The following is a 115,343-nucleotide window of genomic DNA, read 5'->3' on the forward strand; positions in this document are numbered from 1 at the left end:
CTTCTGGTTTCGTGGTCCTGGGCGCGGTCTATACACAAACACAGACCCTGGCTGGCTGGAGTTTGAGCGAATCCATTGTCTTACTTGGAACTTTTCAAATTGTAAGCGGCATATTCGCGACCTACGTTGAGCCAAATCTTCGTTGGTTCGCGGGTCAGGTAAGGGATGGTAAGCTAGATACCATATTGGTACAGCCAGCGCCGAGCCTTTTTCTGGTAAGTTTGGGAAGGTGTGAACCGCTCTCGCTCTCCCAGGCGGCAATGGGCCTTCTCACAATTAGTTTAGGTTTATCCAATGGAAGCTCGCATCTTTCCTGGTGGGGAATAGTTAGCTGGTTGCTTCTAGTAGGGGTAGGTCTGGTCATCGCCTGGGCTTCACGAGTCCTGATGGCTAGCGTCTCTCTCTGGGTACCATCTATTGAACTGGATGTGTTGTACTCAGCTCTCTGGCAATTTGGGCGCTACCCAGTTGAAATCTACGGTCAGCCGCTACGTTTTCTCTTCACCTATATTTTGCCCTTTGCCTTTCTCTCTACCTTTCCAGCACGGGCGCTCTTTGGTCATAGCGATCCACAAGCGCTTCTTCTTGGGATAGCAATAGCTGGTATGGCTGTCATTCTAGTCCAGATAATTTGGAAAGCTGGCTTGCGGCGCTATACAAGCGCGACAAGCTAGAAACTCCATCGCCCTCTATTCGAGAGATGCTTTTCATTTAGCAAACAATGAGAAGCATCTCTTCATCTAGCTTCACAACTGTAATCAGCAGACCAAATCCCCCATATGTAGCAGCGCATTCGCCTACTCCGCGCACTCCACTCCATCCACCCGCTCCCGCCGCCAAATTTCACCCACTTTATCACCCTTTCCGGGTGATAGCGGTTCGCGACTTCGACCGTAGAAATGATAGCGCGGAAACACCGCGAGATTTATAGATACACTTAAAGGAGTTACAACCGTGTTTCGTCAGACCATCATCCTCATCTTATGCAGTCTCGTTCTTCTGAGCATGGTCGCCTGTAGCAGCAATGGTGCAGCCAGTGACGCCCCCAATACAGTACATATGAGCGACACTCAATTTGCCCTTCCATCTATTACCATCAAGAAAGGCGAGAGTATCAATCTCACCTCCGATACCTTTACACCTCATACTATCGCCAATGGTACCTGGGACGGCGAGACCGCCAAACCCGCAACCGAACCAGGCGCACCCAGGGTTGAGAACATACAAATTGGTGGCAATAGTTCGACCTCCATCGGACCTTTCAACACAGCAGGGACCTTCAAACTCTACTGCACAATTCATAGTGGCATGAAATTGGAGGTCATTGTCAAATGATAGAACAAAGCAAACTTGATACAACCCAACAAGCCCGGCCAGCCAAACGCCCAGCCGGGCCCATCACACGCACCTTGCGGGTCCTCTACATTATCGCGGCCTGGCTCTTCGCGCTGGGTGTACTCATCCAGACCTACCTGGCAGGCATGGGTATCTTCGTTAATGCAAGCTGGTTAAAGGAGCACTCCGGACTGGGATGGTCGCTGGCTGAGCTATCAATCTTGTCACTGATTTTGCTCTTTCCATGTCGCTTTCCACGCAAGATTATCCTGTTACACCTTCTGCTGATTCTGGACATAATCTTTCAGGTGGGGCTCGTCTCATTCTTTCACGGCTTCAATCTTCCTCTCCTTACAGCGCTGCATCCTATGAATGCAGTTCTGCTCTTCGTCATCGCGACGCTTCTGGCCTATAACACGCTGATCTGGACACGCTCAACACGACGAAAGGCGGGTGCTTAAGGCATGTGGCAAACCATTTGTATTAGCCTCCCTTCCCTCACGCGTGAACAACAGTGCGTTCTGGATCAACAATTGCGTCTCGCCATGCATAATTATGATCTGGAAACCGATACTATCGATGTCGGTCTCTTTTTCCTGCGCTATATGCGACCAGACGAGGCAGTGCTCATTCTGGAGGAGCGTCGAGCACTGGTCCAGCGTAATCTGGAGCGAGTGCTCGATGAGTATGGCATACGGAAAGAAGATGCTTACGCAGGAGCAGTCCGCCAGATTATCCGTGAGCACATCCGCCTTATACTACAGGCCGAACTGGAATGGATCGCGTCTACGATGAGGCACTTACACGAGTTAAGCGCCGCCTGATCACACCTCTGGCGAGGGGTCAGTGTACCCCTCGCCAGAAATCTATGATACGTGTAGGATAAGCTTGCCCGTTGAGTCGCGAGACTCCAGACGGCGGTGAGCCTCACTCACCTGTTCCAATGGAAGAATATCGGCAATGTCGATTCTTACACGCGAGCTTTTTACCAGTTCAAGTGACTGGCGAAAGGTCGCGGAAAGCAATTCGGGCGCTGATTGAGAGAGATTCCCAATGCTATAGCCCATAATGGATTTGCTTTCTGCCAGAAACGCTCCTGGCTCACGTGGAATGCCCAGAGGATTATCCAGATCACCACTGGCACTACCAAAGATGACTAAGCGCCCAAAAGGGGCCAATAGCTTGAGGCTCTGGCTACGTACGGGCTCACCTGTCGATTCGAGCACAACATCCACGCCACGCCCGCCCGTCAACTCGCGTACAGCACTTTCGTAGCCATCACGGATCAGCACGTGATCATATCCGAAGGCTCGCGCATACTCGATCTTTCGCTCGCTTCCCACAGTGCCAATTACCTGGCTCGCGCCCAGTTCGCGCGCTATCTGTCCTGCAATAGTCCCAACCCCGCCAGCCGCCGCATGGATCAGCACACTCTCCCCCTTACGAATTCGCGCTAGATTCACCAGCATGTCATATGCTGTTGGCACTATGGTTGGGAACCCCGCAGCCGTCGCAAGCTCGACCCCATCAAACGGGATCGTTAAGGCCGCCGGAGCCAGAACCAATTCAGCATATCCGCCCATGCCCGTAAATGCTGCGACCATTTGCCCTACATACAATCCCTCCACACCATCGCCCAGAGCATGAACATAGCCTGCGACCTCCAGGCCTGGTACAATTGGCAGTGAGACCTGATGATGTCCGCCGCGCCGCAACATTGTCTCAGCATAGTTAACACCTGCGTAGGCTACACGAATAACGACCTGACCCGCACCCGGCTGCGGCTCTGCGAACTCCTGTACTTTTAAGACTTCAGGCTCTCCAAATGCAGGAATAATTACCGCTTTCATCGCTTATACTCCATCTATATAATTTTGGCTAACAGCATCACAAACATCAATCGAGGCATAGTCTCGATGCCTTTGATTATAGATGGCGGAGTCATAAGCCCGTAAGGAGGCACTGAAAAGTGGCAAGGATACTTCTGAGTAACCTGCTCATATTGGTAGCCCTAGCGCTTTTATGGTATAGTTAAAGCATGGAAAGAAGAAAGCGCGTAATAGAACCGCTCGATGTCAATTGCCGTACACGGCGTGGGCTAGAGCTACTCAGCGACAAATGGACTCTGCTTGTGCTCATCTCCGTACGCGAGGAAGCGTTGCAGTTTAGTCAAATACTCGCGCATCTCGAAGGTATCTCCAAGAAGATGCTCACTCAGACCTTGCGCGGACTTGAGCGCAACGGGCTGGTCAACCGAGTTGTTTATCCGGTTATTCCCCCTATGGTCGAATACTCCCTCACGCCTCTTGGTCAGACCCTCATCGAGCCACTCTGGGCTCTACGTGACTGGTCCGAGCAACACATTGACGAGGTTGAACGCGCCAGGGATGCATATGATCAGCGAGATCATACCCACCTTCAAGACCAGATTGCCCTCCTGGTCCAACAGCGCGTCGAAGAAGCTTCTGCCCATGACTGAACCAGGACCATCTCAAGCTAGCAAAACTCGTCTTACCAAGTCACATATATCGTAGCCTCCCCGACATCAAGACGCGAGTGCTCACCATGTGCTCCTGAAACAGCAGCACATGGTGAGCATAAGGTTTAAGAAATCATCAGTTCACACAGGGTATGTTTAGTTGGAGGTGAGAAGGCTACCTATCCACCAGACATTACCAAACGTATCTTTCACGCCTGCATTCCGCTCATGGTAGGTCTTATTCTCAGGTGCTATAAGGGAGATCGCGCCTGCCTCAAGAGCACGCCTGTAGGTTGCGTCCACATCCTCAACGTAGACATACACAGAGGAGCGTGTGGCGCTCTCAGATGGCTCGCCCGTTTCAAGCACAATAATCGAATCGCCAACCTGTACTTCGATGTGATTTCCGCCCTTGCTCGTCGGAGAGCGCTCTAATTCCTGCGCGCCAAAAACCTGAACTACAAAGTTTAATAACTCAGGTCGCCCATAAAGGTAGGGGCGCACAGTTCCCCCACCTTGTCGCACATGTGACATATTCATATGCTTGCTTCTCCATCCTTACATGATGCATTTTCGAGCGCGTGAAAGTGTGCGCGTTCGCGGTTAAAGTGTAGTAGATAGAGAAGGCTCGCGTCTTGTAAAAAATGAAACCTCAATCAGAAAAGGGAATGTGATGACTATATATTGACCGTTGGCTCAGGTACTCACCTGGGGCCAACCCGACAAATGCCTGGAAATCGTGAATGAGGTGCGCTTGATCATAATAACCACAGGTCAGCGCGATATCAGCCCAATGTACCAGAGAATCGCTCTCAAGCAAACGTAGAACTTCATTAAAGCGGTGAACACGATAGAATTGCCGGGGTGTCAGGCCCACCGCATCGCGGAAGACCCGAATGAAGCGCGTTTGGCTCAGCCCGCGCGTTCGCTCATAGCTGAAGTCGTCAGCTCATGCTCAGAATGCTGGAACTCTTTTAGTGAGAAGGTGATCACAGGATGAATATAGAGCCGCTTCAAACGCCTGAGCAAAGCCTGTTCTAGTAGAGCGAATGCCCCTTCAGGTGATCCAATCTCAAGCATTTGCTCGCGCAGTTCAAGAGCTTCATGTCCCCATAACAGATTCAAGGAGACAATCTGATTATGCAACTCAGAGGCAGGAATGTTCAGGAAGGGAGCCACGCCACCCGGCTTAAACGACACTCCTATCACACGCTTCTGGCTGGCTGTATCGATGAGAGAAAACTCTGATCGCGCGCCACTGATAACACAACCACGACAACTCTGGAATACATCGGGGTTATACCGATCATACACTCGTATCAAGTCGTCATCCAGGTTGATAATCAGTGATGCCACGCCATCAGGCAAACGACGATCCTTTGTGTAAGACGTTCTGATGTCCTCTTCATAATACCAGAAGCGATCCACAAACTCCCCAAGAGGCGCGCCCGGAAAAAAAATACGGCTACCCACCTGGCTCATCCTTCACTAGAACACTTGAGCTATTGCATCTCCATGCCAAGCTTACCCCATTCCCCTCTCAAAAGCAAGGCATTTCCTAATGCTGCACCCCCCTCTGTCAAACTTGTATTTCGTAGGAAATTGTACCTATTTTACCCTTTTATCACACCAGTATCCTTGCTATATTGAAGGCTATATATTTAAATAAACATGGATGTTGGTAAGGTATTAATGGCTTGATTTAGGACTTCTCTCCACTTGCTATTCACAAAGATCATGGCTTACAGGGTGATCTTCTAGAAACGATTCAGCAAATATCACCTGCCTTCAAAATACCTGAGCAGTGAGAGGTCTCTAACGTTAACAATGTGCTGAGCTAACCCCAAAATCAAACGACGTTCAGATAGATATGGTGAAATAGGCTCAGCGCATATTAAGTACAGTATGCCGATGGCGGAACATCGGACAAAAGTATAGGTAAAGGTTTATGGTTGGAAAATCGCCAAATGATATTGCAAATCAACCCGTAATCGACCGCTATCGACTGCTGCACTTTATACATCAAGGTGAAACCCAGTCAGTCTATCAGGCAGTGGACACCCACACGACCCGTCATGTCGCGCTCAAATTGACGCGCCTGGCACAGGTATCCAGGGGAAGATCCGAACGGCTCCAACACTTCAACCGCGCAATGGAAGAGGTTGCTGCGTTGGACCATTCCCATATCCTGCCTCTACTCGATTTTGGGGTTATGGCACCTGAACAGGTGAACCGGGAGCATGACTTTGTCTACATGGTAATGCCCCTTGTTGCGGAGCGCTCACTCGACGTCTGGTTGCATGAAAACAGGCGCCAGTCAAACGCACCAAATGCGCGACTAGAGAGCACTGAACTATTAAGTTTTGTGCGTCAGGCAGCCCAGGCTCTACAATACGCACATGAACGCAACGTGCTTCATATGGGCGTCAAACAGACAAACTTCCTGATACGACCACAAAGCGACAGCAACAGCTTCCCGCATCTGGAATTGTCAGACTTCGCGATAACACGCTTTACCTCGAACTCGCATGAGCAGGGTATCATTGCTCCAGAGCTAATGGCAGGGCGTCCCCTGGCTGCCAGTGATCAGTATGCCCTCGCTATCATCGTCTATGAGTTGCTTACCGGGCAAGCATACACGCCTGCGCGCTATCACGGTCAGAGCCTCTCAGCGCTGTTTGATGCGGATGTGCGCGCTTCTAAGATGACACCTGCTGCGAGCAGCGTACTTCAGCGCGCGCTCGCTCCAGAAGCGCAATCTCGCTTCTCGTCGGTCGCGGAATTCGCCGATGCCTTCACGCGTGCTCTGGATCAGGGGAAACGTGGAGAGAATCAATATATCATGCTCGGTCTGAGCGCGGCAGAAGCTCAATCCGGCACGACCTTTCCTTTAACCCTCGCAGGCAACCGCCAGGTCAATATCACAGTGCCACCGAACTCACAGCCTGGACAAATTATCCAGATCGATGGCCTCGGCAAGCCATCAACCTCAAATGGCCCAAATGGTGCGCTTGTGGTCACACTAGCCATCCGGCCCAATGCCAATGGTGTGGTTTCTTCCGATCCCGGCGAGCGGCAAGCCATGCTTTCCGAGCTACGAAACATCTCACACCAGATTCAGACGCTACAGAGTCAGGCACCCGCTACACCCAGCGCGAATCCGACAGCCTCCGGCAGCGCTCCCGCTCCTGGTCAACCTCTCAATACCTCCTCTTTGGAGGAACAGGTACAGAAGCTTGAGCATATTTCGCGCGTCCTCAGGACATACGACGACTATGTGAAGATCGAGGGACCCAAAGATATCCCCCGCTTCATCGTCAAGCATCTTCCTCCAGGCACCGCGATAATGCTTGTTTTGCTCGCTGTCCTCATTGTCGCCTGTAACTGCTCAATTTCCAATACCTTACAAGAAGCTATTGTGAACAATGGGAATGCTAATGTCGAATTGCTTGCCTGGGGCAATACTCAAATGACTGCTACTGCTCAAGCATCGATCAACTCAACGGCGACCGCCAAGAAGAATGCCCAGGCGACAGCAGTAGCCAAACATATGCAGGATGTACAGCAAGCTATTGATGCCGTGCATATTCCCGCGCAGTATAACGTGGATGAAAGCAGTAACAATAATGAAGATAGCCTTATCTTCACTGATCTGCTGAACAAATCCAATACAGGCCAATGGAAGCAGGGAGAACCTGATGCCATCCCCTCCTGTTACTTCGGCCAGAACGATAATTTCTATCACGCGAAGACGAATCAGGTCAAACAACCTTTATGGTGCCAAGCCTCTAACGAGACTGCTAATCTACAACGCGGCGTGAATTTCGTCTTGCAGGTCCAATTATCTATCCTGAATGGTTCTACAGGCGGCATAGTATTTGGCGCGGGCGATGTCAAATCGTCATGCTACTTCTACATCTCCCAAACAGGCGACTACGAAATCGGCTACAATAACACGCCCTTTACTCACGGCAAAGGCAAGAGCACAGCTATCAATACAGGCATCGGCACAAACGTTACCAATCTGATCGCTATGGTAGTTACAGATAAGAAGGTTACTTTCTTTATCAATCTTGAACCTGTACTCAGTATCGAGGAGGTCAGCCTACCTACTGTCGGCAACGTGGCCCTGGTCGCTCTGAGCGATGGCAGTCCAACCGATGTTGCCTATCAGAAAATCAAAGCCTGGCAGTAGCCACAGTGCATTGCTTGCAGAGACGGCCTCGTAGGGAATCGTGATTCCCTACGAGGCCTCTTTTTGCTTTAAGCCAGAGATGATCTGATACGCGCACCACCATCACAATCGATGATGCTGTTTGTCATAAACGGGTTAGCTATCAGCATAGAGATGACCTGAGCCACATCTTCAGGCTGCCCAAGACGCTTAACCGGTTGAAGTGCGACCGCTTGCGAGAAGATAGCCTCACGCGCCTCGGCAGGCAAACCATTCCACCAGGGAGTCGCAATAAGCCCCGGCGCGACAGCATTGACACGCAAGGGTTGCAATTCAAGAGCCAGGGTCGGGACCATTGCTTCCAATGCTCCGTTGAGAGCTCCCAGACCAGAGGCCCCACTATAAGCCGTATGAGCCGTGACCGCACTAACAAGAGTAAGAGAACCATCTGCCCGCAGGTAATCGAGACCAACCTGGGCGGCAAGCAGTTGCGGCCAGAACTTGTCCTCAAAGGCGCGACGTAGCGAATCAAAGTCTAGCGTACGGAACTCACCTGCTCCCTCACTTCCCCCCAGAGTCAAGACCAAATGGTCAAATGTCCCGACACGCTTAAAGAATCCCTGTAACGCCTCACGGGAGGTCGTGTCTACTACCTCACCCTTTGCGGATTCTCCTAGCTCCACTAGTGCCTGGTCAATCTTGTCGCGCTGGCGGCTAGCAACGACAACCTTCGCACCTTCGGCAATCAGCGCTCTAGCAGTTGCCAATCCAATTCCCGATGTCCCGCCAATGATAACGACTTGCTGATTCTCAAGTTTCACGTTTATATCTCTCTTTCCTCAATGTAACAATGCGTATTCAGAATAATCGCAGAAATTATCTTAAACTATTGACCGTTTGCCCGGTCAAGCAAACAAATGGCTAGCTCTAGCTTAAAATGTTGTTTGCTCACCCACTTTCTGTTACAATAAACGATACGCGGTGTCTCCTAATCAACAATGATAAATATATACGCTCCGTATCGTATTTGTCAATAGGGAAGCAAAAGTTGTCTGAGAGTGAGGATTGAAATGGAAGAACTGGAAAAGAAGGCTGGTGGACGTCCACGAAGTGACCAGGCGCACCAGGCCATACTACAAGCTACCATGGAGGTGCTGAAGCGAGATGGTTACCGTGCGATGACCATTGAAGCCATCGCGGCATGCGCGGGAGTGGGTAAGAAGACGATCTACCGTTGGTGGTCTTCCAAAGCAGAAGTAGCTCTAGAGACGCTTACGACATATGTTGAAATGCATGTTCCCTTTCAGGATACAGGCTCACTTGAAGGCGACCTGTTAACACATCTGAAACTGGCGCTTCCGGGTCTTGCAGGCCCATCAGGAGCGCTTCTGCGTGGATTGGTCGCGGAATCACTCTTGAACGAAGATTTTGCGCATGAATTTCAACGCCTTTTCATTATACCTCGTCGTGCGGAACTGGTCGTGCTTCTCAAACGCGGCATTCAACGCGGAGAACTGCCTTCCGAGGTCGATCCCGAGGTACTTGCGGATCAGGTCTACGGCGCGAAGTGGTATCGCTTTCTCCTCTATCCAGCACCACTCGATGACAACTACGCACACACGCTCGTCAATCACATTCTGCTCCTGAGCAAACAAGATCAATAGCTCGCTGCTCAAACCATTTCAGCCGCCATACTTGCACATAGCTATTTTTTCTCATGTGTCTGTGCGGGTGCATATACTGCTGCCAGGCGTTCCGATGGCACGGTAAAGGTATAGGTGTCACCATGTGCGAGGTAATGCATTCGTGAAGTCAATTTGGCTTTCTCTACCGCATGCTGAAAATCCTTCAATGGCGATTTGAAGGCGGTGTAATCGTTGTAGTGAATGGGGATGCCAATTCGTGGGTTAATCAATTGAAAGGCTTTAAGCCCCTGCTTCGCGTCCATTGTAACGAGCAGACCCATGATACGCGTTCCGCCAAGGTGGAAAAGCCCCAGGTCAATGTCGGGATAACGTAGAGGAATGGCGGTAAGGTCATGCATATAGATGGTATCACCACTGATGTAGAGTCGCATTAGAGTCTCTTCTGTCGCCACTTGCTGGAACTCCAGCATGCTTCCCATAACTGGCGGAAGCAGACCTGCTAACCGTCCCCGCGCATGTTTGCCCGGCATCGCTGTTACCTTCAGTTGCACGGCTCCACGCTCAAGAATAAAGCTCTCCCATGTTTTCAATGGATAGACTGTCTTAAAACCCTTTTTCTTTAACGTCGCGGCAGCCTCCGGCGTAGTCACAATCGGTGTAGTCCGCGCAAGCTTACGCATAACGATCCGATCAAAATGGTCTTCATGCAAGTGTGAGAGAAGCACAAAATCGACCTTCGGCACCTCTTCAAGCTCAAGCGCTGGATTCGTCAGGCGTTTTGAATGTATTCCATAGCCCAAATGTACCGAATCGCCCTTATGCAAAAAATTGGGATCGGTCATAATGGTAAAACCAGCGTATTGCATGATAACTGTTGCCGTACCCACAAAGAAGATCTTCCCTTCGGTCAGGTCTCCCGCACCACCAGACCCTGCGCTCTTCACGACGCGGTGAATATATTGAACTGCGTTCTTATTCGCTCGCTTCTGATGCCTACTCATGCTCGCCGCTCCTGTGCTTATTGCTATTTCCGACATTCCCCACCTGACGCTTTCACGTTCTGACATATAACCCACGTTACATGGAAAGTATTCATTCTGCATGAGATGGGGGGGGCACTTCACATCCACATTGTGAGATACATCATTCCCCGGCTCAGTTACTTATGTTATATTCTTAATTATCAATCCTAATAAAATTTCCAATCTCGCTAAGTCGAGAAAATGACCTGACTGGCATCAGAAATCGGTCGCTCACAGCGTGGGACGCTGTTAGACAAAGCATCATCCTATAAGGAGTTTTCTAGGAATATGCACAAGGTAAAGACTCGCAAATACGCGTTAGTCAGCATATTTGGCGTTTTGCTAATCATGCTTATGGGGTGTAGTGGCGGTGGAGACACCACTGCCAAACCCACTCCCACAACTCCAGATGTAAAATATGTAGACTATGACCTCAAGATACCTGCTGAGGCCCTCAATTCACCAGAAGTTGGCCCGCTTCCAGGCGATACCAAACTTCATGTGCTGGTGACCTTTAAAGCCAATCAGGACGAATTGAAGAAGCTCAAAGATCTGAAGCAGAAGTCAGATCAGAATATCGACCTGTCACAGGAAGCTAACAAGATTGGCATCACCGATGCGCAGTATGCCAAGATTAAGAGCTACCTGGGTGTCGATGGCGTTAATCTCAAACTTGATACCACACATACAAGCATGACCATTGACTCCAAGGCGAGCCTCCTGGAGACACTGCTGCAAACCACCTTCGTGAAGCATAAACTCAAGGATGGTCGCGTCTTCTTTGCCCCCAAGACGGCTCCCAAGATTCCCGACTTTATGAAGGATCGTATCGTCGCGATTACCGGTCTCGACAACTATAGCAAGCCTCCCACGAGCAAGGCGACCTTCAAGCAATTGGAGCAGACAAGCTTCAAGAGTAGCTCCAATGCGAATGATCCTACCTGTGAGGTGAATGACCCAAGAGTCGTAAACTGGAAGCAGGTAGCCCACGCCTACGGCCTCGATAGCCTCTGGCAGCAGGGCTTCACTGGCAAGGGCATGGTCATTAACCTTGTGGAGCTAGAAGGCTTTGATAAGACATCCGTCCAGAAGTACTTCAATTGTGTTGGCTATAAGGGCAACCTCAAGGTCATCAATGTCGACAACGAGCCCAATCCCAAGGATGCAGTTGGCGAATCGCTTCTAGATATTGAGATGATCGCGGGACTCGCCCCCGATATCGATATCAATGTCTATCAGGGTGTAGATGAATACGGCACAGGATCATGGGAGACATTCAACAATATCCTGTCGCAGATCGCTAACGACAACGCTAAGAAACATGCTCCTAGCATGGTCAGCATTAGCTGGGGTAGTGGCGAGCAAGAGCTCTACGAAGAAGTCTTCAATTCTATGAGCGCCAAGATGCAAATGCTGACCGAGGCGGAGCATATGACGGTCTTCGCCGCCAGCGGCGACTGTGGTGCCTTCCAATCTATGGAATGGAATAAACTAGACGTCAACTATCCTTCGTCCGATCCTTACGCGACAGCGGTAGGTGGTACGCTTCTGAAGACCGATGCCCAGGGCAATCGTGTTGGCGAGACTGTCTGGCAGGATGCCACCGATAAGACAAAATGTAATAACGCCTGGGGCAGTGGCGGTGGACTAAGCACAAACTTCAATCAGCCCGCGTTCACTGCCGTTCCTGGTATGCAAAACAAGTATTCCGACAAACATCGTCAGGTGCCAGACATCGCCGCCGTGGCGACGAATCTGCCCATTTATCAGGATGGTGGTTGGTATATCTCTGGTGGTACCAGCGCTGCGACTCCCATCTGGGCTACTGCGCTTTCACTCATCAATCAGGCCATGATCTCGAAGGCGAAAGTCTACGGCTATAGCACTGATCTCTTCTATGAGATTGCTGCGGGTAAGCAAGATCCCAGCGGCCCATCTTACTTTGATGTGACGCAGGGCGATAACAACTACTACCCCGCGACTCAGGGCTGGGACTATTCCACCGGTCTGGGTGCTCCCAACGCCAGGAACTTCTACCTGACGTTCGCGGGATTGGTCGCGGAGAATCCATAGAATATAGTCCTCCAACTAGAACAAGAGAGCATGCATTACTACTGTCCAACAGAGGTAATGCATGCTCTCTTTTTGTGCTCGATAGATACGGTGCGCGACATGCCAAAGTCTGCTAGAATAGAGCGGCATATTGGGGCAAGTGAAAGGATATGGTAGGATGGCACAGCATGAGCAGACCTCGAACGAGCGTTACGCACACCAACTTCTAGCTCGCCTGACCGAATGGTCTACATACACCGAGCGTATCAAAGCCCAGCATCAGATCGCTCCTAGCGCGGCTCGCTATACCCTAGTCAACGACGAGATTCGCCCCCTGCTCCCGCCTGATATTGAGAACCTTTACACGCACCAGTATGAAGCCTTGAGGGCGGCCCTGGGTCATGAACATGTGACTATCGCGACCGCGACCGCGTCCGGCAAGACCTATGCGATGGCTCTTCCTTCACGCGTTCGCCGCCATCGTCAGCCAGGGGCGACTCTCCTCTGTGTGGCTCCCACGCGTGCGCTGATACAGCAATGGCAGGAGCGCCTCTCATCCTGGGACCCGGCCCTCCGTGTCGAGGTATATACCGGCGATACACCCCAGGCCGAGCGGGCCGCGATCCGCCAACGCGCCCAAGCCGTGATTACAACTCCAGACATGCTACATATGGGCTTGCTTCCCTATCACCGCTCCTGGGCAGGTTTCCTTTCACGCCTACAAGATGTCATTGTAGATGAATCTCATATGTACCGGGGCGTCTTTGGAAGCCATGTCGCGCTTATTCTGCGCCGTCTCAAGCGTGTCCTGGCACTTCACAACGCTCAACCAAGCTTTATCTTTGGCTCGGCGACCATTGGTAATCCCGAAGATCATGCTGTCCAACTCATTGGTGATGATGTCAGCGCCATCACAGCTAACGGCGCGCCCGCTGGTGGGCGCCTGACTCTACTCTGGCAGCCACCCGATGATAGCGGTTATGTCGAAGAAGCGGCGGGGCTGCTGGCATTCTTCATTACACAGGGAGTGCGCTCAATCCTCTTCGGTCAGGCCCGGCAGACAGTTGAACGTATGGTGCGCCTGACACGAAGTATGCTCCCTTCTTATTTGCAAATGAAGGTTCTGGCCTACCGCGCTGGCTATACGGTCGAGCAACGACGCGAAATCGAAGATCAGCTCGCGCGTGGCGAAATTCTGGGTATCATTTCGACCAGCGCCCTTGAAGTGGGCATCGATGTAGGCGACCTGGATGTCTCAATCGTGGCTGGCTTCCCCGGAAGCATTTCTAGCTTCTGGCAACAGGCAGGTCGCGCCGGGAGGCGTAATCGCAGCGCTCTAAGTATCTTTGTATTGCGTGAGGATGCGCTTGATCAATATTTCGCTGCACACCCCTCTATGCTGCTCGACCAACCCGCCGAGCGTGCCTTGGTCAATATCAATAATCCCTATATCTTTCCCCGCCATCTCTTATGCGCGGCCTATGAGCAGCCGCTTTCACTCGCAGACCAACATCTCTTCGGACCCGCCACAGCTCAGACGCTCGCGCGACTCGTCGAAGAACGCGAACTAGTTCAGCATGGGAATCGCTATTATCTGCGCAACACACGTCAGAGTGTAGCTTTCCAGGTCTCACTGCGCCAGGTTGGGGAGCGTCTCTCAATCATGAGCGCAACCACGGGCAGCAGGGAGCGCCGCATTGAGGAGACCGATATCCACCATGCTATCAGTGAGTGTCATCCAGGGGCTATCTACTACTCACAGGGTGTCTCCTACGAGGTTCAACAGCTCGATCTCGCGCAGAAGCGCATCGATGTCCGCCCTCATGAAACCGCCTTCTATACCGAGCCTATCATCCAGACAGATGTGCAGATACAAGAGGTGGAACAGCACCAACATCTCCCACGCCTGCATCTCTACTCCGGGCGAGTGCTCGTCACGCGCGAGGTTCAGGGCTTCCTTCGCCGCCATAACCGCTACCGCACCATTTTAGAACAATGCGAACTAGAGGAGCCCCTCTCAGCTCCGCTTGAGACCAGGGCGCTTTGGATGCTTATTGACAACGCTCTCATCGAGGAGCTTATCAGCGCGCGCCGCGATCCCGCTGGCGCGCTACATGCCGTTGAACATGGCATGATCGCCCTCCTACCACTCTTCGTCCTTGGTGACCGCCGCGACGTAGGTGGTGTCTCCGTTGTCCCCTATCATCCCCAAACACGCGCGGCTACCATTTTTATCTATGATGGCTATCCAGGCGGTATAGGTTACAGTGAGGAGGCCTTCAGGCAATGGTCCGCGCTGGCACAAGCCACCCTTGAGACGCTGCGAACCTGCTCCTGCGCGGAGGGCTGCTACGCCTGCATCATGTCCCCCAAATGCGGCAATCAGAATCGTCCTCTGGACAAAGCAGGAGCCATTTATCTCCTTAATGCGCTCCTATACAAAAAAAGCACTAGCCACTAATGTAGCTAGTGCTGATTTATTCAGGCTTCCGTGAGATGGTCCCTATCTCGCGCTATCCCCAGCTAAAAGCATCGACATAGACGCTAACACTACTAGGAGCATTCAGGTCAATACCCACCTGTGGAGATGATATATTCATACTACCTATCGTGTAACTCACTCTCGTCCATTGACCCGCGGTCAGCGCGATAACTGGTCCATCGTACCAAAGATTATTGCCATCGCCTATAGAAATGTTGGCGGTCATTGAAGGCGTGCCAGATGGTACATAGACATATGTGGTAACAGTCTGCCCTTGCGTGATCTGAGCCCGGATGAAGGCATATGATTGCCTGCTGATCGTGGCTTTTAAGGAATATGCTCCATCATAGCTATATTGCGAGCTACTCTGTAGCGAGCCAAAGGTGCTTTGCCAACCCTGTCCGCTGCCCTCAAATGAATAGAATACAGAGGGTGCTGGGGAAGCATTTGTTGGCGCTTGTGTTGGTGCTGTAGTTGTTGGTTGATTCGACTGATTTGTACTAGCCGTTCCTTTGCTGCCTGCCGGTTGCTTTGTACCAGATGTTGCATTAGCTGTTGCGCTGGTCGAGGTCGTGGTGCCAGTTCCAGGCGTCTGCCTCACTGGCTGCGTACTACGCTCACCAGGGTGTGCCTGCTCAGAAATCCTGGTCGCGGTACTTCCCGCCATGCTTACATTGTCCGAAGGCGTCTTCTGCTGCGTAGCGAGCAGTACTGAACCTACAAGAATGCAAATAACCAGCAGAAGCGAGAGCGCCAGGATCAAGCGCCCTTTATGCTTGTGAGCGGCAGGCTTCGGCGACAATGCGACCAAAGGTAAAACGGCCTCGCTTCTCGCTTCACCTTTAGAAGTTATCTCGTCCGGCTTCGATAAGCCTTCTCCAGACGGCAACGGTTTTAAACTCGCATAGTTTGATTGTAACTGCTCCAACATAGAATTGATACGCTTCGAGTCATCCAACGTTGACTGCTTCCCACCAGTTTCAGACTTTTGCTGCCCAACCTCCTCCACCGCGGGCATCAGCTTATCAGTGGCAACTTGCCGCTTTGGAGGGGCTGGTTGCACAGATGGGGTTGCATCAGATAGTGCTTTTGAGGTCAACGATGGCGCTAGCGTCCCTGTTGTACGAGGGGCTCGTCTGCTAGCGGGAATATGGCTCTTCGGAAGAGGAGTCAAACGGGACACCACCTCTCGCTCATCACCAACGGAATGTGCGATTCGGGTCTCTGCCAGAGTCGAAGATGGCTGAGCACCTTCCTGCTCTCCAGTCTCAGTGCGCTCGAAAGACTGGCCCTTCTCGCTCTTCTCCTGGGAAGACATGGAAGGCTCTTGTATAGCATACAGAAACTCCTGAGCGCTGGCAAAACGCCGTTGTGGCTCAGGATCAAGCGCCCGACTTAGCGCCTGATGCAGGTAGGCTGATAGCGAAGATGGCAGAGCATGCCGGGCCTGGGGAAGCCAATTCCCAGGAGAATTCAGCGTCCGACCGCTCGCGGGCGATTTTACCGACGTCTGACCGCTACTCAGCATGGCAGCCAGTATTCCAGCCAGGGCATATACATCTCCCTGCACGCCATTCTTGCTTGACGCGAGATAAGCTTCATTAGTCTCTGGAGGCAAATCGGACTGCAAGGAAGCAAGGTCGAAGTCCGTCAATAGCGCCTCCTGGCTGGCATTGAAGAGAATACTTTGCGCGCTCAGATTGCCATGCACAATCTTCTGTTCATGCGCGTAAGCCAACGCCTCACCAACGCGCTTAATGATTGTCAACGCCTCATCCAGCAAAAATGGCTGAGGCCACTGCCGCAAGATACGGTTATGCAATGAACGGAAAGGAGCGAATTCGCTAATAATGTAAGGTATCGCTGTTTCGCCATTGATGCCATAATCCACAATAGGTAGAATATAAGGATGCTGCAACGACTTCAGCCGTTCTGCCTCATGCAAAAATTGCTGCTGCCTATCCATAGTAGCAAGAGGTAGCGCGTGAAAATACTTCAGCGTCACCGACTGCTTGTCCCCAGATTCAGTAACCTTCTCACCCAGATACACATACTTAAAGAGATCAGAAGAAAGCTGTGTTGTAAGAGCATAACCAGCGACGGTCCTGCCAACCAGGCCTTCCGAAGTATCCATTGGAATCCTCCAACCCTCGATTAGCCCATAAATAATGGAGAGTATTAATAAGCTAAATTATCAAATAGATAGCAATCAATCAATTGTAATTTTACTGGTTTCGTGAGATAAATCAAGCTCAATAGCCCTACTAGAGCCTTAGTTACAGAAAGGATTTGTGCTTCTCATCCTCTATTATCGGGCTATTTGCTAATCAAACGCTTACTGTACTTCCGATTTATTAAAAATATATCTGATTTAATGATTTAATATCTTTGTAACATTATCCAGGTTCAAACGATAGACTATGAAGGGTATTAGTAAATCACTAGTGATACTGCCTATAGTGAACCGAAAGGCGGCGTTCTCACGCCAATGTATTTTGATGAAAAAACAAAAACTTTCTCTACTCGCTATTATCTGGTGGCTAACCTGCGTGGCTCTGCTCACGGCTGCCTGCGGACCGGGCAGCTTGAACCTGGGAAATGGAAATGGCAACATACGCACTGGTGGCTGGAAATCTATCCGAATCTTTCCTGATGGCAAAGGCTGGGCGCTCACATACCATGGCTTGCTGCATACAAACGACCGGGGAAAGCATTGGAATAGCGTAACCCCCTGGCAGCCTGACACCCAATCAGGCATATTCACTAGTGGGGTTAATACTTTTGTGGATGGCAACGTAGCCTGGATTACCAAACCAGGCAACACCACCTATCAACAATATGGCAAGACTAACGAGCCACAGCTTGCACAAGTCTACCGTACCAATAACGGCGGACGCACCTGGAATAACGCTGAGATTCCCGATACCGCAAGCTCATATTCAGATATCAGATCGGGACCGGGCACTATTATCGGCGTGCTCCAAACCCTTGGCGAAACTCGCCATCAAGTCAGTATCACTGCTCTATCCGCTACCAACGAAACGGATGCCTGGATCTCTGTCAAACGCTTTTATACGCATACAGGCGGCGGTCATGAGGAGATGCAAACTGAATACACGCGCGTCTGGCATAGTAGCGATGGCGGGAAAAGTTGGCAACTTCTAGTGGAGAATAAAGCCAGCCAGGGAAGCCAGATCATGCTTCCGGGCCTGTGGACAGCCTTTCCAGATAAATCTACTGGCATACAAAATGGGCTTACCTACTCTAACCTCGTCGTCAGCCACGATGGCGGCAGGAGTTGGCAAAGCCAAAACCTACCTTCCATGGACTATGCTAGTGGAGCAAGCACACAGAAAGAGCCTATCTTCTTCAATGCTCATTACGGCATTATTCCTGTACAAACATTGATTGCAGGTCACTACACGCTGTTCTACTACACGACGCATGATGGAGCAAAGACATGGCAGGCAAGTCCAACGCTATATCTTGGCAACACTAATCCTCAGATCAGCTATGGAGACGCTCAACACTGGTTTATTCTGCAAAAGGAAATTTTGTATATCACTGAGGATGGCGGCTCATACTGGACGCACATGAATCCAAAGATACCCGGAAAAGCCGTCATCAATTTTTCCTTCACCTCTAATACTGAAGGATGGGCCATTACAAGTAAAACAGATAGCCAGGACTACAAGACATATACTCAGGATGGCAGCACCTTCCTGCTGCATACAGTAGATGGCGGAAAAACCTGGCAAGAAGTCACCTACCAACTTGTCTGACAAAAAATAGCGAGAGTGAAAGGTTCTCAAGTTGCCTTTCACTCTCGCTATGTGCACAACCGAATCCCTATATGCAGGCACAACGCTTCAGCCTATATAGTGCCCCGCTCTAACGCCTCGTCAGCTTGCTCGCGATCAGATTTCCTAATAACTGAATACCTTGTACCAGGATAATGAGCAGCACGACAGTCACAATCATAACATCGGTCTCAAAGCGCTGATAGCCATAGCTGATCGCCAGATCCCCCAGGCCACCCGCCCCTACAGCGCCAGCAATAGCCGAGTAGCCAAGCAAACTGATGATTGTAATGGTCACACCCAGGACTAGCGAGGGCAGAGCCTCCGGGATGAGCACCTTGAGCACTATCTGCCAGTTTGTGCAACCCATGGCCTTCGCAGCCTCAACCACACCAGAATCAACCTCGCGTAACGAGGTCTCAGCCACGCGCCCAAAGAAAGGGATGGCGGCAATCGTAAGCGGCACAATGGCGGCATCGGTACCAATACTAGTGCCGACAATAAAACGCGTCAGAGGTGTGATCGCAACGAGTAGGATAATAAATGGAAGCGAGCGCCCGATGTTGACAATGACACCTAAAACTTGATGGAGTGCTGGAGCAGGGAAGAGTCCCCGACGATCCGTTCCCACCAGTAGTACGCCCAGGGGTAGGCCCACAACGATGGTGAACAGTGTCGAGATAAGCACCATTTGCAGCGTCTCACCCGTAGCCTCCCATAGCTCAGGCAAAATACTTGTAATCCCACTTTCCATCAGGCATGTACCTCCACATGTAATCCCAGATTTCGTAAATACGCCAGCGCGTCTGGCACCTGCTCACCCGCGAACTCCGCCTGTAGCTGACCAATACGCTCATCGCCAATGGCCTCGATATTACCGCTCAAGATGTTAACATCAAGCTCAAAGCGGCGGGCCATTGTTGAAAAGACTGGCTCACTGGCATTGCCGCCCGCGAAGGTGATAGTCACCACTGTTGAGCCGGGACGCGCGACATAATTCTCCGGTCTGGGGAAGAGTGACCGGGCCAAACGCGAATCCGGTTGGGCAGCCAGCGTGCTTACACGCCCTTGCTCGACAATGCGTCCCCCCTCCAAAATAGCCGCCTGGTGGCAGATCTGTTTGACGACGCTCATCTCATGAGTGATGAGAAGTATCGTTAGCCCCATGCGCTGATTGAGGTCACGTAGGAGGTCAAGTATCGCCCGTGTGGTCTGCGGGTCCAGTGCCGAGGTTGCCTCATCAGAGAGCAGAATATCAGGTGAATTCGCCAGCGCACGCGCAATTCCAACGCGCTGCTTCTGTCCTCCTGACAACTGCGCGGGGTAGACATCGGCCTTCTCTTCCAGTCCAACGAGCGATAGCAGTTCTCTCACGCGCGCCCGGCGTTTGGTCTTGCTCTCACCCATAATCTCCAGGGGAAAAGCGACATTCTCTGCGACCGTCCGAGATGTAAGCAGGTTAAACTGCTGAAAGATCATACCAATGCGTTGCCGCGCCTGGCGTAGCGACCGCCCCGAAAGAGCCGTCACCTCTTGCCCACCAACCGTAATCGTGCCAGAGGTTGGACGCTCTAGCAGGTTCACACAACGAATAAGCGTACTCTTGCCCGCTCCGCTCTGTCCCAGCACACCAAAGATCTGTCCCTGTGGAACCTCCAGGTTCACATCATCAAGCGCCACCACAGTTCCCTCGCCACGACCATACACCTTGCGTACATGTTCAATGCGAATCATCTTCTATCTCATACTCCTTTTTAGAAAACCTGAGTGCGCCAGCACTAGCCACGAGAGCAGCGCCGTGCCCCCGTATGGGGGTTGGTTTTCTCATAAGACCTCACCCTTCAATGGAGAAAGAGAGAGGTATGCAAAGTGGCGTACGCCTCTCTGCACACCTCTCGTAGAAGTGGAAAGCATCACACTTTAGAAGGCGGGAATGACCGCGCCCTCATACTTATCAAGAATGAACTTCTTAACTTCAGGTGTGTTCAGCAACTTCGCCAGCTTCTTAACCGCTGGATCATTCTCGTGACCCTTCAGGACCGTTAGAACATTCGCGTAAGGATTGTTTGTCGCCGACTCCAAGATCAACGCGTCCTTATTTGGCTTCAGGTTGATGGTCATAGCATAGTTGCCATTAATAATTGAGGCGGTGGTATCCTCAAGTGAGCGGGGAAGCTGCGCGGCCTCAAGCTCCGTAATCTTGATATTCTTAGGATTGCTCACGATATCTCGCACCGTCGCGCTCGTCCCAACGCCCGGCTTCAGACCAATCAGCTTGTTCTCTGCCAACAATTGCAGCGCGCGTCCACCATTGGTTACATCGTTTGGAATGGCGATGGTCGCGCCATTACCAATGGCATCCAGCGACTTGACCTTTTTAGAATAGAGGCCCAGCGGCTCGATAAGCACCTTCGTAACAGCTACCATATCAATACCGTGCTGCTTGCCAAAGTCTTCCATATATGGCACATGTTGGAAGAAGTTCGCGTTAAGTGAGCCTTCTTTTAGAGCCATGTTCGGCTGAACATAGTCGTTAAACGTCACAATATTGAGCTTCAGGCCCTCTTTCTCAGCAAGATTATCCTTGATGTATTTCAGAATCTCTGCATGTGGCGTAACAGAAGCCCCTACAGTCAAGGTGTTGGGATCGGACGAAGTAGCATTGGAGCCACACGCCGCGAGCAAGGAGAGAAGTAGGACGCCTAAGATAATACCCGGTAACCTCTTGAGTGAACGCATAGTAGTGTCTTTCTAATCTGAGATAGTGCTATTCTGGATCCCCCGCCACTTGTAGTAGTGCATGAGTATCAATCCATAATGCCGTTTGTTTGCTTTGTTGCCCAATCATAACAAAGTTGATCAATATTGTCAACATATAGAGGCTACGCGCGGGGAAGAGCTGAGGATCTAACAAGAGGTAGTGTGAGTATCGCGGCCCATACGCAAGAAAGGGATATTGACAACCTTGCGTATGGGCCAAATCGCTACGTGTTTGGCTCTCGATATGCGACCAGTAGTACATCACTTTAGTTCAGTTGTTACTGCGAACCACTGATACAGGTTATTGCCTGTCACCTGGCCGGGCTGGCGATCATTGATATAAGTATAAAGCAGATGTCCATTGTATGTTACCTGTTTCCCCTCTGCAAGCCTATGCAGCGCGAACTCGCCTGGAAGTTTATCATGGCAGAAGCTCACATGGTCGGTATTTGCTATCAGAGGGGGCCATGCCGTCAGGCAAGCACCAGTACAGGCAGGCTTTGCCAATGTATCAGGAACATAGTAATAAAGCACGAAGCCGCGAGCATCCGTCAGTACTATGCTCTTTTTGCCCTCAAGTGTTAGATGAGTCGTCTTGACTGGTAGCTTAGGGTTAGAGGCAGGATAGGCTGGTGCGGCATCCGAAAGCGAAGCCTTCGCGTTCTTTGACTGCTGGATGCGCTCGGCCTCCTCGCGAGTCATAATACGACAGGCTGAAACAAGAAGTACAAGGGACAGGAGGAACGTCAGCGTCAGCACCTTCTGAAAAGAAAAAGCTCGTTTTGACATCAAAAAGACCTCCTTTGACGCAAAGTCCGCATTTTGATATCGAGAACTGGCTATCTTTCTCTAGCATACAGATTCATCAAAGTACAGTCCTTAAGTGTGATCGAAACGAAGACACCTACTCTACAACAGTAGGTGTCTTCGTTTCCGTTTTTTTTACTTGCAAAAGAACAGTAAAGTAGTAGAGTTATAAAAACAATTTGCTCTAAAAGCACTCACCAACGCTGCCTGATCAGTCGCTAGTTTTGCCTCCTCATGATTTCTATGTCCCTGAACATATGATAGTCAAAGGCGACTGTGCTCACGCAAATAAACAAGATTAATATTAAAGGAGAAAGCCGCATGAATCCAGAAATCACTGAATATATTGAAAAGATCGACCAACCATGGCAGATTGAAGTCTGCAATCGTCTGCGACAGATTATCTTACAAACTGTGCCGGAGGTCGAAGAGCTCAAGCTATATAGCCGCCCCCACTACAAAAAAGGCGGGGATTATCTCTGTGTGTTTAATGTAGCTAAGAAGTGGGTCAATGTGATGCTCTTCAATGCTCAAGCGCTCGACAATCCCAAAGCATTTGGGACACTCAGTCCCAATGGAGACCGCGTCACTGCCAAAATAGAAGAAAGCCAGGATTTTAATTACGAACTCTTCGCCACACTACTCCAGCAAGCCGCTCAGGTACGCTAAAACTAGAACGTGTGATCTTTTCGCGAAATGGGCCACTCTTGCAGGGGTGTCCTATTTCGTTTTACGGCTCACGAACGACAGGCGTGATCTTTTCTAAACATGGCTTCTGGGCGAAGTGTGATCGATTGAAAAAACGATCAACGGTAAAAGCACCAGAAGCATAGTGCTATCAATAGGGTTGCGTATCACATTTCTTAGCTTTCACGCGACGAAAATCCTGAGATCATAGAATGGGAGCCATAGCCAGCGACTGCCAATGGAAGGTCTTTTTCCAATATCGTAAATGTATGATGAATATCTCCATCCCTGCTAACCAACAAGTGATGAAGTTCCAGATTATGATTATGGACCACAAACACTTCCACATGAGCACTCTTATGCACCTGGTGAATATGAGGTTGGCTAATACGTGATGTATAGTGTTCCAGGAATGAATCTTTTCTTAATCTATCCAACGGTTCCATATCCACATCAATATCGTCCCGAAATACCATTTGAGCAATAGACTCAATCAAGACAAAGTCATCATAATGCCGATCCTGTGTTATCAAGAGATACCACTGGGCATACTCCCAGAAGGCAGCAATACTCTCAAGAGAGACATCATCAGCCTGAGCCAGTTGCAAAAAGGCTGCCGGGTCACCTTCGAGCCAGTATGAATCATAGCCCGGAGCCCATCCAAGATACCAGGTTTCACGCGACCATAACACCCATCGGTCAACACGATAGAGACCATAGCGGTGAAACACATCAGTTGGGCAGATATGAATTTCCCATTGTACATCATCAGATGTTACTGAATCACTAGTAGACAATGCGAGCTCGCGAGATTGCGCTAACGCTCGAATAGTATCAAGCAGAGATTTTTCGTCCATCTTCTCCCTCTCGGCTGTAATACTCTTATCATGCAATACCTAAGCCCACAATGCAATGCTCATGGCAGTCCCCCAAATATTTTTCCGACGCATCGCGACGTTCTCTATAGCAATGTTTTTGAGCTTTTTCATACGTGAGCCCGGCGCTTTCGTCTCCGCCGGGCTCACTTCTGCTATCGTCAGCCATGGATAGAACAAAACATGATCAATCAGAAGCTGGGGATGATAATAACCTTGCTCATTGTTCTTAGTGTAGGAGAGTATTCTATTTAGAGAGCTAATAACAATCCGAGAGTGGCAATAATACGCCTGGGCGTGCGATTGCCCGCGAAAATAAGGGAGAGAAGCATCCATGAAAGTTGAAATTTGGTCTGATGTCGCCTGCCCCTGGTGCTACATCGGCAAGCGCCATTTTGAGTCCGCGCTGGAACAATTCCCACAGCGCGAGCAGGTTGAGATTGTCTGGCGTAGCTATCAGCTTGATCCGAGCGCGCCCAAAGATTCAACGCAGACCTCAACCGAGGCACTGGCAAAGAAGTTTGGTGGCGAGGAGAGGGTGAAGATGATGCACGAGCGCGTCACCCAGGTCGCCGCCGAAGCGGGTCTGGAATATCATCTCGACAAAGCCATCTATGACAACACCTTTGACGCACACCGCCTGATTCATTTCGCCGCGCACAAAAATCTTCAGAATGAGGCTAAAGAGCGCCTGCTCAAGGCTCACTTCACCGAAGGCGCAGCGGTCGCCAATATCAATGAGCTTGTCCGCCTTGGCAGTGAGATAGGACTCGATGCAGACGAGGTACGAGCCGCTCTTGAGAGCGATACCTATGTCGACGAGGTAAAGGCAGACTTCCAGCGAGGCAGAATGTTTGGCGTACAGGGTGTGCCCTTCTTCGCGATTGACGAGAAGTATGGCATCTCTGGCGCTCAACCAACTGAGGTATTTACCGAGGTCCTTGAGAAAGCATGGTCCGAGTCACACCCACTCATTAGTATCAGTGGTAGCACGCAGGATGCAGGGATATGCGAGGGGGACAACTGTGCAATCCCCCAGAATGATTAAGAAATAATCCGAAGTTCCTCGCTATCCCAGAGATTTATTGAGGGCTGGCGAGGAGCTTTTGAACGGTCTCGCAAAAGACATCAAGGTCGAAGGGCTTCTGCAAAAATGAGCTATGCGGGTCCAACAGGTTTTGTCGCTGTAGCTGCAACCGATGATGGCCACTCATGACCAGGATCTTCACAAGAGGATGGGATTGGCGGACCTGCTCTTGAAATGCTCTTCCTTGCATCTTAGGCATCATAATATCCGCGATCACAAGCTGAATAATCTCGGCATGCGCCTGAAATGTCTTCAGTCCCTCTTCGCCATCACGCGCGACCAGGACTTGATAGCCCTCATCCTTTAGTGTCTCCGTCATAACGATCCGGATATCGGGATCATCCTCGACCAGCAGAACCGTAATTTGCTGCTCACAATATGTTTGCGCAACGGGCTCAATGACTGTTTCTATCAACTCTGGTATAAGTTGTGGCATATTCTCCTCATAGAGTGGGAAATAAAGATCAAAGGTTGTACTCATCCTCAAGCTTGAATCCCTACGGAACATAGCCCATGAAAAAAATGATAATTTGTTCAAATGGGCATCCGGGGTGTTTTGCTTGTGTCTGCGATCTGGAAAAGTTTAAAGCATGGTAGAAATTATTTGAAGCAGGCTTTAGTATATCAGTTCTCAGCACAGGAATACAAGCTCACAACAGTCAATAGTTCTGAACCACGGAAACTCGGACTTATGCTTGACACATGGCGCTATCAGGGGTTACACTATAACCGTCACTATAATTAAGCATTGACCGTAAGCGTTAACGCCAATCAACGCACATCGTCGCAGTCTGCGCTTTTGCGGAAGGCCACCGGATGTGAGAGTTGGCGCTTTTTTATACCCCTTACACCCCTCAGGGCCTCCGCGCTAACGTCTCATGGAGAACGCATTCTGCTACTGTATGTAGTACTTATCCATACGCATAAGTGGTGCATATCTGGAATCAGGAAACCTAATGGAACAAAACACTGATGAAATGGAAGTGCTAGAGATCGCTTCAGAAGCAGTTTCACCCTCAGCCAAACCAACTCATACCTCCGCTAACGCCTTGCACTTCACCGGCTTTCGCCTCCTTCTAAGTGGCATTGCTCTATCTCTCTTTGGGCAACAAATGCTGACCGTCGCCATTGGCTGGGAACTTTATGTGCAGACCAACTCGCCACTAGTATTAGGTGGTGTGGGTCTGGCTCAAGTCATCCCACTGATCGCGCTCTTTCTTCCCGCTGGCTATATCGCAGATCGTGTTAACCGTAAATACATCGTGTTTGTGGCACAATGTGTAATTGTGCTGGCGATACTCAGCCTGGCCTTACTCTCTTTCAAACATGGCCCGCTCTTTCTGATATACTGCTGTCTGACAGCAATGGGAGCCGCTCAATGCTTCAATAGTCCAGCCAACTCGGCGCTGGTGTCTCAGGTGATACCGGAGGAAGCCTTTGAAAATGCCATGACCTGGCGTAGCAGCCTTGTTCAACTAGCCTCCGTGGTTGGGCCAGCGGCGGGTGGCTTCCTGATTGGGCTCTTTCAAGGAGTACCCCAGGTATTTTTACTTAGCGCCTGTTGCTCTCTGATCTTCGCTATTCTGCTCCTCTTCATCCGCGTTCGCCCCCAGAAGTCTAGCATGGGTGAGGGGCGCAAGCTCAGTTCACTTGTGAGTGGTCTGCGCTTCCTCTGGCAAACGCCGGTTATGCTGGCTGCGATTACACTTGACCTCTTCGCTGTTCTATTTGGCGGCGCGACGGCTCTTTTGCCAATCTTCGCAACCAGTGTGCTACATGTCGGGCCAGTTGGGCTAGGCTGGTTACAAGCGGCGGACTCGCTGGGAGGGATCGCCATGGCCCTTACAATCGCTCGTCGCCCACCCTTTAAGAGAGCAGGCTTGACGCTGCTCATTGGAGTTGCGTGTTTTGGTCTGGCAACAATCCTCTTCGGATTATCCCACTGGTTCTGGCTCTCGTTTGTCGCACTTGTTCTCATTGGAGCGTTTGACAACATCAGCGTTGTTATTCGCTCAACACTTGCGCTTGTGCGCACGCCCGATGAGATGCGTGGACGCGTTAGCGCTGTAAACTCGCTCTTCATTGGTACTTCTAATCAGTTAGGAGGCTTCGAATCAGGATTAGCGGCACAGTTCTTCGGCCCGGTCGCAGCGGTAGTTGTGGGTGGCATCGGTACACTGCTGGTAGTGCTGGTCGTTGCTGGTATCTGGCCCGACATACGCAAACTGAAGACCCTGCGCGAGCAAGCGGCTTAAGGTTGCCTATAGGAGAAAAGGGTTACACACTTCGACCAGTCCCCTCTCTCCTTCCAATGTTCCGCCTAACGGCTGTGTTGCTGCAAGATAGGCTGTGAAGCGATTTCATATCCCCAAAGATGGATAGGATATAGCGCAAAAGTTCCTAGGACCTACAATCATGACTCATTCATTCGTTATATATCACGGAATGGGAAATGCTGATACTAGAAATAAGCTGAATTGGAAGGGAGAAGGAATCGTGACACAGCAAAGTGAGCAGGAGAGCCAGCACCACCTGACGATAGAGCTGGAAACGGGTCAACTAATCCTTCGCCGCCCCACAATGCAGGACGGGGAAGCGCTACTCCACCTCTGGCTAGAGGAGAGCGCACAGCGCTCATCAAGCGAGGGGTTATCTCAGGAGGACGCGAAGAGGTTCATGGCTGGCATTCTAAGCCATTGGGAGCAATTTAAGTTTGGCTGTTGGAGTGTCTACGAACGGGGGCAGGATGAGTTATCTGGTTTCTGTGGCTTGAAGCACACTGAGGGCGAGGTCGAGTTATTGTATGCATTCACCACCGAAGGGTGGGAAAGAAGCATTGCCAATGAGGCAATTACCGCCAGCCTGGCCTATGGCTTTCGCACCCTCACGCTCGAACGGGTCGTCGCGATCATACCAGAACCTAATCTAGCCTCTAGAGATGCACTTGAAAAGGCCGGCATGGAGCATATAGAGGACATTGTCAAAGATGACATTCAACAGAGTGTGTATATTTTAACACGCGCTGATTGGGCCTCACGCCAGACCACAGTCTATTTACATGCTTAGGGACAATACAGAGGGGCGCACATAGGCAGTTTAAGTAAGACTGTCTATGTGCGCCCCTCTTTTACTTAGAGCACTCTAATACATCAAGATCGAAGTGCTATAACTGGTGTTATCGTAGACCCATTTGGCCTGATCGAGGGGCATGTTCACGCAACCATGGGTGCCGTAATTGGCGCTCGAATTACCACTAGAGTCGATGTGAAAATACTGCGTGCCTGGACCGTAATCGTTACGCCACCAGGAATCGTGCAGGAAATAGCCACCCGAGTGATACAGGATCGCGTAATTGATCTTGGTATCATCATAGTAGTAAGGCGAGCCCTTAGGATAAGGTGACTTAAAGACGGTTTTGGTCTTGCGCCACATCTCGGGCCACAGACCTGGAACGGCTGGCAGTTCCGGACGACCCGCTGTGATCTGGAAGGCACGTACCAGTTGTCCGCCGTTGTACACGCGCATGGCCTGCTCAGCGAATGAGACGACAATGACCTGTGAGCCGAGCAGTTTGTAGTGCTGCATCAGTTGGGTATCCGTCGCGTGAGGCTGAGAGTAAGGAGTGCCATCGCTGAAGTCCTGAATGAACATCTCCAGATGCAGGGACTCATTCTCCACATCCGTCACCACCGCCTGATAATCAGTGAGCGTCTTCGCGGCAGCCAGTTCATTGTCAAGATCTTCGCCGATGCCCTTGGTCATGTAGCCCATGTTCGGCGCATAGTTCTTGCCATCATAAGGATTATGATAGAGGTGAGAATTACCCCAACTATCCACTTTCGCATGGAACTTTTTGATCTCTGAAGTAGCCTTGCCCTTCAACAGATCCAACTGCATTCCACTGATCCCATTGTTATACGCCTTCTCGAAGGCAAGAAAATCCTTCAGCGTCTTCACCTTCTGGGCCTGATCATGCAAGGAAGTGGAGGTCTTGTCATAGGAACTGGTATCAACGCCATAGTCTTTAAGCTGTTTTACCTGCTTATCATAGGCATCGATTTTATCCTGAGCAAGTTGTGGAATAATTTTCTGGAAACTAGCCGTCGCGCTCTCGCTCTGTTTATCGATATTCTTCCCAACTGCAGTTAAGTCTCCGGGCTTGGTAGCCTTGGAGATGTCCTTATAGTTGGCGTCATATTGCTTCTGCAAGTCGCCCGTATCCTGGTGGCCCTCTTGCATCAGGCTGATAATTTCCTTGAGCGTATCAAGCTTTTCCAGCGTACTCGGCATCATATTGATGGTCGAGACTGCATCCTTTGCCTGCACACTGATCGCGGCATAATCTTTCGGATACTTCGCTTTCTTCTGCTGATCCATGCCCGTATTATAGAGCTTATTCAAAGTATCGAGGGGCAGGCCATCTTTTTGCTTATTGGCGAGCGTGGTCTGTAAGCGCTGGAGGTCAGTCGATGCCTGCTCATGGAAGCGATCCGTGGTGGCATCAACAAGGCCCTGGGTCTGCACCGTCAGCGAGTTATAACGTGTAGAGAGATTGCTGTAATACTCGTCGACAGAGTTTCCATTGAAGAGAGGCCAGGGAGCACTGGAAGACTTCAAGCTCTGCTGCTGCTTCATAAGAGGTTGCAAGACTGACAGTGGCACACCTGCATCCTGCGCCTGTTGCAACGTCTTATCGAATGTGTTCTGATCCTGCTGCGCCTGCTGTTGCAGATGCGCATCCCCGCCACATGCGGTCAACAACCCTGGCAGCATGCTTATAGTGAGAAGCAACAGGAGAGTAAACCGCACCTTTTTGCCGTGCATAGGAGCGGTTACAGACCGCTCCGGCATGGTATACTGCCTAAAGTTCATAGTGTGGAGAATCCTCTTTAGAATCCGCTTTGTAAGCTCCCTTAATTATTAATCTGAGAGCGACTGCGCTCACATAAGCCGATTAACTATTAAAAAAGCACTAAATAGCACCAAGCGCGGATAAGTGTATAGTGTTCTATTGACATGCTATATATAAAACTATTTAGTTCTAATAATACATCTTTCATGTCATTAATAGCATTCTTTAATAAGGGCATAAAGTGGCTCTACAGGCCGATTTAACGGCTTAATTGCATTTACAAATATGGATGTGATCCCACCCAAAGGTCCTGCTACGCTGCATGCAGTACTGATAATTCTAGAGAATGGGCATGATTTGCAACCTGAAGATCAATGTGAGTACTATAGAGGAGGTCAGACCATAGAGTGAACCTCCTCTATAAATAATAGATCTAGTATGCTACGGGGAGAGAAACAAGACCACGTAAGATCGGGGTGGGAGTCCAATTCAAATGGGACTCATCATCAATAAGGCGCAGGTGTGGCAGACGTCGCAGCAATGTGCCGATGGCGACCTGACCCTCCATTCGCGCGAGTGGGGCGCCAAGACAGAAATGAATGCCTTTGCCAAAGGCGATATGTTTGTTCTCCTCACGCTCAATATCGAGTTGTTGCGGATGATGGAAATGTACCGCATCATAATTTGCTCCTATCAAGGAGGTGAGCACAAGTTCACCTTTGCGAATGATCTGCCCGTGCAGGGTCACATCCTCGCTAGCCCAGCGAAGTGTGGAGATGCTAACCGGGGCGGTGAAGCGCAAGAGTTCTTCAATAGCTGATGACAACAGCTCGGGATTACGTTGGAGTTTTTCACGCTGTTCGGGGTGGGTTAGCAGGGCAAGCATGCCATTGCCGATGAGATTGACAGTGGTTTCATGACCCGCAACGATGAGCAGGAAGATGGTTGAAACCAATTCTCGTTCACTCAGAGCATCATTCTGATCACGGGCCTGAAGCATCCCGCTTATCAAATCTTCTTCTGGATGCTCACGCTTGCGAGCAAGCAAGGCACTGATATAATCTATAAAGGTTTGCAGAGCCTCAGTACGTTTTGCCTCATCCTGTTGGGTTACACCAGAGGATGCAGCCAATAATGCTTGAGTCCAGGCACGGAAGCCCTGGCGATCTTCGGTAGGGATACCCAATAGCTCCGAGATGACGGTTATAGGGAGCGGGTAGGCAAATTCCGCGATAAGGTCCATCTCACCGCATCCCTCTACGGCATCCAATAGCTCGTCTGTAATCTGCTGAACCCGTGGACGTAGGTGCTCAATCATACGTGGCGTGAACGCCTGAGAAACTAAACCACGCAGGCGGGTATGATCTGGTGGATCAACAGTGAGCATATCACGCCTCCATGTTGTAAGGTTACGTACAGTCATATCGGATGTTGATTCAGGCTGCACATTTGAAAACTTTTGCAGATCCTTGAAGAAGCGTGGATCTTTAAGAATGGCTATTGCATCATCATAATTCGTCACAAGCCAGGTATTCTCCCGACCAAGGAGACCCGAGACACGGATAAGTGGTGCCTCCACGCGCAAACGCTCATAGAAGGTAAATGGGTCACGCTTAGTATCTTGTGCGACGAGGTCGAGCAATGTAATTTGTCCCATATGCTATTGGTTTCCTTTCGTATTTACGCACTCCTTTTAAGAAAGCCTGAGTGCCTTAGCTCCAACTAGCAGGGCTGATTTTCACGTAAGAACATATCTTCTTCAGCAATTGTAAAGTGGCCTGGAAAGAGGCACAAGGGACAATAGCATTAGAATGTAAAATATGTGACAAGGAGCGCGAAATGTCTCAAAACTCCAGCGATCTACGTGTGAGGCGTACACATAAGCTCCTGCGGGAGGCATTCATTGAACTGGTAGAAGAGCGTGGCTTCGACGCGATTACGGTGGGGGAGATTGCTCAACGCGCGATGGTGAGTCGCGCCGCGTTCTACCGCTACTATCAGGATAAGTACGATATGGTTGAGCAGATCTTTGAGGAGGTCATGCAGGTCATTTTGCGTGACATAGATGCGCTCCGCCACGATCACTTCAGTGCGCTCGGCCTAAGCTACGAGCCTGCAAGTTGGGATAAGCTCATAGAATTCGTCCATGATAAGGATACTATTCCAGAACCCTGGGTACGCTTATTCGAGCACTTTGCGGAATTTGAGCATCTTTATCGTGTGCTACTTGGGCGTAAGGGTAGCCCCTGGTTCGTACAGAAGATGCGCTCATATTTATCAGAACTCATGGCAGAACGCTTTCAGACACTTCTTGTTTCCCCTGGCAGGGCCTTAAAGGGCTTTGCCTCGGACCTCCTGGCAACTCAGATGGTCGAAACTATTACCTGGTGGCTTGAGGAGGGCAGACCCTATACACCCCAGCAAATCGCAACTTATAGCTATCGCCTGATCCTTGTCAATCTTCGCGAGATGAGCACCTGGTGAGAGACCTCTCGCCCGATTTCCTGGCAATCCAAATGAGAATTTATTTAGGAATAATTGTGGTTAGGAAGGACAATACCTGATAATGTCGGAATTTGAGCAAACTTACACCAATGAAATGATTGAAAATGAGCAAGAAATCCCTTTGGAGGGTGGCAATGTCACTGGAGCTACGCGTGTTGGGCAGACTGTTCGCCGCCATCCAGGCCCGTGGAGCACAACAGTTCATACATTGCTAAACCATCTGGAAAAACGTGGCTTCAGTGGCGCGCCTCGCCTGTTGGGCATTGACGCGCAAGGACGCGAGATTCTCAGCTTTATCGCGGGCGAAGTTGGTCACTATCCATTACCTGACTATATGTGGTCCGAAGAAGCCCTTATAGCTGTCGCACACCTGACGCGTAGCTATCATGATGCCACCATCGACTATGTTCCTCCTACAGACGCAACCTGGCACTTCGTGTATCCAGATCAGCGGCAACATGAGGTCATCTGCCACGGGGATATCGCGCCCTATAATATGATCTATCGGGACCACAGACCGCACGCACTCATCGACTTTGACACAGCAGGACCAGGACCGCGCCTCTGGGATCTTGCCTACGCGGCCTATCGCTTCGCCCCGCTCTACTTCGACAAGGATATTCAAGAACTCGGCCTGAATGATCCACTCGTCCAGAGTGAGCGCCTGCGCATCTTCTGTCGGGCATATGGGCTGAACCAGCCCTATGCCGACATACTGGATTTCGTCGAGCGCCGTCTGTATGCCATGTGTGACTGGCTCATCGAGGGAGTTGTGGCCAGGGACCCTGCTCGCCTGCGCCTCGTCAATGAAGGGCACCTGGACCATTATCGACGCGAAATCGTGGTATTCCAACATAATCGTCCACTCTTGCAGAGCAGGCTTGTCTGACGATAAAGTACATGATGATTTACAACATGGTTGTGGATATGGTAATCTTAGAGCGCGAGATCGTGGTCTATATATTGAAAGGAGGGGATTTGTATGAACAACATTCACATCTCACGGAGGTTGTACACCCTGCCTTTTTTACCAACTGAGCACTGCTAGTCACCATTATTACCAGCACTGCTGGCTAAACGACACGACTATATATAAGCATGCCATCTGGATGTCCCCAGGGTGTATATTTCTCCATTTTCAACGAAAGCAGCCCATGAGTATTACATACAACTGGGCATTTGAGCATACTATATTGAATTTGTGAGGAGAATCATTCATGATCGAGCAGCCTACAAATGTCGCCCCTTTCTATCAGGGTTGGGATGTCTACCAGCAGCACCTCGTCAAAGCGATTGGGCAACTGACACCTGAACAGATGACCGCGCGGATCGCGCCACACCTGCGCAACGTTGACACAATCGCACGCCACATCATCTCTGTTCGCGCGGGCTGGTCCTACTTTGTGTTGAACATAGGCGATGAGCAGCTCTTAGAGATCGCGCAATGGGGTATGCCTGATCAGCCTACCCTACCAGCCGCCGAACTGGTAAAGGGGTTACAGATAACCTGGAAGGTGCTTCAGGACGCGCTTGAGCATTGGACACCCGAGAAGCTACAAGAGATTGTGTACGATATCGACGATGAGACACAAGAGAAGATACCCCACACACGTCAATGGGTTATCTGGCACCTCATCGAACACGACCTGCATCATGGAGGCGAACTCTCCTTTATGCTTGGTGCCCACAACATACCAGCCATAGACCTCTAGTTTCACCCCAGGCCCCCAATATAGTGGAGGGCAGTAGTTTGAACCCAAACAGGCTAAGGCTCTGTGTCTACATATATTGGGTTCAAGCCTTCTGATCCTCCTCTTAGAATGATGGAGGCTCTCTACTACATGCTGAACATTTCCGTAGTAGAGAGCCTCCATCATTCTAAGAGGAATCCCATCCATCAGTATGCGTACAATAACACACTTTGTCCCTTAAGCTAGCTTGCTTACCAACGTGTCGCACATTATACTATGGGATACGAGTAGATCGGTTGCCACCGCTGATCCATATGCGTGATGAAAGTCGCACATACCAGGTGGTCGGGTGCTGGTTCATGCCCGCCGAGGCTCCCGCTTGTCTTGATCGTTGAGACCTCGCGGAAGATGAGGGAAGGCATCGGGACTGACCGGGCCAGTTCAGTCACAATGATGAACCCCTGCTAGAACGCTCCATGAGCATGTGAAGCAGGAACGGCCAATCGATGTTCTCAGTAAGGTCACAGTCACTGCGAGGGCACAAGGCCCTTGCCCGAGCCGGAAGGCTTGAGCATGAAGGTGAAAGTGCATTTGATAGGCAAGGGTACGACAGAGTTCGTACTCGGTCCAGAGCATGGGCGCCTCACGAGGAACAACACGCCCGTCAAGGTCGTCGAGGAAGGGCGGCATGTGTACCTGGAGTATGGCAACTTCAGATACGCCATCTACCCGGACTCTTCGGCGCAGGTGCGCGAGACACGCATCAGCTTCGTCATGTACCAGGCCCTCCTGGCAGGCGGAAAGAAGTACATCAACCGCACTGATGGCGCCATCAGGTACCTGCGGGGAGACGGCAAGCTCATCCGCATCCCCCGGGCGTCCCAGAAGCCCCTGACGAACCTGTCCCAGCTTCCGGAACAGCAAGAGGTCGGGAATCAGGATCGGGTGTACATCCTCTCTCCGGCGAGGGCCGCTGAGGCATACCGCGCGGGCCGGAGCGATGTGATCTACCCCGAACTCCACATCGACCAGAGATTCGGCCCGATCTGGAGCCCCGGCGACGAGAAGCCTTCCCTGATCCGGGTCTTCCGCAAATCCCGCGGGATGGTGATCACGCTCTGACCCTGAGCAACATCGGCTCGACGGGGCCACACCTAGCAGGTGTGGCCCCGTCACCACGTTCTCCCTCTTCAATCATGCCCCTCCAATATGATCATTTAACAGGATCATTTTTCTGCAATTGCCAGGTAAAATTCATCAAGAAGACATCAGAACATTCGCTCTTTGCATTTTACTAAATTGTATGCTATCCTCCGTTTTGAACAAGTTATAGGCTTTCTTTCTGAGAGCCGCCTGTGGCTGGGTCCCCAACCCCAAGAGGTGGGGCCACGTTCGTTCACATCCGAGACGACCCGAAAGGGAGGCCATAATGGCCAAATCAGAAGGCATGATTGGGGAACAGCTCATCGAGCTCGCCGGAAGGCTCCCGTTGTACGACGACGGTCCTGGCGCTCTGTGCTACGAGGATTTCTTCGCATTCGTCGGCGCAACAGATGCGCAGGGTATCCGGCAGTACTGCCAGAGTCTGGTCAGAGACCAGAAGCTCGTCGTATTACTGGCCTGCATCTGGGCGAAGGTCCAGATGAGCCACCAAAATGAGCGGAAAGTCAAGATCGCCGCCGAGCAGGCCCTGAATCTCCTGGGGAACAGGCCCATCACCGAAGAGTCCCTGGCGGGCCTCATGCGGGATAACCGGGCGCGCATCAAGGAGAGCAAGGCCCTCGCCCGGTTCGCCAACCTCGGAACCCTCGACGCCTACGACTTCGACGTGTTGGCCGAGCGCCTGCTCACGGAGATCGTGGGCTGACGTGACACCCTGAACTGAACGTGGCGAGAGGCAGGCGCGGTACACACCCCAACCAAGAGTGTGTGCTCCGCACCTGCCGCTCCCCGCACAGCTAGCATCGCATGATCTAGCGATACTTCTTTCATTAACCTCTTTAGCAGTTGGCCCTTCCCCTAAGAATATGCATACGGACATTGTAGTTGCTTCTATTAGTGCATCTGTCTTACCACCATGTTCTGCCCCTACTTTACCCACAATGGCCCTTTGCTAACGCCTCATAATGGATCTTTGACATGGGCCATTCTTCTGCTATAGTCAGGACAAATTCACGAATAGATAAATAGAAGGAAGGGGTCTTGAGATGAAGATAGTTGTCGCGGGAGCCACAGGCATTATTGGACGGCGACTGGTGCCATTGCTGATCGCGGCTGGACACGAAGTCTATGGGACGACGCGCACAGCCGAGAAGGGACAGGCACTTCAACAGGCAGGCGCTTCACCGCTAGTTATAGATATGTATGATCGCGAGGGATTAAGCAAAGTGATGCGCGAGATACAGCCCGAGATGGTCATCCATCAACTCACGGACCTGAGCAGTTTCGACTACGCGGCGAACGTGCGGCTTCGCAAGGAGGGCACACGCAATCTTGTGGACGCGGCGAAGGGTGCAGGTGTGCGCCGTATGATTGCGCAAAGTATCTCCTGGGTCACCGCGCCCGGTGAGGGGCCAGCCGATGAGAACGTGCCCCTTGATCTGGAAGCACCTTTGCCACGCCTGCGTACAATTGAAGGTGTTCAGGCGCTAGAGAGTGCGGTCGCGGAAATGGAGCAACCTCTGGTGCTACGCTATGGTTTGCTCTATGGACCGGATACATGGTACGCGCGGGATGGTGTCATCGCCGAGCAGGTACGGCGCGGGGAAGTAGTTGCCAGCAAAGAGGTAACCTCATTCTTGCATATAGATGACGCGGCACGCGCAGCCCTGCTGGCGCTAGACTGGCCGCAGGGCATTGTGAACATCGTAGATGATGAGCCAGCAACTGGCAAGGTCTGGCTTCCGATCTACGCGGCAGTACTCGGCGCGCCCGAGCCTCCAACCAGTGACGAGAAACCGCGCGGCATGCGTGGCGCATCTAACGCAAAGGCGCGCCAGCAATTGCGTTGGCAACCTGAGTATCCGTCATGGCGTGAGGGCTTCGCGCGCAGCCTGCAATCTTAGTCCCAGACCTCGTCGAGATGCAGGGAATAGTACTCGAGGCCCCGCTTGAAGTACAGTAGTTTCTCGTCGGTAGTTGTCTCTAGCAGATTGGTAAAGACAATCTCCATGGCCTCCTTATACTGCTGTGAATTGTACAGGGCCATAGCCAGAAAAGCCTGGAGAGCGCGGTTGTCAGGGAACTCTCTCACGCCTCGACGCAGTGTCTCAACGGCCTTGTCATATTGGCCCAGGCCACGGTAGGTACTGCCCAGGCCAAGTAAGGCTCGCTCAAGGTCAGGACCAGCCAACCCCTGTTCCAGCGCGCGCAAGTAATAGGGTATCGACTCATGTTCAAGCCCCAGGTTATCGCATGCCACAGCATTTTGATAGGTGATCTCGGCGTCATCCGGGTAGGCAGCGTTCAGCTCTAAAAGGAGTACTCGCGCCTGCCCCAGGATGGCTTGATCCTGCTTTGCACGCCCCTCCTCCCGTAATTGGATAGCTTCCGCTAGACGATCTCGTAGCATATGTTTACCCCCTAAAAGTTCTTATCGATTTCGATGTCCGCATTCTAGCATAGCTACACATCATTCTCAACATGGAAGAATTCTCTGCGCGTGCTACGCTTCGCGCAATGAAGCGAGGGTCGTACATGGGCACATTTGCGCCCATGTACGACCCTCGCTTGACCTGAATATTGCCTGTCTAATAGGCAACGTAGACTTTAGCCTCCCAGGGATAGATAGGCTCGCGACCAGCCCATTCAAGCGGTACCCTACGACACTCTGTTGCCTCACGCCAATTCATCCCCTTTGGCAACTGAGGCCAATTGGTGACAACATACTCGGCGCTCTTATCGCTGGCATTGGGAGTTCCATAGTCGCTAAAGTTGGCGACTATAACAACCATGTCGCGGCTACCAACCTCGCCACGCACCCAGGCCATAACGCGCTTCCCCTCGGTGAAGTCACTATGAATAAAGGAGGTTTCATTGTTCCAGAGAGCCTCATTACTGGTGCGTAGCTTCACCAAACGCGAGACATGATCCACGATACGCGCGCGCCAGGGATCATAGCGACGCTCGAAGTTCACGGGATCAAGTTGCTTCTCGGGGCCACTTGTCGGCTCATCGTGTTGATCCGCGAACTCTTCTCCCGCGAAGATCATCGGTACGCCAACCGAAGTGATCAGGCAGGAGAAAGCTAGCTTGATACGTTGTTCTGTTTCGTGGATGCCGTTATTGTTCAAGAAGTTATAGAGGCGCTCGTTACCGTAACCCTCAACGTCATGCGAGGTCACATAGTTGACCACCTGCGAACCATCACCAAAGCCAATTCGACGGCAATCAACGAGTTTCTTGACCATCTCCTCAAAGTTCGGCTCGCTCGGATGACTCTGACCAATAATGGCTGCACGGATATAGCGCTTGAAATGCTCATTCCACAGGCTATCGACGCGATTTTGATTCACTAAGCCAAGCGGCATATCTAGTTCCTCGCCTGTGACCAGGAAGCGAGCCCCGGCACTCTCAGGATCATTGCCTTGCTCGCTCCAACGTTCCTGGTAGATTCGATGACCAGTATTCTTGAAGCTCTCCACAAAATCCCAGCTCGCGATATTCACGATACTATCGATACGCACGCCATCAATACGGTAGTATCGCATCCAATGGTCGAGATAGGCAAGCATATAAGCACGTGCGGGAACAAGTCTCGCGCTCTTGCCAGTCATAGGATCATAACTTTCGACCTGATAATTGTACTTGAAGAGGTCGCTTCCAAAGCCATCGCGCTTGATCCCACCTGAGTATTCCTCGGGGTCGCCAGAGTTAGCCTTGACGAAGAAAGCCGGAAAGTTGATCGAGCGGTACGGATTATGCGCTGCGAAAGCCATCACGACATCAGCGAAGAAGCGCACGCCGCTACGATGGCAGGCACAAATCAGGCGCGCGAGTTCTGTCGAGGGCGCGGGCTTCTGATTCTTACCATAGCTACCGAGATCATAATCAGCGGCAAAGAAATTGGTGGTCGCATAACCCCAGCCGCCGTGGACAAAACTATCAGCGGGCGGTAACAGCTCCAGAGCATTGACGCCCAGGTCGCGCAGGTGCGCACGTCCCTCCTGTAACACAGCGAGGCCGAAGAAGCTAAAGGGTATCGCGGCTGGATCGATCAGGGCCAGCACATCCCGAAAGGTACCTACCGCCGTCTCAACACCGCCTTCTTTGCGTGTGCGCGACCAGGCGCTGGGTAACTCGTAGATAACAAGTTGCGTATTCACTGGCAATGTCTTGAGAGGAGGGTCATTACGCCAATCTGGCTGCTGCTTCTCGGGGTCGCAGGGTTGGAGTTCCCCATCCTTATAGAGGACTACACCGGCTGGGTAGCGATCCTCCTCACCAAACTCAGGATCATCAGGAGCAGGGGCAAGCAAACGCCAATCGACATTAAAAGCAAAGGGATCGGTCACGCGGATGCGCGGATGGCTCTCTTTATAGAGGTTGCTATCTGTCACCTCAAACCAGTAGTAATACACTTTCCCGTTTTCAAGCAGACAATCCCTGGCTGCGATATCCCACAGATTCAGCCCCTTCGCCGAAGGTGAGAGCATAAAGGTTTGTTCGTGAGCAAGTCCTGGCGGGTTGCCTGGAGCAAACGAACCGATGATTAAGCGAGGCGCAGGCTCCGTAACGGCTGGAAGCCAGAGGGCAAAATGGGTCTTTCTATGAACCAGGAGATCGGCGGCCTGTTGCGCCAGGTCTTTGACTGCTTGCATTCAGATGAACCTTTCAGAGAGTATAGGGTAGAGATATCTCTTCTATATAACGTGCATCAAGCAGATAAAAGGTGTCAAGGAATATCCCTTATGCAGTTTTCTTCAAGGAATGCGAATGTGTGCAATCTTGCCACTCAGGAGACGATACAATGCTCATTGGAGCACATGACTCCCAATAATATGTATATAATCTCTTTTCATTTATCTTGACGTCATCAATTATATTGATAATATCAAACAATTTATAGATATATAACAGAGCAATCGCTATTGGAAAGGAAACATACTTTATGTGTGGCATTACTGGTTGGATTGACTGGGAACGGGATCTTTCAGAAGAGCAGCAGCAGCTTGAACTGATGGCTTGTACTTTGCGCGACAGAGGACCGGATCGCGAGGGCTACTGGCTCTCTCCCAGAGCTGCACTCGCACACCGACGCCTGATTGTTATCGATCCCATTGGCGGGAAGCAGCCCATGACCTTCACGCAAGGCGATACTACTTACGCCTTGACCTATAATGGAGAGATCTATAATTACCGCGAGCTGCGCGAGGAGTTACGCTCCCGTGACCATACATTTAAGACCCAATCTGATACTGAGGTATTATTACATGCCTATCTAGAGTGGGGCGAAGAGTGTGTCAAGCACTTCAATGGCATCTTCGCCTTCGCCATCTGGGATGAGGCAAAGCAGAGCCTCTTTATAGCTCGCGACCATCTGGGTGTCAAGCCTCTCTTCTATGCTCAGATTGGGAGCTCCATCATCTTTGGCTCAGAAATCAAGGCCCTGCTGGCACATCCACTGATAAAACCGATATTGGATGATGCAGGGCTGGCAGCAATCTTTGTCTCACTCTTTATGTCAGGCGGGGGCATCTTCCGCGACATCAACGAGCTACACCCAGGCTGGTGCGCCACCTTTACACGCGAGCGAGTCAACCTGCGCCCATACTGGCAACTTATTAGCCATCCCCATACTGATGACCTGGAAACGACCGCCGAGCATATTCGCGCTCTGCTAAGCGACACGGTCAAACGCCAGTTGATCGCGGACATGCCTGTTGTTACGCTATTGTCAGGTGGACTCGATTCCAGTGGAGTCTCATCGCTGGCGGCACGCAACTTCGCTGAGGAGCATCGCACACTCGATACTTACGCCATTAACTATGACAATAGCGAAGAGAACTTTAAAGGCAACGCCATGCGCCCAAGTATTGATCGTCCCTATGTCGAGCAAATGGCGAGCTATCTGGGCACCAACCATCATGATATTGTGGTCTCTACAAATGATCTGGTTGAGAACCTCCTCGTACCAATGCGCGCGCATGACCGCCCCAAGATGGGCCAGATAGAGACTTCACTCTACCTGCTCTTCAAGGTTATCAAGCAGAACGCCACGGTCGCGCTCTCTGGCGAATCCGCCGACGAAGTCTTCGGTGGCTATCCCTGGTTCCACCAGGAACGGGTCATCAATGCGCCCACTTTCCCATGGCTGGCGGCTCGGATGGGCGGAGCCAGCGACAATCAATTCTTACAACCACACGCATCGTTCCTTTCGGCAGATATGACACAACGCCTGCACCCGCGTAATCGTATCAGAAAGCTCTACCAGGATGCTCTGGCGGAGGTGCCACGACTAGAAGGTGAAGGTGCGCGCGACGCACGCATGCGCGAAATCTTCTACCTCAACCTGACGCGCTTCTTACCACTCCTGTTGGATCGCAAAGACCGCATGAGCATGGCAACCGGGCTTGAGGTGCGCGTTCCCTTCTGTGACCATCGCCTGGTACAGTATGTATGGAACATCCCCTGGGAGATGAAATCCGTTGACCATATAGAGAAGGGTATTCTTCGCCGGGCCTTTAGCGGCATCCTTCCCGACGAGGTCCGCATGAGGCGCAAGAGCGCGTATCCTACCTCGTTCGACCCGGCCTATACCCAGGCAGTACGCAAATGGACGCTCTCTATTGCCAACGACACAAATGCTCCTATTCGTCCTTTCATCAACCTGGACTTTGTAAGCAAGCTCGCTAAACATGAGGATGAGGCAGTACGCGGCGAGAGCGCCTACTTCCTCTTCGACTATATCATCCAGGCCAACGCCTGGTTACAGGAGTACCATGTTACCGTTCAATAGCGAAGCCCAATTGACAAAGTCAGTGCAGTCAGAACGCGAACAAATGGAAGAGGAGGCATTAAACCGCTACCTCGAGATTCATCGCGCGCTCTGGCGTAGCCTGGCGGAAACCTGGATGAGCCTTGACCTCTCACTGGCACAGCTACGAACGCTGCTGCTGCTAGCGAATCACGGCTCGCTCCCTGTAAGCCAGCTCGCACGCCACATGGAAATTGGCGTCCCCACGGCGGGGCACCTGATAGAGAAGCTCGTCCAGGCGGGCTTCGTGGAGCGGTCCTCCGATGCCACGGATCGCCGCCGCTGCCTTGTTCGGCTTACACAACAGGGCGAAGAACTATACACACGCCTCCTCGTTGGACGCTACACTATCGCTGCCAGCCTGCGGCACCTGAGCGACGAAGAACTTGCGGCATATCATATGGGTGCCAACGCCCTCGCCAACTCGCTCAGGTCGCAACTTGTACATGGTCATGAAGTGTGATCCATTTCCCAAATTGTGAAACAGTGCATAGATATACGTACCGCTAAAGAGTATTATTACAACCTATTGTATGTGTTGTCCAGGCCAGCCTAGATCTTTGAGGTCCGCCTGGTGGCAAGAGACCGCCAGATTGATGATGGCAGTACTCCAATCAGGTGAGAAGCATTTGAGCGCGCTTCTCAGCAGGTCTTTTCTGTACAATGAATTGCACGCTGCTCTCTTTGCTCAGGTGGAGTTGTGTTCTGACTTCACGCTTTTGAGGCATTCGAGCCATTCTCACAGATATTCTGCCTTGTCGATGAGGAAAACATGAACTCCAGGCTGATCGTCCTGGTCTGCTCTTTCTGAGAGTGGAGAATTCGGTCAATAAATTGCAACTCCTTTTTTGTGAGGTTGATAGTAATGGGTGACGTAATCTGCCTTTACTGCTTAGGGAAGAACGGCCAGCACCACGAGTGGTGTGGGAACCCACAAAAAAATTTTCGGGCTTCGGTCCTGGATGGAACTTTCGGCCTGCTGACCTGGGAGGAGATCCGGAACTCCTTGCTCGGATGAAATAGTCCGGCTTGAATTTTTTTTCTGAATAACGTCCCGGTCCGACACAAGAGATTGGAGTAGCTGAACAGGGAAGGTAGGTGTGACCTTGCGGTCATGCCTACCTTCCCTCTTTGTGTTCTAAATCCGATACGAACAACCCATTAAAGGGAATAAAGTGTGATCCTTCCGCAATAAGGGCCTTAGCCATAGATTGTTGATCGTCGAGTGTGATCTTTTACGATATGGGCAAACGCAACGCATGTAATTGATTCGAACTGAAGGCATGATAGGCAAGTGCGATCTTTGCATGATATGGTATGAAGATGTACAGTGTGAACTTTGCGCGAAACGAGGTTACGAAGTCAAAGTGTGATCTTTTTATGAAACAGGGAAGAATAGTGAAATGGGATCTTTTCGCGAAACGGGATTGCGATTGTGAAATGGGATCTTTTTAAAATTCGGAAAAAATCCTGGGATACATTGTCGATTTGGTCGCAGACCGTTCGTCGTTTCTATGAAAGGGGCAATGGTAACCCCTGAAATTGTTATAAAGGAGACAACTATGCGCTACTTACTGCTGATCTATACCAACGAAGTTGCGGATGCCCAGGTGAGCGACGAGGAGAATGCAAAGATCTATCAGGCATATACTGATTACGGCAATGAGGTGGAAAAGAGAGGTGTTCATATCGATAGCAAAGCGCTCCAGCCAACCAGTACCGCAACGACAGTACGCCTGCGCGAGGGCAAAGTGCTTACGACAGATGGCCCCTTCGCCGAAACGAAAGAGCAATTGGGTGGGTACTATTTGCTCAACTGTAAGGACCTCGACGAGGCCATTGAGCTCGCAGCCAAAATTCCTGGCGCTGCGAACGGGTCTATTGAGGTGCGCCCAATTATGGAGTTCGAGTAGGGCGAGCGGAAAGAAATGAACACAACGCAGCAGGTAGTAGCTGAGACCTTCCATAGAGAAGCGGGTCGCATTCTTGCTAGTCTAATCGGGACCGTGAGGGACTTCGAGCTAGCCGAGGATGCGCTTCAAGACGCACTATTGGTGGCGCTCGAGCACTGGCCTCGCGAAGGGCTTCCAGCCAATCCTGCCGCGTGGATCACGACCACAGCACGGCGCAAGGCGATTGATCGCCTGCGCCGTGAGAGCACCTGGGCACGAAAACAGGCGATACTTCAGACACTCATAGAGCAAGAGGAAGAAATGAGCCAGGAAGACTACACCTTTCCAGACGAGCGACTCAAGCTCATCTTTACCTGCTGTCATCCAGCCCTGGCACTCGATGCTCAGATCGCCTTGACCCTACACACATTGGGTGGTCTCTCAACTGCCGAGATAGCTCATGCCTTCCTTGTTCCCATCCCAACGATGGCTCAGCGACTCGTACGCGCCAAACGCAAGATCAGAGACGCAGGCATACCATATCGAGTTCCCCCTGCACATCTGCTTGATGAGCGGGTAAAGGCTGTGCACTCCACCCTATACCTTATCTTCAACGAAGGCTATACTGCCACATCAGGCGCTGATCTGGTGCGGCGGGAGCTATGCGAAGAAGCGATACATCTGCTACGAGTACTGACCATGCTGCTAGAGCGCGAGGCACTACTCACAAAACTACCGGAAACCCTCGGCTTGCTGGCTCTAGCGCTCCTACATGATTCCCGGCGCGGCGCACGCACCGGACCAAATGGCGAATTTATCTCACTTGAGAAGCAAGATCGCTCGCTGTGGGACCAGGACAAGAAGCGCGAGGGAATTGCTCTTCTAGAGCGTGCGCTATATATGAAGCAAGCAGGCCCTTATCAGCTTCAGGCCGCGATCAGCGCTCTACATGCTCAGGCCGAGCGCGCGGAGGATACAGACTGGCCTCAGATTGCCGCACTCTATTGGGGCTTGGTTCAGATGATCCCCTCACATGTTGTCGAATTGAACCGCGCTGTTGCTGTATCCATGGCAGATGGTCCCCTGGCAGGTCTAAAGATCCTGGAACAGCCCGCGATGAGAGAAGCCTTGAATAGCTACTACCCATACCATGCAGCCCACGCCGACCTCCTGCGACGGGCGGGGCATTTAAGTGAAGCATGTAGTGCCTATAAGAAAGCCCTTGACCTCTGCCAGAATGAGAGCGAACACGCTTTCCTTAGCCAGCGCCTGATTGAGTCAACGCAAGTGTGATGGGGGAAATGGGGGAAGGTGAAGCGTGATCTTTTCGCGAAACAGTGAAAAGATTAAGAGTGTGATTACTTCAGATATGAAATGGTGGCGAAGGCGGGCTTCGCCACCAGCGATATAGATTCTTGTTAGCGCCAGAATGTGGCTATATGAGATGCGATGTTACGGCCTTGCTCACGCCCGATGCGGGCCGCGACCTCTCGTAACGAGGGGTCCAGCGGGTTGCCACCAACTGAAGCTAACGCCTCCTTCATAGCCTCGACCGGACGTATAATCTCGACTTTGGCCCCATGTCGTTCTAAGAGTTCTACCTGGGTCTCCAACTTCTCCAGAGGGAGTGCAGGTACTTCGGGCTCAATGATTAGCACCCGGTCATAGCCAACTGCTAGATCCGCGTTCTCATTTGAATGAGTACCACCATCAATATAGCGGTGCTCACCAATCGTAACAGGGGGCCAAACACCGGGAACCGCGCAGCTGGCGGCAACAGCGTCGATCAAGTCAATACCGGACGAGCGGTCGAAGACAACCCGTTCACCACTATGAGCATCTACCGCGACTAGTTGCATCTGACGTTGGGGCCAGGTATGGACTGGCAAGCGCGAGACAATAACAGCCCGTCTCTCAGACTCGGGCACCGTCTGAGTTACCAGGGCCATCTCCCCTATGCCCTGGCGAATCTCGCGCGGATTGGAAGCCTTCTCCAGGATGCGCATAAAACTGGCTCCCCATTCCTGCATATCGATTTTGACATCAATCTCAGTCGCTTGTAGAGCGGGGTTCACCTGGCGCTGATAGAGTTCTTCAAAGGATAGACCGCTGGTAATCTGCGCGGCAACGGTAGATCCCGCTGACGTTCCCACAATGAGTTCCGCCTCTCGTACATCTAGGCTCACCTCGAACAGACCCACAGCCAATCCTGTCTCCCAGGCAATTCCCGCCACACCACCACCACTCAAAACCAAAGCACGTTTCGTCATCTTTGCTCTCCTCTATATCACAATGATGCTAGTAGCATAGCATTCTTCGGGCAGATCCTACCGCGTTATGAAGATAGTATATGATATGAGCAGCTATCCTAATGTCACCTGAATTCGTGATCGTGTTGGTGATCCGGCAGTCGGTGTTGGGTGTTATGAGGAGGCACAACAGGCAAGTTACATTTAGCTCTCCTTATTATAAACTAACCCAGGGCAAGCAGGACGATACCAGAAAGAATGACACATGCAGCCCCGAATCTGCGCCAGGTGTGCTTCTCTGCCAGGAAGCGTGCGCCCATGAAGGTGCCAATCAATACACTACTCTCGCGCAGAGGCGCTACATAACTAACCGGGCTGGTTGTCATGGCGAAGAGAACGAGTAAGTAAGCCATAGGTGAGAGGACTCCGACCCCGAGGGCCTCGCGCCAGTATTTGCGCCACGTCTCACTCGCTTTATCCCAACGTCCCAGGACGCTTGGCGTGAGGAGGAACGCCCGTGCGATACTTGAGGCGCCATCGAGTAGCAAGGGCGTAATCAGAAGCACGCTCACAGCATATTTATCCCAGATAGTATAGACAGCAATGAAGAGACTCGTAATCAAGGCATAGCCAATGACTACGCGGGTATCTGCGCCACTGCGGATAATTCGTATGGGATTACCCACCAGAGCAAGTACGCCTCCAATTAATAGAACCATGCCAAGAAGGCCAAGCGGTGACGGTCGCTCATTCAGCAGGATAATCGCGCCAATGGACGAGATCAGCGGGCCAGTTCCCCGGGCCAGAGGATAGGCTAACGAGAGATCACCCGCACCATAGCCACGCTGCAAAAAGAAGAAATAGCCCACATGCAGACAGGCCGTACCAAAAATAAAGACGTATTGGAGTGGGCTCAACTGCGGTTTATAAAGCAGAATAATCGTTAGCAGCACCGGCACATAGAGTAAAGCCGATACAACACCGCTGATCCAAAGAAACCCAGGGCTACTACCGGCGCGCTTCGCCAGGAAATTCCAGGTCGCGTGAATCACCGCCGCAAGTAGCACCAGCGCAAGTATCAGGTGGTTCATGAAATCCCTTCTCTCTAATCTCATGGGATAGGTGGTCACATGCTACATTATGCGTTCCAGCCTTAATGAAATTTTATTTCTTCACAGAGAATACAACGAGAAATAATATTTTTCAAGAGGTTGACGGAAACAATTTTTCATATTATCATCAAATTAATAAAACTTTATTTCATGGAGGAATGTAGCGATGACCTTCTCATTTGTGCAGATCACTGACCATCACATCGGGGAAACAGAGGAAGAATTGCTGGATGGCTATGCGACTGCGAGCAACTTACGTGCGGTCCTACGCCACATCTCAGAACATATCGCAGACCGCATCGACTTCATTCTGACAAGCGGTGACCTTGTAAATGAGCCATCTGAAGTATCATATGCTAACTTCGCACAGATACTCGGCCTACAAATGGGACAGGTCGCGCCTGGACCCGCACATATCACCACTGAGGGCCTGCACAATGTCCCGCTCTATCTGCTACCTGGAAACCATGACGACAGGTACTACTATTACCGCCACCTCTTCCAGCAGCAATCACAGACGTTTCTGCAAAACGCCAGCTTTCAGCATAAGGGTATCCAGTTCCTTTGCCTTGACTGGGGACCACAGGGCCAGGGCATAGCTCGCCCCGAAATGCTTGATTTCCTCGCTCGTGGTCTGAAGAATGGAGAGCCAACCATTCTTCTCACCCATCATCACCTGGTGCCAGTTGGTGGTCGCTTTCAGGATAGTTTCTTGCCAGAGCAGAACGAAACCTTCTGGGAGCTTGTGAACGGGCACAACAATATCTTAGGTATTTTCAGTGGACATGCTCACGTAACATATGAGCGCGTTGTAGGCAACATCCCGATCTTCGGCCTGCGCTCGACGGCTCCTCAAGCCACGCTCGACGACAAACCCACTGTTTGCATGCTACCACCTCATTATCGCCTTGTTACCGTGCATGAAAACATGGTTACGACGCGACTCTTCGAAGTAGCACTGTAAGCCAGGGAGAGCAGGCAAAGGTAAAGAGAGAGATTGCGTCGAGAGTCAAAGCAGGCTATACTTGGCGGGAACACGAGTCGCAGCAGGAAAGGTGCAACCAGTTATGCAGCAGCAAGAACGCTCCTTCGTCCCTAAAGGTGTCCAGGCTCGCCTGCGCGCAGCCTCCCAGACACTCACAGAGGCCGAGCAGCGCGTCGCGCACTATATCGAGCAGCATCCCGATGAAATGATGCGCCTCTCGGTGCAGGCACTTGCGCAACAAATCCAGGTCAGCGAAGCTACCATTGTGCGCTGTTGCCGCACGCTTGGATATCATGGCCTACGGGACCTCAAACTCGCCCTTGCTGCTGTGAGCGCTCCCCCGCTCGAAAAGATCCATGAAGACATCCAACCGGAGGACAGCACCAGCGCCATCATACAGAAGGTCCTGCAATCGGACATCCAGGCAATCACTGACACGCTAGCAGTACTCGATGAGAAGCTTTTCGAGCGGGCGGTTGACGCGCTCTTGAATGCCGAGCGCATCGAGTTTTATGGCATTGGCTCGTCAATGCCCATCATTCTCGATGCCTACTATCGCTTCCTGCGCGTCGGCCTGCCCGCGACCGTAGTCACCGATCCAGCTATGCAAGCTGTTTCAGCCACGCTTTTACCACCGAACTCAGTCGCATTCGCCATCTCGCATTCGGGCACCACACGTGAAACCCTGAACGCACTTCGGAGCGCACGCCAGAGTGGCGCGTTCTGTATCCTCCTCAGCAGTCATATGCACACCTCGATCAGCGAATATGCTGATATCTCCTTGATTACGGCGGCGCGTGAGACGACCTTCCGCACTGAGGCTCAAGCCAGCCGCATCGCGCACCTTAGCGTTATCGACGCTCTCTACGTTGCCGTCGCCTTGCGCCGCCCTGAACGTGCCCTGGATACCCTCGAGCGCTCAACAGCTACCCTCACCAATCACTTTCTTTGAACCTGCTACTCTCACGATTGCTTGCCTAACAGATAATGCCAGTAGCCATCACCGTTCTCCGAAATTGACCCAAATATGGACAAGCCATACTCAGCATTCGGTTCCTGCTTCAGCGCAGACAGCAAGCCTTTCGCTTGTCTTACACCTGCTCCACAGGCGTCACTTCCCGCAGAACTTGCGGTACGCTATGTTCATTGTGCCAATGCTGCGAGATTGTTGGCAGCGTTGGCATCTCGATCCTGGACGTTTCCACACTCCAGACAGACAAAGACCCGATCCGAAAGCGTCAGCATTTCATTGACCCAGCCACACCACGAACAGGTTTTTGAGGAGGGTTCCCAGCGCGAGGCCAGCAGCACCTTCACCCCTGCCTGTTCGGCTTTGTAAAGGATCTGCCGCTTGAACTCGTACATGCCCACATCCGCAATCGCTCGAGATAACCTGCGGTTCTTGAGCATGCCTGCAATGTGCAAATCTTCGAGGACGATCACACGCGGCCGCTCGGCATCGGGCTTGGTTCTCGCCACGATCTGAGCGGTCGCTTGGTGCAAAGCATCTTTGCGTACGTTGGCGATCCGGGCATGCATCCGCGAGAGGCGCAGCTTGGCTTTCTGGCGATTGCGTGATCCTTTGGCCTTGCGGCTCTGACGTCGTGAGGCTCGCTTGAGTGCCGTGATCTTCTTGCGCAGCGCCCTGGGATTTTCGAAGGTCCGTCCATCAGAGAGGGTTGCCAGGGTTTTCACGCCAAGGTCAACACCAATGACGTCACCTGTGGCTGGCTGGGGGTCTTTCGCTTCCTCGTGGACACAGATCGAGACAAACCACCTGCCTGCTTGCTCATGGATGGTGGCACTGCTGATCTTGCTGTTCAAAGGGAAATAGCCATGCTCTTTGAGTCGGAGCACCCCCAAACGAGGCAACTGGATGGCATCAGGAGACACCCGAATACGCCCAGTGAAGCGGGCGCCACCGATGGCTTTCTTCCGGCTTTTGAATCGTGGGTAGCCACATTTCCCTTTCCACATCCCCTCTTTCTTGAGCCGACATTTGCGGAAGAAGTGTTTGAAGGCCTGGTCCAGATCGCGGAGTCCTTCCTGAAAGGCGCACTTGCTGACCTCGTATGTCCATGGGAGAGAGGGTTTGAGGGCATTGATCTCGCGATGCAGATCGATGGCGGTGGGTGATTTCGCTCCTGCCTTGTAGGCCTCTTGTTTGCGGCGAAGACCAAAGTTGTACGCCCAGCGAGCCGCCCCGGCATGTTTGCGGCAGAGTGTCTTTTGTCGATTATTGAGATCAAGTTCTCCCCGATACCCACGGACCATCGGTTGCTCTTCCTCCTCGGTGCTGAGAGTAGAACAAATATACCAGATAACCACGGCTTTGGCAAGAGTGGGAGATACATCTCCTTCTTTGTCACTTCCTGTCTTGAGAATAGAAAACTAACTATAGTCCTCGCCTGTTCGGAGCAGGGAGAAGCCAGCCTCGGCAACTCAGGCGCGCACTTGCCCGTCGGTTGGATAGTAGTGATAATAGCCTTCATGTGCATACTCGCCATAGACCAGAGGTAATTGAAGTTCGTGGGCCGCCGCGTAAGCGGTGCGCAGTTCTTCCTCGCTAGCAATCTCCACCGTCAAATAGACATGACTGCGAGCATGCAGCGCTCGCGCAAAGTTCGCCAATATGCGCGGCCAATCCTCTGGAAAGACATTTTCCAGAGCATCTATACACACAATGGCGTCGAACTGGTCAACGTCGGCAAGTTCCTGCATCCCCAGATGCCGGGTCACGACTATTGAATAGTTTTTCGAAGACTTGGCTCTCTCCAAGCATCCCTTTTATCGAGGTTCGTCCGAGTATCAAACCCGAGGCAACCAATATTGGGTGTCTCAACCTCTTTGGTAACAAATTAGAAACTTCCCCCAACCACTGCCCAGAAGTCAACTTTGAGCATATACATAAACGTTAAAACGATCCCAACGAGGATGAGGATTAGGCCGCGCTCGATGGGAAACTGGATAGTTCATGAAGGAAAAACATTACAACGAAGAGAGAAGGGGGAGATCGATGAGGTTTCATGTAAAAGCGGTGCGGGAGAGGCCCAGGGAGGGCCTCCACACACGCGTCGATCTTGTCAGTACTCACCTCCGTGAGGTCGTCGCCCTGCGGCGAGAAGGCCGGCGGGGCCTGCGTCCCAGCGCGTAGTCCTCGGCAGCCCTGTCCTCCAGGGCCTCGTAGTTTGCTGCTCCTTCGGCGAGCTGCTGCTGTAGAGCAGCGATCTCATCCTTCAGAGCGCGAACCTCCGAGTCATGCGCCTTCGCGGCCCGCACGTGGCGGCCGTTCTCGGACGTCAGCCGGTCGTTCTCGTTGGACTGTGTGGTGAGACGCTTCTTCAGCCGGGAGAAGGCACGCTGCCACTCGGCCTCGCGTCCCTCCAGCTCGGAGTTGCGCTTCTTCACCGAAGAGAGTTCAGACTCGAGCTCAGCTTTGCGTGTGATTAGCTCGCCGGTAAAGTACTCTCGACCGAAGAAGAGCCCCAGGCCGAACGTGGCGACAAGGCAGGCCAACATCAGAATGGTGGACCACATTGCGATCGTCCCCTTAGGGTCGAAGGTATAAGGAAAGATACTGGTAAAATCGTTATCCCCACAAGGCTACTACTAATGCGCCAGTAGAGATCTTTACTTAATTCAATGACTATAACACATTCAACTCAGGAAAGCAGGATTAATAGCCATTTATACTTATATACAAGGGCGTGTAGCCAAAAATTCTATCCCTCGATTAGCTTTTTCAGCCCATCCAGGACGCTATTCTCCTCACTCTCCTCAAGTGGCTCTTGCTCTTGCATCTGCTCGCGCGGGTCATCCTGAATAATGGTGAGCATTGTCTGGCCTTCAGATTCCTCTAGTAGATAGCTCATGGTAAAATAGTTTTCTGGCTTATCCTCCATACCTGGATGTGGAAAGAAGAGGGTGTATTTCGCCATCTTTCCTGGTTCGATTTCAAGGATCTTTCCCTTTTGTTCAAAGACTGTATTTTCCCATTCATTGCGAAAGACTATCGGGCTTCCCACTTGCCAGTCTGTTATAACCTCCGCCCCATACTGCCACTGCCTCACTTGTTCCGGTTCTGTAATTGCCTTCCATACCCGAGAGGCGGAAGCATTTATTCGTACTTTCGATGTGGTAATACGGCTACCCATTCAAGCTCCTTTTTCATCAATGAAATCCCTACAATTAACTTGAGTCTATCACTAATTGAGGAAAGTATCGATCCTAAACTCTTATTCTCTACCTCCCGACACGTGCCATTTACACAATACAGGGTAAATATGTTCTTACTATGGAGTGGCTTTGACCTCATAATGATGCGCGAGCGGCTCCACTTTCGAGAGTAACAGTCGCGCCTCTGGCTCAAAAACCGGAACCGTGTAGTCAGGACCCGCAAAAGCCTGAACTACCTCCAACGATTCTCAGAATACAAAATTCATACTTGATCTGGAGTAGTAATGTCATAGCCGAGCGCGAAGAGATATCCATAAAACACAAAGCGATGAAACCATGTTGCGATCTGCATGGGAGTATAGAGCTTCTCACTTTCCAGCCACCATACGATGGTGCCAATCAGGACATGTGAGAGTTGTGTGACTGGCAATTCAGAGGGCATAGCTGGATCAACCCGTGGTCCTGGTTGTTTCCATTGCCTGTTGTACTCAATAAGAAGTTTTATGATGTGTTCACGCATTCTGTCGGCAAACCAGGGGCTCCCATTTTTCCCCAGCATCGCTCTGTACAATTGAGTATGTTCAGCGACATGCTCAAAAATCTTTATCCAGATCTGAGCCGGATTCTCCACAGAGAGTTTATGAGTTTTTTTGTGGAGGAGGCTCATATTCTCCATCAGATGATTGGCTGTTTCTTCAAAGATCTTTGCCACCAGGTCGTATTTGTCTTGATAATGGCGGTAAAACGTGGCTCGGTTGATCATGGCGCGTTCGGCAATATCGCCCACCGTGATAGCTCCAAACTCTTTCTCCGTAATCAGTTCAATCATTGCTTCCTGCAAGAATTGATGCGTGCGCCGAACACGCAAGTCTGGCTGTTCTTCGTGCGACATTTCTCCCCCTGTGTTGCATATGTAACAAGAGATAAGATTTGATGCTTGCCCGGTACTCCCAGTACAGGCTACACTCTCAATTGTAACAAGTTGATGCCTTTGCAACAACCTGTTGCTCTATTAGACAGAAAATAGTGCGGTCATACCACCACCCCTACCCTAATCTACTGGAGGATTTGCATATGAGAGTGTTTGTTACAGGCGCGACAGGCTTTATCGGCTCGGCCCTTGTCCAAGAGTTGATCGAAGCGGGGCATCAGGTTCTTGGTCTCGCACGCTCCGACGCAGCTGTGGAGAAGCTTTTCGCTGCTGGAGCAGAAGTACAACATGGCTCACTTGACGATCTTGACAGCCTACGAAGCGGGGCCGCCGCATCGGATGGCGTGATTCATCTCGCGTTTATCCACGACTTCTCGAACTACCAGCATGCAGCGCAAACCGACCTGCGCGCCGTCGAGACTATCGGAGCGGTACTCGAGGGTTCTGGCAAACCATTCGTGATTACCTCTGGCACATTGATGCTTACATTCTTTCTCTCGCTAGGACGCTTCGGTACAGAGGAGGACGTCGCCGATGCCGGTGTAGTCGCGCCCCGAGTCGTATCGGAGAATGCGGCAATCGCGCTGGCGAAGCGTGGCGTGCGCTCATCAGTCGTGCGCTTATCTCCATCGGTCCATGGCGAAGGTGATAAAGGTTTTGTTTCGACCCTTATCAACGTTGCACGTACAAAGGGTGCTTCTGGCTACATCGGCGACGGGTCCAATCGCTGGCCTGCGGTGCATCGTCTTGATGCTGCTCGCCTCTTCCGCCTGGCTCTGGAGAAGGCACCAGCGGGATCAGTACTACACGGAGTCGCAGACGAAAGTGTGCCATTCCGTTCTATTGCTGAAATAATCGGTCAGCACCTCAATCTCCCAGTAGTCTCCATAGCTCCAGAGGAAGCTAATGAGCACTTTGGCTGGCTGGGGAACGCTGCATTAGCTGACAATCCAACGCTGAGCACGCTGACACGCGAGAGGCTTGGGTGGCGTCCTGCGCAACCAGGACTACTCACGGATCTCGATCAGGGGCACTACTTCTCTAACAAGATGTGATATTAAAGCAGGCTGCTCAACAGCGAAGTCTCATCTACGCATAAAATTCTATACAAAAGGAGAGCATATATGACAGAAATACAAGATGTGAACGATTGGGATCGTCAGATCGTTAAAGAGTTCCGCGCTAACGGGGGCAATGTCGGCGGTCAACTCGCTGGCGCACCTTTACTCCTGCTAACTACAAAGGGAGCTAAAAGTGGAAAGCTCCATACTCGTCCGCTAGTATACCTGTCCGAAGGTGGTGACATCTACATTTTCGCGGGTAATAGAGGCGCTCCAACCAATCCCGGCTGGTACCACAATCTGGTCGCGTACCCTGATGTGATGGTCGAACTCGGTGCGGAGAAATTCGAAGCCAGAGCCATCGTCGTCGATAGCGCGGAAAGAGACCGACTCGGAGAGATCCAGGTCCAGAAGATACCCGCTCTCGCTGAACTTAAAGAGAAGATGACACGCAGCGTTCCCGCTATCTTGCTGGAACGCAAAAAGTAAAAGTAACTAGCAGGCCATTCATCTACTTGTATGACAAGTAGATGAATGGCCTGCTACAAAACTATGTTTTGTGTCAGCGCGCAGGCACTTTCTCGCCTACGTCAAATGATAATGATAACGTTAACGATCACACTTTAATGGATTCTGACACAGCCTTTAGCCTGGATAATGTCGCTAGCGATCACACTTTAGTGGATGCGCAAGATGACGTAGCGGTGTCACCCTTCTGGAATGGCAAGGAGAGCCGGCCCATAGCACCCAACATATCCAGAATTAAACCCAAATTGAACCACGCTCAACGTCGGCGAGCTCAACGCCAAAGCTAAACGCTCGCGCCAGTACACATCGCACCTTAACAATCTCAAGCAGGCTCATGGCTCACGACTATGCTACTCTGCTCGCTATCATGTACCACTCGACCTCTACAAGCTTGCGACTATGTCCAGGCATGTATAGTAACGTAGGGAGAGTGTACAAACAGTTCAAAGAAAGAGAGCCTGTTAGCTATGGACTATGATACGGATGCGCTGGTGGTGGGCGCTGGCCCTACCGGGCTCGTCATGGCAAGTGAACTAGCACGCAATGGGGTGCAATGCCGTATTATTGATCGCCTGCCACAGGGATCACGGGAGTCGAAGGCCCTCAGCATCCATGCTCGCACTTTGGAACTCTTCGAGAAGATGGGTATTGTCGATAGCTTTCTGGCACGCGGGATCAAGATCAAGCGCCTAAGCGTCTATAGCCATCATCGCTGTATTGCTCATGTCGATACCCGCTCCATCCCTAGCCGCTACCCTTTTATGCTCTCATTGCCACAGACGGAGACCGAGCACATCCTTAGCGAACATCTCTTGCGGCAAGGGCTCGAAGTTGAGCGTGAGGTGACGCTTGCAGGCTTACGGCAGGTCAATGATGGTGTCGAAGTCCTTCTCCAATACGCTGATGGTCAGGAAGAGCAGCTATACACGCGTTGGCTCGTTGGATGCGATGGTCCCCATAGCTCTGTACGCCATCTGCTGGGCATGGATTTCGTGGGCGTGAAATTCGAGCAATCCTTCGCGCTCGCTGATATCTACCTGGATTGGTATATGCCCCCTCAACAGGCTACCTTCTTTTTGCAGAATGGTGAATTTGTCGGCTGCTTCCCCCTCCCTGATAGTCTGCATCGCATTATTGTCGCCTACAAGGCCGGGACCGCGCCGGAAGGGATTGTAACACAGGAGGAGATACAGTACGCTCTTGAGCGCAGTGGGCTGAAGGAGGCACGCGTTCGCGATATGCTCTGGTCCTCACGCTTTCAGGTCAGTCAGCGCAAGGTACGCCATTATCGCCAGGGCTCAGTCTTTTTGGCAGGGGACGCCTGCCACATCCATTCGCCTATCGCGGGCCAGGGAATGAATACCGGAATTCAGGATGCCTTTAATCTGGCTTGGAAATTGGCTCTGACATGCAAACATGAGGTTTCTCCTCGTGTACTGGATAGCTACGAAGTTGAACGCGAGCATGTTGGGCGCAAGCTCCTTCGAGGGACAGAACTCATCTCTCGTCTCGTCCTGGCACACGATTCCCTCCCCTCGCGGGTACGTGACCATGTCGCTCCGCTGCTCTCAAATAACAATTTCATTCGCAAACAGCTCGCCAATACTATCTCTCAGGTACAGATCGCATACAAACACAGTCCTATTGTACACGACCAACAACCCAAATCTCTATATAGCCCTCTTCAAGAGGGCGAGAGGCGACAGGCAGGCGAACGCGCACCCGACATCCATATACTCCTGGGTAACACACCCATGAGATTGTACGTACTCTGTCGCAGTACACACCATGTCCTGCTCGTCTTCACAAATCGCCAACAGCCTGACCAGGACTTAGAGATATGGGGTAAGCTTGATACCCTTATCAAGCAAAAGTACCGAGACCTGATCGATGCGTACTTGATCCTTCCTCGCCAACCAGGGATTAAAGACTCGGGTAGAACACGTGCCATCTACGATGCTCACGAGGCAATCTATGCCACATACGGGATCGCCAATAACGGGCTGGTACTAATACGGCCTGATGGCTATATCGCCTACCTCGACCACTCCATCGAGCTTAAACCGTTCCAATCCTATCTTAATAATATCTTTACCGTAGGACAGCCACAACCGGCTAATATCTTCAGTCGCGCCCTACTGCGCAAACGCTAACAACAATGCGCATTAGTAATAAGCAGCCCAGGCATAACCACATCGCAATAGCGGCGTCGCCTCAGCAAACCATTATATTCGTTCGTCAGATCTTTGTAGGTTGTCCTCTGTGGTAGAAACGCTTCACCTATATGGAGGAGAGGACCCATGTTTCAGCGCATCCTTGTGCCCCTGGACGGCTCAACACGCTCTGAACAAGCTATTCCTGTGGCGGCTCTCATCGCTCACGGCTGCGGAGCAACTCTGATCTTGCTCCGCGTAGCAAACGTGCCCAAAGAGTACGGCTTCTACCTGTTCGAGTCCTATATCGCGCAAACTCCAATTCTGATCGATCAAGTCCTCAACGAAGAGCAAGATAAAGCACGCAATTACCTAGACATCGTTCAGCAAATGCCGGAACTGGCAGGCATCCAAGTCGAACCTCTGGTCCTCAATGGCGCTGAAGCTCAGACCATACTTGAGGCAACTGAGCAACAACACGTCGATTTGATGGTGATGAGTGGTCATGGTCATAACGGCTTCAAATCAGGAACGTTGGGTAGCGTCGCGATGAAGGTTACACGCCACAGCAACTGCCCGGTTCTGGTTCTACGCCAGGAGCAAGCCAGATTGATCTCCGTCCAGACTTCAAGCAATGTGAGCATGGTCCCCATTCTGGTCGCGCTAGACGGCTCAACCTTCGCAGAGGCCGTACTTGAGCCCGCCACCACTTTGGCCCAGGCTCTCGCGATTGGCGGTCCCGGACGCCTCCATCTGCTAGAAGTGTTACGTCTACCACATCAGGGCACATTAACACAACAGGAGCGTGGAGCAATTGCGCGTTATCGCACTGAGACCAGCCATTATCTCAATGGAGTTGTGAGTAAGATCACGCAAAAAGACGACCAGAAAGCGGGCCAGACACCTCACCTGGACGTTACATGGTCACTTGAGCAAGGCCACGACGTCGCAGAGACACTGATTCACGCGGCTACTGAGGGGATTGGTCTGGGGGAAGACACGAATGAAGAGTATGGTGTGCTTGCGTTGGCGACTCATGGGCGAGGCGGGCTTCAACGCTGGGCAGTTGGTAGCACGACAGATCGCGTCATCAAATCGTCTGAACTTCCCTTGTTGATCGTGCGCCCGGCACATATGGGTGAGTGAATAACCAGAACCGGGGAGCGTTTGCTCCCCGGTCGACCATCTATTCCGCTAACAATTCAGCGCAGGCCATTGTGTCTTGCGAGTAATCACCCGAATCCTCGACGCTCCACCATACCGAGAGCACAGCCTGTGAGAAGCCCCAGCCACGCACGCGCTCACGGTCAATGCCCAATTCCTCGCTCAGGATAGCCACTCGCCGCTCCTGGACGCGCCTCGGGTCAGACCGTCGAAGAAGCCCCGGTAGCGGATTTCGCAACAGTGCCCCTACTTCGTAAGCTGGTTCACCAATTACGCCTTTAGGATCAATCGCCAGCCACAACTCCCGTTCACTTTGGAGTATGTTCTCATGGTGTAGATCACCATGTAGCAGCACAGGCGTATCCATCGAGGCTAGCAAATCCATGAAGGTGCGTTCGGCCTCGTCCAACATTCGACGTGGGAAGGGACCATAACCATCACTATAATGCGCATGCAAACGCTGAAAGCCCTTTCCCCAATCGATCACACTTGGGAATTTATGCCTCTCAGGTACAGGTCGCCAGAGTCGACGCATCACACCTGCTGCCTGTCGGGTCGCCTCCTCATCATCTTCCATCTGAATAAGCAATTCTCCAGGTGTGATATATTCCAGCAGCATCACCTCATGCTCAGGAAAAGTATCCAGCAGACGCACCATACCATGTCCCTCAAAATGGGCAATGGCACTGGACTCAAGGACAAACTCATTTGTGGGAGAGCAAGCTTTGAGTACTACTGGCATGTTGTCGCTGCGCCGACGTGCGCGTGTCACGTAATGAAATGAAAGATTGGCAAAAGGGGCTTCGATCTCTAAATCCCAGCGCTCAGCACAGGCCGCCAGGATAGCGGGAAGGCGCTCCAACCACGCTGCTCCATCTTCTCCATGTATGTCCTGCATAAAACTTTTAAATTTCAGTGGAATTACAAACATATCATTCTCCATAGAAAATCTAACATTGCTCATGATAGGGAAATTCTTGTTATGAGCACAAGGAGGTGGAGCACGGCCCAGGTGCTGAATGTTGGAAGGGTAAATGTGATCGATGACGTAAACAAGAGGAAATGCCTCAAGCGTATTTACGCGCTTAAGCGAGGAGTGATCATATTGACAGGTGGATGTGGAACAACGTCAATAATGTTGGTACATGATCTAGAACTCTCTGGCAAAACAATACTCTTACGCATAAGGTAACCGAAATCAGGACCAAAAGCAAGCCACAGCGCTCTAAACGCCCCTATACGCTGTATGGGTACGCTATTCATAACACCCAAATGCAGTCACCTGAAAGACCTGGATATCTGGTAGCACAAACTAAGCCAGAGAGGAACGATATAGCAGTGAAGCTAACCGCTCAACTAAAGCCCTCCAACGCCATAAGTCGTCACGCGCTTCATCAACGTCGGCCTCCCATCCGCAATAGCCCTCTGCTTATGAGTTGCCTGACATACCCAACGGTGCTCACGTCGATTGTAGATATTTGTAAGTGGGAGAAAGCGCTCCACCTGCGCATCTTGCAAATGCGGAGACAGATGAGCATGGTGGTGCGCACAAAGTAATGCCTCCTGCACCTGCGTTTTGAGTTGCTCTGAAACATGGCTAGCAACCACTACAATCGGACTTGTCGAAAGGCTATAACACCCCAGGCTTCGCACGCGTGCAGCTATATTCGGGCTGTTATGAATGACCAGATTGAAGAGTAAGGAATCGATAGAGGTGGCATCTACCTCCCGTTTCAGGATCAAGCGCAGAGCCTGAGCCTGTGTTGTCGTCTCCTTTATCTCACGAATACTGATCATAGGGATATCGTTTCTCTTGAGGGGGCGGTTCGCGGAACGCATTGCTCGGGCATGACAGGCCCAGATGCAGCGATATAGTTCCTCGACACAATGATATGGGCTATCATGATGTACAATAATATCGAAGAAGGAAAGATCAAGCTCCCTCGCGCCCAGGAACAAGGGTGCCGCGATTGCCTCCACCGGGCGCGAAGGCTGGCTTAACAATTGTAAGAAGTGGGGCGCGCTTACTACACCAATATCAGCAGAACCTGCAGAAAAGTCTTCCAATGCCTCCCCATTGAGAAGCAGAGTAGGAACCCTTACACTACGTTCAATATACTCCACGATGTACTGATACGGTTTGAAATAAGAGGGGTCTAGGAAGGTCTCAAAGATAAGGGTTGGGCTTTGCATACTCACTGTATGTCCCCTTCCTGGCGCAAAGGGCGAACCTTGCCCTCACAAACTAACACAATCATTAGTTATAAGGTCAACCACTTTGAGTATAGGATGTGCTCACATTTTATGTCAAGGCACGCTCTCCAATCTCGCGGGGATTTTGATTCGTTCCTCATGTCCGCACTGACTCGCTTCACATACTCCAGTAAATGAGCCTCACAAGCGCGACCAGTCTCTTAGGCAGGAATGTTCTGACAATCCCCGGACAGTCACGAAAGATACTTTTCATTTAGGATACATTAGCCTCTGGAGCCAATGTCGCCAATAGCGAACGAGCCGCGCGACTGAGATATGCCTGGCGACGATAAATAACCATCACAGGCACAAGCGTTTGCAATTTGGCTATAGGCAATATTCGCACTGTTCCCAGGCGTAATTCCTCTTCAACACTGCTTTCAGGCAATAACCCAATCCCAAAATCTGCCTCAATGAGGCGTTTCTGGGCCGTCAAACTATCAATTACGATTCTTTCAGCGGCATCTAATTCATGGAGCACCAATTGACGTTCGAGGACACGCGCGAATGGCTCGCCGGATGAACCCACATTGAGAGGAAAGGTAACCCAGGGAACGCTGTGCAAAGCCGCAGGCTCGCCAGGCTCTTCAGCGAAGAAACGCGATTGAGCGGCACTGACGACCAGCAAAGGCTCATTTATGGCAAGTACCGAACGGATATCCGGTCTTGGATCAACAAAATATCTTAGGCCTAGTTGCGCGTCCCCCTGTTGCACCAGCGTACTGACCTCGTCACTTCGCGCGGTGCGCAGCTTTAAATGCACTCGCGGATATGCTCTATGAAAGGTTTGCAGATGTGTCGTCAGTTGGGTGCTGGCAAGCGTTCCCACCAGCGCTAGCGTAATACTTCCCGCTTCATCCTCTTCAAGCGCGCGTACGGCTGCCCTTCCGTCCTCTACCCCTGCCAAAATTTGTTGTGCGTGTGGCAGAAACGCTCGTCCAGCCTCGCTGAGCCGAATTCCACCGGGGAGTCGCTCAAAAAGAGGAGCTCCTAGCTCGCGTTCCAGCAGCTCGATTCTCCGGCTGACTGCCGGTTGCGATAAGTGCAAAAGTTCTGCCGCTCGGGTGAAGCCTCCAACCCGGTTAATGGTAACAAATGCTTCAATCTCACTAAGTTCCATAGCCATCATTATAGCTGATGGCAAAGATAAACTCTATCTATTAGACATATGAGGATATTGACCTCTATACTTGCCTTACGCCATAAATGAGCGCTTTCAACCTACAAAAGGAGAGAATCATCCATGTCCATACCTTCTGATCCACTTACGGCTGTAACTCATAGCAATCCCTATCCCTACTACGCGCACCTGGTCGAGCATCGCCCCATATATCGTGACACAACATCTGGTCTCTGGGTCGCATCCAGTGCTAACGCCGTGTCCGCAGTCCTAACAAGCACAATCTGCCGGGTGCGCCCTCTGGCGGAACCAGTTCCTAGCGCGCTGCTCGGATCACCCGCCGCCTCCATATTTCGTCATCTTGTGCGTATGAATGATGGTGAGGCCCATTGCCCATTCAAGCAAGCTATAACCTGCGCGCTACACTCACTCGACGCGCGCTCAGTAACAGAGCAATGCGACATATGGGCCGATTTTCTTTTGCGCGAGCACCAGGAATCTCGTTCAATACAAGGTTTTGCCTTCAATCTGCCAGTCTATGTCATCGCGAGCCTTCTTGGCATTCCCCAGGACAAGCTATATCACACAGCGCTGTGGGTTAGTGATTTTGTACGTTGCATCGCACCCGCGAGCAGTACAGAGCAAATCGAGCGAGGCAAGCTCGCGGCTGGTCATTTGTTTGATCTCTTTCACACTCTCTTGCAGACTCATACAGATAGAGCAAGTTCAAACCTTCTCATGGCCCTGAAATTACAGGCGCAGGACATCAGATGCGAGGACCGGGACACCATCGTTGCTAACAGTATAGGTTTCCTATCCCAAGCCTACGAGGCGACGGCTGGCTTGATCGGAAATACGATTGTTGCACTGGCAACCCATCACCATGCTTATGAGCAGGTACGATCTAATCCCACATATCTCAGTCTTATTATTGAAGAGGTGCTTCGTTATGATCCTCCCATTCAGAATACACGTCGTTTTCTCGCGCAGGATGGATATATAGCAGGGCAGAAGATGCAAGTGGGTGATACAGTGCTTGTTGTGCTAGCCGCCGCGAACCGCGATCCAGATATCAACCCGCACTCTGAACGTTTTGAGGCTATCAGAGATCAGCGGCGCATGTTTACCTTTGGCGCAGGCCCTCATATCTGTCCAGGACAAACACTTGCCGCGATAATAGCACAGTCAGGCATCAGGCGCTTGCTAGCAGCGGGATTTGCACCTGAACATCTTACCTGCAATGTTACTTATCGCCCCTCCGCTAACGCTCGCATCGCGCTTCTCGTACCACCAGACGGCAAATAAAGAGCGGCAAAACCATTTCTGTAACGCCAATACACACTAAGAAGGAGTCAAGATCTATGATTGCTGTAATATTCGAAGTTTGCCCTAAGGATGAGCACAAACAAACGTACCTCGATATTGCTGCCCACTTGAAACCACAACTTAGCGAAATCGACGGCTTTCTCTCAATAGAGCGTTTTGAAAGCCTTAGCACTCCTGGCAAAATCCTCTCACTCTCCTTCTGGCGAGATGAAAAAGCGATTCAAGAATGGCGTCAACGAGAAGAACATCGCTCAGCACAAGCCAGGGGACGTGCGACTCTTTTCCAGGACTATCGACTCAGAATCGCCAGCATTGTTCGGGATTATGGCATGTTTGAGCGCGAACAAGCCCCTTTGGATAGCCAGGAATTCCATCATTAAATGTTCCATGTCTCCCTGCCACAGAAACTAACATAAATATAGTAGGTTGACAAAGGAAAGCAAGATGTGTTATTATTCCACCAACGGAATAGAAGTTTCTAACATATTGTTAGTAAATGTAGTGAGAGCTAGAAGAGCTCCCAGACTCACATCAACCATACCAGTGATCGATATGGGGATTTCTAGAAAGACAGAACTTGCATGGAACTATCACTTGGACTGCTTATCATCCGTATTGTAGTTGGTCTACTTTTAATTGGGCACGGCTCACAGAAGGCTTTTGGCTGGTTCGGGGGAGGTGGTTTCGCTGGAACAGTTGGCTTCCTCAAATCGATAGGCTTCAAGCCCGCTGGATTTTGGGTTTTGCTCGGTGTCTCAGGCGAAATTATAGGTGGTCTGCTCTTCCTGCTTGGCCTGCTGACTCCACTGGGAGCGGCTGCAATCTTCGCCAGCATGCTTATGGCTGTTATCAAAATGCACTGGAAAGCGGGCCTCTGGAGCCAGAATGGCGGCTATGAATACCCCTTGGTCTTGGCGATTGTCGCCCTGGCTGTTGGTCTGATTGGCCCCGGCAGTTACTCTATCGACGCCCTGCTTGGTTTCACGCTTCCCACATTCATTTTCTGGAGCCTGATTGTACTCTCCATCATTGTTGACCTTGTGGGCCGCGCTATCAGTAACCAGACGAGCGCTGCAAAGGAAAAGCAGCAGGCAGCATAAGATTTTCACGTCTGCCTTCCTCATTGTGACCCCTCCCCGAACTAGTACGGGGAGGGGCCTTTTTATTTCATGCTTCACATATGCAACCACTTCGCTTGAGCAGCGGCGTCCTGGGTGCATACATAGCGCAGACATAAGCACCGCGCCTGCATATAACGCAGATTCTCTTCTTATACTAAGTGTTACACGTCCGTTCGCGCCTGACGGAGCGCACGATTAAAGCTTGCCGCGATAGCGACAGCCAGTTGAGGCAGGAAAGTAATCAGGATCGTTGCAGAAGGGCCTGTGTACTGTAAAAGCGCGCCCGTCGCAGCGATACCCAGAGGTTGACCCCCAAATGCTACGATACGGAAAATACTATTGACACGCCCCTGAAGCTCGTCTGGTATACGCGTCACACGATAGCTATACTGCGCCACCATGTAGATTGGCACGACGGCATACCCCAGGCAGTTCAATACCATCAGCACCAGCGGATTGGGCGCGACAATATACATGAGCCACATCAAAGCCCAAACCCACGCAGACAACGTTATCAAGCGCGTAAATCCTAACCATCTCTGCAAGGGCGCGGACAGAAGCGCTCCCAGGATGCTCCCTAAACCGCCTGCCGCGAAGATGTATCCCGTCGTTACGGTGTCAGCTCGCATTCCCTGAGCCAACACAACCATCAAGAGCGAGTACCCTGCGCATGGCACCATCAGGCCCGCCGTGAGGATACCCAGAAAGCGTACCAAAGGCTCCTTCCAGAGCCATGTCAACCCATCTTTGATATCTCGCAAGATACCCGAAGCTGACATACCATGCCCCTCATTCTGAAAATTAGCACGAATGAGCGCCAGCGAGAGGGCGGATAGCGCGAACGATAACGTGTCTATGACAAAGGGTAGCATCGGGCTAACATTATATAAGAAACCACCGAAGAGGGGTCCCACCATCAGGGCTACTGAATTGATAACCTCGTTCTGCCCACTGGCAGACGAAATCTGCTCACTCGGCACGACATGCCGTAGCGCGGAACTCTCAGCCATCTGATAGAAGACAAAGAATGCCCCTTGAAGTGTCGCGGCCACGCAGAGGTGAAGCAGCGTCAGATGCCCTAGCCACCATGCCAGGGGAATGCTGAAAGTCACCAGTGCGCTTCCCCACTCACACCCGATCATTAGCCGCTTGCGATTCCAGCGGTCAGCGAAAGCCCCCGCAAGCAGGCTCAAGAGATTCATCACTAGGCTACGTATAGAGATAACTAAGCCAGCCTGAACGGCTGATCCTGTTATCGCTAATGTCAGGAGCGGCAACGCGAAGTCGCTGGTATAAGATCCGAATGCAGAGGCTCCTTGCCCACCCACGAGCAGAAGATACGAGGCATTGCGCCAGAAGGGTCGAGGTTGCGAACGAGGCTGAGTAGCCTTGTCAGACTGTATGGTTTGCATAAATAGGGTGCTCCATTCAAATCGAGAAGAAAACAATGGTCGTAGGAGAGGAGCACCACCAGGAATCACAACAGAAGCATAATGAAGGACCAGCGGTGCCCCATAGCGTGACACCACCAGCATTGCGGTAAGGAAGAAAGACCATCGCGAAGAGGAGAGGAGAAAACATATTCGCATAGTAAATAGAACACCCGCTACGCTATCCGGCGTGATAATTAAACGAACCGGACACGCACTCGTATTCTCTCTGCTACGCCTTTATTTCCGCCGCATAAGCCTGGCACTGACGCGCTTATGCGGCCACAACCTCCATGAAGATAATGATTTCCGCTGCGTTATTCATAAACCGAAGATAACATATACTCTTCCTACTCGTCAAGAGCATACAGCAAACCATTCATTTGCCTGGGCACAGCCGCCTGAGATGCTCAGATGTCGCGCAACATACACTCAGCCTGAGCTGGAAGCATAAGGCGGCTAGCTTCGCCGCCTTAGCGGCGGCGTTGGCGAATACTTTTCTTAACAAGCTCCTGCCATCGAAATGTCTCCCCCGCATGCTCTTCACATTGAGAGCACGCAAAGTAAACCAAAGAACTACTGGCATTTGGGCTTGCTTTCGACTATAGTTGAGAGAAATGAGAAATCTTGAGCAAAGAGAGGGATAGAGAGTTGCCTAAAGAAATCCAGACGCTCGAACCAACCGAAATAAAAACCACGCAGACCCCACGTAGCCGTGCCGAAAGCTATGCCTATCTATTTCTGGCAGTCCTGTGCCTGATTGACTTCCTTTCCTTTACCTTCCATGTCTCCTTTTACTGGTATGTAGAGATACCTCATTTCATCATCACGACTGTGGCATTAATCGCGGCTTGCTACTGGCTCCGCTTCCGCAAGGCCTGGGCAAGGCTGGGCATCATGGTCTTCCTTTGCCTGGTGAATTATCTCATCATCATCGCGGGAATAGCGACCTATACCGCCAAATGACCCCAATTTACTAAGTATAATTGGGCGACTTCTGGCAATCAAGCCGCCCAAACATCAAGCTACCTCGCGCTAAACAAACCAAAATCCATATTGAAATGGATTTTGCCCTGGCGTGCTAGAAGCTGATCGATGGCTTCCTCCACCGGGAGAAGCTTCGCCGGGTCCTGCTGATCCTCCTTACTCAAACCCGAACGAGCCAACTCCATGAGAGTCTCCCGATCACCAACCGTCATGTGTTTCTCAACGCGATCAAGCTCGACACGTGAAAACCAGCGTGCAATCTGTTCTTTCCCATTCTCGATACTAAAACCAAGGGATGAACTCAGCCATGAATCAGGAATAATCTGATGCATCAATTGGCTCAGGCTCAACACGGCAGTATCACCAATGCTGGTCGCGTAGAAGCGTCCTCCTGGCTTGAGCACACGGCTAACCTCCGCGAGCGCACGAGCGAGATCGGGGACATGATAAAGCATGGCGTTGGCGATGATGACATCAAAGTAAGCATCAGGATAGGGTATAGCTTGAGCGTCAATTACCTCGAACGTAAAGTCTTGAGCTTTCTCGCCAAGATTTGTACGCGCATCCTGCAACATACCAGACGAGAAATCTGAAAGCGTCACCCTCCAGGTCGATGGCACACGCTCTATATTCTCCAACCAGAGGAAGCCCGGCCCACATCCTAGCTCTAAAACCGCTCCATCTGAAGCAAGCTCTATATGATCAAAGATCCAGCGGTACCAGGAACGCTGCATCGCGCCCATCCGCCTCAACGCGTGTAGACGCAACGAAAAGTTCGAGGCATCCTTATACTGATCATTGAGCAGATAGTTTTGATTAATCATATCTGACATACACATTCTCACTCTCTATTGCTACCAATTAGCACAACAGCCGACTTATCCCTTCCCTTCCAGCATACGCCCCCCACAGATAACAAATACAGAAGCAAAACTAGCAATCTCCGCCCGGATCGAGTATGATGTCTTTTGCAAAATCTATCTCCTATAGGTCTGGTTCCACCTGGGAGATGCCGAGCGCCCTGACCAGATCGCAACCCTTGGTCGCGGAGGATTGAGGCGCCACGCTTAAAGAACCCGCGAATGATTGATCCTTCATCGAAGATCAATGCATCCTGTCCCATCCCTACTCCCCATGAGGAGACTCATGACAACAGCCAAGTACAGCGTCGCCTCTACCACCAAAGAGGCGAAGAGCTCTCTGGTGGCCAAGGAAAGAGAGATCATCGCCGCCTTCGAGGAGCGATTCGGCTGGATGGTGAGCATCACCTTCCAGCGCGGGACCTTCGGAGTGACCGTCGAGGTCACCGCCTCCCTGGAGAGCGTCACCGACACGAAGCTGGAGGAAGCCCTGAAGAAGGTCGTAGACTCCATCCTCGGAAAAGAGTAAGGCAAGGGCAGCGAGCAGGCAGGCCAGCAGCGACTGGCTCGCCCGCTCGCTCTTTTATCATCCCTTGTAAAGCCCCCCAAAGGTTGGCCTCTCCTATCAACCTGCGCCTTGCAATACATTCGCCTGAGTTCAATCTCCTGAACCGTTATGCAAACGTTGTTTGCATATGTTGTTTGGAACTTACTATTTGTGTCTTTCGCTCTATTGTTAGACAATATAACTTGTGTAAGAGCACCCACTGATCCTTACACAAGTTGTAGTATTTGAAGAAACGAAGGAGTTTTGTGCATATGGCAAGCATGACAGGGGTGGTATTACCGGGTAATCGCCAGCTTGAGTTCCGCGAATATCCCATACCAGAACCAGGACATGGGCAAGTCCTCATTCGTATGAAAGCCTCATCGCTCTGTGGCAGCGACCTGCGCGCCATCTACCGTCCTACAGAGCAGGGGAGCGGTCCCGAAGCATATCGCGGAGTTATCGCAGGGCATGAGCCATGCGGTATCATAGAGCAGGTTGGACCGGGCACACATCGTTTCCATGAAGGTGATCGCGTGATCGTCTACCACATCTGTGGGTGTGGGCAATGCCAGGCATGCCGAGGCGGGTGGATGATCAGTTGCGAGGGCGAAGGGAGAGCCGCCCACGGCTGGCAGCGCGATGGTGGGCACGCCGAATTCATGCTCGCGGACGAGCGAACTCTCGTCGCGCTCCCTGACGAACTCACCTACCTGGATGGCGCGATGGTCGCCTGTGGAATCGGGACCGCCTATGCCGCTAGCCTGCGCGCGAATGTCTCAGGTCGTGATGTTGTGCTCATCACTGGCCTCGGTCCTGTAGGAGTGGGCGCAGCGCTACTCTGCAAGGCCATGGGAGCGCGGGTTGTGGGAGTTGAAGCCATCCCTGAACGCATTGAACTTGCGCGAAAACTTGGGATTATGGATATTGTCTCTCCCACAGACCAGGACGCAGTTACCACTTTGCGCGCATATACAGGCGGTCACGGCTTTGAAGTCGCCATAGACTGCTCAGGTAACGCCAACGCACGCCATATGTGCCTGGAACTGGCCCGTGAATGGGGGCGCGTGGTCTATGTTGGCGAGGGTGGAACTGTCTCGTTTGAACCAAGCCCACTACTCATCCATAAACAACTCTCGCTCTATGGTTCCTGGGTATGTAGCCTGCCCCAGATGGAAGAGCTAGTAGAGAAACTTGTTCGCTGGCAACTCCACCCTGAGGTTATGGTCACACATCGCTTCCCGCTTGCCCAAGCCCGAGAAGCCTATGAGCTCTTTGATAGTGGCAAGACTGGCAAGGTCGCCATAGTCTGGGAGTAATCATCTGAGCGGCCTCTGAGCAGGTTAAAAATCCGTGCTTACATATGGATGGCTTAAACCTGCACAGGGACCTTAATTGATCTGTCCTCCGCGATAAGCCACAGATCATTAAATGCAGAAAGGGCCGCGCCTTTGTTTCCCAAAGCGCGACCTTTTCTACAGCATACCGCTATGAGTTCTCAGGAAGCAGTAAATATCCATAATTGAGGACACAATAAACGTAAATACCAGTCCCTCTGAGCTTACCTCGAATTCGATCGATATGCTTATCCATCATCATTCGTACCTTGTCATCGATCTTGTATTCATAGGCCATCCGCGCCAGATCCGCATAGGTCACTGGCTGACCATAACGCAAGGGAAAGAGCAAGCGATACTCCGTCGCAGTAAGCATTATCTGCGAACCATCAATGGCGATACAATGTCGTCTGGTGTCCCACTGCACATCCCGTACTCCTATCGCTGTTTGTTCGTGAATCTCTACCGGAGCAAATAAGCGATGGGAAATTGCCATGTAGATAATCTCCTTCCATAGAGAAGACATATTCCTTACGAAAACCTGAGCGCATAGCATTAGCCGCAAAGTGACAAGAGTTTTCTCAGAAAACCACGCGGACAAATATCTGAAGTAGAGGTATGCTCTAAAAGAGTATTAATAATCTATTATTCCATAAATGCAATAACAATGTCACACTTAGATACCAAATGGCCTATATGCCCTTATCACGACATTCTATTACATCTGCTATATCGCAGCCCCCCATTATTTATAACGACTCCATTTAAACCACAGATATGACAGCAAGACCCTCCCCTCCCCATCACCCTTGTGCGTGAGATACAATAAGCTATATACGCCGATTGCATCGGCTATCCCATTCCTGGATGAGTATATCCCGCCACTCCTGATATACTTAAAATGACAAACATAAAGACATTTCCTAGAGGAGATTTTTAGCATGGCTACTACTGGTACAAGCCGTACGCCCCTCACCCAGCTTGAAAGCTGGAAGGCGCTTGAGGAGCACTACCAGAAGACAAAAGATATCGAACTACGCACCTTATTCGCGGAGGACGCGACACGCGGCGAACGTTTCACAACTGAAGCTGTTGGGCTTTACTACGACTATTCAAAGAACCGCGTCACCAGCGAGACACTTGCCCTCTTACAGAAGCTTGCCCAGGAGGTAGGTCTTCGCGAGCGTATTGACGCGATGTTCGGCGGCGAGAAGATCAACATTACCGAACAGAGAGCCGTCCTGCACGTCGCACTACGCGCGCCCAAAGACCAGACCATCCTCGTTGACGGTCAGAACGTCGTCCCCGAGGTTCATGAGGTTCTGGACAAGATGAGCGCCTTCTCCGACCGTGTCCGGAGTGGTGAATGGAAGGGCTATACTGGTAAACGTATCCGCAATATCATTAACATTGGTATCGGCGGCTCCGATCTCGGCCCGGACATGGCCTACCAGGCTCTTCGCTACTACAGCGACCGCGACCTGAACGTCCGCTTTGTCTCCAACGTGGACGGAACACATTTCGCGGAAGCCACGCGCGACCTCAATCCCGAAGAGACACTTTTCATTGTGTCCTCGAAGACTTTTACGACTATCGAGACCATGACCAACGCGCGCACAGCACGCGCCTGGACATTGAAAGCGCTCAAGGACGAGACAGCCATCGCTCGCCACTTCGTCGCGGTCTCCACCAACGCCGAAGAAGTTCAAAAGTTCGGCATTGATACCGCGAACATGTTTGGCTTCTGGGACTGGGTCGGAGGACGCTATTCCTATGATTCCGCTATTGGCCTCTCACTAATGATCGCCATCGGACCAGAGAACTTCCGCAGAATGCTCGCTGGCTTCCATGAGATGGATGAGCACTTCCGCACTGCTCCCTTCGAGCGCAACCTTCCCGTTCTCCTGGGCCTTATCGGCATCTGGTACAATAACTTCTTCGGCGCACAGACAGTCGCAGTGCTCCCTTACGAGCAGTACCTGAAGAAGCTCAGTGCATACCTGCAACAGCTTGACATGGAGAGCAACGGCAAGCACGTGAATGAAGCTGGACAAGACGTGAATTACCAGACAGGACCAATTATCTGGGGCCAGCCAGGCACCAATGGTCAACATGCCTTTTACCAGCTTATCCACCAGGGAACCAAACTCATCCCCTGCGATTTCATTGGCTTCTACCAATCGCTGAACATTCTTCCGCCTCATCATGATCTCTTGATCGCCAACATGATCGCGCAAGCGGAAGCTCTAGCCTTTGGCAAGACCGCCGAAGAGCTCAAAGCCGAGGGCAGCCCCGAGTACCAGATACCTCACCGTGTCTGTAAGGGAAACCGCCCATCGAACACCATCTTCGCCGAGCGCCTGACGCCCGAAGCTCTTGGTAAGATCATCGCGCTCTATGAGCATAAGGTCTTTGTCCAGGGAACCGTCTGGAACATCGACTCCTTCGACCAGTGGGGCGTAGAACTCGGTAAAGTTCTAGCTAAGCGCATCATTCCCGAGCTCCAGAGTGAGCAGGAGCCCGAGCTCAAACACGACAGCTCCACCAACCAACTCATCCAGCGCTATCGTCAGCACAAAAATCATGCATAGGCCAGTTAAGACAGGCTCAACGACGATTTCCCGTCATTGCATCTAACGAAAGTGGGCGAGTGTGATGGATAATCTATCACACTCGCCCACTTTCGTGCCACTCAATCCCCTTCACAGTTAAGCGATTTTCAGCTATATTATTGTTGAGTTCCCGCACAAATTTCGAGAATACTGGCTCTATAGCGACAAAACAAAATAGGAAATATATGCAACAATCATCCCTGATGATCTTCTGTGAAGCATGTGGTTTAGCCAACAAATCGGAAGCTAGCCACTGCTCCTCTTGCCAGCACCCACTTACACCTGAGCCCAGTGAACCCATTCCAACGCCAATCGCTTCCATTATTACCACGCCACCTCCCGCTCAAATAGTTCCTCCTCGCGTTCTCCTGGCTCAGGATAAGCAGAGCGCACCCACGATCCTATCTCAATCCCCTGAGTGTGATTTTCAGCCGGGTAGTATTCTTGCGGGACGCTATCAGATACAGGAGAAGGTAGGACAAGGGGGCTTTTCCACTGTCTATCGGGCTGTGGATCAACAATCGCGCGGCAAAAATAGTCTGGTAGCGATAAAACGCATCCAACTCAACCAGCTCACTTCTAGCCAAATCATTGACGCCACTGAGACATTCAACCGCGAGGTCGCAATTCTACAACGCCTCAAAGATATACCTGGCATACCAGCCTATTATGGGCATCTGGCTGACACTCAAAACTGGTATCTCATCACACAATATATTGAGGGTCAGACATTGGAGACATATTTGCAAAACACGCCGAATGGTTACCTCGACGAAAAAGAGGTTATCAAGCTGGGTATAGAGATCACGGATATCCTGACCCCCTGTATATCAACACTCCACCGATCATTTTCCGTGACCTCAAACCCTCCAATATCATGCTTACCCCTGACCACAAATTCTTCCTGATTGATTTCGGTATAGCACGCACCTTCACGCGTGGCAAGGCAAAAGACACAATACCACTTGGATCGCCCGGCTATGCTCCACCCGAACAATACGGACGAGCTCAGACCAACCAGCGCTCAGACATTTACAGCCTGGGCGCGACATTGCAAACCCTGGTCACAGGTCGCGAGCCACTAGAACTAAGCAGCGGCGAACCTTCACGTAATCCCAATGGACCATCCCGCAAACTTCGCAAACTACTTGCTAAAATGCTCTCGGCAGATGCAGCGAGACGCCCTGCCACCATGTCGCGAGTCAAAGAATACTTAACATCTCTTCAGTATCGCCCAATAAATATCTTTCTATCAGGGGCAGTTTTTGGCTTTATCTATAGCCTCTTCATACCATTTACAACATACTTCAAAGGTCTGATATGGGTGGGCCTGTTAGCTTTACCTATCGCGAAAAGTGTTGAAATGCTCATCAGCAAAATGCGCAAACAACCTATGGAAACGCCAAAGGGATTAAGGCGTTACTGGTGGCTTGGTATGCTCATTGGCACATTGCCAATGATGTTGTTTATGATGTTATTCACACATTCTTAAATTCGCCATTGGGAGAAAGCAGGGTAGCAAAGTCAATAAGTCCCACATACCCCTACCACATCTACATAAGAGAAACAATTGAAGAGGCCGAGGAGGATGGTGCGCAACTAAGAAATCTAAAGCTACGAATCCTGTGAGAACACGACCCGCTTTGTTGGCTGAATGATAAGCTCACGATACATGACCCCCATAGCCTCAGGTGGATAGGGCATATCCTTTTCCAGCCACCACTGAATCAGGGCAATAGAGGAAGAAACCATATGATAAGCAGCCACCTCCACAGGCACAGGGCAACCAGGGCGACTCCCAGCCTGGCTTAAAACACCCTTCTCACCTCGCTCAATCGCCTTCTGCATTAACAATGAGGACCCCCGGCTACTCAAGAGCACACGAACAACCTCTTCATGTTCCGCCACATAACGAAAGAGCAACGTTCCTGTTACCGCGGCATCTACCGCACTCGACATCGCTGGCAACAATTCCATCAATTCATTCAATACGACATCCAGCACATCGCGCAGCAAAGCATCCTTATCCGGATAGTGCCGAAAGAACGTAGCATATCCTATTTCTGCGCGCTCAGTAATATCACGAATCGTGATTGTATCATATCCTTGCTCCAGCGTTAACGCGATAAGAGCTTCTGCTAGTAGATGTTGAGTGCGCTTCACACGCCTATCCTGAGCCATTGAGCATCCTGCCTACCTCTCAACTCCCTCAACTTTTTAGGGAGCAATGAAGAGACACTTTCATCGAACTTTGCCTATCATCATACCACGCCCTGCTACCTCTCCCAAATATGCGCTCCATCATTATGCAACGGCTCTAATACCATACAAGCACCCATATAATCCTTGATTCTGCGCAGATCTTCGTACTATAAGAAATACATGGCCCCCAAAGCTCTAAAAGCCTCTTCCTGGTATGGCTTTACAATTCAAAGCGACAGCCTCCACACAAAAGTACAAAGCACCCACATCTCTCACAGGCTTGACCTTTTACCACTTTCTGATATAAGGTATATATTATGATATTGTGTATATCATAATATATGATTAGTAACAGAAATTGAAGTAATCCTATTCGCCAGTCTCAGGGCGTAAAGGAGAATAGAAGGTTATGCAAACTCAACCCCAAACGAAACCCACATTGCCAGATAATCTCGAATCCGCGTCCTGTCCCGTTGTGGAGCACACCAACAATCAACAGAAGACCGCCCGAAAGCCAGACTACGCCGCGCCAGCCATTGAATGTGATAGCGAAGGTACCTGGCATATTCGCGACTTCAAAGTCGCGCGTCAGATCTTGCGTGGCAGTAATGCACACCAAGCAGGCTTCAACGCGGAGCTAATCACCAAAGTGCCTGGCATGACCAACACCCCAATCCTTTATCTGGAAGGGAAAGAGCACAATCAGCAACGAAAACATACAGCCCGCTTCTTTGCCCCCAAAGTTGTCAGCGACAACTATCGCCGTTTGATGGAACGGCTGGTAAATGAGATTATCAGCGAAATCGAGCGCAAGCGGCGAGTTGACCTGAGCAAACTCAGCTTAAAACTGGCTGTCCGGGTCGCCGCCGAAGTCGTAGGGCTCACTAATAGCCGTCTCCCCGGCATGGCAAAACGCCTGGAAGCCTTTTTCGAGGGCGATATCAATACATCCAAATGGACGCCTAAGACCCTCATCAACTCCATCCGCGGCCAAATGAATATGGCATCATTCTTCTTTCTGGATGTAAAGCCTGCCATCAAGGCCCGCAAGCGTAAACCCCAGGAAGACGTTATCTCACACCTCGTCACACATGACTATAACAACGTAGAGATTTTAACTGAATGTGTCACCTATGCGGCGGCCGGCATGGCAACAACACGCGAATTTATCAGCGTCGCCACCTGGCACTTCCTGGAGCAGCCCGAATTGCGCCAGCGCTACCTCATCGCCTCTGAGAAAGAGCGCTATGCAATCCTCGAAGAGATCCTCCGCCTAGAACCAGTTGTCAGCCACCTTTATCGACGAGCAAGTAGCGAAATCACATTTGAGCACAATGGAACTAGCTACACAATCCCAGAGGGAGCGAAAATCGACCTCTACATCTATAACACCAACGCAGATAAGGAAATCGTAGGCGAGCAACCCCTCTCCATTTGTCCCGCGCGCGAACTACAAGGCACCAACATACCGCAGGCAATGATGAGTTTCGGCGACGGACACCATCGCTGCCCCGGCTCATATATTGCCATTCAGGAGAGTGACATTTTGCTTCAGCGTCTACTTTCGCTAGACAATCTGCACATCGTCCGTACCCCAGATCTTTCCTGGAGAGACCTGATTAGCAGCTATGAACTCCGCAACTTTGTCATTGCTCTCTAGCCGATGAGGCCCAAAGTCCCACGATAATTGATATCGTGGGACTTCACTTAATTAAAGCGCCGAACTTACGGCAGCGACTTTCCTTCATTTTCAGCTTGTTGTAAGAGATCCCAGAACTCTTGATCGGGACGCCGTATATCATCACCTGGCAACACAACTCCATGGCACCCGCTCTTCTCAGCTCTAGCCTCCACAACCACTTTTCCCTGATAATAGAACTTTAAAGTCCTCCAATCGCCTACCCGAAATTCTTCACAATCTTTACCTTCTGGATAAGAAGGCAAAGCATACATCTGCGTATACAGCTTATGCGACATCTCACCGTCTACCTTCTTAAGAGGTAGTGCAGGCGACTTCTGCTCCACTTGAATAGTCACACTATCCACCTCAACCTCAGGGCTACCTGCCGTTCCCCCATATCCACATCCACAAAAAAACAGTGTCAGTAACGCACAATATCCAACCAGAGCTACAAACCGGTTCCTATATTTATTCATCAACGCTACCCTTACAAAACTATATGAATCCCACAAACCATTTAACAAGCTATACTATATGAATGAGACTCACCTCTCGCAAAAATGGTTTCGTGAAACCTTTTCATACAGATTTAACGTTATTTCCATTACACAAGTTCCTATACTTCGATATGGCCAGCAACTATAGTACTCATAAATTCTCATTGCCCTAACCATTATCCCTTATTAATAATCTCACCACCATCTGCTATTACATGATTCAAAATAATCCACAATTCTGACATCTGTTGCCATCTGACATTTCCCATTTCAAATATGCTCTCTCATCATAACGTTATATGTGCTCCCAAGAATGATCAACCTCTCATGTCGAAGCTTCCTTTTTAAAATGTGGCACTCGCGAAAATACAACACACAACATTTCATCGCATATTTCTGGAAAACATTACGCTAAGTGGTGCATCCACCAAGTAATGGTAAAATAGGAACATCTCAAAAGTGAGGTGTTCCATGCCAAAGATTTTACAAGTACGAGCGATGACTGACGAAGAAAGCAAGATGATAGAGCATTTGAGCCGTTCTAGAACAGCGCCAGCAAGGCAGGTAGAAAGAGCCAAGATAGTGCAATGGGCGAGCGAACAACAGCGTGTTCCCCAGATCGCAACCCGGTTAGGAGTCGCGGAGAATACCGTGCGCAACTGGCTCCATCGCTTTAACGAGGCAGGATTACCTGGACTCTTTGATGAGGACCGAACCGGACGACCGCCAACATATAGTCCCCAGGAGGTCTCAGTCGTGGTGGCGACCGCTCTTACCAAGCCCGATGACCTCGGTTTGCCCTTTGGGCACTGGACCCTAGATCGGCTTGAGGTGTACCTCAATGAGGAAAAAGGGATCGCCATCAAGCGCAGCCGGATCAACGAAATCTTGCAGGCGGAAGGGCTGCGATGGCGCAAAGATGAGCATTGGTTTGGCGAACGGGTTGATCCCGACTTCGCCAAAAAAAGGGGGTCATCACCACCCTCTACACGGTTCCACCAAAGAGGAGCACCGTCGTGAATCTCGATGAAATGGGCCCTGAGTCGGCGAAAAGTTTTCTGGGGAAGAAACTGGTTCATGCTCAGCCCGCTCCAGAGAAGGGCAAGCCCGCCGAGCGGGCCAGCCAGGAGATCGACTATGGACGCCGGGCCAAGGGGTATATCTTTGGTGCCTTTCAACCTGCCACTGGCGAGGCGTTGACGAGGCCCTACGACCGGCGAACGACGGAAAACTGGATCGATTTTCTCAACCAGGTTGAGCAGTGGGTTCCCCAAAGCATCGAACGCATCTACGCGATCTTGGATAATCTGGCAATGCATCGGGCAACCGATGTCCTGCTGTTTGCTTTGCAGTATCCGCGTTGGGAATTCGTCTTCCAGCCGACCTATGCCGCTTACTTGAACCTGATTGAGCCCTGGTGGAAAACGCTGCGTTCCCTGGCGCTCAAAGGGCGGCGCTTCGAGACCTGGGAACAGGTCTGTGATGCTATTGATCGAGCGACAGTTTACTGGAACGCTCATCGTCATCCTTTCGTTTGGGGGCGAAAGCGGCGTCATCGCCCTCGTCGTTCATCTGGGATTGCCATCCCGGCCAATGTCCGTTAATTTGGTGGATGCACCACTAAGTGATCTTAAATGACATCCTCCAATATTCCTTGTGCAACATACTAGAGAATATCTGTCCTATGAGATTATACTTAGCTAGCAGATCTTGGAGAATTAATTCTCTTCTATAATATCCTCATTTATGCATATCTCCACTTATCACATCTTTACTTAGTTATAACACTCTGGTATGCTTTGAAAACTATTGATTATTAGAGAGAGGAAAAATAAGCTCCACAGAGTAAGCGCACTCACATTTATCCACAGGATACTACTAGGCCAAAACACCCATGACACAACCAGAGTAAATGTTCATGCTTACACCAATTTTACATAAAATCAAAAAGCATCTGAAACACTACTAAATCAAGCATTCATGCTTGCAGCAATTTCATGTAAAGCTTAGAAAAAACGTCTATATAAGTGAAGAAGTAATATATGAATTAATGGTCCTGCATACATCTGAGAATGCGATGTAAAGCAGAAGGGAATGGGGCCGTGAGCCTAAAAATAGCGCGACCCGGCCGAAAATGATAAAGGACAAAATTAAATCATGGCATCCGAAATATCTCTTCTTGAGAATATTTGCCTCGCAACTGGCTCTCTTCTACTTTACGCAATCCTTGTGGCATGGGCTTTGCGATCGCCACATCGAGAAGCATGGGCAATGCTAGCAGCATCCACATCCATCGGTATACTTGTCACATTGGATGCCGCTCTGGTTAATGAACCTCAATGGATCATTACACTTCCAGTACTTGTCATTACCTTGCTTTTCGGTGGTTCTGTATTTTCATTTCCTCTGGTGAAGCACTATCACTGGTTCACATCTCAATATGGATGGTTGGGTAGACTCGTCTATGCAATCATTACAATCCTCTTGATACCGGGCATTCTCAATAGCGACAATAGCACATCAACTTACACCATTTTCGGGCAACGGAGCGAAAATTTATGGGATGCGATTATCATCATTGAAGGTGTCTTCTGGCTGCCAATGCTGGTATATGAAGCAATACGCTGGTATCATCACCGCAAACCACATACAAGACTTCTAAAAGATAAGCTACATTAAGAGTAATGGTTTATAACAAAAAGTTAATCGCAAACGCTACTGTTTGAGCACTCCAGGCAAAGAGTAAAGCAAGATTGAAGAAGTCAATGCCCTTCTATCATGCTATGATTTCCACGTTCTTTTTCCTCGGAAAACTACTCTCTAAGTGGTGCATCCACCAAGTAATGGTAAAATAGGAACATCTCAAAAGTGAGGTGTTCCATGCCAAAGATTTTACAAGTACGAGCGATGACTGACGAAGAAAACAAGATGATAGAGCATTTGAGCCGTTCTAGAACAGCGCCAGCAAGGCAGGTAGAAAGAGCCAAGATAGTGCAATGGGCGAGCGAACAACAGCGTGTTCCCCAGATCGCAACCCGGTTAGGAGTCGCGGAGAATACCGTGCGCAACTGGCTCCATCGCTTTAACGAGGCAGGATTACCTGGACTCTTTGATGAGGACCGAACCGGGCGACCGCCAACATATAGTCCCCAGGAGGTCTCAGTCGTGGTGGCGACCGCTCTTACCAAGCCCGATGACCTCGGTTTGCCCTTTGGGCACTGGACCCTAGATCGGCTTGAGGTGTACCTCAATGAGGAAAAAGGGATCGCCATCAAGCGCAGCCGGATCAACGAAATCTTGCAGGCGGAAGGGCTGCGATGGCGCAAAGATGAGCATTGGTTTGGCGAACGGGTTGATCCCGACTTCGCCAAAAAAAGGGGGTCATCACCACCCTCTACACGGTTCCACCAAAGAGGAGCACCGTCGTGAATCTCGATGAAATGGGCCCTGAGTCGGCGAAAAGTTTTCTGGGGAAGAAACTGGTTCATGCTCAGCCCGCTCCAGAGAAGGGCAAGCCCGCCGAGCGGGCCAGCCAGGAGATCGACTATGGACGCCGGGCCAAGGGGTATATCTTTGGTGCCTTTCAACCTGCCACTGGCGAGGCGTTGACGAGGCCCTACGACCGGCGAACGACGGAAAACTGGATCGATTTTCTCAACCAGGTTGAGCAGTGGGTTCCCCAAAGCATCGAACGCATCTACGCGATCTTGGATAATCTGGCAATGCATCGGGCAACCGATGTCCTGCTGTTTGCTTTGCAGTATCCGCGTTGGGAATTCGTCTTCCAGCCGACCTATGCCGCTTACTTGAACCTGATTGAGCCCTGGTGGAAAACGCTGCGTTCCCTGGCGCTCAAAGGGCGGCGCTTCGAGACCTGGGAACAGGTCTGTGATGCTATTGATCGAGCGACAGTTTACTGGAACGCTCATCGTCATCCTTTCGTTTGGGGGCGAAAGCGGCGTCATCGCCCTCGTCGTTCATCTGGGATTGCCATCCCGGCCAATGTCCGTTAATTTGGTGGATGCACCACTAAGGCTAGGAGTAAAACTCATGACCCAACCTCTATCACCTCTTGTCACATTTTATAGACAAGGCTGGGAAAATCATCATCAAGCCCTCATCGCAAGTATCACACCACTTACACAAGAACAACTATCGCTTCCTGTTGCGCCACATCACACATCAATTGGTGAGCTTCTCGCCCATATGGTTGATGCACGCATCTCATGGTTCCACGGATGGATGGGTGAATCGAACAAGGCTATGATCCACTGGCATGAAGAGCGACTCCGAAACACGCTTACAACCTATGAAGCTACAGAACTGGCTGCCAGCTTTGAGGAAAGCTGGCAAGTGATATCATCAGCCATGGAACGCTGGAATTTCGCTGATCTAGAACGTGTTTTCCCTGCCGCTCATCAAGCATGGCTACAATCCCAAGGATTTGAAGAAGAGCCTGCACATACCAGGCAATGGATTGTCTGGCATGTCCTCGAACATGAAATACATCATGGAGGAGAGCTTTCTCTGGCCCTGGGAACTCATGGTCTGGAAAGTTTCTATACCTGGTAAATCCTATCCTTGCATAGGTCAACCAATGGCCTTTTTTTCGCGTTGAAACGGCCATCAAGGCTTTTTATTTTGCAAAAGCTCTCTCAATGCGGAAAATCGATCTCTTGACCTCTGAAGAGCCTCAGGTGGCTCAAAAAGGCTCAGGCAGGTACGCATATCTTTACTCCTCCTTAACCAATCCTGAGACGAATAGAGAAAGGTTTGTCGTACTTTACTCGAAACAGTCGCATCAAGTAAGAGGGCATAACGCGTTTTTGCTTCATCCATAGGAACGATAAACTTTTTACAAACAACCATCCGTTGATCATCACGAAGCAGTTTGTAGAGCGTGATGGCATCATTCCAGGACATGCCTGCTTGAGAACTATCTAAGTTAATATGCAATGATGGAACTTTTACAGCCTGAAGAGCTGAGGATTTGATCTCTTTTTTTTGATAATTAGTTACTGAACTCGTAGAACCTCCAGAATGAGTTGGTGGATATTTAAGCGCTTCTAGCATTTGACCATAAGGCAAAGCACTATACTGGCGGACGAGTTGTTGCGCATCCTCGGGAATAGTAGCATGATATTCCTTGCTACGTGCCAGGAAGAAAGCTGGCGGATTATGCAAAGTTCCCCCTTGCAGCTTACAGCTAAGGGTTTTTAGTAATGCAGCCATTAGAGCCTCTGGCTGTGAATAATGCTTGACATGATCAACATAAATTCCCCATTTTGAACGATCCTCCTCCAGAATTGTTCCCAAGAGAGCAGCCAGATCTTGCAGATTCTTAACGTTAACGTTATTTAAAAAATTATTAATAATATTCTTAACGTTAACGTTAGTAAGATCACTAAAGTCTACCCTTTGAGGTTGAAAAGTCTTCTTAGGGGTTAAAAAGTCTACCGTTTGAGAAAAGTCGCCTCTCTGTGTGGTTGTATTGCCAGAAAAAGTCGACTCTTGAGTATTAAAGTCGTCGTTTATCAGTGATGGGCGACTTTTTTGAGCTTGTTCTTGTTCAGAAAAGTCGCCCTGCGCTGGGGAAAAGTCGTCTACACGTTCAAGATACTTTTCTGAAAGAGTATTATCCCTGTCCAAAAAGTCTTCCCTTTTAGAAGGGAGGTCAACTTTTTTCTGAATTAGTAAGGCATTAAAGTCGACCGGGTTGGGTCGACTTTTTGGCGCTTCTCTTTTAGAAGGAGAAGAGTCTACCTCTTCAACCAAAAAGTCGACTTTTTGAGGCTGCACAATAGAGTGTTGGTTACTGCTACGCTCCAAAAAGTCTACACTTGTTTCTTGCAAAGGAAGACTTTTTGAAGTGAAAGGTTCCAAAGTCAAGTCCTTCGGTTGGCTGGACGGCAGGTATTCGTTATGTATAATGGGTCGACTTTCGAAAGAAGAGTCTACTCTTCTGGGTAGCATATCTGGCAGCACACGATGGATCAACTGTGCAATTTGTAAGAGCAAGCTCTGATGTTTTTTTGAGTCTACCCCTTCCTGCTGGAGAAGTAGACGAATTCCTTGCAACATAGGCTGTAGTTCAGCAGGTATCCCTATATTCTCAAAGAGGGATAGGGGTTGTCTAAAATGAAGCAAAAAGCGACTTTTTACCTGCTGAGCACTTTGGCGAACTTTGGGACGATATTCAGCGATAAGCAGATCTAGGGCTGACAGTGACTCTGGAGGATTATAGCTATCTAAAGGGAAATAGAGTTCTACCTGGCGCTGTCTTCTCCCTTTAATAAAAATTCCCAGGGCGCAGAAAAGAACGACATATTTATTTGTCGTATCATAACTCCAGCCAATTAGTTTGCTTAACGCCCGAATATTTTTAACGGTTATAACAGCCACATTTTTCTTTTCTCCTTGAGCGAAGTTTGGCAAGGAAAGTTGCTTAACATTTGCATAGCGTAGTACAAGACCCAGAAACTCTATACCATTCATAGGCGATGGAAAGAGCTTCTGTACTGCCTCTAAGATAGAATGATGAACTCGCTCTTGGGGAATTCCTAGTTGCCTTGCGATTTCGTGACCTGTATTGTTTTCATATGGTTTTTGCCCATTGGATATGTTCATTATGTATCCCCACTCTCTACCAGATTTTTGAGAAAAATTCTGAGGGATACGTCTCGCTAGAGCTCTTGTTTGTGCGCAGTAACGCTGTCTATATGCTTCTTAATGAGTCCTGCGCCCTTGACAAAAGCCTACCAGTGACATATGCTAAATCTCAGTGATGGGGTGACATATGCTAAATCTCAATTAACATAAGTCTCCCTGAGCATGGTAACTGGTATGTATCCCACATCCGCTACCATGGTTGGGCCGGTCTTCCAGAGCTGTTGGCAATATAGGATCTGGAGGACTGGCATTTTTTTTCCTCAGATACTTCACTCAGTTGTCACTTAGAATTCTCAGCTGCCAAAAGTGGCATAGAGTGCCCCGGCGTTTTTTGTAACAACTGTACCTCTAGTATCAACGGTTATGGCACAAAATTCAATATGTATTTTTGCTACTGCACCAACGTTTTTTTATCCAAATTGGCTTCTAGAGCGGATTCACCATTCTAGAACGCGCACAATAACGTAGCGGTTCGCGCATGATAACGTAGCGTACCCAAGTAGTACAATTAGTTCTTTTGGCTTAATCCTTGAAAAGGAACTCAAATCACGCTCAATATGGGGTTACCTCGCCAATTATCCATCAATTTATTACGCCGAATAACGTAGCAATGCCATAAATCAACGATGCATTAGCGAATTCTACATAATAGAAAATGCAATGATTTTTTACGCGCATGATAACGTAGCCTTGGGAAATAGTGATTTGTTTAAGAGGTAAGGGTGGTGACAGGTCAATAAGGTAAGGATCTGCAGGCCTCAAGAGAAAACTAAATAATATAGAGAGGTGTCCATTGTATGGAGAACGCTCACGTAGCTTAGTAATTGAAAGGGCGTGACGAGCATTTTACCATGTGGGTAGCTTTGAAACTAACTCTCGTTGAGATCAATCTATAGCGCAGAGAACGCAACGATAGTGAAACGCGCACGATAACGTAGCGGCATGTGCAAATGCAAGTTACTAATTTTAGGCTTTGTAAGTCGTTTATGTGCGATAGAGGAAGAAAGAGGGCTTATCTTTTAATTGAAGAAAAACATTAGCAAGATAGACTCAGCCCGCTATCGCAACTGAGAGGGCTGAGTCTCATCGGTGCAAGCCTTGTTAATTAGCCTCTGGTAAGTATTGGTTTGGAAGCGCGGGTGCGGCTGTGATCCATAGGCGATACTGAAGCCAGGTAGGGAGCCATTTACGCTTGGGAAGTGGAGGATTATCTTGCACATATCCCCATTGAGAAACCAAAAGATCAGCCTCTAAGCGATCCATTGCCTTCTCAAAGCGTTTCCGTGTTCGATCAGGATCGCGCTGGTTGATAGGTAAAGTAAGTTCCTCGATAAGTTTGCCAACCTCTCGCTCAATAGTAACACCACCTTTCGCTGCATTAATGCGCATATGAAAGGTAAAGTACCGTGCGAGCCGTTTTTCCCATGTCTCATGATATGGGTCATAGCTAAGCACCTGTTGTAGGAGCCAGGCGACTTGGCGATTTGCTCCCTGAAGAAATGGCTCAACCCAGCTCCCGACCTGGTAGCGCCAGGCGATAGCGATACTATTTTGAGGTGATTGCTCTGAAATACTTTTCCCGCTACCTGCCTGTAACTCATGCTGACGAATAATGTCAGTCACGTTAATTAATCGACTCTCACGGGTATAGAGATAGGTTTTTGGTTCTTTTTTTGTACGTGATCGACGACCTGGACGTTCGCGATCATCTTCAATCCACTGCTCAACGCGAATCCAAGTATTGCTCATACGACTGACACAAGAGGCAACATCTGCTAAATCTTCCTGCCTGTGTCCTGCGCGCCTGAGTTTCCCCTCTTCTCTTTTCATAATAGGAGAGATTCCTCGGTAATCGAGAATAAGTTTACCTGTAATCCAGACACCATCTTTTTCGTCGTGTGGTGCTGCTATAGCCTGAGCAAGCATTGCAATGAGAACGTCGCCATCAATATCAGAGAGCTGTCGAACCTGAGACCAAAGTGACTGAATGGTCGCATTGTCGAGTTGAGTGCTAGGATCGCTCGGACGAAATTCTACATGGGTAGTTCCATTTTCCTTGTTATATACAAAAGTGGGCACGCTCTTAACCGTATTCCATCCTTCTGCCCCTGCCTGAGCATTGCTATAGGCAGCTAGAACGGCTTGCACTGGTTGAGGTGCTGGTATAATTGTGCCTTTGCCAACTACATAAGGGGTTTCGGGGAGAGTGCGTATGGGTAACGCCGTCGATGGACGAGGAGCGAGTCCCTGATATGATTTCCAATAAAGCTCCGCAAGTTTTTGGGTGAGTTGATGGAGTTTGAGGTAACGTTCCTGGCGTACAGCTAATTGATAGGATTTGAGGAGACGCTTTTTAAAGCGTTTATGGCTACGGCTCGTACGAGCATCTACTTCAAGCTGTGTTATTTCACGGAGCATCTGTTGCTGAATCGCCAGCCCTTCCTCTCCTAGTTGTTGAAGGCGATACGGACGCCATCCACCAGCTGTTGAATCTGCCACCAAAGCCACTTCGCCAAATTGAACTGAGGCGAGGGTATCTCCTACAAGGAGCGGCATTGAGGGTAGCTCTCCTGACTCTTCCTGTTGTGTTGGAATTGGGGAAGAGGTTTCCATGCTCTGTAAGTGTTCTGGTAGATAAAAGGCGAGAACTACAGGTGTTGAACTTGCATATGCGAGGTCTTCTTGTTGCACCCACGCTTCAACAGAGTCATCGGAATCATTCTGCACATATTTAATTTCTGCAAGCTGGCCGAGAAGTGTTAGGAAGAGCGTATGTTGTTGTTCAGGATCAATTGAGATCCACTTTTCCGCCTCTAGTTGTTCAGCATCTTCTTGTGTTGGAACAATAGGGGGATGCCAATACCAAATTTTTTGATTAGTATCGGGGTCGGTACCCCATATTGTCCACATACCTGTAATCAAATTTCCATTCCTCCGCTGTCATTGATTGTGTCGCCAATATCTCTATCGTCTCTTTGCTATAATCTCAAGAATTAATGTGATGATAAAAATAGAAGTGAATCTCCTACCCTTTGACGAATATGGTGATATCCGATGATCGCCTGATTGCATTTAATGTGATTTAGCAAAGAATTTCTGCCAGTGACTTTATAACGATGAAGTGCACACGATCCCCATAATTTAGGTATATGGCTCTAAGCAGCACAATTGCTAGTGGAACCAGAGCTAGCTTCCGTAGATTGTGAGATATCCTGAGCCATGGCCTATTTACTCATTGAATCATTGAGGCGCGAGAACGCACATCATATTGCTAGTGAGCGATATCCTCTGTACCTTATAATATCATATGAAAAACATGCATTTTTTCCGCCTAATTTTGTCGCTAGATATCCTATCTACTGTTAAAAGAAAAAGGCAACCTAAGTCAATTGAGTAAAAGTTTGTAATAATTTTGCTTCTCCAAATGATCTATGGTGGGCAGTCGATCAGCTGGCATATATCAATCAATAGCCAACCTCCTGCTGATTCAAATTGGCTGAAGCTAAATATCTATAAATGGCTTATAACTACGTTTTATAAACTTACAAATATTTTCATCGTAACCTTTGTGTGAGTATAGGATAATCTAATTTTGATTTGGTTATAAATAACGCTTTTAGCTTCCGCTTTTTTTATTAATGGATGTATATAAAAATAAGACCATTTTCAGTCAAAGGGTACAGCCCCACTAACCGGTGAACGTGCTCAAGCGAGCTTGCGGGGACGCCCTCGCGGTCGCTTGGGCACCGTTGGATCAGGCAACGGGCGTGAGCGAGGACGTCCCCGCCGTTTCGGCTCAACCCAAGGTGCTGGAGCAATCTTGAAGGTCAACACCTCGCCAATGCCCCAGATATGATTGGTGAGGCCTGACGCCATCGCTGGCGTACAAGGAAACCCGAAATGCTTGGCCGAACTCAATTCGTGGTGTGCAAAGCACAAATTGTAGGTGCAGCCGAGCAGATACATGCCCGTTTCCAGCGCGTGTACACGATGGGCCGCATGGCGACATTTACGCGTGAGGCTCGCGAGCCGTTCGCGCATGGTCCCATTGAAGCGCTCGATAAAAGCGGTGTTGAGCACCGTTCCGCCTCGTGACTGCTGTAACAGCTTTTCGGCTGAAGACAGCAGACCTTGTGTCATTCTCCGCGTGATTTCCACTACACGCTTTTTCTCCGTGCGCTTGATGACCGTTGCAATCACGATGTCAGGCCACGGCATCAAGCATGCTCTTCCTTTGCCTGCGGTCTTTTTCACCTTTTCACGGAAAGCTCGACGAATGCTGCCCGGATACGATGCCCATCCATCCGTGCAGACCAGTAGCGTCCGCAACGATTGGCTGCACGCTCGCACCTGCCGCAGAAGGCAATCAGCGAGCTGGTTATCGCGCCTTCGGCTCACTACCCCAGCCAGCCACAGACGCGTTGAGACCATCATCGCTAACCCCATCCAGGCAACCATTTGACGCCCTTTCACCCGGATCTCATCGGCCTGCACATGCACTAGATCAAGCTGTCCTTGCTGCACGATCGCCTCATGGACCTGCTTGCAGTGCTCGCCTGCTCGATCACGCCAACTGGCGACGGTGCGTTCGTCTAACCCAAACGCCTGCACAATGGCCTGGACCGGACAACCATAGGCCACTAACGTCATCACAATGATCACCAGGCTCGCTGGCCTGCGTAGGCCTTCCAGCATCGTCCCTTTGCGGGCACTAAAGGTCTTTCGACACATCTGACATCGATATCGTGGTCGCTTGCGTCCATGAATACTGATGTTTCCTGCCCCTTTTTTGCCTCTTGCGCAACACATCTCGTTCGGGCAAAATTGAGAGGATGCGTCCATTGGCTCTGTACTTTTTTGCATAAGCGCAGCATCTCTTTGGACGCTGCTTTTTTCAAGCTTTCCTGACCTTTTCACCAGTTAGCGCAGTGCTACCAGTCAAAGATGAGGCGATTATCTATTAGATTAAATCTTATTATTTTCTGGCAACTGTTATAAAGTCTTGTATACGTTCTAATATCAGAATTATTATAAGCTTCAGATAGAAGAACATGAAATGGCTACACAAAGCCACAGAGGGCTTCTTCAGTCTTGTATTGTCTATAGCTCTGACAAAGAGTCATAATTACGAAATTGTTTTGGAATCTGTTGGCATAGCTCCTTCTATCAAATAGAAGTGTGATTGGATGGGTCTATTTCACCGTGAAATAGATGTTTCGACATATCTGTTGCTTGGTAAATCGCCTGACTTATTGCCAAAATGGTTTCATGAAACCATTTTGGTTGTGCGGGAAGATAAACTGCTGAAATTCTACAGTGGAAGCATTGCAAGTCGAAATGGCTAATGGTATGATGAACCCAAGTAAAATTGGAGGTGGTGGTGGTGAGGAAACAGAAAAAGGTTGTTAAGGCATTTTGTTTTGAGATTGGCTTACGCAGTGGGAAGGATGTGCGTATGAGTGAGCAGAAGCAAACAGAAGCTATTGTTTTATCGGCTGTTAACGAGAAGGGTGGCGTAACCAAGACGACATCAACTGCAAATCTCGCGGTAATGCTATCTCGTCTAGGGTTTCGTGTACTAGCAATAGATGGAGATCCACAAGGGCACTTAACGTTTACCTTTGGATATGAACGTAACACGTTAGAACGTACTTTATATGAAGTCTTACTGGGAAAAGTAGAGTTAAGAGATACTGTCTTGCCTACTTTTATTGATCCTACAACACTGGCCTTTTTTGATCCAGGCTCCAACACAACCCGTGGTGAGCTTGTGAGGGGTCCAGACCTGGTTCCAATTAATATGCGTGCTAGTGCTGCGGATGGTGAGTTGAGAGGGAAACTTACCTGGCCTGTGTTATTACGTCGATCCCTGGCGCCGCTTGTGAAAGAGTACGACTATATTCTGATTGATACTAACCCCTCACTTGGGGTTTTAACAGTCAATGCGCTTTGTGCTTCTCAATCTATTTTTATTCCGCTTGTTCCTGAGGTCTTATCGGTACAAGGACTAGGGGACTTACTCCAAGTTGTACATCAGGTTAAAGATGATTCACTTAACCCACAACTGACAATTGCAGGTGTGGCATTTACAAAAGTCCAGAAATACAAAGGGCACCAGGAGATCATATCCACTCTTCGCGGTGATTTATCACATGAATTAGGGATTACTTGCTTCAATACAGCTTTGCGACAAAGTGCTGTTTTTACTAACGCAGCTAACCGAAGATCTGTAGTTGTGATTAGTGACCCTTATAGCGAGCATGCAAAAGACTACTGGCGCTTATTGGAAGAACTGCTCCAATCTGTTGGTGGACCAGCGCTTGAACCTGTTGAGCGAGTGGTACAAGCCATCCATTCAGATGCGAATGTCCCGCAATAGTTGATGCAGGCTGATTCCTGTTTTGAGAAATACATTGTTAAGTGTTAGGAGGACGATGTGCCAGGGAAACCTAAAAAGTCGATGTTAGATGTTGGCTATCTAAGGACTGCAACAACGACCGGTCTCGCTTCGAGTATAATTGCTTCAAAGGCACATGAAGAAGAGCAACGCCTGATCCATGAGAAACAACCCCAGCAAATTGATATAGATTTGCTGTTCGACAATCCATTTCAACCGCGTGTTGCGATGGAGGAAGAGAGCTTACAACAGCTCTCCGATACGATTGCTAGCCATGGATTTCAAGGTGTTTTGGTGGCGCGTGCTCACCCTCAGCGCCCTGGAACATATCAGTTAACAGCTGGCCACCGCCGCCGCGAAGCTGCAAAGCGGGCTGGCCTAAAAACTCTACCTGTGATTGTCCATAATTGGACTGACCAGGATATGGCTACATTGGCCGCCACAGAAAATATTCAGCGCGAAGATCTTTCTCCATTGGAAGAAGGCAAACTCTTCCAAATTATGATCGATCAAATGAATCTAACTCAATTAGAGGTTGCTGCTGCCATCAAAAAAGATCGTGGATATGTGCGTAATCGCCTTCGCTTGGCAAAGGCGCCTTCGGATATCCAGGCGTTTATTGAGATGAAGACTGATAGCATGCGTGCGGTGATTTACTTGCTGGACATCGAGGACCAATCAGAGCGAGCCCAGGTTATTGATCAGCTACTCAATAAAAAGCTTACAACTGAGGATTTACCAGGCTATATAGAAGAGCTGAAGCGTCGCAAACGCGAAGGCTTGCAGAGCAACCAGGATACTGATATAACTCAAAGCACAAATACAACCTATGCCGAAACTGCTAGTGTCTCGGTAAATGAAACAAATCTCTCTTCTAAGAGCCCTTCAAATTTGAGGAGAGTTGGTGTACCTTCTGAGGAAGAGCAACAGGATTATTCTAAAGGTTCATCAATGTCTCAGGCTCGATTACGCAAGACGAAGCTGAAGACAATAATGCGATATCTTGCAGATTATCAGCGCCTACTTGATGATGCAAATGTCGAAGAGGATGTGTTTGAAGATGAGCGGGAACTGTTAATTCAGGTTCGCAATACTGTTCAGCAGTTAGCAGATACTCTGAATTGATCCATGACGAGAAGATAGACGGAAGACGTCATGTCTCTACCTGAAAAAAACTAAAATCTGTGACACCTCTTAATTTGAGAGAAGAGTTCAACGAAGATTGAGCTGTCAAACGAAACCTCCAAGCGTTTGTGAAAGGGATGTTGTGTGCTGCTTTTCACGAGATTGCAGGAGGTTTTTCTATTTCTTCCAGGTATCTTGGTCGTATCCCGCTTTGGAAGAAAGTCCAAAGAGAAAGACTAGGTCAGACGATGTTCAAACTCCCATGGACTCAGGTACCCAAGCGTTGAGTGCCGTCGTACCCGGTTGTAATATCCCTCGATGTACTCAAAGATGACCTGCCGAGCTTGCTGGCGGCTCTGCAAATGGATGCGATACACACACTCTTTTTTGAGCGTGGCAAAAAAGCTTTCCATCGCAGCATTGTCGTAACAATTAGCCACTCGGCTCATGCTCACCTGGATGCCCAACTGTTCTAAGAACCCCAGGTAGGCCTGGCTGGTGTACTCCGATCCCTGATCCGAGTGATGCAGCAGATGCTTCTGAGGAGCGCGGCGGGCCAGAGCCATGCGCAAGGCGGCTTCGACCAACGCTTCATCATGCGTCGTGGCCATTGACCAGCCAACGATCATACGTGAGCATAAATCGAGCACCACCGCCAGGTAGAGCCAGCCTTCCACTGTCCAAATGTCAGTGATGTCCACAACCCACTTGCGATTGGGGTCATTGGCACCAAAATCACGGTTGAGCACATTCTCGGCCATCCGCACACCAGATTGGCGCTGAGTGGTGTGAACGTGATGAGGCCGATGACTGACGTGAAGCCCCAGCGATTGCATCAGACGCACGACCCGTTTGCGCGCACAGTGAATGCCCAGATCCCGTAATTCGGCATGCACCCGTGGGCTGCCATAGAGACCACGATGGGTCTGGAAAATGTGCGTAATCAGTTCGCAAAGATGGCCATCTTCTCGGGCATGCTGACTCAATGGACGAATGCGCCAGGCGTAGTAGCCGCTAATGGAGACCTCCAGCACCTGACACATGCGTTGGATGGGATACTCCTGGGCATGCTCCGCAATAAACTGAAATCTTACAGACGCGGGCGCGAGAAGATGGCGATAGCTTTTCCTCTGAACCAGCTGCGCCCAAGGCAAAAAAAGTCCCCCTGTGCCCGCATCAGGTGCGAGGAGAGCGAGAGAAGAAGCTAGGCGACGTGTTGCGGTGTCAGGTCAACGTGGTACCCAAGCCGCTCTAGCTGCTTGACCAATCGCCGTTGTTTCTCGTGTTGGTCTCGTTGGGTAAAGTAGTCTTCCCCTTTCTCTTCATAGGGCTGCCCCGTAGTGAGCATCTGGTAGTAGATCAGCAGAATACTGTGTCCCACCGCCACTGCCGCATGTTTGCGTCCTCGTCCCTTGCTCATCCGCCGAAATTGAGCTCCCAGGTACGTTTTGGTCTTTCCGGCAGCGTGACCTGCTTGCACCAGGATGGTTTTGGCATGTCGATTCCCTTTGCGCGTCCGTCCACTCATCCGCTTGCCTCCACTTTCATGCTGCCCAGGGCAGATGCCCACCCAAGAGGCGAGATGAGCCGCATCTGGGAAGGTCCCCAGGTCCCATCCGATCTCGGCAAAGAGCGTTTCCAACACGCGTTGACTGACCCCAGTGATCGCATCGAGTCGTTCCATCGTCTCCTTCTGAGGGGCAAGGCGCTCTTCGATTTCCCGATCCAGCCGTGCGATACTGCGCTCAAGGTGCTCGACCATCATGAGGAGTTCCCCCAACAAGAAGCAGTGATGGGCTCGCATGCAGCCTTGCAAGGCAGGAACCAAGGCATCCCGTTTGTGGGGCGCTCGTCGCAACGCCAGATCTGCTAACACTTCCGGCCTGATCTCCCCGGCGGCCAGGGCATGCAGAATGTCACGTCCTGTTTTGCACAACATGTCCGCGAAGATGGAACTCAACTTGATGTTGGTTTCCTCCAGCAATTTGTGGATACGGTTCACATGACGCGTTCGCTCTTGCTTGAGATTGCTGCGATAGCGGGTCAGATCGCGCAAGTCGCGCTGGGGTTGAGGTGGAATGAAGGAGGCTTTGAGGAGGCCATGTTGCAACAAATCAGCAATCCATTGGGCATCTTTGGTGTCGGTTTTGCGACCAGGGACTGCCGCGCATGTGCTGGGCATTGACCAACACGATCTCGAAGAGCCCCTCCATCAGGTTGAAAATTGGCTTCCAATAGACCCCCGTGGACTCGAGGGCCACATGCGTGCAGTGGGCAGCTTGGAGCCAATCAACCAAGCGGAGGAGATCAGGGGTGAGCGTGGAGAAGCGTTGAAGCTCTTTGTGCTGCTTGCCATCCTCGGTATACCAGATCAGACACGCAACCACGAAGCGCTTGTGAACATCAAGACCGCAACAACATTGGTAAAGCACATGCATGGCAACCACCCTCCTTGGTGAAACAGAGAGACGTTGGTGGGTGAAAGGTCACCAATGGGGTATCTGCACAGATGATACTTTCCTCTTCGTGCTTCCTCTCAAGGAGCGACATGCGGTGGTGCATTTCGATACCCAGGAACATCTTTTTAGCCAAGCTCAAGGCTTAACAAGCGTGAACTTCGTCCTGCGCGTTGGGACCCTTCCTTCCAAGTATACCTTGGTTCATCCGCGGTGGTGCTCCGAAGGAGCATGCCTCTTTTTAGAATATCACGCTCCTGTTGGACGACCTCTAACTCGTGCTTGAGGTGGCGAAGTTCCGCTTCTTCTGGACGCTGGTGTCCACTGCCTGGAAACGCCTGGACACCATGCTCTTCGTCTTGGGTTCGCCATCGCCAGAGGCTGCTTTCCGAAATGCCTAACTCGCGAGCAATTTGAGCCTGTTTCTTGCCGCTTTCGTGCAGCAGTCGCACAGCCTCCTGCTTAAATTCACGTGTATACGTGGGTTGATGCTCTGCCATTGTTGTCTCCTTGAAGGGTCTTCTTCTTTTACTTTAGACCTTCTCTCCAAGCGGGACAACACCAATCTCAGCTTTTGATATAATGCAAGCGTCAGCTAGGTATAGTGAATCCTTTTACAAGGTAATAAGAAAGACATGCTATAGTGGATCCCCTTGTCAAGTCCAAAAAAGTGTGCCAGCAAAGATACACAACCTCCTTCCAACTGAGTGTTAGGAAAGGGAAGAGAGACCTGCTCGAAAGGAGCTCTTCCTTCCATCATACTGAGCCATATCGCGTTTTTACGGACACATCTCTTGACATCCTGTGCGAAGCCGACCCTGCTCCTGTGCTTTGAGGGCAAAATAGACTGATGCGGGTGGACGGTAATCAAGCGCTTGGTGAAAGCGGTGATGATTGTAAAACTGGAAGTAGTTGCGCATTTGCTGTCTCGCCTCTTTTGGCGAGCCATAGTCATGCAAGTACACTTCTTCATATTTCACCGTTCTCCATAGTCGCTCCGTAAAAATATTATCCAATGCCCGTCCTTTTCCATCCATGCTGATTTGCACCCCTGCTGCCAAGAGCACCTGTTGGTACTGTGGGCTGGTAAAATGGCTCCCTGGTCACTATTGCAAATCGTCGGAATCGCCTGTGCCAAAGCCCGTTCGAGCGCGATCAGGACAAAAGGTAACTCCAATGTCTGATCCATTTCCCAGCTCACCACGTAGCGAGAGTACCAGTCGATGATGGCCACCAAATACATCCAGCTCGTTCTCAAGCGGATGTAGGTAATATCGAGCCTCCACACATGATTGGGGTATTGACTGGTCGTATGACGCAAGAGGGAGGGAAAAATGCCCTCCTTTCGGGTGCGTTTTGAGAGATTTGGGTCGGGACTGATGCCTTCGATCCCCATCTCGCGCATATGACGCTGAACAGCTTTCCGATTGACCAGCAAGCCATCCAGTCGTAACTGCTCTGTGATCTTGCGTGACCCATAGAACGGGCATTGCGTGTAGATCTCATCAATGCGGTGCTCCAATCGGACTTCTTCTCGCGAAGGCGGTTGCGGTTGGTAGTAGATCGTTGACCGATTCACGCTCAATACGTCCGCCTGCACCCGCACTGAAAGCTCTTCACTTATCCATTAATATATTCACAGACCCTCTCGACAAAGGGTCGGAGCAAGCGGTAAACTTGCTCAGTGATCTATCGAACAGGGAAGACGAAAGCATCCTCTTCACATCAGGCTCGACCTATTGAGAAAGTCCTCGCTTCGTCTTCCGGTGTTCCTGGGTAAACCGATTATTAGGAGATCGTGCCTTGATTGAGCACCACAGGATAAGTACACGTTGCCCCCAGGAACGTTTGTCTTGAGAAGGGAGCCTTCTATGTTCTATGCAGGCATAGACTGGAGCGATACGCATCATGACGTTCTGGTCATCGATGAGACTGGTTGCCAGGTGAATGCCCCGCTTCGAGTCAGCCATTCACCCGATGGGTTGCAAAAGTTGCACCTGTTCCTGCAAACTATCACTGGCCCAGAAGGGAAGGAAAACATGGCTTGCGTTGTCGAAACCTCTTCTGGTCTGCTGGTCACTTTTTTGCTGGAGCATGGGTGGTCGGTGTATCCAGTTCATCCGACCACTGTTGATCGTCGTCGAGCAGCTTCGGGAGTCAAGACCGACGCGATTGATGCCTATTTGCTCGCCAAAACAGGGCGAGCTGATTTTGCCGAACTGCGCCGTCTGACTCCAGATAGTGCGAAGATTGCTGAGCTCAAAGCGCTCACCCGTGATCAGGATGCATTGGTCCAGATGCAAACTCGCTTGGTGAACCAACTCACCGCCTGTCTCAAGGCATACTACCCCGTGGCTTTGGATCTCTTCGCCAAGCTTCAGCAACGTTCGACGCTGCTCTTTTTGCAGACGTATCCCACTCTGCAAGCAGCTCAGGCGGCCTCGGAAGAGCAGATCACTATGGTCCTCAAACAAGCGGGTCATACCTCGGCAGCCAAAGTGGCCCCAAAGATCGTTGAGCGCCTGCATCAGCCCCAGTTGGTGGCGAGCGTCATTACCACGCGCACCAAATCGCGTCTGGCTCTGGCGTTGATCGCTCAACTGCTGCCTCTGGTGGAGCAGATCGCCGAGTATGAGAAAGTGATTGAAGACCTTTTTTTGAGTCACGCCGACAGCGAGATCTTTAGCAGCTTGCCTCGTGCTGGCAAACGTCTTGCACCTCGTCTGTTGGCAGAGGTCGGGGATGATCGAAAACGCTACGTTGATGCGACGAGCCTGCAAGCACTGGCCGGGACCTCTCCGGTGATTTTTCAGAGTGGGACGTATACCAGGATTCATCGACGCCACGCTTGTATCAAGCCATTGCGCAATGCTCTGCACCAATTTGCCTGGCAGACCACGCAAACCGAGGCTTGGGCACTGGAGTATTATCAGCGCAAGCGCAAGGAGGGAAAAAGTCACAGTGTTGCGGTACGCGCCCTCTCCAACGTCTGGGTCCGGCTGATCCATGCGATGTGGCTCAAGCAGGAGTGTTATCAAGCAGCTACCTTTGAACGTGCGCGCCTTGAACACGCTCGACGAGCTGCCTGAAGTTCTTATTGCTCTAAGCAGTTCAGACGTACTCATTTGAGGCGCGAAAAATCCCTTCGTTTTTTCGCTTTCAATCTGGCGTGCTTTCTTCAGACCACACAAGTGAAGCGGTGTCAAGGAAAACGCAGTGGCTTGACACCGGTGAGCGGTGTGGTACGCTTGTTTGCGCCTGATTGGAGCGTCTTGCTCTTTTCGGTCCTTCACTCACTTTCTCCTGATGGGCTTTCCCCTATTGACATAGGCGATCTTTCTCGTTCGATCAAGCGTAACCGCTCATCTCGGCTCAAGTGCAATGCCAGATTTTTTTTCAACCAGTTGAGTTGGGTCGTTAACCTCCCAATTTCTCCATACAGATCGTTCAAGCGCTCTTCATATTCGGCCCGCATGGCTGCTTTCCCGTCTTTTTCCTCAAAGAGGCTGGCCATTCCTTCCACCACGATCGCTTTCCATCGCCTCAGCTGCGTCGGATGCACCTCATATTCTGCGGCTATCTGGGCTATCGTTTTCTCCTCTTTCAATACCTCCTGGACCACTTGCGCTTTAAAGCTGGCGGTATGTTGTCTTTTTGTGTTCATGTTCTGATTGTATCTTCCCCAGCCTCTTGTTTTGGTCCCGTTCTATGGGTCCATCATATGCAGCATCATCTTGGAACTGTTCGTATACCGTTCTCAATAGCTTCCATTGACAATTCTCTAGTGCCATATATTTTAGCGTTTCACCAACTTCATAGGAAGATTGGTGCTGGGAACCAGCGCTAAGGCGGTCTTTGGCTCGACCGGCTGATCTGAAAGCGAGACCAGCCGGTACCGTTGAGTCACCAGTGCCGGCATCACCTGCATCTCCATGAGCACAAAGCTATTGCCAATACAAATGTGTTGCCCTCCACTAAAGGGCAGAAAATAGTGCCGAGGCCGCCTCGCGACCTGCTCTGGCGCAAACCGTTCAGGATCAAAGCGCTCCATCGCCATCCTCCCAGATGGCAGGATGGCGATGGAGCATGTAATTGCTCCAGAAGACGGTGTACCCGGCTGGGATGTGGTAGTCATTGATCACGTCATCTTGGATGGTGTGACGCATTAACTGCCATACCGTCGGGTAGAGGCGCATGGTCTTATCGATGATCATCCCGCGTATAGACCAGCTTAGAGAGATCCTCCATTGTTGGCACACGACCCCCCAGCACACAATCCACCTCTTCATGTAGCTTCGCTTCCACCTCAGGATGCTGGGAGAGGAGATACCAGACCCAGGAGAGTGCATTCGCGCTGGTTTCATGACCCGCGATAAAGATGGTCTGAATCTCATCGCGTAATTCCTGATCGCTGAGTCCCTGCCCTGTCTCTTCGTCGACGGTGGCAAGCATCATGGAGAGCAGATTCCCCAGGTCCTCCTGCTGCTCTCGACGTTCGCGCATGGTGGCGTAGGAGATCTCATCCATTTGCTTGATCGCGGCGATGGGAGGGTGTGGGAAAGGAAAGCGGCGGAAAGGGCATACGCGCAAAGAATGATATTGACCAAATGGTTTCACGAAACCATTTGCTATTATCAATACATAGTGATGCCCATGCTTAGAAATGCCTTTGATTGGTATTCAATATAAATAGGATCTTGAGGTCAACACATTGACAGAGGGTATTTAAGAAATTTATACTATCGATAATGCCTACTTATAGGTTTAATGCAGATCATTTGTATGAAGCTATTGGTGTGCTAGATAGACAATATTTTTGTGTGTGTAAAAGCTGGTCGCTGCCATTTAATTGGTAGTATGGAATGGATTATTCTTTATGAGCCAGGTATTTCGTGAGTATCATTTAGTTGAGCAACTTGCCAGGAAGAGATCAAGTAGCCTTTACCTTACTGAGCACAGCTCTGATCCTGAGAAGCAGGCTGTAGTAAAAGTCTTTACCTCAGTCCAGTTTACCGAAGAACAAGAGCAGGCGCAATTCCTTCAGGAAATCTCGCTTCTCAGTCAACTTAATTTTCCACATATTCTTCCAATTCTTGATGCAGGTATTGAACGAATTCACCCTTATATTTTGACTCGTTATATTCCAAGCGGCTCATTGAAAGAGTTGTTGCGTAACGGTTCCCTTACACTTGAATCTATTATCCAAATCATAAAGCAGGTTGGCCAATCTTTAATGTATGCTCATGGTTGGGATATTGTTCATGCTAACTTAAAAACCGAGAATATCTTTCTGGAAGCTGATAATCATGTTCTCCTGACAGACTTTAAGATTCCATCTATATTCCAGGCTGTAACCCAAAGCAATATTCCAGGCGCTCGCATTGATACTCGCTCAGCTTGCTATATGGCACCGGAACAGTTTGATGGTATAACTAGTCCTGAGACTGACCAGTATGCTTTAGGTTGTTTAGCCTATGAGCTTTTGACTGGACAACTTCCTTTTATAGCTGCTTCTCTTTCGACCTTGCGCCAGCGACATATCCATGATGTTCCTACCACTCTGATATCCCTGCGCTCAGATTTACCTCCTCATCTTGATAAGGCTGTTTTGCAAGCAATGGCTAAACGTCCTGAGCAACGATTTGCTTCCATCTCTGATTTCTTAATGGCCCTGGAATATTCATCTCCAGAAAATGTAATCGATTCTGCAAGCTCCGGACCAGTAAAAGCTGTTCCTCCTATAGTGGCGGATGTTGAAGAGTCCCCTGAACTCTTGGATAATATATTGCCAAATCTGGAAGAAGAATCTGGCCCTCCCTTGGATACCTCGAATGACGCGACGCATGTAGACATTAGCAATTTGCATCCAGCTACTGCGTTAAGTATGCGCAAGCGTCGACCAATTCACATTACAGCGGTCGCTGTAATTGCAGCTTGCCTGGTGATTTTGTTGTCAGTTGCCTTCCTTCCTCGTGTTTTTGTGACTAGTGCATCTCTTACTTCCTCTGGCATCGCCTCTAATGGTGGTTCAGCTGATTCAGAAAATGGATCAACCTCTGGACAGCCTGGGACAACTCCTACATCTCAATCAAGATCAAATCGCTCTACTGGGCAAGAAGGCGCCAAGATAACGCCTACTACTCCTTCTGGCACTTCTAACACCAATGAGCCACCAAGCTCAAATCCAACTTCCCAGCCTACTTCTGTTCCTCCCACGGCAACACAACCTCGTCCAAAACCTACGCATACAAAACCTACACCTACTCCTTCGCCAACGCCTAAACCTACAGAGACATCCACACCCACCCCTACACCGACAGAGGGTTCGTGGTTTCCCAAACTCCCCTAGTAGTAAAGGAAGGATTAATGCACCCCCTTGCCTTGTTATAATTGAAAGTTGAGGGTACCTGACAATATTTATGAGCTCTCTGGATTTCCTATATTCGAGTAAGGTGCAGAAACTCGCTTATTGGTTTCCCTCTTTGGATATAATGGTTCGTAAGAAGAGGATACTTGATTGATAACATATCCTCTTACCTTCTTCTACTTTGCCATGGCGACCTGGAGTCTCTTCTTGTTTGATGGCTGCCCCTATCTCATTGAGGGAGAAGGTATATGCTTTTGTGGTTCCCAAGACCCCTTTACGAATGAACGTCATGATTTCTTCGAATAAGCGGCGGAGTTCTACTTCATTCTGTTTTTTACCCATTCTCCAAGCCAGAAGACCTCTAGAATACGATGCCCGGCGAGAATAAAACGAGGATCTGCTTCTACACTGATTGGTCCACCTGTCAGAGAGCCTAGACGAGCATGTGCCCTTCATTGTTCAGGGATTGATAGATCTGCGTTCCAGTTTCACCTGTCACCGGATCGATAGCATACTTTACACCTTGCGCACCAACAATGTTGCGCACCTGCTCATCAAATAGTCCCTCGGTGGAGACAATGACTGCATCAGCTCCCAATTGCTCAAGTTCTGCTACTGAGGCTCGACGGCGCACTACATTGATTGTTCGAATTCCATAATGCTGGGCTAATTTGATAATTATGCGTCCTATCTTCGATCCAGCGGCAGACTGTAGTAGTCACTCACCTCTGGGAATGGTAAGTCTGTGGCAAATCATGACAATGGCTGTTGCTGGATTGATGAAGAAGGAAGTTGCCTATTCAGTTGCGATATCGTCAGGCGCCGGAACCAGAAGTTTTTTAGGTGCAACTGCCTGTTCCGCTCAATCCCCACCTTTCACATTAATCACTATTACTCTTTGTCCACGGACGAAGCCCTGGGCGTGCTGACCCGGAACATCTACCTGCAAATAATAGGTCAGATGGGGTGATTGGGCTGGCTAGGATACGAACACATACCTCCTCATCGTCTGGCACTGGCTCAGGCACTTTCCGAAGCACCAGAACCTGTGCAGGTTCTCCATATTGATCGAATTGGATCGCTATCATGGAAACTGCATATCCTTCCTCTGTTAGGATTACCTCGATTATCTATTCTTTATTCCTTAAACCACTTGTATGCCAACAATGTGTGGTAGATCGATACAATTTTCCCAAGACTCACCGATGAAATAATTCTAGCCATGCTTGATCATATCTACCACGAATATGTAGTGCTAGTTGTTGCTAAGACGTGTTACTATCTCGAAGTCCCATGCCTTGTGCTAAAATAAGAAATGAGGTGCTAGCCAATACACAGAACAAGGCCAGCACCTCAAAGTCTTGTTTTTAACAAAATGGAGGACCTTACGAAATGTGCTACGATGATAATGCGCGCCCTCCTATACCAGATGGTTCACTGGGCAATGCGTATGGTGAGGACCTTGTTCTAACCTCTGCTGATGGAAACCGCTTTATGGCGTACCTGGCTCGCCCTGAGCAGACATCAGATAGGCAGGTCTTGATTTATCCTGATATTCGTGGCCTGCACCAGTTCTACAAAGACCTGGCATTACGTTTCGCGGAGTTGGGTATTGCGGCTTTGGCTATCGACTACTTTGGTCGTACAGCAGGTTTGACATCACGTGAAGAGTCTGTGTTTGAGTTCAGGCCGCATGTGCAGCAGCTTCAACTAGAGACGTTCTTCCAGGATGTGGAGGCCTCCTTGAGCTACCTGCGTCAGAATGTGGGCGCGCAAGGCTCAATCTTTACGGTGGGCTTCTGCCTGGGAGGGAGCTTTTCACTCTTATCGGGAACAAAGCCTGACCTTGGTCTCAAAGGTATCATCGCTTTTTATGCGGGTCTCTCACGTTCGTTTGGTGATGGTCCTAGTGTGTTGGATCAGGCTAAGAATATTACCTATCCTTTGTTGGGACTCTTTGGTGGCGCGGATGCTGGCATTCCTGTGAGTGATGTGCGAAAGTTGGAAGAGGCGCTGAAGCTGAAGGGGATTGACGAGAAAATTGTAGTGTATCAAGGGGCTCCTCACAGCTTCTTTGATCGTCGCTCCACCGATTTTGCGGAAGCGTCGTCAGATGCCTGGAAGCAGGTCCAGGATTTCATTTCTACCCATAGCTAATATCGGCTCATTTGCTACCTGTTGGATTATTGGCTAGTTGTGTTTGATAAAGACAGGTATATTCAAGTGTAACACCTAAATATGCATTTGAATATACCTGTCTTTATCTTGCATCTTGGCGGCTTTAGCATTTAGAAGCCTTTTACACATTATTATTGCCCTAATCCCACTGCGCTTAGATTTCATATAGAGTGGTTATGTGTTTGATGATCCAGTGTCAACTTCGATGACGATGGCCTCAAGCGCTTCCTCTTCAGTCCAGACTGTATGGTCGATATTAGAGGGCCAGAGCACGGCGTCACCGGCAGAGATGGCACGTTCTTCTCCTTTTTGGCCTCCAAGACGTACATAGCCAGCACCTTTAAGAACTATGAACAGGGTGAAATTAGAATTATGGTGTTCATCAATCGAGCCATGTGGTTCGATGTACATAGCAACGACGCTTGTTGGACTGTCTATCATGATTGGTTGTCCATTGAAGCGCTCTGCTATCAGGTCTGTGCTCATATGCGCGAAGGATGCCTTGTCAAATTGAATGGGGACTGCGAATACGCCGGGGTGCCCCCTTGGGACCTTCGTCTTGAGATCGGGAGAGAAACGTCGGATTGTGATCATTAAACCCTCCTAATTGCTGCTTAGGGGGAGTATAGCAGTGCAGGCGCAAAATATCACTGGTCTATTGGACGATGTGTTTATTCAACTTTTCAGGTATACTAGTATTGTAGTACAAGATAATTGCTGATGAAAAAATAAGTTCTGCGGTAATCTGTGATCAGGTCCTTTATTTCTCAATGCAGGCAAGTGCCCGTTCTCGTTTTAATCAAAACGAGAACGGGCACTTGCCTGCATTATCAATGCTAATTGGTTTATGCAGCGAGAGAGATGCGTACAACAACGGCGGTGATGTTGTCAGGCCCGCCCTCCTCATTAGCACGTGCGATTAGGCGTTTGGTGCTTTCCTCTGGCCCAAATTGTTGTGTGATGTCTCGTATCTCATCTTCCCCTACCTTGCCATGTAGACCATCGGTGCAGAGTACAAGTATATCGCTATTCTGGATAGGTTCGGAGGTGGTGAAGACTTCAATTTCGGAATTGAGGCCCATGCAACGAGTAATAACGTTATTCTTTCCCTGGGCTTGTGCTACCTCTCGTGTCATTGTCCCCAGGCGTACCTGCTCTTCAACCCAGGAATGGTTCTCCGCGAGTTGTAATATCTGGTTGCCACGAATGACATAAGCAAGGCTATCACCAATATTGGCGATATAGAGCCTTTCATCTTTAAGTACAGCAACAACACAAGTTGTCGCCATCCATTTCCCCTCTTCCCGCGTTCCACTCTCTTGATTGCGCCTATATATCTCCTGATCAGCGGCTTGTACGGACCGGCGTAGCGATGCCTCAATATCCTCGCCTGGGTCCTTGTAATAAGCTTCACGAATGCCTCGAACGGCGATATCGCTGGCGATATCCCCAAATTTGTGTCCGCCCATTCCATCCGCCACAACGAAGAGCGCGCCCTTTCTCTCCAGCAGTTTTGGATTATCTGGCAGAACGGAGAGCATGTTATCCTCATTCACAGCCCGTTTGAGGCCAATATCAGTAAGAGAGGCAGTCTGAAGGCGGAATTGTGTGGTAGCCATCAAGGATTTCCTTTCCATGCCGAGCAAGCGCTTGATGCGCGTTATCAGTAATTGCATATGCTCGGAACTGGCACTGGTGGCTACATCATAGAACAGGGAGGCCCAGAAGCGCGACAAGTTTCCCTGCCTTCGTTCATCGCGGTAGCAGTCGCGGAAAATTTGCCGCATCTGGTGACCATACGCGCGCCTGAACCCCTGTGGGTACAGGTAGAGGAGCAGGCTATACAATCTCTCGGCGTGTATCATGCCTCTCTGATCTGGCAATGTACTCATATGGTTCCTCCCGCAATGCCGGGCTGGGGTAATAGCTGCTTAATCTGTGCCACGCGAACGAGTTGCGCGAGACGCCGCGCCTCAGCCTGTGCGACCCGAAGCCCCAGGTCCGTCAAACGATAGTAGCGGCGGCGCTCATCGTCTAACACCGGATCGGGGCGCTCACCAGATTCCGCAATCAAGCCATCGGCGAGCATCCGTTTGATTGAGCCATAAAGCGTACCTGGCCCCATGCGTAGCTTGCCATCAGTGCGAGCTGCGACTTCCTGCATGATGCCGTAGCCATGCCGTTCTCCATCCGCCAGGGCAAGCAGTATGTGAAATACTGCAGGCGTTAGCGGGAGCATTCCTTCTGGATCGTGTTGAGCGTGTTTCATGAAACCATCCACTACTTTCAATGTGCTAGCAGGACATATCCTTATTCGATGCATCTTTAATAGATATATCCGTAGTTGTTATATACCATGCCCAATGAATATTTGTCAAGGGGCTGGATCTGACATCCCATCATAACTCGTTGGGAGGAGAAAGAGCGTGTAAGAAAGCGGTAATCTTGGGAGGCAAAGTCCCATGCTCAGAAGCGTAGCGCGAGAGAATGGCCTGAGTGGCCAGCATCTCCAGCAAACGTGCCAGACCGCGTAACAAGACGATCTTGCCAGGAAAGCGACCACGATGGGGAACAAATCCGCCGAGTTTGGCGAGCAATTGGACCTCTTCCCAGGAGAAGGTCACCCCCATCTCATACAAAAAGCCTGCTGCAACCCAAGCCAGAGCGACCAATGTCTTGATGGCCTGCCAATCAAGGACTTGCACCTCATCCCAGGCGAAGCACGTCTTGGTAAACTTGAAGCTCTCCTCGACTCCCCATCTTTGCCGATACATACAAAAGATGCGCATGGCCTCGGCTTCGGTTTCCGCCGGCCAGTCGGTGATCAACCACCACGGCTCCCACGGGCAATTGAGGATGCGCACCTGCACCAACCAGAGATCCTTGGGCAGGATCTGATCTGGCTCCTGGCTCAGACGACGAACCTCGCTGTGATAGGTGAGCCCAACTGAGCAGGCCGAAATTTCCACATCCACCTCTTGCCGCTTGGGATGAGCCTGCTTCCCCAGGGGCACCTCCATGTTGGTGCGTACCATTGCCAGCATCTTCAGCCGTTTGCTTGCCTCCTGTAACGGCCCCTTGCTCCAGGCCTTTGACTCTGTTTGCCATTGGACCAATCGCTTCCGCTGGCAGACTCGGCAGACCACGTGTTCCTGCTGCTCCCACATCGTGCGCCAGACCGCGACATCGTCAAAGCCACTATCGAGCACCCAGGTCACCTGAGACTGCACCTGGCCATCTTTCATTGCCTCATGCACCGTCATGAGCATGGTTTGGACTTCGGCGGGTTCGCTCACGAAACCGGGTTCCTCGCTACTGAACACTTTCTGATAGAGAATCCCCCGCTGCTTTGGGGTGACTGCCAGTACGGTGAGCGTACGGTAGCCCGGCACCAGTTTCTTGTTCTGATCGCGGACCTGCATCAGATATGGCATTTCTTGCGCATACGGTTTACAGAGCTCGGAGCCATCAGCAATGAACCACACCTCGTCCGCTTTGCTTTCCCGCAACTGCCCCACTCCCACTTGCCGCAAGCGTGCTGTCAGCTCCTCAGCGTCTAGCTCTGAGCGCTTGGTACTCTCTCCTTTGGCCATCCGCAACACCCGTTGCGCCCCATTCTTACTCTGGCTCAGTTCTTGAGAAGACGCTGCGATACGAGTGCCGATCACACTTCCACTCGCGATGATCCCCTTCACCGTTTCCAGCAATGCCCGCCACGTCCTGCGATCCCTTATCAAGCTTGCGAATGGCTTCAGATACGCTTGGAATGGGTCCGTCCAGGTGCTTCTCCATTCCATGTGTCTCATCCTTTCTCTCTGGTTTGGTTTCTCTCTTGATTCTAGCACCCTCCCTGGATTTATGAGTGGTTGTCAGGCTGGATAAGTTGTTAGATAGGGTTCATGCTTGCTTGAAAGCTTTTGAAGCCTGTTTAGAACTCGGCTTGTATTCCAACATCTCTAGCTACTTCTATGTTACGCGGTGTATCATCCCAGAAAATAATCTCTTTCGCTTGTGCTGGTTTTAGCTTGCCCAATACATGGTGGTAGAACTCTGGCTTGCTTTTGATATGTCCTACATAGGCGGATGAAAATATCCCATCAAAGCGCTTTGCTAATTCCATCTCTTCGAGAAGGTAAGACGTACGATATTGTTCTTACATTGTTGCGATGTAACATGCCATCCCCTGGTCTCTTAGTTGTTGGACATATGCTAGTTAGGGTTCATTGAGGATACGTGATCCACAGAACCAGTAGTGCAAAAAGCCGTCTACCGAACCAGACCAGTTCCACTTGCGCAAAAATGGCGCGATTTCCTCTTTCAAGTCTGCTTTGCCAATGACACAAGCACTAAATTTGGTGATGAAGAACTCTTTTGTCATCTCTTCTGTAATGTCATAATCTCGTTGAAGGTTCCTGTCCCAACGATCCCCAATGACAAGTACTCCACCCACATCAAAGAGTATAACTTTGGCGTGATTCTCACTCTATTTCCTCTCCAGGCTTGTTGTTGCTCGGCTATTATATAATGCTTCCGCTTTGGCGGTATGAAGATAGATCTAGAAAGAATTATTTTGGGAGGTTTAGAGGTAAATGTTGCAATGGGTGATGATTGATTGGTTTCGCCTCAAGTACTGACCAAAGGGTCAGTTTCCTTCATTCGGGATTGTGTTATGCTCACCGGGCGGGGAAGATTGCTTCTCTACCATAAAAAGGTTCCACGTTCCTGATAAAAGAGGTGTTGATTTGAGTAGATTCTCTGAAGCGGAATTGACATACTTAAAGTCTCAACGTTTGGGGCGGCTGGCAACCGTGAATAAGCATGGAGAGCCACAGGTTGCGGCGGTTGGTTTCCGCTATAATTCTGAATTAGACACTATCGACATTGGCGGCTTTAATATGTCAACATCGCAAAAATTTCGCAATATTGCTCGTAATAGGATGGCAGCGATTGTGATTGATGATGTTTTGCCACCCTGGAAGACACGAAGTCTTGAGATACGAGGTCTGGCAGAGGCGTTATCTGAAGGTGGGTCGGCTTTTACACAGAACTTTGATCCCGCTATCATCCGCATCACTCCCAAACGCATCATCTTTTGGGATTCGGCGGCTGAACCCCTTATAAGCTCCAAGCGCGATGTGGTGGATGATCAGGCATAAGTCCGGTTGTTAAGGCAAGCCAGGGAGAGGCGCTGTCTGTGTGTTCCTCCCTGGTTGAGCCAGCAATAAGCATTTCTTGTGTATTTTTCGCGTTCCTTTCAATATCGCTTCCATTGTCCAATGAGATCTTTCTTCCACTTCTTCTCTTGTACCAGGGAATAGTAAATGAGATCTAGAATTGCCATATAAGAATCGTCTGAAAGGAATATATTAACACATGAAATGTGATCTCGGAGAAATTGAAATCTTCTATGAAACCTATGGTTCTGGTCGACCTATTGTGATGTTACCAGGGCGGCCCAGTGATCATCGTATAATGCTACGGTTTATGGAACCTGTCTTTACGCAGCGCGATGGCTGGTTGCGTATCTATCCCGATTTGCCCGGCTCAGGTCTTACTCCAGGCATGGATCATCTCGCCACACATGATCAAATGCTTGAAACGATGCTAGCGTTTATCGATAAGGTCATACCAGGTCAACGCTTCGTGCTGGCTGGTCTGTCGTATGGAGGATACTTATCTCGTGGCGTACTCTCCCACAGAGCCGCATTAATAGATGGAGTGTTGCTTTGTGCTCCTCAGGTGACTGCCCCGGTTATACAGGACCATCTCCCGCCAAAAAACACACTGGTAGAAGATACAACGCTGGTAGCACAGTTATATCCAGGCCTCGCGGACCTTCTCGTTGTGCAAAGCCCTCTAGTAGTTGAGGCTGCTCATACATTGCAAGCGGAGGTCGCGATTGCCAACCATGCCTTTCAAGAGCGGCTAGCGGCCTCTGATCCCTTCTCCATTGATGTAGATAATTCACATACTCCCTTTGAAGGACCCACACTCATTATCACCGCCCGTCAGGATAATCTATGTGGCTACCGCGATGCCTGGAATCTGCTGGATGCATTCCCAAGAGCAACGTTTGCAGTGCTTGATCGGGCTGGTCATTTTGTGAATATTGAGCAAGATACACTGTGCCACACCCTCATGCAGGAGTGGTTGGACCGCGTGGAAGAAGCCACCAACGTTACCGATCACTCACCAACATTGTGATTCCATTGATTGAGCAATCTTGCGCGTTGGATTGCATTGGGAGGGTTTCACGAAACCATCGATGATGGTCTATGCAAGGATGGTGTGCACGATGCTCTCACCTCCTCTTTTGATTTATTTCCAGCCTCTTGACTCTCCCACAATGGGAGAGTGTATGCTCTTGTCATCGGAAATGAAAGGGGGGGCGATGCTCAGAATAGGTGAATTTGCGCGACTGAGTCAGATATCCATTAAGATGCTGCGTCATTATGATGCTCTTGGTATATTACTCCCTTCGCATATTGATCCTGAAAGTGGGTACCGCTTCTATGAGATGGCTCAGCTTGCGGATGCAGTGAGAATTCTGGCTCTTAAGGATTGTGGCTTCTCTCTAGAAGAGATTGCGCGATTTTTACATACTCAGGATAACGCAAGTATTGAAACCCTTTTACAACAGCGCCTCGTTGCTCAGCAACAAATAGTGGCGACTGAGCAGGCTCGTTTACAGCGTTTGCATGCACGCGTTGAGCAACTTGCCAGTGCTGAGAATGTGCCACGTTATGATGTTGCGCTCAAGCGATCAGAGCCTCTGACCCTCATTGGTGAGCGGCAAAGCGTGGCCTCGACCGAGGAGATTGGTCCCTTTGCTCAGGCGGTGGCGCGACACCTGTTCGAGGTCCATCATGTGGTGTCGAATGGGCCTTTGATTCATCTCTACTTTGAGGAAGACTCAAACGATGAGGCATTGGATCTCTTTGTTGGGACGCCTGCTGCCACTTTACCATATGCTCACGATGGATTGTGTGTGATGCGCCTGCCCGGCGGTGAACTGATGGCATGTGTGATTTATCAGGGCGATTATATAAACATACAGAGGGCTTATGCCGCGCTTGATAGCTGGTTGTCTATGAGCGGTTACCGCGTTAAAGGACCCGCACGCGAGATCTATCATCATAGCCCGGTCCATACAACGGACCCAGAGATGTATTTGACCGAGATTCAGTATTCGATTATCGCTGATAAGGCGATTCCGTAGTACAGGAGGTTGCCCCATGTCATTTCCATTGGTCCCGTTCGAGGGACGTATGAGCTATTGCCTGATCAAGTCTCTCCAAATGGTCCTGGCTCACCAGGGGCATTCCTATTCCTTGCCATGGCTGGAGTGCGTTAGCGGTGAGCCATTTGGCTTTGTCTACGTGCGCGATGGACAGGGCTTCTTTGCGGTGAATGGTTCATTCTATCATCTCGCGGGTGAACAACTGTTGCGTACTCTGAACTATGATTACTCCTATACTGGCTACCCTGATGCTACAGTGGCCCTCGCCGCGCTGGATGAGGCCCTTCGCTCTGGACCAGTTGTCGCGGGTATGCTCGATATGGGCTATCTGACCTATATGCCTAATCATGAGGACTGCCTGGGCTCGGATCATGCTGTCGTTGTGCTAGCACGCCGTTCCGATACGGTCATTGTGCATGATCCCGATGGCTATCCAGCCGTTTCACTTTCCCTGACGGACTTTCTAGAAGCCTGGAAACGCGATGTGTATACAGGCAAGCCATATGGCTTGTGGTGCATTGGTGAGCAGGGGGGGCCGCCAACAGAGGAGGAAGTATGGGGTAAGACATTAACTCGCGCCCGTGAGAATCTCAGCCAGACCATAGAAAGGCTTCCCGGCGACATTGAAATCCACCATGGTCCCAATGCTATGCGCATTCTGGCGGCTGATATGCGCAAGGCCAGTGAGTTTCCTCTGGGTGGGCTACCCTATTTTAATTGGCGCGTGTCGGGGCAACGTTGCCTGGATAGTGCTTTCTTTCTGCGTGAGAAGCTTCCAGTCGCCGCTGCTTTGCGCTGGGAGCAGTGTCAGACCTTTGGTGAGCTTCAAGAGGCGTCATCGCTTAAGAAGCGGGCGATACTGCCCGAATTGCTAGAACGCTTGGCGGAACAGGAGGAGCGTTTTATCGCCTCGCTCAGTGGGGCATAAGAATGCACTAAGGAGAACTAATTACCTGCCGCCAACAGGGTTTAGTTCTCCTTTCTTATAGTTAAGATATGCGAGGCGGCCCTTGCTGGATACGTGCGCGTACCTCGTCTATATTCTGAGTTGACCAGCGAGACTCTAGCCACCAGGTCGCGCCAGCCTCAGCCCAGGGACGTACAATGGATGAGGCTCGTTCCATGTCGTTACCGGGGGTTTCTCCCTCCCAGATGATGTCGAAGGGGGAGGTGCGCCTCTCAGCGATATAGTCGCGCATGACGCGCATTTCTTCGGGTGTCATCGGACCATTCATATTGTTGGGGAGGAGCCCATCATAGCGTAGTGCGCGGGCCATAGATTTTTCGCGTTTCCAGGCTCCAACAACCCAGATAGGGATACGTGGCTGCTGTACTGGCGTCGGCCTGTATGTTAATCCATCCACTTGATAGTGCTTGCCTTTGTAGGTGAAGCTCCGTTCGCTCCACAGGCCTGTAATGATATCCAGGCTCTCATCTAGCAATTCTGCTCGCTCCTTACGGTCTGTGGCCTCTCCTACCTTGCCAAAACCGCCATCGTCCAGTGCGCCGAGTCCTACAGGCAATATCAGACGTCCGTGAGAGAGGTGATCGAGGGTCGTGGCCTCGCGTGCGACTTTCCAGGGACGGCGGCGTGATAATGGCGTAATAATCGCTCCCAGGCGCACCCTCTGCGTGCGCATCGCCATAGCTGCCATTACTACCCAGGGATCATACATCTCAGGCATGGATTCGATATAGATTCCATCCCAATAGAACATTCCATCCCAACCTGCTTCTTCGCCCAGTTGAGCCAGTTCCGCTATCGTATGAATATCCCCTATGGGAATGACAAAGCCGTATTGCATGATGTATCCTCCTTGTGAGCTCATGTTTAAGTACAGAAGAAGTATAGTGCACCATTCATGCCATCCTCTGTCATATTCTGTTCGCATTGTTTCGCTGGCGCGCGGGCTTCCTATATTCATTCACTGGTGTCGTCTGTGAGGGGGCGAAACATAAAGATGTCGGGTCGGGAGACTCCCTGACTCGCACCTTGTGGCGTAATATCAACATAATATAGTTACACTAGTTTTCGATATTTCATATTGCTTATTCCCATTCGGGGGAGAGGATAATTTTGCCAACGAGTGAGCCGGACTCATCGAGCTGATGGGCCTCGGCGGCGCGCGAGAGGGGGAGTCTGAGCGCGACCTTTCCTCTGAGTACACCTCTGCCGAGCCAGTAGTCGATCTGTGAGGCATAGGTATGCAGTTCGTCGATCGTAGCATCAGAGACTGTAAAGCCGTAGATGGAGCAGTTCTTGGTATAGAATGGGCCTACCATTAGCGTCGTTTGATGCTGGGGACCAGCCATGATGATGATGCGCCCTCTTTGCGCGATGGCGTTGAGTGCGCATTCAATCTCAGGGTGGTTGGTAGCGTCCCAATAAACATCAACACCTTGAGGCACGAATTGCTTGATCGCATGATTGACATTCTGTGTCTTGTGATTAATGATCAGGTCCGCGCCCGAATCTTCGCACCATTGCGTTTTCTCAGGGTGGGCAGAGGTAACAATGATGCGTGCCCCATCGCCCGTGCAAGCTGAACAACAGCGGTTCCTATCGCGTCATCCCCACCATTGATGAAGATGCACTCATTGTCGCGTAGGTGGGCTTTGTCAAAAAGCCCAATAATCGCTATCAGCCCAGAGTGTAGCACCGTCACTGCTTCATAGAGGTCGACAGTTGGGGGCAGGTGGTAGAGCATGTTTTCTGCGATACTTACGTATTCGGCGAAGGTTCCTTGTCGCCCATTATAACCCTGATTATTGGCCCATACTCGCTCTCCTGGATGAAAGAGAGAGACATCCTTACCGACTTTCTCTACAATTCCTGTCATATCTCGCCCGATGATAAAAGGGGTGGGGAGCGCGGTTTGGATCACGCCTGAACGAATATCGGTATCCACATTGTTCACAGTTACTGCGGCGACTTTGACGAGGACATCACAAGGGCCAATTGGGGGCGTGGGCAGGTCCCCGTAACGAATGTTGGAGATATCTCCTGTCTGCTGAATATATGCGGCCTTCATGTCGTTCTCCCCTTTATACTGAGCCTTCTATGATTACTCACTCTCCTTCTATTGTAACCGCTAGATTTGCTTCATATGCACAACCTTTACTGTGTAATGCGAGGCAATAAAATAGATCAAGCTCTATTTTATTGCCTCCTGTCTTCCTGCTAGTACGGTTAGTTTCTCATTCATAAGTATTTTTTACCATTTATTCCCAGATTGTCATCTGGGAATGAGTTTGCGAGTCTTTATGTATAAGTAATGTTATGCATTGTGGTGGGCAATGTTTTGAGACGGATTCTGGAGCTAGGTTATATAAGTTTGTTCTCGTAATTCGACCAGGGAGGGGTCGTATGGTTTCAGAGCAACGTGAGCTTCTTGATGAGATACTCGTCAAAATGCGTGTGGGACGTATGAAGCGCCGAACCTTTTTAGAGCGTGCGGCTATTATTGGCCTGGGGGGCACTGCCGCGCTCTCTCTGCTTGAATCCTGTAGCGAGCCTGGAGATGTGATAAATCTCATCTGGCAGAGCGAAAATGACTCCACCAATACCTATGCGCAACTGGTGGAGACCTATAATCAGACTCAGGGGCGAGAGAAAGGCATTTATGTGACCTGGTTACAGGGGCCAGATAGGGATAGTACCCTTTTGACCAGATATACGACAACCTTGGGTACGCGAAGCAATACCTTTGATATTCTCTCACTCGATATTACCTATCCCGCACAATTTGGAACTGCGAAGTGGATTGCGCCCATTACAGAGGATATGTGGCCTCTTAATGAGCGTAAACAACATGTGCGAGGTCCAATCAGTGGCTGCACCTATAAGGGAAAGCTATGGGCGGCTCCCTATCGCATTGATCCCGGCGTGTTCTTCTACCGCACAGATATCGTCGGATCTCCTCCACTCTCCTATGATGAGATGCTTGATTTGAGTAAGGAGCATGTGCCAGCGAAAGCTAAATATGGCTATGTCTGGCAGGGAGGGCAGAACGAAGATCTTGTCTGTAATTTTGTTGAGGTCTTGCATGGCTTTGGGGGGCCGTTTTGGATAGCGGCAGCAATGTGTCGATTAACTCACCCCAGGCTCTGGCTGCTCTCCAGACTATGACAAACTGGGTTGAAACACTCTCACCTTCGCGGGTAACCGACTACTCTAGCGAATCAGCGCGGCTCGCGTGGCAGCGAGGCGAGGCAGTATTTATGCGTAACTGGCCTGAGGCCTATTTTCTTGCCAATGACGCGACGGTATCAACTGTCGAAGGCAAATTCGATATCGCTCCACTTCCACATGGTAAGGATAGGCAGGTCAGCCATTCCACACTAGGGGGATGGAGTCTCGCCATAAACGCCTCTTCTACGAAGCCTGAGGCCGCCTGGAATTTCGTACACTGGATGATTCAGCACGATGCCCAGAAACAGGGAGCGATCAACGCGGGCTGGATGCCCTGCCTGGCAGGCCTCTATGATGATTTTGACCTCACGCATAAATCTCCTCTCTTTGGCAAATTGAAGCCAATTTTACAGGATGCGCTCCCCCGTCCGGTTTCACCTAGGTACACAGAATTATCTGCTGTCTTGCGCAACCATGTATTTGGAGTCTTAAAAGGATGGGAGAAACCTCAGGATGCCTTGAAGAAGATGGAACATGATCTGAGGGCGCTACAACCGTAAAGCTATTTTTCTTGCGACGTGAAACCGTTTATCTGATGATGAGTATGGGTGGAGTTGCTAAGGTAAGCCCACCCATATCCATCAATATTCAGGCTATAGAAGAGCCCCGAGTTGTTACAAATAAATAGCTAAAAATATCTTATTACTGTGTAGCACACAAAAATATGTTGTATCCTGAAAAAAGGCGCATGTCTTACTTGAGCATAGAGGAATTAGATAACCGCTTTAATCTCTGCTAGCGGAAAGGACCGTAGGCTTTGAGAAAACATGCCAGAATGCAGCCAAATGAATTATTATTACGTGAGCGGCAGCGGCGGGGTTGGACCCGGGAATTTGTAGCGGAGCGGATTGGTATTGCTGATCCAAAAACAATAGGACGTTGGGAGCGTGGTGTGGCCTCACCCAGTGCCTATTTCTTGCAGAAGCTATGTGATCTGTATGCCAGGTCGCCTCAGGAGCTAGGACTCTTATATGAAGATGAGGTTGAAGGACGCCATACTGAGGGGCGACTGGAGGATGTACCAACACACGCTTCTTCCTCATACTTTTTGCATGATCCAGCATTGCCCTTGCCTCATATGGAGATGGGTGGGCTTGTGGGGCGTGATTATCCACTTCTCTACCTGCGCGAGCGTCTATGTACTCAGGAGCGCTTCTCCCTGACCGCTCTCTATGGCTTGCCAGGTGTAGGCAAGACGGCATTGGTGATCGCGCTGGCATATGATGAAACCATTGAGCAACGCTTTCAAGATGGTATTCTCTGGGCGTCTTTGGGCCAGGAACCGGACACATTTGACCTCTTGCGGCGTTGGGGAGGGGTGCTGGGGATGGAGCAGGCAATTATTGATCAGTATTCCTCGCCGGGCGAACTGGCGAAGGCGATTCGCACGCGTATAGGTTGGCGTCGTATACTCTTTATCCTGGATGATGTCTGGACGAACGAGGCGGCGATGGCGTTGAAAATAGGTGGCCCCAACTGTTCGTATTTGTTGACGACTCGTATTCCGTGGGTGGCTTCCTCCTTCGCGCATAATGGGGCTTATTATGTCTCTGAATTAGATATGGAGGCCAGCATGGATCTTCTGGAGCGTATGGTGCCAGATATCCACGTCCGGCGTTGGTCAGCCCTGCGCTCAGTCATCTCGACGGCGGGTGGTCTGCCTCTTGTGCTCTACCTCATTGGTAAGTACCTTCAGAGGCAATCATATGGACACCAGTCGCGTCGCCTTCAACGTGCCCTTGCGCATCTCTATCATGCGGAAGCCCGCCTCCAATTAAGTGCGCCACGTACCCTGGTCGAACAACAGAAAGATGGAAGTACTACCTACTCGCTTAGTAGCAGTATGGAGCGAAGTGTCAAGACTCTGGATAAACCCGCGCTTCGTACACTGGCGGCCCTTTCGGTCTTTCCTTCCAAACCACATACTTTTGACGAAGGTGCCGCGCTGGCAGTCTGCCACGGGTTAGGAAATGAAGAGACACTGGATCAGTTATCTGATAGTGGCTTGCTTGAGAGCGAGCGGGGTCGCTATATGCTCCATCCGGTCGTTGCGGAATATGCCAGATCTTGTTATGATCCTGGTGGGGCCTACGAGCGTATGTTGAGCTACTTCTGTGAACTGGTAAAGCGGGAGGCTCCCGAAGCGGAGCGCCTGGAACCAGAAAAGCATAACATTCTTACCGCGCTCAAGATCGCTTGTGAGCGTGATCTACCGGAAGCATTGATTCAGGGCTCAGTCGTCCTTCTCCCAATGCTTCAGCGTTTC

The 115,343-nt window shown here is 50.4% G+C and carries 109 protein-coding genes and 4 pseudogenes (2 of these 113 cut by a window edge); 57 read left to right on the forward strand and 56 right to left on the reverse strand.

Annotated elements, in window-relative coordinates; genetic code table 11:
* The 4 genes from K3T82_RS36485 to K3T82_RS36500 all read left to right on the forward strand — a co-directional run.
* Positions 1-674 carry the 3' portion of an ABC transporter permease gene (locus K3T82_RS36485; protein ID WP_220198430.1) on the forward strand. The gene continues 109 nt to the left of window position 1, outside the view, so the window shows 674 of its 783 coding nt (coding positions 110-783); the start codon falls outside the window, past its left edge; its stop codon occupies positions 672-674.
* 280 nt (positions 675-954) lie between these two features.
* Positions 955-1,335: a cupredoxin domain-containing protein gene (locus K3T82_RS36490; protein WP_220198431.1), complete on the forward strand. Its 381-nt coding sequence runs from the start codon at positions 955-957 to the stop codon at positions 1,333-1,335.
* Positions 1,332-1,796, forward strand: coding sequence for a DUF6220 domain-containing protein (locus K3T82_RS36495; protein ID WP_220198432.1), 465 nt, complete (start codon positions 1,332-1,334; stop codon positions 1,794-1,796). The genes K3T82_RS36490 and K3T82_RS36495 overlap by 4 nt, the downstream gene beginning before the upstream one ends.
* Positions 1,797-1,799: 3 nt before the next feature.
* A complete protein-coding gene (locus K3T82_RS36500; RefSeq protein ID WP_220198433.1) occupies positions 1,800-2,159 on the forward strand; it encodes a hypothetical protein in 360 nt (119 codons plus the stop codon).
* 42 nt (positions 2,160-2,201) lie between these two features.
* Here K3T82_RS36500 and K3T82_RS36505 read toward each other — a convergent pair whose 3' ends face one another.
* Positions 2,202-3,185, reverse strand: coding sequence for a quinone oxidoreductase family protein (locus K3T82_RS36505; RefSeq protein ID WP_220198434.1), 984 nt, complete (start codon positions 3,183-3,185; stop codon positions 2,202-2,204).
* 188 nt (positions 3,186-3,373) lie between these two features.
* Here K3T82_RS36505 and K3T82_RS36510 point away from each other — a divergent pair, with 188 nt between their 5' ends.
* Positions 3,374-3,814 (forward strand): winged helix-turn-helix transcriptional regulator, encoded by a 441-nt coding sequence (locus K3T82_RS36510; protein WP_220198435.1) that lies wholly within the window; start codon positions 3,374-3,376, stop codon positions 3,812-3,814.
* Between the two features lie 156 nt (positions 3,815-3,970).
* On the opposite strand, the gene K3T82_RS36515 is transcribed toward K3T82_RS36510, so the two are convergent.
* The 3 genes from K3T82_RS36515 to K3T82_RS36525 form a co-directional block, all read right to left on the reverse strand.
* Positions 3,971-4,354, reverse strand: a complete 384-nt coding sequence (locus K3T82_RS36515) for a VOC family protein (RefSeq protein WP_220198436.1) — start codon at positions 4,352-4,354, stop codon at positions 3,971-3,973.
* A gap of 112 nt (positions 4,355-4,466) precedes the next feature.
* On the reverse strand, positions 4,467-4,691 hold the full coding sequence (locus K3T82_RS50450) for a helix-turn-helix domain-containing protein (protein ID WP_420799382.1): 225 nt from the start codon (positions 4,689-4,691) through the stop codon (positions 4,467-4,469).
* Between the two features lie 35 nt (positions 4,692-4,726).
* Positions 4,727-5,287: a DUF6597 domain-containing transcriptional factor gene (locus K3T82_RS36525; protein WP_220198437.1), complete on the reverse strand. Its 561-nt coding sequence runs from the start codon at positions 5,285-5,287 to the stop codon at positions 4,727-4,729.
* 475 nt (positions 5,288-5,762) lie between these two features.
* Between K3T82_RS36525 and K3T82_RS36530 the strand changes: the two genes are divergently transcribed.
* Positions 5,763-8,009, forward strand: coding sequence for a serine/threonine protein kinase (locus tag K3T82_RS36530; protein WP_220198438.1), 2,247 nt, complete (start codon positions 5,763-5,765; stop codon positions 8,007-8,009).
* Positions 8,010-8,077: 68 nt separating this feature from the next.
* Here K3T82_RS36530 and K3T82_RS36535 read toward each other — a convergent pair whose 3' ends face one another.
* Positions 8,078-8,809 (reverse strand): SDR family oxidoreductase, encoded by a 732-nt coding sequence (locus tag K3T82_RS36535; RefSeq protein WP_220198439.1) that lies wholly within the window; start codon positions 8,807-8,809, stop codon positions 8,078-8,080.
* A 249-nt stretch (positions 8,810-9,058) separates the two neighbouring features.
* Between K3T82_RS36535 and K3T82_RS36540 the strand changes: the two genes are divergently transcribed.
* Positions 9,059-9,652: a TetR/AcrR family transcriptional regulator gene (locus K3T82_RS36540; RefSeq protein ID WP_220198440.1), complete on the forward strand. Its 594-nt coding sequence runs from the start codon at positions 9,059-9,061 to the stop codon at positions 9,650-9,652.
* 41 nt (positions 9,653-9,693) lie between these two features.
* On the opposite strand, the gene K3T82_RS36545 is transcribed toward K3T82_RS36540, so the two are convergent.
* Positions 9,694-10,635, reverse strand: coding sequence for an MBL fold metallo-hydrolase (locus K3T82_RS36545; protein WP_220198441.1), 942 nt, complete (start codon positions 10,633-10,635; stop codon positions 9,694-9,696).
* Positions 10,636-10,944: 309 nt separating this feature from the next.
* Between K3T82_RS36545 and K3T82_RS36550 the strand changes: the two genes are divergently transcribed.
* Together K3T82_RS36550 and K3T82_RS36555 are read left to right on the forward strand one after the other, a co-directional pair.
* Positions 10,945-12,729: a S53 family peptidase gene (locus tag K3T82_RS36550; RefSeq protein WP_220198442.1), complete on the forward strand. Its 1,785-nt coding sequence runs from the start codon at positions 10,945-10,947 to the stop codon at positions 12,727-12,729.
* A 157-nt stretch (positions 12,730-12,886) separates the two neighbouring features.
* The gene (locus K3T82_RS36555; RefSeq protein WP_220198443.1) at positions 12,887-15,169 is read left to right on the forward strand and encodes a DEAD/DEAH box helicase; all 2,283 of its coding nucleotides are present in this window, start codon (positions 12,887-12,889) and stop codon (positions 15,167-15,169) included.
* Between the two features lie 52 nt (positions 15,170-15,221).
* Here the strand turns inward: K3T82_RS36555 and K3T82_RS36560 are convergent, their stop codons facing one another.
* Entirely contained in the window at positions 15,222-17,324 is a 2,103-nt protein-coding gene (locus tag K3T82_RS36560; RefSeq protein WP_220198444.1) for a serine/threonine protein kinase, read from the reverse strand.
* Positions 17,325-17,688: 364 nt separating this feature from the next.
* Here K3T82_RS36560 and K3T82_RS36565 point away from each other — a divergent pair, with 364 nt between their 5' ends.
* On the forward strand, positions 17,689-18,972 hold the full coding sequence (locus K3T82_RS36565; RefSeq protein ID WP_220198445.1) for a WD40/YVTN/BNR-like repeat-containing protein: 1,284 nt from the start codon (positions 17,689-17,691) through the stop codon (positions 18,970-18,972).
* Between the two features lie 109 nt (positions 18,973-19,081).
* On the opposite strand, the gene K3T82_RS36570 is transcribed toward K3T82_RS36565, so the two are convergent.
* The 4 genes from K3T82_RS36570 to K3T82_RS36585 all read right to left on the reverse strand — a co-directional run bounded on the left by K3T82_RS36570 (position 19,082) and on the right by K3T82_RS36585 (position 22,539).
* Complete coding sequence (locus K3T82_RS36570) at positions 19,082-19,744, reverse strand: methionine ABC transporter permease (protein WP_220198446.1); 663 nt, start codon at positions 19,742-19,744, stop codon at positions 19,082-19,084.
* Complete coding sequence (locus tag K3T82_RS36575) at positions 19,744-20,724, reverse strand: methionine ABC transporter ATP-binding protein (RefSeq protein ID WP_220198447.1); 981 nt, start codon at positions 20,722-20,724, stop codon at positions 19,744-19,746. The genes K3T82_RS36570 and K3T82_RS36575 overlap by 1 nt, the downstream gene beginning before the upstream one ends.
* Positions 20,725-20,910: 186 nt before the next feature.
* Positions 20,911-21,729 carry a MetQ/NlpA family ABC transporter substrate-binding protein gene (locus K3T82_RS36580; protein WP_220198448.1) on the reverse strand — a complete coding sequence of 273 codons (819 nt, stop codon included), beginning with the start codon at positions 21,727-21,729 and terminating at the stop codon, positions 20,911-20,913.
* A 282-nt stretch (positions 21,730-22,011) separates the two neighbouring features.
* The gene (locus tag K3T82_RS36585) at positions 22,012-22,539 is read right to left on the reverse strand and encodes a COG4315 family predicted lipoprotein (protein WP_220198449.1); all 528 of its coding nucleotides are present in this window, start codon (positions 22,537-22,539) and stop codon (positions 22,012-22,014) included.
* Between the two features lie 339 nt (positions 22,540-22,878).
* Between K3T82_RS36585 and K3T82_RS36590 the strand changes: the two genes are divergently transcribed.
* Positions 22,879-23,226 carry a DUF1801 domain-containing protein gene (locus tag K3T82_RS36590; RefSeq protein ID WP_220198450.1) on the forward strand — a complete coding sequence of 116 codons (348 nt, stop codon included), beginning with the start codon at positions 22,879-22,881 and terminating at the stop codon, positions 23,224-23,226.
* Positions 23,227-23,420: 194 nt separating this feature from the next.
* Here the strand turns inward: K3T82_RS36590 and K3T82_RS36595 are convergent, their stop codons facing one another.
* Positions 23,421-24,101: a hypothetical protein gene (locus tag K3T82_RS36595; protein ID WP_220198451.1), complete on the reverse strand. Its 681-nt coding sequence runs from the start codon at positions 24,099-24,101 to the stop codon at positions 23,421-23,423.
* Positions 24,102-24,453: 352 nt separating this feature from the next.
* Between K3T82_RS36595 and K3T82_RS36600 the strand changes: the two genes are divergently transcribed.
* Positions 24,454-25,167 (forward strand): DsbA family oxidoreductase, encoded by a 714-nt coding sequence (locus K3T82_RS36600; protein ID WP_220198452.1) that lies wholly within the window; start codon positions 24,454-24,456, stop codon positions 25,165-25,167.
* A 34-nt stretch (positions 25,168-25,201) separates the two neighbouring features.
* Here K3T82_RS36600 and K3T82_RS36605 read toward each other — a convergent pair whose 3' ends face one another.
* Positions 25,202-25,687, reverse strand: coding sequence for a response regulator (locus tag K3T82_RS36605; RefSeq protein ID WP_220198453.1), 486 nt, complete (start codon positions 25,685-25,687; stop codon positions 25,202-25,204).
* Positions 25,688-26,162: 475 nt separating this feature from the next.
* Between K3T82_RS36605 and K3T82_RS36610 the strand changes: the two genes are divergently transcribed.
* Positions 26,163-27,461, forward strand: a complete 1,299-nt coding sequence (locus K3T82_RS36610) for an MFS transporter (RefSeq protein WP_220198454.1) — start codon at positions 26,163-26,165, stop codon at positions 27,459-27,461.
* A gap of 241 nt (positions 27,462-27,702) precedes the next feature.
* Positions 27,703-28,272: a GNAT family N-acetyltransferase gene (locus tag K3T82_RS36615; RefSeq protein ID WP_220198455.1), complete on the forward strand. Its 570-nt coding sequence runs from the start codon at positions 27,703-27,705 to the stop codon at positions 28,270-28,272.
* A 75-nt stretch (positions 28,273-28,347) separates the two neighbouring features.
* Here the strand turns inward: K3T82_RS36615 and K3T82_RS36620 are convergent, their stop codons facing one another.
* Both K3T82_RS36620 and K3T82_RS36625 read right to left on the reverse strand, forming a co-directional pair.
* Positions 28,348-30,078 carry a L,D-transpeptidase gene (locus tag K3T82_RS36620; protein ID WP_220198456.1) on the reverse strand — a complete coding sequence of 577 codons (1,731 nt, stop codon included), beginning with the start codon at positions 30,076-30,078 and terminating at the stop codon, positions 28,348-28,350.
* A 413-nt stretch (positions 30,079-30,491) separates the two neighbouring features.
* Entirely contained in the window at positions 30,492-31,715 is a 1,224-nt protein-coding gene (locus tag K3T82_RS36625; RefSeq protein ID WP_220198457.1) for a cytochrome P450 family protein, read from the reverse strand.
* Positions 31,716-31,897: 182 nt separating this feature from the next.
* Here K3T82_RS36625 and K3T82_RS36630 point away from each other — a divergent pair, with 182 nt between their 5' ends.
* From K3T82_RS36630 to K3T82_RS36640, 3 genes are all read left to right on the forward strand, one after another.
* Complete coding sequence (locus K3T82_RS36630) at positions 31,898-32,542, forward strand: TetR/AcrR family transcriptional regulator (protein ID WP_220198458.1); 645 nt, start codon at positions 31,898-31,900, stop codon at positions 32,540-32,542.
* An 82-nt stretch (positions 32,543-32,624) separates the two neighbouring features.
* Positions 32,625-33,452 carry a phosphotransferase gene (locus K3T82_RS36635; RefSeq protein ID WP_220198459.1) on the forward strand — a complete coding sequence of 276 codons (828 nt, stop codon included), beginning with the start codon at positions 32,625-32,627 and terminating at the stop codon, positions 33,450-33,452.
* Between the two features lie 328 nt (positions 33,453-33,780).
* Positions 33,781-34,275, forward strand: coding sequence for a DinB family protein (locus tag K3T82_RS36640; RefSeq protein ID WP_220198460.1), 495 nt, complete (start codon positions 33,781-33,783; stop codon positions 34,273-34,275).
* A gap of 248 nt (positions 34,276-34,523) precedes the next feature.
* On the opposite strand, the gene K3T82_RS36645 is transcribed toward K3T82_RS36640, so the two are convergent.
* Entirely contained in the window at positions 34,524-34,703 is a 180-nt protein-coding gene (locus K3T82_RS36645; RefSeq protein ID WP_220198461.1) for a hypothetical protein, read from the reverse strand.
* Complete coding sequence (locus K3T82_RS36650) at positions 34,696-35,430, reverse strand: hypothetical protein (protein WP_220198462.1); 735 nt, start codon at positions 35,428-35,430, stop codon at positions 34,696-34,698. Before K3T82_RS36650 ends, K3T82_RS36645 begins: the two co-directional genes overlap by 8 nt.
* A 253-nt stretch (positions 35,431-35,683) precedes the next feature.
* On the opposite strand from K3T82_RS36650, the gene K3T82_RS36655 reads away from it, so the two are divergent.
* Together K3T82_RS36655 and K3T82_RS36660 are read left to right on the forward strand one after the other, a co-directional pair.
* Positions 35,684-36,121 (forward strand): hypothetical protein, encoded by a 438-nt coding sequence (locus K3T82_RS36655; RefSeq protein ID WP_220198463.1) that lies wholly within the window; start codon positions 35,684-35,686, stop codon positions 36,119-36,121.
* A gap of 340 nt (positions 36,122-36,461) precedes the next feature.
* Positions 36,462-37,319 carry an NAD-dependent epimerase/dehydratase family protein gene (locus K3T82_RS36660; RefSeq protein WP_220198464.1) on the forward strand — a complete coding sequence of 286 codons (858 nt, stop codon included), beginning with the start codon at positions 36,462-36,464 and terminating at the stop codon, positions 37,317-37,319.
* Here K3T82_RS36660 and K3T82_RS36665 read toward each other — a convergent pair.
* Positions 37,316-37,825, reverse strand: a complete 510-nt coding sequence (locus K3T82_RS36665) for a tetratricopeptide repeat protein (protein ID WP_220198465.1) — start codon at positions 37,823-37,825, stop codon at positions 37,316-37,318. The genes K3T82_RS36660 and K3T82_RS36665 overlap by 4 nt on opposite strands.
* A 178-nt stretch (positions 37,826-38,003) precedes the next feature.
* On the reverse strand, positions 38,004-40,073 hold the full coding sequence (locus K3T82_RS36670; RefSeq protein WP_220198466.1) for an alpha-amylase family glycosyl hydrolase: 2,070 nt from the start codon (positions 40,071-40,073) through the stop codon (positions 38,004-38,006).
* A gap of 290 nt (positions 40,074-40,363) precedes the next feature.
* Between K3T82_RS36670 and asnB the strand changes: the two genes are divergently transcribed.
* The 4 genes from asnB (at position 40,364) to K3T82_RS36690 (ending at position 45,414) form a co-directional block, all read left to right on the forward strand.
* Entirely contained in the window at positions 40,364-42,211 is a 1,848-nt protein-coding gene (gene asnB, locus K3T82_RS36675) for an asparagine synthase (glutamine-hydrolyzing) (protein ID WP_220198467.1), read from the forward strand.
* The gene (locus tag K3T82_RS36680; protein ID WP_220198468.1) at positions 42,195-42,692 is read left to right on the forward strand and encodes a MarR family winged helix-turn-helix transcriptional regulator; all 498 of its coding nucleotides are present in this window, start codon (positions 42,195-42,197) and stop codon (positions 42,690-42,692) included. The genes asnB and K3T82_RS36680 overlap by 17 nt, the downstream gene beginning before the upstream one ends.
* Positions 42,693-43,791: 1,099 nt before the next feature.
* Complete coding sequence (locus K3T82_RS36685) at positions 43,792-44,142, forward strand: YciI family protein (protein ID WP_220198469.1); 351 nt, start codon at positions 43,792-43,794, stop codon at positions 44,140-44,142.
* Between the two features lie 15 nt (positions 44,143-44,157).
* On the forward strand, positions 44,158-45,414 hold the full coding sequence (locus K3T82_RS36690) for an RNA polymerase sigma factor (protein ID WP_220198470.1): 1,257 nt from the start codon (positions 44,158-44,160) through the stop codon (positions 45,412-45,414).
* A 125-nt stretch (positions 45,415-45,539) separates the two neighbouring features.
* On the opposite strand, the gene K3T82_RS36695 is transcribed toward K3T82_RS36690, so the two are convergent.
* On the reverse strand, positions 45,540-46,391 hold the full coding sequence (locus K3T82_RS36695) for a patatin-like phospholipase family protein (RefSeq protein WP_220198471.1): 852 nt from the start codon (positions 46,389-46,391) through the stop codon (positions 45,540-45,542).
* Between the two features lie 203 nt (positions 46,392-46,594).
* Positions 46,595-47,461: a DMT family transporter gene (locus K3T82_RS36700; protein ID WP_220198472.1), complete on the reverse strand. Its 867-nt coding sequence runs from the start codon at positions 47,459-47,461 to the stop codon at positions 46,595-46,597.
* A 187-nt stretch (positions 47,462-47,648) separates the two neighbouring features.
* On the opposite strand from K3T82_RS36700, the gene K3T82_RS36705 reads away from it, so the two are divergent.
* Together K3T82_RS36705 and K3T82_RS36710 are read left to right on the forward strand one after the other, a co-directional pair.
* Entirely contained in the window at positions 47,649-48,446 is a 798-nt protein-coding gene (locus K3T82_RS36705) for a metallophosphoesterase family protein (RefSeq protein ID WP_220198473.1), read from the forward strand.
* Positions 48,447-48,549: 103 nt separating this feature from the next.
* Positions 48,550-49,419, forward strand: coding sequence for a MurR/RpiR family transcriptional regulator (locus K3T82_RS36710; protein ID WP_220198474.1), 870 nt, complete (start codon positions 48,550-48,552; stop codon positions 49,417-49,419).
* 191 nt (positions 49,420-49,610) lie between these two features.
* On the opposite strand, the gene K3T82_RS36715 is transcribed toward K3T82_RS36710, so the two are convergent.
* The 5 genes from K3T82_RS36715 to K3T82_RS36735 form a co-directional block, all read right to left on the reverse strand.
* Positions 49,611-50,741, reverse strand: coding sequence for an RNA-guided endonuclease InsQ/TnpB family protein (locus K3T82_RS36715; protein WP_220198475.1), 1,131 nt, complete (start codon positions 50,739-50,741; stop codon positions 49,611-49,613).
* 168 nt (positions 50,742-50,909) lie between these two features.
* The gene (locus K3T82_RS36720; protein ID WP_338001102.1) at positions 50,910-51,245 is read right to left on the reverse strand and encodes a class I SAM-dependent methyltransferase; all 336 of its coding nucleotides are present in this window, start codon (positions 51,243-51,245) and stop codon (positions 50,910-50,912) included.
* Positions 51,246-51,557: 312 nt separating this feature from the next.
* On the reverse strand, positions 51,558-52,004 hold the full coding sequence (locus K3T82_RS36725; RefSeq protein ID WP_220198477.1) for a coiled-coil domain-containing protein: 447 nt from the start codon (positions 52,002-52,004) through the stop codon (positions 51,558-51,560).
* A gap of 185 nt (positions 52,005-52,189) precedes the next feature.
* Positions 52,190-52,621, reverse strand: coding sequence for an SRPBCC domain-containing protein (locus tag K3T82_RS36730; protein WP_220198478.1), 432 nt, complete (start codon positions 52,619-52,621; stop codon positions 52,190-52,192).
* 284 nt (positions 52,622-52,905) lie between these two features.
* Positions 52,906-53,535, reverse strand: coding sequence for a TetR/AcrR family transcriptional regulator (locus K3T82_RS36735; RefSeq protein ID WP_220198479.1), 630 nt, complete (start codon positions 53,533-53,535; stop codon positions 52,906-52,908).
* 182 nt (positions 53,536-53,717) lie between these two features.
* Between K3T82_RS36735 and K3T82_RS36740 the strand changes: the two genes are divergently transcribed.
* The 4 genes from K3T82_RS36740 to K3T82_RS36755 all read left to right on the forward strand — a co-directional run bounded on the left by K3T82_RS36740 (position 53,718) and on the right by K3T82_RS36755 (position 58,462).
* The gene (locus K3T82_RS36740; RefSeq protein ID WP_220198480.1) at positions 53,718-54,629 is read left to right on the forward strand and encodes an SDR family oxidoreductase; all 912 of its coding nucleotides are present in this window, start codon (positions 53,718-53,720) and stop codon (positions 54,627-54,629) included.
* Between the two features lie 69 nt (positions 54,630-54,698).
* The gene (locus K3T82_RS36745; RefSeq protein ID WP_220198481.1) at positions 54,699-55,124 is read left to right on the forward strand and encodes a nitroreductase/quinone reductase family protein; all 426 of its coding nucleotides are present in this window, start codon (positions 54,699-54,701) and stop codon (positions 55,122-55,124) included.
* A gap of 506 nt (positions 55,125-55,630) precedes the next feature.
* Positions 55,631-57,316, forward strand: coding sequence for an FAD-dependent monooxygenase (locus tag K3T82_RS36750; RefSeq protein WP_220198482.1), 1,686 nt, complete (start codon positions 55,631-55,633; stop codon positions 57,314-57,316).
* Between the two features lie 147 nt (positions 57,317-57,463).
* Positions 57,464-58,462: a universal stress protein gene (locus K3T82_RS36755; RefSeq protein WP_220198483.1), complete on the forward strand. Its 999-nt coding sequence runs from the start codon at positions 57,464-57,466 to the stop codon at positions 58,460-58,462.
* A 40-nt stretch (positions 58,463-58,502) separates the two neighbouring features.
* Here the strand turns inward: K3T82_RS36755 and K3T82_RS36760 are convergent, their stop codons facing one another.
* The 3 genes from K3T82_RS36760 to K3T82_RS36770 all read right to left on the reverse strand — a co-directional run bounded on the left by K3T82_RS36760 (position 58,503) and on the right by K3T82_RS36770 (position 61,877).
* Positions 58,503-59,411 (reverse strand): aminoglycoside phosphotransferase family protein, encoded by a 909-nt coding sequence (locus tag K3T82_RS36760; protein WP_220198484.1) that lies wholly within the window; start codon positions 59,409-59,411, stop codon positions 58,503-58,505.
* A 425-nt stretch (positions 59,412-59,836) separates the two neighbouring features.
* Positions 59,837-60,673 (reverse strand): PhnD/SsuA/transferrin family substrate-binding protein, encoded by an 837-nt coding sequence (locus tag K3T82_RS36765; protein ID WP_236031816.1) that lies wholly within the window; start codon positions 60,671-60,673, stop codon positions 59,837-59,839.
* Between the two features lie 274 nt (positions 60,674-60,947).
* Positions 60,948-61,877: a LysR family transcriptional regulator gene (locus tag K3T82_RS36770; protein ID WP_220198486.1), complete on the reverse strand. Its 930-nt coding sequence runs from the start codon at positions 61,875-61,877 to the stop codon at positions 60,948-60,950.
* Positions 61,878-61,976: 99 nt separating this feature from the next.
* Between K3T82_RS36770 and K3T82_RS36775 the strand changes: the two genes are divergently transcribed.
* The 3 genes from K3T82_RS36775 (at position 61,977) to K3T82_RS36785 (ending at position 64,279) form a co-directional block, all read left to right on the forward strand.
* Positions 61,977-63,158, forward strand: coding sequence for a cytochrome P450 (locus tag K3T82_RS36775; RefSeq protein WP_220198487.1), 1,182 nt, complete (start codon positions 61,977-61,979; stop codon positions 63,156-63,158).
* A 56-nt stretch (positions 63,159-63,214) separates the two neighbouring features.
* Positions 63,215-63,559 (forward strand): antibiotic biosynthesis monooxygenase family protein, encoded by a 345-nt coding sequence (locus K3T82_RS36780; protein WP_220198488.1) that lies wholly within the window; start codon positions 63,215-63,217, stop codon positions 63,557-63,559.
* A gap of 201 nt (positions 63,560-63,760) precedes the next feature.
* Positions 63,761-64,279, forward strand: a complete 519-nt coding sequence (locus K3T82_RS36785; protein ID WP_220198489.1) for a DoxX family protein — start codon at positions 63,761-63,763, stop codon at positions 64,277-64,279.
* A gap of 182 nt (positions 64,280-64,461) precedes the next feature.
* Here the strand turns inward: K3T82_RS36785 and K3T82_RS36790 are convergent, their stop codons facing one another.
* The gene (locus tag K3T82_RS36790) at positions 64,462-65,712 is read right to left on the reverse strand and encodes an MFS transporter (RefSeq protein WP_220198490.1); all 1,251 of its coding nucleotides are present in this window, start codon (positions 65,710-65,712) and stop codon (positions 64,462-64,464) included.
* Between the two features lie 669 nt (positions 65,713-66,381).
* Between K3T82_RS36790 and K3T82_RS36795 the strand changes: the two genes are divergently transcribed.
* Positions 66,382-66,696 (forward strand): hypothetical protein, encoded by a 315-nt coding sequence (locus tag K3T82_RS36795; RefSeq protein WP_220198491.1) that lies wholly within the window; start codon positions 66,382-66,384, stop codon positions 66,694-66,696.
* A 59-nt stretch (positions 66,697-66,755) separates the two neighbouring features.
* Here K3T82_RS36795 and K3T82_RS36800 read toward each other — a convergent pair whose 3' ends face one another.
* Positions 66,756-67,550 (reverse strand): class I SAM-dependent methyltransferase, encoded by a 795-nt coding sequence (locus tag K3T82_RS36800; protein WP_220198492.1) that lies wholly within the window; start codon positions 67,548-67,550, stop codon positions 66,756-66,758.
* 313 nt (positions 67,551-67,863) lie between these two features.
* Between K3T82_RS36800 and K3T82_RS36805 the strand changes: the two genes are divergently transcribed.
* A complete protein-coding gene (locus tag K3T82_RS36805; protein ID WP_220198493.1) occupies positions 67,864-68,106 on the forward strand; it encodes a hypothetical protein in 243 nt (80 codons plus the stop codon).
* A gap of 299 nt (positions 68,107-68,405) precedes the next feature.
* Complete coding sequence (locus K3T82_RS36810; RefSeq protein WP_420799386.1) at positions 68,406-69,443, forward strand: zinc-dependent alcohol dehydrogenase family protein; 1,038 nt, start codon at positions 68,406-68,408, stop codon at positions 69,441-69,443.
* A gap of 169 nt (positions 69,444-69,612) precedes the next feature.
* Here the strand turns inward: K3T82_RS36810 and K3T82_RS36815 are convergent, their stop codons facing one another.
* On the reverse strand, positions 69,613-69,957 hold the full coding sequence (locus K3T82_RS36815; RefSeq protein WP_220198495.1) for a helix-turn-helix domain-containing protein: 345 nt from the start codon (positions 69,955-69,957) through the stop codon (positions 69,613-69,615).
* 445 nt (positions 69,958-70,402) lie between these two features.
* On the opposite strand from K3T82_RS36815, the gene pgi reads away from it, so the two are divergent.
* The 3 genes from pgi (at position 70,403) to K3T82_RS49365 (ending at position 73,565) form a co-directional block, all read left to right on the forward strand.
* Positions 70,403-72,052: a glucose-6-phosphate isomerase gene (gene pgi, locus K3T82_RS36820; RefSeq protein ID WP_220198496.1), complete on the forward strand. Its 1,650-nt coding sequence runs from the start codon at positions 70,403-70,405 to the stop codon at positions 72,050-72,052.
* A gap of 206 nt (positions 72,053-72,258) precedes the next feature.
* Positions 72,259-72,981 carry a protein kinase domain-containing protein gene (locus K3T82_RS49360; protein WP_220198497.1) on the forward strand — a complete coding sequence of 241 codons (723 nt, stop codon included), beginning with the start codon at positions 72,259-72,261 and terminating at the stop codon, positions 72,979-72,981.
* Positions 72,951-73,565: a protein kinase domain-containing protein gene (locus K3T82_RS49365; RefSeq protein ID WP_220198498.1), complete on the forward strand. Its 615-nt coding sequence runs from the start codon at positions 72,951-72,953 to the stop codon at positions 73,563-73,565. The genes K3T82_RS49360 and K3T82_RS49365 overlap by 31 nt, the downstream gene beginning before the upstream one ends.
* Before the next feature lie 122 nt (positions 73,566-73,687).
* Here K3T82_RS49365 and K3T82_RS36835 read toward each other — a convergent pair whose 3' ends face one another.
* Positions 73,688-74,254, reverse strand: a complete 567-nt coding sequence (locus K3T82_RS36835) for a TetR/AcrR family transcriptional regulator (protein ID WP_220198499.1) — start codon at positions 74,252-74,254, stop codon at positions 73,688-73,690.
* Positions 74,255-74,684: 430 nt separating this feature from the next.
* On the opposite strand from K3T82_RS36835, the gene K3T82_RS36840 reads away from it, so the two are divergent.
* Positions 74,685-75,935: a cytochrome P450 gene (locus K3T82_RS36840; RefSeq protein WP_220198500.1), complete on the forward strand. Its 1,251-nt coding sequence runs from the start codon at positions 74,685-74,687 to the stop codon at positions 75,933-75,935.
* 65 nt (positions 75,936-76,000) lie between these two features.
* Here the strand turns inward: K3T82_RS36840 and K3T82_RS36845 are convergent, their stop codons facing one another.
* Complete coding sequence (locus tag K3T82_RS36845) at positions 76,001-76,432, reverse strand: hypothetical protein (protein ID WP_220198501.1); 432 nt, start codon at positions 76,430-76,432, stop codon at positions 76,001-76,003.
* A gap of 492 nt (positions 76,433-76,924) precedes the next feature.
* Between K3T82_RS36845 and K3T82_RS36850 the strand changes: the two genes are divergently transcribed.
* From K3T82_RS36850 to K3T82_RS36875, 6 genes are all read left to right on the forward strand, one after another.
* Positions 76,925-77,473 (forward strand): helix-turn-helix domain-containing protein, encoded by a 549-nt coding sequence (locus K3T82_RS36850; protein ID WP_220192431.1) that lies wholly within the window; start codon positions 76,925-76,927, stop codon positions 77,471-77,473.
* The gene (locus K3T82_RS36855) at positions 77,470-78,057 is read left to right on the forward strand and encodes a transposase (protein WP_220198502.1); all 588 of its coding nucleotides are present in this window, start codon (positions 77,470-77,472) and stop codon (positions 78,055-78,057) included. Before K3T82_RS36850 ends, K3T82_RS36855 begins: the two co-directional genes overlap by 4 nt.
* A gap of 667 nt (positions 78,058-78,724) precedes the next feature.
* A complete protein-coding gene (locus K3T82_RS36860) occupies positions 78,725-79,132 on the forward strand; it encodes a hypothetical protein (RefSeq protein ID WP_220198503.1) in 408 nt (135 codons plus the stop codon).
* A 201-nt stretch (positions 79,133-79,333) separates the two neighbouring features.
* Entirely contained in the window at positions 79,334-79,882 is a 549-nt protein-coding gene (locus tag K3T82_RS36865; RefSeq protein ID WP_220198504.1) for a helix-turn-helix domain-containing protein, read from the forward strand.
* Entirely contained in the window at positions 79,879-80,466 is a 588-nt protein-coding gene (locus tag K3T82_RS36870; RefSeq protein WP_220198502.1) for a transposase, read from the forward strand. The genes K3T82_RS36865 and K3T82_RS36870 overlap by 4 nt, the downstream gene beginning before the upstream one ends.
* A 37-nt stretch (positions 80,467-80,503) precedes the next feature.
* Entirely contained in the window at positions 80,504-81,025 is a 522-nt protein-coding gene (locus tag K3T82_RS36875) for a DinB family protein (protein WP_220198505.1), read from the forward strand.
* A 54-nt stretch (positions 81,026-81,079) separates the two neighbouring features.
* Here the strand turns inward: K3T82_RS36875 and K3T82_RS36880 are convergent, their stop codons facing one another.
* From K3T82_RS36880 to K3T82_RS36890, 3 genes are all read right to left on the reverse strand, one after another.
* Positions 81,080-83,080, reverse strand: a complete 2,001-nt coding sequence (locus K3T82_RS36880; RefSeq protein ID WP_220198506.1) for a hypothetical protein — start codon at positions 83,078-83,080, stop codon at positions 81,080-81,082.
* Positions 83,081-84,223: 1,143 nt separating this feature from the next.
* Positions 84,224-86,032, reverse strand: coding sequence for a hypothetical protein (locus K3T82_RS36885; RefSeq protein ID WP_220198507.1), 1,809 nt, complete (start codon positions 86,030-86,032; stop codon positions 84,224-84,226).
* A gap of 795 nt (positions 86,033-86,827) precedes the next feature.
* On the reverse strand, positions 86,828-87,985 hold the full coding sequence (locus tag K3T82_RS36890; protein WP_220196968.1) for a hypothetical protein: 1,158 nt from the start codon (positions 87,983-87,985) through the stop codon (positions 86,828-86,830).
* A gap of 592 nt (positions 87,986-88,577) precedes the next feature.
* Here K3T82_RS36890 and K3T82_RS36895 point away from each other — a divergent pair.
* Both K3T82_RS36895 and K3T82_RS36900 read left to right on the forward strand, forming a co-directional pair.
* Positions 88,578-89,501, forward strand: a complete 924-nt coding sequence (locus K3T82_RS36895) for a ParA family protein (RefSeq protein WP_220198508.1) — start codon at positions 88,578-88,580, stop codon at positions 89,499-89,501.
* Positions 89,502-89,582: 81 nt separating this feature from the next.
* Positions 89,583-90,644: a ParB/RepB/Spo0J family partition protein gene (locus K3T82_RS36900; RefSeq protein WP_220198509.1), complete on the forward strand. Its 1,062-nt coding sequence runs from the start codon at positions 89,583-89,585 to the stop codon at positions 90,642-90,644.
* A 236-nt stretch (positions 90,645-90,880) separates the two neighbouring features.
* Here the strand turns inward: K3T82_RS36900 and K3T82_RS36905 are convergent, their stop codons facing one another.
* The 4 genes and pseudogenes from K3T82_RS36905 to K3T82_RS36925 form a co-directional block, all read right to left on the reverse strand.
* A complete protein-coding gene (locus K3T82_RS36905) occupies positions 90,881-91,798 on the reverse strand; it encodes an IS3 family transposase (RefSeq protein ID WP_220198510.1) in 918 nt (305 codons plus the stop codon).
* Positions 91,799-91,848: 50 nt separating this feature from the next.
* A pseudogene (locus tag K3T82_RS36910) lies at positions 91,849-93,082 on the reverse strand (IS110 family RNA-guided transposase).
* 254 nt (positions 93,083-93,336) lie between these two features.
* A pseudogene (locus K3T82_RS36915) lies at positions 93,337-93,600 on the reverse strand (transposase); the annotation flags it as partial.
* 279 nt (positions 93,601-93,879) lie between these two features.
* Positions 93,880-94,721 (reverse strand): annotated as a pseudogene (locus K3T82_RS36925) (IS3 family transposase); the annotation flags it as partial.
* Positions 94,722-94,971: 250 nt separating this feature from the next.
* On the opposite strand from K3T82_RS36925, the gene K3T82_RS36930 reads away from it, so the two are divergent.
* Positions 94,972-96,189 (forward strand): IS110 family RNA-guided transposase, encoded by a 1,218-nt coding sequence (locus K3T82_RS36930; protein WP_220197662.1) that lies wholly within the window; start codon positions 94,972-94,974, stop codon positions 96,187-96,189.
* A 200-nt stretch (positions 96,190-96,389) separates the two neighbouring features.
* Here K3T82_RS36930 and K3T82_RS36935 read toward each other — a convergent pair whose 3' ends face one another.
* The 4 genes from K3T82_RS36935 to K3T82_RS36950 form a co-directional block, all read right to left on the reverse strand.
* Positions 96,390-96,764 carry a transposase gene (locus K3T82_RS36935; protein WP_220198514.1) on the reverse strand — a complete coding sequence of 125 codons (375 nt, stop codon included), beginning with the start codon at positions 96,762-96,764 and terminating at the stop codon, positions 96,390-96,392.
* Positions 96,765-96,896: 132 nt separating this feature from the next.
* The gene (locus K3T82_RS36940) at positions 96,897-97,235 is read right to left on the reverse strand and encodes a cytochrome P450 (protein WP_236031801.1); all 339 of its coding nucleotides are present in this window, start codon (positions 97,233-97,235) and stop codon (positions 96,897-96,899) included.
* Positions 97,138-97,389 carry a cytochrome P450 gene (locus K3T82_RS50455; RefSeq protein WP_420799383.1) on the reverse strand — a complete coding sequence of 84 codons (252 nt, stop codon included), beginning with the start codon at positions 97,387-97,389 and terminating at the stop codon, positions 97,138-97,140. The genes K3T82_RS36940 and K3T82_RS50455 overlap by 98 nt, the downstream gene beginning before the upstream one ends.
* Positions 97,301-97,717 carry a cytochrome P450 gene (locus tag K3T82_RS36950; protein ID WP_220198517.1) on the reverse strand — a complete coding sequence of 139 codons (417 nt, stop codon included), beginning with the start codon at positions 97,715-97,717 and terminating at the stop codon, positions 97,301-97,303. Before K3T82_RS36950 ends, K3T82_RS50455 begins: the two co-directional genes overlap by 89 nt.
* A 259-nt stretch (positions 97,718-97,976) precedes the next feature.
* On the opposite strand from K3T82_RS36950, the gene K3T82_RS36955 reads away from it, so the two are divergent.
* Positions 97,977-99,449, forward strand: a complete 1,473-nt coding sequence (locus K3T82_RS36955; RefSeq protein ID WP_220198518.1) for a serine/threonine protein kinase — start codon at positions 97,977-97,979, stop codon at positions 99,447-99,449.
* A 117-nt stretch (positions 99,450-99,566) separates the two neighbouring features.
* Here K3T82_RS36955 and K3T82_RS48430 read toward each other — a convergent pair whose 3' ends face one another.
* The gene (locus K3T82_RS48430) at positions 99,567-99,809 is read right to left on the reverse strand and encodes a hypothetical protein (RefSeq protein WP_236031802.1); all 243 of its coding nucleotides are present in this window, start codon (positions 99,807-99,809) and stop codon (positions 99,567-99,569) included.
* A gap of 91 nt (positions 99,810-99,900) precedes the next feature.
* Complete coding sequence (locus K3T82_RS48435) at positions 99,901-100,101, reverse strand: MDR/zinc-dependent alcohol dehydrogenase-like family protein (protein WP_236031803.1); 201 nt, start codon at positions 100,099-100,101, stop codon at positions 99,901-99,903.
* A gap of 758 nt (positions 100,102-100,859) precedes the next feature.
* Here K3T82_RS48435 and K3T82_RS36965 point away from each other — a divergent pair.
* The gene (locus tag K3T82_RS36965) at positions 100,860-101,624 is read left to right on the forward strand and encodes a dienelactone hydrolase family protein (RefSeq protein ID WP_220198519.1); all 765 of its coding nucleotides are present in this window, start codon (positions 100,860-100,862) and stop codon (positions 101,622-101,624) included.
* A gap of 195 nt (positions 101,625-101,819) precedes the next feature.
* On the opposite strand, the gene K3T82_RS36970 is transcribed toward K3T82_RS36965, so the two are convergent.
* The 6 genes and pseudogenes from K3T82_RS36970 to K3T82_RS36995 form a co-directional block, all read right to left on the reverse strand.
* Positions 101,820-102,239 (reverse strand): cupin domain-containing protein, encoded by a 420-nt coding sequence (locus K3T82_RS36970; protein ID WP_220198520.1) that lies wholly within the window; start codon positions 102,237-102,239, stop codon positions 101,820-101,822.
* A gap of 251 nt (positions 102,240-102,490) precedes the next feature.
* The gene (locus K3T82_RS36975; RefSeq protein ID WP_220198521.1) at positions 102,491-103,537 is read right to left on the reverse strand and encodes a PP2C family protein-serine/threonine phosphatase; all 1,047 of its coding nucleotides are present in this window, start codon (positions 103,535-103,537) and stop codon (positions 102,491-102,493) included.
* Positions 103,534-103,914, reverse strand: a complete 381-nt coding sequence (locus K3T82_RS36980; RefSeq protein WP_220198522.1) for a PadR family transcriptional regulator — start codon at positions 103,912-103,914, stop codon at positions 103,534-103,536. Before K3T82_RS36980 ends, K3T82_RS36975 begins: the two co-directional genes overlap by 4 nt.
* A 130-nt stretch (positions 103,915-104,044) precedes the next feature.
* Positions 104,045-105,442, reverse strand: a complete 1,398-nt coding sequence (locus K3T82_RS36985; RefSeq protein WP_220194907.1) for a hypothetical protein — start codon at positions 105,440-105,442, stop codon at positions 104,045-104,047.
* A 131-nt stretch (positions 105,443-105,573) separates the two neighbouring features.
* Positions 105,574-105,771: pseudogene (locus K3T82_RS36990) on the reverse strand (HAD-IA family hydrolase); the annotation flags it as partial.
* An 87-nt stretch (positions 105,772-105,858) separates the two neighbouring features.
* Positions 105,859-106,095, reverse strand: a complete 237-nt coding sequence (locus tag K3T82_RS36995; protein WP_220198524.1) for a hypothetical protein — start codon at positions 106,093-106,095, stop codon at positions 105,859-105,861.
* A gap of 292 nt (positions 106,096-106,387) precedes the next feature.
* On the opposite strand from K3T82_RS36995, the gene K3T82_RS37000 reads away from it, so the two are divergent.
* From K3T82_RS37000 to K3T82_RS37015, 4 genes are all read left to right on the forward strand, one after another.
* Positions 106,388-106,801, forward strand: coding sequence for a PPOX class F420-dependent oxidoreductase (locus tag K3T82_RS37000; protein ID WP_220198525.1), 414 nt, complete (start codon positions 106,388-106,390; stop codon positions 106,799-106,801).
* Between the two features lie 217 nt (positions 106,802-107,018).
* Positions 107,019-107,849 (forward strand): alpha/beta fold hydrolase, encoded by an 831-nt coding sequence (locus K3T82_RS37005; protein ID WP_220198526.1) that lies wholly within the window; start codon positions 107,019-107,021, stop codon positions 107,847-107,849.
* Between the two features lie 187 nt (positions 107,850-108,036).
* Positions 108,037-108,864: a MerR family transcriptional regulator gene (locus K3T82_RS37010; RefSeq protein WP_220198527.1), complete on the forward strand. Its 828-nt coding sequence runs from the start codon at positions 108,037-108,039 to the stop codon at positions 108,862-108,864.
* 16 nt (positions 108,865-108,880) lie between these two features.
* Positions 108,881-109,813: a BtrH N-terminal domain-containing protein gene (locus tag K3T82_RS37015; protein WP_220198528.1), complete on the forward strand. Its 933-nt coding sequence runs from the start codon at positions 108,881-108,883 to the stop codon at positions 109,811-109,813.
* Positions 109,814-109,874: 61 nt separating this feature from the next.
* On the opposite strand, the gene K3T82_RS37020 is transcribed toward K3T82_RS37015, so the two are convergent.
* The 3 genes from K3T82_RS37020 to K3T82_RS37030 form a co-directional block, all read right to left on the reverse strand.
* Entirely contained in the window at positions 109,875-110,690 is an 816-nt protein-coding gene (locus K3T82_RS37020) for an LLM class flavin-dependent oxidoreductase (RefSeq protein ID WP_220198529.1), read from the reverse strand.
* A gap of 244 nt (positions 110,691-110,934) precedes the next feature.
* Positions 110,935-111,405, reverse strand: coding sequence for a zinc-binding dehydrogenase (locus K3T82_RS37025; protein ID WP_220198734.1), 471 nt, complete (start codon positions 111,403-111,405; stop codon positions 110,935-110,937).
* Positions 111,342-111,917 (reverse strand): alcohol dehydrogenase catalytic domain-containing protein, encoded by a 576-nt coding sequence (locus K3T82_RS37030; protein WP_220198530.1) that lies wholly within the window; start codon positions 111,915-111,917, stop codon positions 111,342-111,344. The genes K3T82_RS37025 and K3T82_RS37030 overlap by 64 nt, the downstream gene beginning before the upstream one ends.
* Positions 111,918-112,252: 335 nt before the next feature.
* Here K3T82_RS37030 and K3T82_RS37035 point away from each other — a divergent pair, with 335 nt between their 5' ends.
* The 3 genes from K3T82_RS37035 to K3T82_RS37045 form a co-directional block, all read left to right on the forward strand.
* Positions 112,253-113,014: a type 2 periplasmic-binding domain-containing protein gene (locus K3T82_RS37035; RefSeq protein ID WP_220198531.1), complete on the forward strand. Its 762-nt coding sequence runs from the start codon at positions 112,253-112,255 to the stop codon at positions 113,012-113,014.
* Positions 112,969-113,577, forward strand: a complete 609-nt coding sequence (locus K3T82_RS37040) for an extracellular solute-binding protein (RefSeq protein ID WP_220198532.1) — start codon at positions 112,969-112,971, stop codon at positions 113,575-113,577. The genes K3T82_RS37035 and K3T82_RS37040 overlap by 46 nt, the downstream gene beginning before the upstream one ends.
* 275 nt (positions 113,578-113,852) lie before the next feature.
* Positions 113,853-115,343: the 5' portion of an XRE family transcriptional regulator gene (locus K3T82_RS37045; protein ID WP_220198533.1), read on the forward strand. 66 nt of this gene lie beyond the right edge of the window; only the first 1,491 of its 1,557 coding nucleotides appear in the window; the start codon lies at positions 113,853-113,855; its stop codon lies off the right edge, out of view.

This window comes from Ktedonospora formicarum, from assembly GCF_016587355.1.
GTDB classification, from domain to species: Bacteria; Chloroflexota; Ktedonobacteria; order Ktedonobacterales; family Ktedonobacteraceae; genus Ktedonobacter; species Ktedonobacter formicarum.

Coding starts and splice junctions, on each gene's coding strand:
- K3T82_RS36495 (WP_220198432.1), top strand. CDS start 1,332: ATGATAGAACAAAGCAAACTTGATACAACCCAACAAGCCCGGCCAGCC.
- K3T82_RS36500 (WP_220198433.1), top strand. CDS start 1,800: ATGTGGCAAACCATTTGTATTAGCCTCCCTTCCCTCACGCGTGAACAA.
- K3T82_RS36505 (WP_220198434.1), bottom strand. CDS start 3,185: ATGAAAGCGGTAATTATTCCTGCATTTGGAGAGCCTGAAGTCTTAAAA.
- K3T82_RS36510 (WP_220198435.1), top strand. CDS start 3,374: ATGGAAAGAAGAAAGCGCGTAATAGAACCGCTCGATGTCAATTGCCGT.
- K3T82_RS36515 (WP_220198436.1), bottom strand. CDS start 4,354: ATGAATATGTCACATGTGCGACAAGGTGGGGGAACTGTGCGCCCCTAC.
- K3T82_RS36530 (WP_220198438.1), top strand. CDS start 5,763: ATGGTTGGAAAATCGCCAAATGATATTGCAAATCAACCCGTAATCGAC.
- K3T82_RS36540 (WP_220198440.1), top strand. CDS start 9,059: ATGGAAGAACTGGAAAAGAAGGCTGGTGGACGTCCACGAAGTGACCAG.
- K3T82_RS36545 (WP_220198441.1), bottom strand. CDS start 10,635: ATGAGTAGGCATCAGAAGCGAGCGAATAAGAACGCAGTTCAATATATT.
- K3T82_RS36550 (WP_220198442.1), top strand. CDS start 10,945: ATGCACAAGGTAAAGACTCGCAAATACGCGTTAGTCAGCATATTTGGC.
- K3T82_RS36555 (WP_220198443.1), top strand. CDS start 12,887: ATGGCACAGCATGAGCAGACCTCGAACGAGCGTTACGCACACCAACTT.
- K3T82_RS36560 (WP_220198444.1), bottom strand. CDS start 17,324: ATGGATACTTCGGAAGGCCTGGTTGGCAGGACCGTCGCTGGTTATGCT.
- K3T82_RS36565 (WP_220198445.1), top strand. CDS start 17,689: ATGAAAAAACAAAAACTTTCTCTACTCGCTATTATCTGGTGGCTAACC.
- K3T82_RS36570 (WP_220198446.1), bottom strand. CDS start 19,744: ATGGAAAGTGGGATTACAAGTATTTTGCCTGAGCTATGGGAGGCTACG.
- K3T82_RS36575 (WP_220198447.1), bottom strand. CDS start 20,724: ATGATTCGCATTGAACATGTACGCAAGGTGTATGGTCGTGGCGAGGGA.
- K3T82_RS36580 (WP_220198448.1), bottom strand. CDS start 21,729: ATGCGTTCACTCAAGAGGTTACCGGGTATTATCTTAGGCGTCCTACTT.
- K3T82_RS36585 (WP_220198449.1), bottom strand. CDS start 22,539: ATGTCAAAACGAGCTTTTTCTTTTCAGAAGGTGCTGACGCTGACGTTC.
- K3T82_RS36590 (WP_220198450.1), top strand. CDS start 22,879: ATGAATCCAGAAATCACTGAATATATTGAAAAGATCGACCAACCATGG.
- K3T82_RS36595 (WP_220198451.1), bottom strand. CDS start 24,101: ATGGACGAAAAATCTCTGCTTGATACTATTCGAGCGTTAGCGCAATCT.
- K3T82_RS36600 (WP_220198452.1), top strand. CDS start 24,454: ATGAAAGTTGAAATTTGGTCTGATGTCGCCTGCCCCTGGTGCTACATC.
- K3T82_RS36605 (WP_220198453.1), bottom strand. CDS start 25,687: ATGAGTACAACCTTTGATCTTTATTTCCCACTCTATGAGGAGAATATG.
- K3T82_RS36610 (WP_220198454.1), top strand. CDS start 26,163: ATGGAACAAAACACTGATGAAATGGAAGTGCTAGAGATCGCTTCAGAA.
- K3T82_RS36620 (WP_220198456.1), bottom strand. CDS start 30,078: ATGAACTTTAGGCAGTATACCATGCCGGAGCGGTCTGTAACCGCTCCT.
- K3T82_RS36625 (WP_220198457.1), bottom strand. CDS start 31,715: ATGGGACAAATTACATTGCTCGACCTCGTCGCACAAGATACTAAGCGT.
- K3T82_RS36630 (WP_220198458.1), top strand. CDS start 31,898: ATGTCTCAAAACTCCAGCGATCTACGTGTGAGGCGTACACATAAGCTC.
- K3T82_RS36635 (WP_220198459.1), top strand. CDS start 32,625: ATGTCGGAATTTGAGCAAACTTACACCAATGAAATGATTGAAAATGAG.
- K3T82_RS36640 (WP_220198460.1), top strand. CDS start 33,781: ATGATCGAGCAGCCTACAAATGTCGCCCCTTTCTATCAGGGTTGGGAT.
- K3T82_RS36655 (WP_220198463.1), top strand. CDS start 35,684: ATGGCCAAATCAGAAGGCATGATTGGGGAACAGCTCATCGAGCTCGCC.
- K3T82_RS36660 (WP_220198464.1), top strand. CDS start 36,462: ATGAAGATAGTTGTCGCGGGAGCCACAGGCATTATTGGACGGCGACTG.
- K3T82_RS36665 (WP_220198465.1), bottom strand. CDS start 37,825: ATGCTACGAGATCGTCTAGCGGAAGCTATCCAATTACGGGAGGAGGGG.
- K3T82_RS36670 (WP_220198466.1), bottom strand. CDS start 40,073: ATGCAAGCAGTCAAAGACCTGGCGCAACAGGCCGCCGATCTCCTGGTT.
- asnB (WP_220198467.1), top strand. CDS start 40,364: ATGTGTGGCATTACTGGTTGGATTGACTGGGAACGGGATCTTTCAGAA.
- K3T82_RS36680 (WP_220198468.1), top strand. CDS start 42,195: ATGTTACCGTTCAATAGCGAAGCCCAATTGACAAAGTCAGTGCAGTCA.
- K3T82_RS36685 (WP_220198469.1), top strand. CDS start 43,792: ATGCGCTACTTACTGCTGATCTATACCAACGAAGTTGCGGATGCCCAG.
- K3T82_RS36690 (WP_220198470.1), top strand. CDS start 44,158: ATGAACACAACGCAGCAGGTAGTAGCTGAGACCTTCCATAGAGAAGCG.
- K3T82_RS36695 (WP_220198471.1), bottom strand. CDS start 46,391: ATGACGAAACGTGCTTTGGTTTTGAGTGGTGGTGGTGTGGCGGGAATT.
- K3T82_RS36700 (WP_220198472.1), bottom strand. CDS start 47,461: ATGAACCACCTGATACTTGCGCTGGTGCTACTTGCGGCGGTGATTCAC.
- K3T82_RS36705 (WP_220198473.1), top strand. CDS start 47,649: ATGACCTTCTCATTTGTGCAGATCACTGACCATCACATCGGGGAAACA.
- K3T82_RS36710 (WP_220198474.1), top strand. CDS start 48,550: ATGCAGCAGCAAGAACGCTCCTTCGTCCCTAAAGGTGTCCAGGCTCGC.
- K3T82_RS36715 (WP_220198475.1), bottom strand. CDS start 50,741: ATGGTCCGTGGGTATCGGGGAGAACTTGATCTCAATAATCGACAAAAG.
- K3T82_RS36725 (WP_220198477.1), bottom strand. CDS start 52,004: ATGTGGTCCACCATTCTGATGTTGGCCTGCCTTGTCGCCACGTTCGGC.
- K3T82_RS36730 (WP_220198478.1), bottom strand. CDS start 52,621: ATGGGTAGCCGTATTACCACATCGAAAGTACGAATAAATGCTTCCGCC.
- K3T82_RS36735 (WP_220198479.1), bottom strand. CDS start 53,535: ATGTCGCACGAAGAACAGCCAGACTTGCGTGTTCGGCGCACGCATCAA.
- K3T82_RS36740 (WP_220198480.1), top strand. CDS start 53,718: ATGAGAGTGTTTGTTACAGGCGCGACAGGCTTTATCGGCTCGGCCCTT.
- K3T82_RS36745 (WP_220198481.1), top strand. CDS start 54,699: ATGACAGAAATACAAGATGTGAACGATTGGGATCGTCAGATCGTTAAA.
- K3T82_RS36750 (WP_220198482.1), top strand. CDS start 55,631: ATGGACTATGATACGGATGCGCTGGTGGTGGGCGCTGGCCCTACCGGG.
- K3T82_RS36755 (WP_220198483.1), top strand. CDS start 57,464: ATGTTTCAGCGCATCCTTGTGCCCCTGGACGGCTCAACACGCTCTGAA.
- K3T82_RS36760 (WP_220198484.1), bottom strand. CDS start 59,411: ATGTTTGTAATTCCACTGAAATTTAAAAGTTTTATGCAGGACATACAT.
- K3T82_RS36765 (WP_236031816.1), bottom strand. CDS start 60,673: ATGCAAAGCCCAACCCTTATCTTTGAGACCTTCCTAGACCCCTCTTAT.
- K3T82_RS36775 (WP_220198487.1), top strand. CDS start 61,977: ATGTCCATACCTTCTGATCCACTTACGGCTGTAACTCATAGCAATCCC.
- K3T82_RS36780 (WP_220198488.1), top strand. CDS start 63,215: ATGATTGCTGTAATATTCGAAGTTTGCCCTAAGGATGAGCACAAACAA.
- K3T82_RS36785 (WP_220198489.1), top strand. CDS start 63,761: ATGGAACTATCACTTGGACTGCTTATCATCCGTATTGTAGTTGGTCTA.
- K3T82_RS36790 (WP_220198490.1), bottom strand. CDS start 65,712: ATGCAAACCATACAGTCTGACAAGGCTACTCAGCCTCGTTCGCAACCT.
- K3T82_RS36800 (WP_220198492.1), bottom strand. CDS start 67,550: ATGTCAGATATGATTAATCAAAACTATCTGCTCAATGATCAGTATAAG.
- K3T82_RS36805 (WP_220198493.1), top strand. CDS start 67,864: ATGACAACAGCCAAGTACAGCGTCGCCTCTACCACCAAAGAGGCGAAG.
- K3T82_RS36810 (WP_420799386.1), top strand. CDS start 68,406: ATGACAGGGGTGGTATTACCGGGTAATCGCCAGCTTGAGTTCCGCGAA.
- K3T82_RS36815 (WP_220198495.1), bottom strand. CDS start 69,957: ATGGCAATTTCCCATCGCTTATTTGCTCCGGTAGAGATTCACGAACAA.
- pgi (WP_220198496.1), top strand. CDS start 70,403: ATGGCTACTACTGGTACAAGCCGTACGCCCCTCACCCAGCTTGAAAGC.
- K3T82_RS49360 (WP_220198497.1), top strand. CDS start 72,259: ATGCAACAATCATCCCTGATGATCTTCTGTGAAGCATGTGGTTTAGCC.
- K3T82_RS49365 (WP_220198498.1), top strand. CDS start 72,951: ATGCTTACCCCTGACCACAAATTCTTCCTGATTGATTTCGGTATAGCA.
- K3T82_RS36835 (WP_220198499.1), bottom strand. CDS start 74,254: ATGGCTCAGGATAGGCGTGTGAAGCGCACTCAACATCTACTAGCAGAA.
- K3T82_RS36840 (WP_220198500.1), top strand. CDS start 74,685: ATGCAAACTCAACCCCAAACGAAACCCACATTGCCAGATAATCTCGAA.
- K3T82_RS36845 (WP_220198501.1), bottom strand. CDS start 76,432: ATGAATAAATATAGGAACCGGTTTGTAGCTCTGGTTGGATATTGTGCG.
- K3T82_RS36850 (WP_220192431.1), top strand. CDS start 76,925: ATGCCAAAGATTTTACAAGTACGAGCGATGACTGACGAAGAAAGCAAG.
- K3T82_RS36860 (WP_220198503.1), top strand. CDS start 78,725: ATGCTAGCAGCATCCACATCCATCGGTATACTTGTCACATTGGATGCC.
- K3T82_RS36865 (WP_220198504.1), top strand. CDS start 79,334: ATGCCAAAGATTTTACAAGTACGAGCGATGACTGACGAAGAAAACAAG.
- K3T82_RS36875 (WP_220198505.1), top strand. CDS start 80,504: ATGACCCAACCTCTATCACCTCTTGTCACATTTTATAGACAAGGCTGG.
- K3T82_RS36880 (WP_220198506.1), bottom strand. CDS start 83,080: ATGAACATATCCAATGGGCAAAAACCATATGAAAACAATACAGGTCAC.
- K3T82_RS36885 (WP_220198507.1), bottom strand. CDS start 86,032: ATGTGGACAATATGGGGTACCGACCCCGATACTAATCAAAAAATTTGG.
- K3T82_RS36890 (WP_220196968.1), bottom strand. CDS start 87,985: ATGCAAAAAAGTACAGAGCCAATGGACGCATCCTCTCAATTTTGCCCG.
- K3T82_RS36895 (WP_220198508.1), top strand. CDS start 88,578: ATGAGTGAGCAGAAGCAAACAGAAGCTATTGTTTTATCGGCTGTTAAC.
- K3T82_RS36900 (WP_220198509.1), top strand. CDS start 89,583: ATGTTAGATGTTGGCTATCTAAGGACTGCAACAACGACCGGTCTCGCT.
- K3T82_RS36930 (WP_220197662.1), top strand. CDS start 94,972: ATGTTCTATGCAGGCATAGACTGGAGCGATACGCATCATGACGTTCTG.
- K3T82_RS36935 (WP_220198514.1), bottom strand. CDS start 96,764: ATGAACACAAAAAGACAACATACCGCCAGCTTTAAAGCGCAAGTGGTC.
- K3T82_RS36940 (WP_236031801.1), bottom strand. CDS start 97,235: ATGACTACCACATCCCAGCCGGGTACACCGTCTTCTGGAGCAATTACA.
- K3T82_RS50455 (WP_420799383.1), bottom strand. CDS start 97,389: ATGAAGAGGTGGATTGTGTGCTGGGGGGTCGTGTGCCAACAATGGAGG.
- K3T82_RS36955 (WP_220198518.1), top strand. CDS start 97,977: ATGAGCCAGGTATTTCGTGAGTATCATTTAGTTGAGCAACTTGCCAGG.
- K3T82_RS48430 (WP_236031802.1), bottom strand. CDS start 99,809: ATGGGTAAAAAACAGAATGAAGTAGAACTCCGCCGCTTATTCGAAGAA.
- K3T82_RS36965 (WP_220198519.1), top strand. CDS start 100,860: ATGTGCTACGATGATAATGCGCGCCCTCCTATACCAGATGGTTCACTG.
- K3T82_RS36970 (WP_220198520.1), bottom strand. CDS start 102,239: ATGATCACAATCCGACGTTTCTCTCCCGATCTCAAGACGAAGGTCCCA.
- K3T82_RS36975 (WP_220198521.1), bottom strand. CDS start 103,537: ATGAGTACATTGCCAGATCAGAGAGGCATGATACACGCCGAGAGATTG.
- K3T82_RS36980 (WP_220198522.1), bottom strand. CDS start 103,914: ATGAAACACGCTCAACACGATCCAGAAGGAATGCTCCCGCTAACGCCT.
- K3T82_RS36985 (WP_220194907.1), bottom strand. CDS start 105,442: ATGGAATGGAGAAGCACCTGGACGGACCCATTCCAAGCGTATCTGAAG.
- K3T82_RS37005 (WP_220198526.1), top strand. CDS start 107,019: ATGAAATGTGATCTCGGAGAAATTGAAATCTTCTATGAAACCTATGGT.
- K3T82_RS37010 (WP_220198527.1), top strand. CDS start 108,037: ATGCTCAGAATAGGTGAATTTGCGCGACTGAGTCAGATATCCATTAAG.
- K3T82_RS37015 (WP_220198528.1), top strand. CDS start 108,881: ATGTCATTTCCATTGGTCCCGTTCGAGGGACGTATGAGCTATTGCCTG.
- K3T82_RS37020 (WP_220198529.1), bottom strand. CDS start 110,690: ATGCAATACGGCTTTGTCATTCCCATAGGGGATATTCATACGATAGCG.
- K3T82_RS37030 (WP_220198530.1), bottom strand. CDS start 111,917: ATGAAGGCCGCATATATTCAGCAGACAGGAGATATCTCCAACATTCGT.
- K3T82_RS37035 (WP_220198531.1), top strand. CDS start 112,253: ATGGTTTCAGAGCAACGTGAGCTTCTTGATGAGATACTCGTCAAAATG.